The following is an 85,164-nucleotide window of genomic DNA, read 5'->3' on the forward strand; positions in this document are numbered from 1 at the left end:
AGGTCAATGCGGTGTTGTATTTCCGCGTGCTCGATCCGCAAAAGGCGATCATCCAGGTCGAGGACTTCCTCGTCGCCACCAGCCAGCTGGCCCAGACCACCTTGCGAGCGGTGCTGGGCAAACACGAGCTGGACGAACTGCTGGCCGAGCGCGAGCAGCTGAATTCGGACATCCGCCAGGTACTGGACGCCCAGACCGACGCCTGGGGCATCAAGGTGGCCAACGTCGAGATCAAGCATGTCGACCTCAACGAATCGATGATCCGCGCCATCGCCCGCCAGGCAGAAGCCGAACGCGAGCGGCGGGCCAAGGTGATTCACGCCGAGGGTGAATTGCAGGCGTCGGAAAAGCTGATGCAGGCCGCGCAGATGCTCAGCAAGGAGCCGGGGGCCATGCAGTTGCGTTACATGCAGACACTGGGGGCGATTGCCGGGGACAGGAGCTCGACCATTGTCTTTCCGCTGCCGATCGACTTGCTCAAGGGCTTGGTGGACAAGCAGAAATGACCGGGGCTGCCTGGCAGCCCCGGCTCTCGGTCAGATTGGCGCCCGACGCAGGGTGGCGAGGAAGGTCGCCGCGCCGATGAACAACCCGGCAAAGGTACGGTTCAGGCGCTTCTGCTGCTTGGGCGTGCGCAGCAGGCGCAGCACCCGCGAAGCCAGCCCGGTGTAACCCGCCATCACCAGCATGTCGACGCTGATCATGGTCACGGTGATCGCGATGTACTGCGGCAGCAGCGGCGCATGCGGGTTGAGGAACTGCGGCAGCACAGCGAGCATGAACACCAGCGCCTTGGGGTTGCTGACGTTGACCAGGAAACCCCGGAACATCAGGCTCAACGGCTTGCCGATCGGGCGCACGCCGGACTCGTCGGCCATGTCCATCGGCAGGGCGCGCCATTGCTTGTAGGCCAGGTAGACCAGATAGGCGACACCGAACCACTTGATGAGCTGAAAGGCGGTGGCGGAAGCGGCCAGGACGGCACCCACGCCGGCGGCGATGATGGCGATCTGCACGATCAGGCCTAGTTGCAGGCCCAGGGCATTCCAGTACCCACGCCAGAAACCGTACTGCAGCCCGCTGGACATCGAGGCAATCGCCCCGGCACCCGGCGACAGGCTGATCACCCAGCACGCGGCAAAGAAGCCCAACCACACTTCCATCGACATCACACACCTCGCTCAACAATTGTTGCAAAACGTTAAGCTAAGGGGTTGGCGAAAAAATAACCAGCAAATTCTGCGGACATTCTATCGCCAGTGCTGGCCCTTTCGCGGGACAAGCCCGCTCCCACAGGTACTTCACAGGCTCTGAAGCTGGTGGTTTTCCTGTGGGAGCGGGCTTGCCCCGCGAAAGGGCCGGAACAGGCGGCCACAATGGATCAGGACAAAGCCTCAAGCTCAGCCTGCATGCTCTCCAGGGTTTCCAGAGCCTCCATCCAGGCTTCCTCAAGCTCACCTTCGCGCTGCTTGAGCTTGGTCTGCCGCGCCAGCAGATCGCGCAACTCATCCTTGCGCGCCGCTTCGTACACACCACCATCACCCAGCGCAGTTTCGACCTCGGCCAGCTGCGCATGCACCTGGTTGAGCTCGCTCTCCAGCTTGTCGGCCGCCTTCTTGTGCGGTGCCAACTGCTGGCGCAAGGCCGCCGCAGCCTGACGCTGGGCCTTCTTGTCGGTCTTGTCCGGGTTGACCGGGGCATTGCTGGCCGGCGCACTGCGCTGGCGATACTCGACCAGCCAACGGCTGTAGTCGTCGAGGTCGCCATCGAAAGGCTCGACCTTGCCATCGGCCACCAGCAGGAAGTCGTCGGTGGTGCTCTTGAGCAGGTGACGGTCGTGGGAAACCACCACTACGGCACCGGCAAACTCCTGCAGGGCCATGGTCAGCGCCAGGCGCATTTCCAGGTCGAGGTGGTTGGTAGGTTCGTCAAGCAGCAGCAGGTTCGGCCGTTCCCAGGCGATCAGCGCCAGGGCCAGGCGGGCCTTCTCACCACCGGAGAAGTTCACCACCGGCTCGTCGACACGGTCGCCATGGAAATCGAAGCCACCCAGGAAGTCGCGCAGGGTCTGCTCGCGCTCGGTCGGCGCGATGCGCTGCAGGTGCAAGAGCGGGCTGGCCTTGTCGTCCAGCGAGTCGAGCTGGTGCTGGGCGAAGTAGCCGACGGCGAGGTTCTCGCCACGCACCAGGCGGCCCGACAGCGGCTCGAGCTCACCGGCGAGGTTCTTGATCAGGGTCGACTTGCCGGCGCCGTTGGGGCCGAGCAGGCCGATGCGTGCTCCCGGCACCAGCTGCAACTTGACCTTGTCGAGGATGGCCTTGTCGCCATAGCCCAGGCGGCCTTCGGACAGGCTCAGCAGCGGGCTCGAAATCTTCTGCGATTCGCGGAAGACGAAGTCGAACGGTGAATCGACATGGGCCGCCGACAGCTCTTCCATGCGTTCCAGGGCCTTGATCCGGCTCTGTGCCTGGCGGGCCTTGGTGGCCTGGGCCTTGAAGCGGGCGATGTACTTTTCCATGTGCGCGCGCTGCGCCTGCTGCTTCTCGTAGGCCTGTTGCTGCTGCGCCAGGCGCTCGGCACGGGTGCGCTCGAAGGCGGTGTAACCACCCTTGTACAAGTTGAGCTTGCGCTGTTCGACGTGCAGCACATGGTCGACCACGGCATCGAGGAAATCACGGTCGTGGGAAATCAGCAACAGCGTGCCTGGGTAACCCTTGAGCCAGTCTTCCAGCCACAGGATCGCGTCGAGGTCGAGGTGGTTGGTCGGCTCGTCGAGCAGCAGCAGGTCGGACGGGCACATCAGCGCCTGGGCCAGGTTCAGGCGCATCCGCCAGCCACCGGAGAAGTCACCGACGCGGCGGTCCATCTGCTCGTTGGTGAACCCCAGGCCAGCCAGCAATTTACGGGCGCGGGCATCGGCGGTGTAGCCGTCGGCGACTTCCAGCTCACTGTGCAGGCGCGCCAGGGCAGTGCCGTCGTGGGCCTGCTCGGCCACGGCCAGTTCGGCCTGAACCTTGCGCAGGCGGGCGTCACCGTCGAGCACATAGTCCACGGCCAGGCGGTCGAGGGTATCGACCTCCTGACGCATGTGGGCGATGCGCCAGTCGCCGGGCAGCTGACAATCGCCGGCATCGGGCGACAGCTCACCGCGCAGCAAGGCGAACAGGCTGGATTTTCCGGCGCCGTTGGCGCCGATCAGGCCGGCCTTGTGACCGGCGTGCAGGGTCATCTCGGCGCCTTCTAGCAAGCGCTGCGGACCACGCTGTAAAGTGAGGTTGGATAGTCTGATCATAGTGGTCGCGGAGTCTACCAGCTTCCTCGGCCCGCAGCGTGAGTGGAATCATGTACACCGACCTGTGGAATCACGCCCTGGCGCTCTATGCCCGCCCAGGTGCCGAAACGGCTTGCCTGGATGTGCAGGCAATGGGGGGCGACGTCTGCCTGTTGCTGTGTGCGACCTGGCTGCAGGCGCGTGCCGTCAGCTTCAGCGAAGAGCGCGCCCAGGCATTGCGTGCGATTGCCGGGCCGTGGCAACACGATGTGGTTGCGCCGTTGCGTTGCCTGCGCCAGCAATGGCGCACGCCCGCGCAGCACGATCCACACCTGGCGGCGTTGCGTGAGCAGGTGAAGGGTCTGGAGTTACAAGCGGAGAAGGAGTTGCTGCAACGGCTGCAAACCTGTGCGCAACAATGGCCCTCAGGCTCGCATGAGCCCACGGACAATTGGCTGGACCGGCTGGCACCGGTCCAGGCCCGTGGCCACGACGCGCTGGTTAGCTTGCGCGTCGCGGCCGCAGCACTTCAGGAAGCCGAAGACGGCGCCTGAGCTGGGGTGCTGGCTGGTGCCGAGGGGGTGGCGGGAGCGGCCGAGTTGGTCGCTGGCGCACTGGCGGCTGGTGTAGCCGGTTTGGTTTCGGCAGGTTTGGCCGCGACCGGTTTTGCAGGGGCCTTCGCTGCAGGTTTGGCGGCTGGCTTGGCGGCAGCGGGTTTAGCGGCAACCGCTTTAGCCGCTGGCTTGGCGGCAGGTTTGGCGGCTGTGGTTCTGGCCGGGGCTTTGGCTGCTGCAGGCTTGGCGGCCGCTGGTTTGGCAGGCGCCTTGGCTGCAGCAGGTTTCGCAGCTGGCTTGGCGGCAGGTTTGGCAGCGGCGGTTCTGGCCGGGGCTTTGGCTGCTGCAGGCTTGGCGGCCGCTGGTTTGGCAGGCGCCTTGGCTGCAGCAGGTTTCGCGGCTGGCTTGGCGGCAGGTTTTGCTGCGGCGGCTCTGGCCGGGACTTTGGCTGCTGCAGGCTTGGCGGCCGCTGGTTTGGCAGGCGCCTTGGCTGCAGCAGTTTTCGCGGCCGGCTTGGCTGCAGGTTTGGCTGCGGCAGCTTTAGCGGCTGGCTTGGCGGCGGTAGCGCGGGCTGGGGCCTTGGCAGCGGCCGGTTTGGCCGGGGCCTTGGCGGCAGCAGGCTTGGCGGCGCTGCGGGCCGGTGCCTTGGCAGCAGCCGGTTTCACGGTCTTGGCAGCCACTGCACGCTGGTCGAGTGCCTTGCCAGCGGCCTCACGAACCTTGCCAACACCTTGGGCCAGTTTCAGGCTTTCTTGAGCATCACGCTTTAGTTGCTGAATGTAAGTACGCGTCTGAGTCTGGCGTTCCTTGAGCGAATCGAGCAATGCTTCAAGTTCACCAATAACCTTTTGCGCCTTGTTCTGTGCCTTGGCTTTGCCTGCCTTGGCCGCATCCTGCAACTTCAGGCGACCGTTGTGCAGTTTTTCCTGGGCTTTGCCGCGCTGCTTTTCCAACTTGGCCAGCAATTTCTCCGCATCAGCCAGCGCTTGCGAGCAGGCCTCTTCCAAGTGTTCGAGCAGGCTGCCCGAAAGTTGCTGGAGCAGGTGTAACGGCGTATTTACTGGTTTCTTTTTAGCCGACATGGTTTACCTCCTGGCTGACGAGATTGCGGCTCATACTATGCTTCTGCTGCTACCGCCGCTAGGGCATGTTGACAGTATTGATGGCGCCGCGTTGCATGCCTGGGCAAAGTTGTTATCTTGCAGCTCCGTGCAAGTGTAGTTGCTTAACAAAACGTTGCAGGTTTTTGCGGGGTGCATGACTTGAGTCGTTTATCGTTGCGTATATCGAGCGCCGCGCGGGCGGCGCTCGATCTCGACAACAACCAATCAATCACGCCAAGCACCCGAGCCATTACACACATCTGGATCAGAACCTACCCATGTCTCGTATTCTTGTTCTCAGCCTGTGCCTAATGGCGCCATTCGCCCTGGCCGATACCGCTCCTGCCAATGATCACGACCTGGCCTATAGCCTCGGTGCCAGCCTGGGTGAGCGCCTGCGCCAGGAAATGCCCGGCCTGCAACTGGATGCGCTGGTCGAAGGCCTGCGCCAGTCCTATCAGGGCCAGCCACTAAAGCTCGACAAGGCACGCATGGAGACCATTCTCCAACAGCACGAAGAGCAGGCCAGCAGCGCCGCCGAACAAGCCGAAGTGACCAAACTGCAAGCCGTGGAAACCCGCTTCATGGCCAACGAGCGGGCCCGCGCCGGCATGCACGAACTGCCGGAAGGCGTGCTCTACAGTGAGCTGAAAGCGGGTAATGGCGCGCAACCCAAAGCCGGCGGCAAGGTTCAGGTACGCTATGTCGGCAGGCTACCGGATGGCTCGGTATTCGACCAGAACCAGCAACCGCAGTGGTTCAGCCTCGACTCGGTGATCGAAGGGTGGCAGGTGGCGCTGCCACACATGAAGGCGGGTTCGACCTGGCGCCTGGTTATCCCCTCGGCACAGGCCTACGGTGCCGAGGGCGCGGGTGACCTGATCGCGCCCTACACGCCGCTGGTGTTCGAAATCGAGTTGCTGGCGGTCGGCGACTGACGTCGACCGTCAGGCTTCGACCGCGCCCTCTTCCTTGTGCGCGTTATGCAGTACCTCGATCAGGCAGTCTTCGAGCTCGAAGCGTTCGTGCAGCAGGCTGCCCAACTTGCCCAGCTTCTCGGCGAAGCGCTCGATGTCCTTGCATTCGCCCTTCTCGCAGTGGTCGTTGAAGGCCAGTGCGATCTGGGTAATGTCGTTGATCCGCGGGTTGATCTCTTCGGCCAGTTTCAGCGCCTTCTCATCCCCGAACGCCTTGGCCTCGGTGACCAGTTGCTCACTGACTTCGAAGTGCCAGGCTGACACATAATCCACCAGCACCGCACAGAAGTCGCGGTTCTTGTGCTTGTCGGCAAAGGCTGGCTTGGCGTCGCGCAAGATGCGGAAAGCCTGGACCAGCTCCTCTCGCTCCTCGAGCCAACGGTCGATCAGCTTGTGAACCCCACCCCAGCGTTCCTGGGCGTTCTGACAACTATCGAGCATGGCGATCTCTTCCCTTCTGGGTAGATGCCGCTGCACCTCGCACCACGACCGTGCAGCACAAAGGTGACATCAGCAGGACGGCATCGAGCAGTTGTGTTTTCGGTATGCGTGCTGGGAGATTATTCCCGCGCGTGCTTAGCATCAAGGTACGCAGCAGACAAAGTTCATACAAGTGTTTAATACCCCGATGCACCACCATTGGTCGCGCTATCGGCCAGCGGTATGCGCCAGGTCACGGATTGCCAAGCGAGCGGAAACGATACGCCAGCAGCCAGCTCAAGGGCAGCGCTGCCAGCAGCAGAAACGCCAGCAGGCTCCATTCTGGCAAGGTCAGGTCGAGAAAGCTCCAGGTCAGCGAGCTGCAGTCTGGGCCACCGAGCAACAGCTGGCGCGCAGCTTCGCGCCACGACAGCTCGAACATGCGCCCGATCGGCAACGGGCACATGTGGCTGGCATCAACTGCCCCCTGCAACCACACATGACGTGCCGCCAGCAAAGCACCGCTAGCTGCGAACAGCAGCGCCGTTCGCGCGTATCGCCGTGCCCCGGCAATGCCAGGCGCATGCAACGCCGCACACAGGCTCACCAATGCATAAATGCCCAGCAGTAGCCGCTGGCTGAAACACAGTGGGCAAGGCACAAGCCCAAGAACACTTTCGAGATGGAAAGACGCCCCCAGCACCGCCAGCGCGGCAAGGCATGCCGGAATGAAGAACGTGCGCAGACTGGCCATAGACATGGGCAGAAATGTCCCGGGAAAGTTGAAGTGGCCTGGAACGGTAGAGGAAAGGCCGGGGTTGTTTCAAGGCGCTACTGGAATGACAAGTCGCTGTATTGCAAGGGAAGTTTCTATTCGAGCTGTAGGAAAGTTCTTAAGAAAAGATTGTAGAACTAACTTTATAACGCTGAATAAGTTACCGGCCCCATGAGCCCGCGCACTGGCGCGGGCTCATGGGGCGTTCAGGCGCGCGCGCCCTCAAGCAACGGCAGTGCCAGAAGACGCTCATCGAGCAGGCCCAGGCCTTCCTCGAACAGCTGATTGCTGCGTTCGGTTTCGCCCAGGCTGGCAAGCAGGCGCGCCAGTTCGGCACAGGCTTCCGGATTACGCTCCATGCGCAGGCTGCTTTCGAGATAGTCACGCGCCTTGCCCCACAGGCGGTTCTGCAGGCTCAGGCGACCCAGGGTGAGCAACAGGCTCGGGTCTTGTGGATGGGCCTTCAGCCAGCCTTCAGCGGTTTGTAGCTGACGCGCCGGGTCATCACCGCGGACCAGGCCATACAGGCGAGCCAGGTGGCTTTCGTACTCACGCTTGAGCGCAGTGCGCAGCACCTGCTCGGCTTCGCCCTGGGCACCAACCTGGCGCAACTGTTCGGCATAGGCCAGCACCAGTTGCGGCTCCTGACGCTGGGCTGCGGTCAACTGCTGCCAGGCGCGCTCAAGGGCCTGACGGGCACTGTGCGAATCCTCGCCACGGGTGGTCGCCAGGCCAAGGTTCTGGCCCCAGGCGCGCTTTTCCAGCGCGGCCAGCTCATCGGCCGGCAACACCTTGCCCTTGCGCAGGTCCGGCAGCAGGCGAATCAGCGCCGACCAGTCGCCACGCTCCAGGTGCAGGCGCTGCAACAGGCGCAACACCTGGGTGTTATGGGGGTGGCGCTCCTGCATGGCCAGCAGGGTTTCCAGCGCAGCATCGCGCTCGCCGCGGTCCATCTGCAATTGCGCATGGGTCAGGGCAATGGCCAGCTCGGCCTGGGGCTGACGCTCCAAGGCACGCTCCAACAGGTTGTCGCTGTCCTCCTTGCGCCCCTGTTCATTGGCGGCGCGGGCGGCGCCGAGGTAATACAGCAGTGGCTGGCGCTCAGCCTCGGCAGCACGATGCAGGTGGCGCTGAGCGCTGGCCCAGCGGCCCTCGGCCAGGTCCAGCTGGCCCTGTTCGATGGCGATCCGCACGCGGCGGCTGCGGTTGCGTCGCGACCACGGGTTGACCACGCCACTGGAGGTCAGCACCAGACCGACCAGGTAACGCAGCAGCAACAGCACCACCACCACGCCCGCCAGCGCCGCAAGTGCCGCCCACAATCCGGATTGGTAACGGAAACCACCGTAGGCGATCAGTACATAACCACTGTGCTTGGCCACCGCAATGCCCAGCGCTGCGGCAATCACGATCGCCAGTACGGCCAACAGGTAGACACGCTTCATGGTTTGCCCCCTTCAGCCTCGGCTGGCAGATGGCGGCGCTGGATATATGCCTGCACCGCCGCCAGGCTTTCGCTCAGGTCCGGGGTCACTACCGAGACAGGCTGCTCAGCCAGCGCGTTGAGGCTTTCGAGCATCGCCTTGCTTTGCGGGTTGTCAGCATTGAAGTTGGCCAGCAGCACACTGCGTGCATCATCCAGGGCCTGGTTGTAGACCTTGGCCTCGCCATTGAGCGCAGCCCACTGCGCCTGCTCGATGGTCAGGCTCAGGGCCAGGCGCAGCTGGTTGAGCTGCTGGCCAGCCAGCAACGGCCGCACATTGTCGTCGGCATTGAAGTCGATCTGGAAGTACTTGGAGATTTCTGCCCACCACTGCGACAGGCGACTGGCCCCATCACCATCGGCAGTCAGCGCGCCAAGCGCATCGGCGTTGCTGGCGAACTCGGGCGATTGTGCGCTGAGTTGCTGCACCAGCTCACGCTGGGCGGCGAGCTTGAGGAACAGGCCGGTGCGGTCCGGCTGCTGGGTGCTATTGAGTGTGGCCAGGCTGCGCGCCAGCTGCTCGCGGGCGGCAAAGGCACCCGGGTCGCTCTGCTCGCGGAGGATTTCGTCGGCACCTTCGACCAGCGCCTTGGCGCTGGTGATGTCCTGTAGCGCGGACAAGCGCAGGGTGGCCAGGCGCAACAGGTGTTCGGCCTCGGCCAGGCGCCATTCCTTGCGGCTCTCGCCGAGTACGGTTTCCAGACGCTGGCTGAGACGTTGCTGGTCGCCTTGCAGCTGCGCCACCAGGCGGCGGCGGTCTTCCAGTTCGCTGGCCGCCGGCAGGCTGGCCAGTTGCGCACTGATCTGCTGTTCACGCTGCTGCAGTGCAGCGGCGCGCTGGTTGAGGGCTTCGAGGTGCTGGCCCTGGTTCACTTCACTGCTTTGCAGCTGCCGCACCTGCCAGACACCCCAACCCCCAACTGCAACCCCGGCCGCACCCAACAACAGCGCCAGCACGGCCAGACCACTGCCAGAACGCTTTACAGGCTTGTCGGTGACGGGTTGCGCCGGCTCTTGCACCGACGGCTGATCATTGTTGGACAAGACAGTTTCGCTCACGTATCCATCCTTTGCATGGGGGCGCCTCACGCTAGTGCGAAGCGCCTTGAGAGGCAGGTGCAGCACTGCGCTGCACGGCTGCCAGCAAGGCCGTGGCACTCGCGCCACGGCAATCCACAACCTGTTGGGCCCCTGCGGCCCGGGCCTGTTCAGCGACCCGCGGGCTCGGCACGAACAACGGCAGGCTGGCTACGCGCGGCCAGTCGGCGGCGGCCATCTGCTGCAAATGTTCAAGACCCTGCCCACTGCTGACCACCAGGCCATTGAGGCGTTCCGCTTCTATGCGGCGCATCAGTGTGCCCGCCGGGTACTCCGGCAGGCAGCGACGATACAGTTCCAGATATTCGACACTAGCACCTTGCTCTGCAAGACGCTCGGCCAGCAGTTCGCGACCTCCGACGCCGCGAACGATCAGTACACGTGCCTGAGGCGCTGCAACAGCCTGGCGCAGGGCCGCAAGCGCAAGCAAGGCCTCGCTGTCGTCGCCCTGCATGGGAAATGTCACTTGAAGGCCCGCGCCCTGCAGCACCGCCGCCGTCGCCTCGCCCACGGTAAACCAGCCTGTTGCTGGCGCCGGCAGGCCGGCCCGCTGCAGCTGCCCGAGCAGTAATCGGGCCGCCGGCTTGCTGACCACGATGATGGCTCGGCATTGCGCCAGCCCGGCCAGCTGGCGCAGCTGCCCGTCAGCCAGGGCGACGGGCTCGATGGCCAACAACGGCAGGCAACTGCTGGCCACACCGGCAGTCGCCAGGCTCTGCGCCAGTGCCGCGCAGTCCTCTTCAGGCCGGGTCAGCAACAGGCGCCAAGGGCTCACGGATGCCCGGCCTCGCCGTAGACTTCCTTGAGAATGGCTTCGGCACCCTGGCCCAGCAGGTCTTCGGCAACCTGCACGCCCAAGGTTTCTGCATTCGCACGCGGCGCGCGGGCATCAGCCACCAGCAAGGTGCCGCCACTTGGCTGGCCCACCAGGCCACGCAGCCACAGCTGATCGCCTTCGAGCACCGCATAGCAGGCAATCGGCACCTGGCAGCCACCGTTGAGGCGCTTGTTCAAGGCTCGCTCGGCAACCACGCGGTCGGCGGTATCGGCATGGTGCAGCGGTGCCAGCAACGCATGGATTTCACTGTCAGCGCTGCGACACTCGATACCTACCGCCCCCTGGCCACCGGCTGGCAGGCTGTCGTCGACACTGATGGCTGCGGTGATGCGTTCCTCGAAGCCCAGTCGGATCAGGCCTGCTGCGGCGAGGATGATGGCGTCGTACTCACCGGCATCGAGCTTGGCCAGGCGCGTGTTGACGTTGCCACGCAGAAAGTGGATTTTCAGGTCCGGCCGACGTGCCAGCAGCTGGGCCTGCCGGCGCAGGCTGGAAGTGCCGACGATGCTGCCGGCCGGCAGCGCGTCGAGGCTGGCGAAGCTGTTCGAGACAAAGGCATCGCGCGGGTCTTCACGCTCGCAGATGCAGTACAGCCCCAGGCCCTCAGGAAAGTCCATGGGCACGTCCTTCATCGAATGCACGGCAATGTCGGCTTCATTGTCCAGCAGCGCTGTTTCCAGCTCCTTAACGAACAGGCCCTTGCCGCCGATCTTCGCCAGCGGCGCATCGAGCAGCTTGTCGCCGCGGCTGACCATGGGCACCAGGGTCACCAGCAGACCGGGGTGGGCCTGCTCGAGGCGGGCTTTGACGTATTCGGCCTGCCACAGGGCCAAGGCACTTTTACGGGTGGCAATGCGGATTTCGCGAGTGGACATGGAACGCCCCGATCCAGAGAAATGCCGCTGATGATAACAGCATCACCGGCATCGCTAGCAGATGTGGATCAGCGTGAGAGGCCTTCGCGGCCAACGCCGCTCCTACAGGCGGCGCCGTACCTGTGGGAGCGGCTGGAGCCGCAAACAAGGGCGCAGCCCTTGCCATGCAGGCTCGGCCTTAGAGTGTTTGCATCATCTTGCGCACACCCGCCACATGCCGGCGGCTGACGGTCAGGGCATCACCGTCGAGGCCCTTGAGGAACAGCTGGAAATGCCCCAGCGGCGTGCGTTGCAGGCGTTCGATACGCTCGCGGGCAACCAGCGCATTGCGGTGAATGCGCACGAAGCGTTCGCCGAATTCGTCCTCCAGCGCCTTGAGCGGCTCGTCGAGCAGCACCTCACCGGCCTCGTGCCGCAAGGTCACGTACTTATGGTCGGCAATGAAATAGATCACCTGGGGCAAAGGAATCAGCTCGATCCCTTTGCGCGTGCGCGCACTGATATGGCTGCGCGGGCCGCCGCCTTCACTGCCAGGCCGGGTCAGCGCCGCCAACTGGGCACGGTTGGGCTTCTCGGCCTTGCGCAAGGCGTCGCGCAGGGCCTGAGGTTGAATGGGCTTGGTCACGTGGCTGAGGGTGCTGTCCTTGAAAGCTTCCGCACCGTATTCATCATCACCGGTACAGAACACCACCGACGGCGGCGCCTCGCGCTCGCACAGGCGAGCAGCGACCTGCAGGCCATCCAGGCCTGGCATGCCGATGTCCAGCAGGACCACATCGGGCTTGAGGCTTTCGATCAGTGCCAGGGCCTCCTCGCCGTTGGTGGCGCTGGGCTCCAGCACGGAGTACCCCTCAAGTTCAGCGATCAGCCGTGTGAGGCGTTCACGGGCTTGGGGTTCGTCATCAACGATCAGGACATTCATAATTGCTCTGGATTCCTGAGTGAGTCTCGCACAGGTATAGCGTAGACAAGAGCAGGTCGAGCGACACTGCGGTCACGCTCTAGACCGATACGAAGGCCAAAGATTCACTGAGCCGGCAGAATCGCTGCCAGTCCTCTGTCCAACTGTAGACGGTCCGTGGAACACTGCCGTTCAATCGTTGAATATCGTCCTGGCCTGCCTTTATGGATGTTTTCCAGCGGTTTCTGACGACCGACGCCCTGCGGCAGTCGGCCCAACCCTGCTATCATCGGCGCCACTTTTTCGTTCACGCCTGCAATGAGTGAATCCATGAGCACCGACAAGACCAATCAGTCCTGGGGCGGCCGCTTCAGTGAGCCCGTCGACGCCTTCGTCGCCCGTTTCACCGCCTCGGTCGACTTCGACAAGCGCCTGTACCGCCACGACATCATGGGTTCGATCGCCCACGCCACCATGCTGGCGCAGGTCGGCGTGCTCAGCGATGCCGAGCGCGACACCATCATCGATGGCCTGAAAACCATCCAGGGCGAGATCGAGGCTGGCAGCTTCGACTGGCGCGTCGATCTCGAAGACGTGCACATGAACATCGAAGCACGCCTGACCGACCGCATCGGCATCACCGGCAAGAAGCTGCACACCGGCCGTAGCCGCAACGACCAGGTAGCCACCGACATCCGCCTGTGGCTGCGTGACGAGATCGACCTGATCCTGGCCGAGATCACTCGCCTGCAGCAGGGCCTGCTGGAGCAGGCCGAGCGTGAAGCCGAAACCATCATGCCCGGCTTCACCCACCTGCAGACCGCCCAGCCGGTCACCTTCGGCCATCACCTGCTGGCCTGGTTCGAAATGCTCAGCCGCGACTACGAGCGCCTGGTCGACTGCCGCAAGCGCGCCAACCGCATGCCGCTGGGCAGCGCCGCGCTGGCTGGCACCACCTACCCGATCGACCGTGAACTGACCTGCAAGCTGCTGGGCTTCGAGGCCGTGGCCGGCAACTCGCTGGACGGCGTTTCGGACCGTGACTTCGCCATCGAATTCTGCGCTGCCGCAAGCGTGGCGATGATGCACCTGTCGCGTTTCTCCGAAGAACTGGTGCTGTGGACCAGCGCCCAGTTCCAGTTCATCGACCTGCCTGATCGCTTCTGCACCGGCAGCTCGATCATGCCGCAGAAGAAGAACCCGGACGTGCCGGAGCTGGTGCGTGGCAAGAGCGGCCGTGTCTTCGGCGCCCTGACCGGCCTGCTGACCCTGATGAAAGGCCAGCCGCTGGCCTACAACAAGGACAACCAGGAAGACAAGGAGCCGCTGTTCGACGCCGCCGACACCCTGCGCGACTCGCTGCGCGCCTTTGCCGACATGATCCCGGCGATCAAGCCCAAGCACGCCATCATGCGCGAAGCGGCGCTGCGCGGTTTCTCTACCGCAACCGACCTCGCCGACTACCTGGTCCGCCGCGGCCTGCCGTTCCGTGACTGCCACGAAATCGTCGGCCACGCCGTGAAATATGGCGTCGACACCGGCAAGGACCTGGCCGAGATGAGTCTGGACGAACTGCGCCAGTTCAGCGACCAGATCGAGCAGGATGTGTTTGCCGTGCTTACCCTGGAAGGTTCGGTGAATGCCCGTAACCACATCGGTGGTACGGCACCGGCCCAGGTGCGTGCTGCCGTCGCTCGCGGCAAGGCCCTGCTGGCTTCGCGCTAAGGTCCATTGCGAGGGCTTCGCCCTCGATCGCGGGCAAGTCGGGGCGCCGAACCGCCGCGCCCACAGTAACCGTGCATTGCCTGAGCCTTGCACCTTACCTGTGGGAGCGGCGGTTCGGCGCCCCGACTTGCCCGCGAAGGCTCCAACACGGTCTCAGCGCTTGCCGCTGCGCACCATCTCCATGAAGGCCGGCATCGCCGCCTCTTTGTCCGCCACGATTTTCGCCATGTGCGGGTTCTCGCGCATTTTCTCGAGCAACGCCTTCGCCTCAGGGAAGTCTGCCAGGAAGTCGATGTTCAGCACCTTTTTGCCCACCGCATAGGCCAGATCGACCGAGAAGCAGAACATCAGGTCGGCCAACGTCAGCTCCTCGCCCGCCACATAAGGGGCAAAGCGCCCATTGCGTTTGAGCGTTGCAAAGCCCGCCAGCAGTTCGCTACGCGCCCGCTCCTTGATCAGCGGCTCCACCGCCGCACCGAAGAACGATTCGGCATAGCAGGTACGCGCCGGCAATTCGATGTACAGCTCGATTTCCTTGAGCAGTTCACGCACCTTGGCCTGCTCGAACGGGTCGGCAGGCAGCAGCGCCTTGCCCCCGCGGGTCTGCTCGATGTAGTCGAGGATCACACTGGTCTCGCTGAGGAACCCGTGTTCGGTTTCCAGCACCGGCACCTTGCCGCGCGGGCTGACTGCCAGCGCCTGCGGCGCCTGACCGCCGTAGAAGGCGACTTCTTCGAAAGGCAGGCCTTTCTCCAGCAGGGCCAGCTTGACCATGTTGTAGTAGTTGCTGACCGAGAATCCGTGAAGCTTGAGCATGGGGTTACAGCCTCCAGGCCGTGTGGGGATGGCTCGGCTGTTATAGACCGTACGCCGATGCCTGACCAGCGTCATGCACCCGGTCAATGACCGGGCATTGCTGACGCGGGCATGGCAAACTGTGCGTCCCACCATAGGAGTACCGCCATGAGCGAGCACGACGAAATCGACAATGACGACGAAGCATTCGCCGAGGCGACGCTGACCGAGGCCATCGAAAACCAGATTGAAAGCGGCGAGCCGCCAGCGGCCAAGGCCACCTTCAACAAGCTGACCCTGGTCGGCTACGAGCGCGAAGACATCCTCAACCTCATGGCCCACGTGCTGGCCATCGAGATCGACAACATGCTCAAGGATGACCGCCCATTCAACGGCGAGTGGTACGAGGCCGCCCTGCGCGCCCTGCCCGAACTGCCGCCTGAGGCAGATCAAGGCGACGACGAATAACCCGGCTACACTCCAGGGTCAGGCACCGCTGGCGGTGCCGCCATCCTCGTCTGGAAGTCAGGAGTCGCCATGTCCTTTACCCCCGAACTGATCGCCGAACTGGAAGTACTCGCCCTGTTCAACCTGGACAGCAGCCAGGAAGGGATCAAGATTCACGCCAACGCCTCCCCTGCCCTGGTCGCCGCCGCGCAACGGCTGTACGAGAAGCAACTGACCGATCAACCCGATGGCGGTTACCTGACCAGCCTGGGGCATGATGCGGTAGAAAGCGTGCAACTGCTGCTGAACATCCTCAAATCCCCACAGCCCGCATAAACCCACACCGGCCTCTTCGCGGGCAAGTCGGGGCGCCGAACCGCCGCTCCCACAGGTTTTACACCGCCCCAAGTATGGCGCGGTACTTGTGGGAGCGGGCTGGCCCGCGAAAGAGCCAGAACAAGCGATAGAAAAATGGCGCCAATAATCCATATTCCGCTTATCCGACTGCCCCACTCAGGCTAAACTCGCCCACAGCTCCCCCGGCCCGCCCTGAGTGCGCAATGAACCACCCCCACGAAATCCGCCCTGACCTGGACGAAGGCATCGACCGCAAGGTCCTGGCGACATTGCGTGCGCGCTTCCTGCACATCAACCAATGCCGGCTCGAACGCGCAATGGAAGGCCTGTCGAGCCGCCAGCAGCTGGTCCTGACCCTGCTGCCGCTGCTGTTCCACGTCAACCATCCGCTGCTGCCCGGTTACGTTTCTGGTGCCACGCCGGCCGGGGTGGCGGGCTTCGAGCCGGATGTCGAACAGATCGCCGACGCCCAGCGCCTGGCTCGCTCGTTTGCCTACAAGGCGCGCCATGGCAACCCGCCACGCCCGATCCACGGCCTGTTCCTGATGGGCAGCCTTGGCTCACTGGCCCAAGCCGAACAGAGCGACATGGACCTTTGGGTGTGCCATGCCCCCGGTTTGAGTGAAGCCGAACGCGATGAACTGCGTCGCAAATGCCTGCTGCTGGAAGCCTGGGCGGCCAGCCAGGGCGCCGAGGCGCATTTCTTCCTGATCGACCCGCAAAGCTTCGCTCAGGGCGAACGTGACAGCCAGCTCAGCTCCGATGACTGCGGCACCACCCAGCATTTCCTGCTGCTCGACGAGTTTTACCGCACCGCCATCTGGCTCGCCGGGCGCACGCCGCTGTGGTGGTTGGTGCCGGTCTATGAAGAGCACAACTATCAGGCCTATACCCAGACCCTGCTGTCCAAGCGCTTCATCCGCAACCAGGACGCCCTCGACCTTGGCAACCTTGCACATATTCCGCCCGGCGAGTATGTCGGGGCTGGGCTGTGGCAGCTGTACAAAGGCATCGACTCGCCCTACAAGTCGCTGCTCAAGCTGCTGCTGACCGAGGTTTACGCCAGTGAGCACCCGACCGTGCGCTGCCTGAGCCTGGACTACAAGCAGGCAGTGTTCGCCAACCACCTCAACCTCGATGAACTCGACCCGTATGTGATGGTGTACCGGCGTATCGAGCGCTACCTGCAGCAACGCGGCGAAACCGCGCGGCTCGAACTGGTCAGGCGCAGCCTGTACCTGAAGGTCAACAAGAAGCTGAGCGGCCTGGACCGTAGCCGCAGCAACGGCTGGCAACGGCAACTGCTGCAGCGCCTGGCCGATGAGTGGGGCTGGGACGAACGCCAACTGGCCATGCTCGACAGCCGCAGCCAATGGAAGGTCCGCCAGGTCGCCGTCGAACGCCGTGAACTGGTAGCGGAGCTCAACCATAGCTATCGCTTCCTCGGCCAGTTCGCGCAAAGCCAGGCCGCCAGCAGCCGCGCCGACCAGCGTGACCTGAATGTCCTGGGCCGGCGCCTGTACGCGGCTTTCGAACGCCGCGCCGGCAAGATCGAAGTGATCAACCCGGGCATTGCCCCGGACATTGCCGAAGACACCTTGACGTTGGTCCAGTCGCCAAACCGCAAGGAGCCTGGCAGCCATCACTGGGGGCTGTACAACGGTAATCTGGGGGTGCACGAATGGGAGCATTTCAGCCCGATCAAGCGCTGCCGCGAGCTGCTCGAACTGCTGACCTGGGCCCACCGCAACGGCGTCATCGACAGCAGCACACGGCTTGCCCTGCACCCGGGCGACAGCGACCTCAGCGAGTTCGAGCTGTTCAACCTGCTGGGCAGCCTGCAGCAGAGCATCCCGCTGCCGCTGGGCAGTGTCAGCGAAGAGCGCCTGCTGCAACCAAGCGTGGCTGACGAGATCCTGCTGCTGGTCAACGTCGGCGTGGACCCGCTGCGCCATCACCGCGACTTGAACATCCTGATGACCACCGAGCGCACCGACTCGTTGAGCTACGCTGGCGTACGCGAGAATCTGGTACTGACCGTTGACCAGATCACCCTCAACAGCTGGAACGAAGTGCTGGTGCAGCGCTACGACGGTGAGCACGCGCTGCTGCGCTGCCTGCGTGACTTCCTCAACAGCCTCGGCCAACGCAGCCACCGGCCACAGGTTCGGGTACGCTGCTTCTGCCACAACCGCGCCCAAGCCATCAGCCAGCGGGTCGAGGAGATCTTCGACACGGTGCAACTGCTGCTCGACCAGGGCCTGAACCACCGCTACCTGCTGCAGGTAGCGCAATACACCCATGTGCTGGAACTGTTGCCCGGCCAGGTCAGCCTTACGACCATGGCCGGGCATGACGCCGTGCTCGATTACCTGGGCGAAGAGCGCAGCCGCTACAGCCCGCTGCACCTGGATGGCAATGCCTTGCAGGACTACGACCTGCCTCTGCTGCTGGAACAAGGCCGGCGCAATTGCATCCAGGTGTTCTACCGCCTGCTCGACGGCTGGGCCGACCTGTACGTGCTGGATGAGTACAATGCCCTGTGGCAGCAGCGCCTGCCGCTGCATGATGAAAACCATCTGCTGCTGCCGTTGCAGCGCTTCCTGCGATCGGTGGTCATGCGCCACGACGCGCGCTTGCCGCTGGACAGCCTGCAACAGGCATCGCTGGAAATCCGCTACGCGCAATTGCTGCCTTCAGGGCCAGGCAAGGCACGCAGCATCGAGCCCAGGCCGACACCGAGCGTTTCCACCGATCAGCCCTACTACGAGGTGCAGGCCATTCTGCAGGCCGGTGCCGGTGGCGAGGTACAGGTCACACTGTATTGCGACCAGCGGGAGTTTTCCGAGCTGGAGCATGGCGACCAGCTGTATGAGGTTGTCGCCCGGCAGATCCTCGGCCAGCGCCGCAGTGCCGGGCACTACCGCTGCTATATCACCGACCTGGACCTTTCAGAACTGCTAGAGGATGAACAGGGTTCGACCAGCCTGTATCTGCGTTACAAGCGCGAGCTGGAGCATGCGCTCGATCAGGGGCTGCAAAAGATCCAGGCTGAGCTCGCCTCCTGAACCCGCTGGCATTTCCCTCTGCACGGCTCTCCTGGCCAGCGACATGCTTCGCCCTCATTCAATGATTGAGGTGCATCATGAACAATCAGAACTGGATGGGTAACTTGCCTGAACTGGGTCGCCTGCGTATTGATCAGCTGATTCTGCCCGGTAGCCATGATTCGGGAATGGACAAACAGGCGGACAATATCGTCCCACCGCAGGAAGTGACCCAGGACGTTCCGTGCATCGAGCAGATCCGCGCCGGCATTCGCGTACTCGACCTTCGTGTACGGGCCAACCGCGAGTATTCACCCGATTCACCTTACCGGTACAAGCTCTATCACCTGAGTACATCGGGACGCACTGTGCTCGGCGACGTAGTGTCCGAGCTTGGTGTTTTTTATGAAGACCCTGCCAACAAACGAGAAATCATCATCCTCGACTTCCATGAATTCGATAACTTCAGCGCCCAGGAGCATGAGTGGCTGCTGGCGATGCTGGACAAGCACATGGGGCAGCGCATCATTCCCTATGACTTGCATGCTCTGACCCTGGATCAACTGTGGAATGACCACCCAGGCAAAACCGTGGTCATTGCCTATAACGATCCCGCCGGCGGGGACCACTGGAATGGTGTGGAGCAGGTCTGGATGGGAGAGAACATGCCGTCCACAGAAGAACTGAAAGCGTTCATCGACCAGAATAGCCAGCGTTACAAGCCTGACGGCACGCTACGCTCGATACAGTGCGCGAAGTACAACAAGGTGGTGTTCACACCTGATGATTTCAGCGACAAGATCGATGAGTGGTTCGACTCGAAAGACCTGGACAGCTACATCCAGGGCTTCCACATCATCAATACCGATTGGTCGCTGCGCAGCCGCATAGTCGATAACTGTATTCACGCCTGCCAACTCAGGGCGCAGAACGCACCCTGAAAGACCAGCCTCAGAGGTCGAAATCACCAGCCGCTTCAGGCTGGTATTCGACTTCCAGCAACTTCAGCTTCAGGGTCTTGCCCCCCGGTGCCGGCCAGTCGATCTGCTCACCCACCGACAAGCCCAGCAGTGCACAGCCGATCGGTGCGAGGATCGAGACCTTGCCCTCGCCCCCCGCATCTTTCGGGTACACCAGGGTCAGATGGTAGTCCTTGCCACTGGCTTCCTCACGGCAATGCACGCGCGAGTTCATGGTCACCACACCGGCCGGCACTTCCTCGTGACCGACTACCTGACCGGCACGGTCCAGCTCCTCCTGCAAGGCAAGCACACCCGGCGTGCTTTCATCGAGGCTGTCGATCAGGCGCTCGAGACGCTGTACGTCCAATCGGGTGAGGATGAGGGAAGGCTTGGTGCTCATGATCCAGTCAGACTCCTTTGAACAGGCGGTTTCCTGCAGGCAGATAAAGCAAAACCCCGCCCAAGGGCGGGGTTTGTGAATGCTTTTGCGTCACCGACGCTTAACCCGACACTACCACAGCCGGGCAAATACTCAAGCCCGCGCGCGCAGGGCCTCGGCTTCGCGGCAGATCTGCCGGCGCCGTTCGTCGTCGGCTGAGCGCCATTCGCGGATGTGCTCGACATGCCGGTGGCAGCCGGTGCACACCCGCTGCTCATCCAGCCGGCAGACGCTGATGCAGGGTGACGGCACCGCCGGGCTGACGTTGCTGTACAGCGGCTTGGGCGGCCGCGTCTGGCTGGTCATGTCAGATTTCGTCGAAGTCCAGCTTCTCGCCGGCCCGTTCCCAGACGATGCGCTCGAGCATTTCGCCAAGCAGCTCTTCGCTCTTCTCGCACACCCACTTGCCGCTTTCTTCGTCGTAGTCGAAGTGGAAGCCGCCGGATCGGTCGGCCAGCCACAGCTGGCGCAGCGGCTCCTGGCGGCTGAAGATCAGCTGGGCGCCGCCTTCGAACTTGACGGTCAGCACGCCGCCGGAGTTTTCCATGTCCAGGTCCAGGCCGCTCTCGTCGAACAGGTCTTCCAGGGCCTGTTGGGTCGCGTCGACCAGATCATGGAAACGCGCTTCGCTCAAACTCATTGCAGGAACCTCGAAATTGGCTGCTTTACGGGCAAGCCGGGCAAGATACGGGCGCCGGGCCATGAATGCAAAGGTTTAGCCGCTCCCGGCACTGGCCCCATAGCTGCGGCGAGAGCACATAAGCATAGCCCGCCCGACGGACCGGCTCTTGCATAGGCAATCCGCCGGTCGCTCGGTATACTCGGGCGCAATACTGCATATTTCAAAGGATTTCACCCATGAAGCGCCTGATTTCCTCGCTCGCGGCGCTGGTCGCGGTTGCCTGCCTTGTTTCGGCCTGCGGTCAGAAGGGCCCCCTGTACCTGCCAGAAGACGGCAAGGACGGCAAAGGCCCGAAAAAGTCGCACCAGCACCAGCACGCGCCTGCGGTCCAGCCGCAAGAAGAGCAGCCAATCCAGCCCGAGCAGACGCCAGCGCAGTAAGGAAATCAGATGAACGCTTTCAACTACCGCGACGGTGAACTGTTCGCGGAAGGCGTGGCCCTCTCGGCCATCGCCGAACGTTTCGGTACCCCGACCTACGTGTACTCGCGCGCTCATATCGAAGCCCAGTACCGCAGCTACACCGATGCCCTGCAAGGCACCGAGCACCTGGTCTGCTTCGCCGTCAAGGCCAACTCCAACCTCGGCGTGCTGAACGTTCTGGCGCGCCTGGGCGCGGGCTTCGACATCGTTTCCGGCGGTGAGCTGGAGCGTGTGCTGGCCGCGGGCGGGCGGGCCGATCGCGTGGTGTTCTCCGGCGTCGGCAAAACCCGCGAAGACATGCGCCGCGCCCTGGAAGTCGGCGTGCACTGCTTCAACGTCGAATCCACCGACGAGCTCGAACGCCTGCAAGTGGTGGCCGCCGAGATGGGCAAGATTGCCCCGATCTCGCTGCGCGTGAACCCGGACGTCGATGCCGGCACTCACCCGTACATCTCCACCGGCCTCAAAGAGAACAAGTTCGGCATCGCCATCGCCGACGCCGAAGCCATCTACGTGCGCGCCGCGCAGCTGCCGAACCTGGACGTGGTCGGTGTCGACTGCCACATCGGCTCGCAGCTGACCACCGTCGACCCGTTCCTCGATGCTCTCGACCGCCTGCTGGCCCTGGTCGATCGCCTGGCCGAGTGCGGCATCCACCTGCGCCACCTGGACCTGGGCGGCGGTGTTGGCGTGCGCTATCGCGACGAAGAGCCGCCGCTGGTGGCCGACTACATCAAAGCCATCCGCGAGCGCGTCGGCACCCGCGACCTGGCCCTGGTGTTCGAGCCTGGCCGCTACATCGTGGCCAACGCCGGTGCCCTGCTGACCCGCGTGGAATACCTCAAGCACACCGAACACAAGGACTTCGCCATCATCGACGCGGCGATGAACGACCTGATCCGCCCGGCCCTGTACCAGGCCTGGATGGGTGTCAGCGCAGTCGCCCCACGTGCTGGCGAAGGCCGTGCCTACGACCTGGTCGGGCCAATCTGCGAAACTGGCGACTTCCTCGCCAAGGACCGCGTGCTGAACCTGGCCGAGGGTGACCTGCTGGCCGTGCAGTCGGCGGGCGCCTATGGTTTTGTCATGAGCTCGAACTACAACACCCGTGGCCGTTGCGCGGAAATCCTGGTCGACGGCGACCAGGCTTTCGAAGTCCGCCGCCGCGAGACCATCGCCGAACTGTACGCTGGCGAAAGCCTGCTGCCGGAGTGACCCCATGCTGCTGCGCTTTACCAAGATGCATGGGCTGGGCAACGACTTCATGGTCCTCGACCTGGTCAGCCAGCACGCACACATCCAGCCCAAGCACGCCAAGCAATGGGGTGACCGCCACACCGGTATCGGCTTCGACCAGCTGCTGATCGTCGAGGCGCCGAGCAATCCGGAAGTGGACTTCCGCTACCGGATATTCAACGCCGACGGTTCCGAGGTCGAGCAGTGCGGCAACGGTGCGCGCTGCTTCGCCCGCTTCGTGCTGGACAAGCGCCTGACCGCGAAGAAGCGCATCCGCGTGGAGACCAAGGGCGGCATCATCGAACTGGACGTGCAGAACGACGGCCAGGTGTGTGTCGACATGGGCCCGCCGCGCTTCGTCCCGGCAGAAATCCCGTTCATTGCCGACGAACAGGCGTTGAACTACCCGCTGGAAGTCGACGGCCAGGTGCATTCGATTGCCGCCGTGTCCATGGGCAACCCGCATGCCGTGCTGCGCGTCGATGACGTGCACACCGCGCCGGTCCATGAGCTGGGCCCGAAAATCGAAAACCACCCGCGCTTCCCGCAGCGGGTGAATGCCGGTTTCCTCCAGGTCATCGACCGCCATCGCGCCAACCTGCGGGTATGGGAACGTGGCGCAGGCGAGACCCAGGCCTGTGGCACCGGTGCCTGCGCCGCAGCCGTGGCCGCCATCAGCCAGGGCTGGATGGACTCTCCGGTGACCCTCGACCTGCCGGGTGGCCGCCTTAACATCGAATGGGCCGGCCCCGGCAAGCCTGTTTTGATGACTGGCCCAGCCGTACGCGTCTTCGAAGGACAGGTTCGTCTCTAAGCGAGTAACCGCCATGACCGATCAGCCAGTATCCCAGCAGCCCGATGAGCTCGACGCCGAAGCAGTGGTCGCCTACTTGCGCGCCCACCCCACCTTCTTCGCCGAGCACGACGAGCTGCTGATCGAGCAACGCATACCCCACCAGCGCGGCGACAGCGTGTCGCTGGTGGAACGCCAGCTCAAGCTGCTGCGCGACCGCAACATCGAGATGCGCCATCGCCTGTCGCAACTGATGGACGTGGCCCGTGACAACGACCGGCTGTTCGACAAGACCCGTCGGCTGATCCTCGACCTGCTCGATGCCGGCAGCCTGGAAGAAGTGGTGATGGCCGTCGAAGACAGCCTGCGCCAGGAGTTCCAGGTGCCTTTCGTCAGCCTGATCCTGTTCGGCGACAACGCCGCGCCCGTCGGCCGCTGGGTGAGCAATGCCGAAGCCCAGCAAGCCATCGGCGGTCTGCTTGGCGGCGGCAAGACCATCAGCGGCAACCTGCGCGAGCACGAACTGGCCTTCCTGTTCGGCAAGGAACAGCAGCAGGAAGTCGGCTCCAGTGCGGTTGCAGCCTTGGAATACCAGGGGCTGCATGGCGTGCTGGCGATCGGCAGCCGCGACCCGCAGCACTACAAGAGCAGCGTCGGTACCTTGTTCCTCGGCTATATCGCCGAAGTGCTCGGCCGCGTAGTGCCGCGCGTGACCCAGACCCTGCGTCCGGTGCGCTGATGGAACGCCAGCTGGAGGCTTATTGCGCACACCTGCGCAACGAGCGCCAGGTGTCGGAACACACCCTGCTGGCCTACCGCCGCGACCTCGACAAGGTCATCGAATACTGCAACAGCCAAGGCATCGCTGGCTGGGCTGAGCTGCAGATCCAGCAGCTGCGCCAGCTAATCGCCCGCCTGCACCATCATGGCCAGTCGTCGCGCAGCCTGGCGCGGCTGCTGTCGGCAGTGCGCGGCCTGTACCGCTACCTCAACCGCGAAGGCCTGTGCCAGCACGACCCGGCCAGCGGCCTGAGCGCGCCCAAGGGCGAACGCCGGCTGCCCAAGGTGCTGGACACCGACCGCGCCCTGCAATTGCTCGATGGCGGTGTCGACGACGATTTCATCGCCCGCCGCGATCAAGCCATCCTCGAACTCTTCTACTCCTCTGGCCTGCGCCTGTCCGAGCTGAACAACCTCGACCTCGAGCAGCTCGACCTGGCTGCTGGCCTGGTGCAGGTGATCGGCAAGGGCAGCAAGACCCGCGTGCTACCGGTCGGCCGCAAGGCCCGTGAAGCCTTGCAAGCCTGGTTCAAACTGCGCGGCATCGGCGGCCCGCGTGACAGCGCGGTGTTCATCACCCGCCAAGGCAACCGCATGAGCCCGCGGGCCATCCAACTGCGGGTCAAGACCGCTGGCGAGCGCGAGCTGGGCCAGCACCTGCATCCGCACATGCTTCGCCATTCCTTCGCCAGCCATGTATTGGAATCGTCCCAGGACCTGCGCGCGGTGCAGGAAATGCTCGGCCATGCCGACATCAGCACCACGCAGATCTACACCCACCTGGACTTCCAGCACCTGGCCGCGGTGTACGACAGCGCCCACCCTCGGGCCAAACGCAGCAAAGGCACAGACTCATGAGCATCAAGCTGATCACCTTCGACCTCGACGACACCCTGTGGGACACCGCGCCCGTGATTGCCAGTGCCGAGGTCGTGCTGCGCGACTGGCTCGAAGCCAACGCACCCATCCTCGGCGGCGTGCCGGTGGAGCACCTGTTCGCCATACGCGAACGCCTGGTGCAGGCCGAACCGGGCCTCAAGCACCGCATCAGCGCCCTGCGCCGGCGTGTACTGTTCCACGCCCTGGAGGAAGTCGGCTACAGCGAAAAACAGGCGCAGGAGCTTGCCAACGAAGGTTTTGAAGTGTTCCTGCATGCCCGCCACCAGATCGAGGTGTTCCCCGAAGTGCAGCCGGTGCTGGAGATCCTGCGCCATCACTACACCTTGGGCGTGGTGACCAACGGCAACGCCGATGTACGCCGCCTGGGGCTGGCGGATTACTTCCGTTTTGCCCTGTGCGCGGAAGACCTGGGCATCGGCAAGCCCGACCCGGCACCGTTCATGGAGGCCCTCAAGCGGGGTGAGGTTGAAGCCAGTGCAGCGGTGCATGTCGGCGACCACCCGGGCGACGACATCGCCGGAGCCCAGCGGGCCGGGTTGCGAGCGGTATGGTTCAACCCGCAGGGCAAGGCCTGGGCTGGTGATCAGGCGCCGGATGCCGAAATACAGCGCCTCTCTCAGCTACCCGACGTCCTCGCACGCTGGCGCTGAGAGGGGCCGCTTCGCGGGCACAGGCAACCCAAATCCCCCAGGCACAAAAAAGCCCGCAGCGACAGCGGGCTAGACTGTTCAACTGCCGGCTGCCCGGTGATGCGATCGCTGGCGACGCAGCCACCACCATGACGTACCTCCCTTGCTCAGCTCTGAAATCCCTATCAGACCAAGCATCAACCACGGGTCATAATCAGGTACAAGACTGGCCCAGATCAACAGTACAGAGAGCGACGGCGTAGCGAAGAGCAGCCTCAAGGGAATTTGCGCAAGCCCCAGATACACACCAGCCGTTCTGCCACCAAGCAAAAGCACGGCACTGAGAATGATCGAAACTTGCAGCACCAAATTCATGACCACCAGCACACTGGTGACGAAACCTTGCTCATCCAGAAAGCTCAGCAGGTTATGCAGATCAGTAACGAAAGGCAGATGCCCACGTCGTATGCTGGCCACGACGTAGAGGAGCAAAGAAAGGGCATCCAGCCCACCCCATAATCGCAATGCCCAACGCTCCGTTTTTCGTCCTCCGGGCTTCATTTCTTTTCCCGGTGTTCGTAGGTTTCAAAAGGAAGAACTGGCTGCCAATGCCAAGACTTACCACTGACCTGCCACTTATCCTCTCCTTCAAAGTAGCGTTGTGTGATAGCCCGTAATTCGCCGTAGCGATGAACGACAGATCGTGATGCCAGATGATCATCATGACTATCGAGGGGAACCCACTGCTGGGTCACGACACGGGAGGTGTTGTCATAATCCTTTCCTTCCGAGCCGAAGATACGACCCTCGTCACCTAGCGAGCCAAGGCGGTTCTGCAGCATGGCGAATGTATTTTTCAACCCGTCATAATCGATGTCGATAGTGCGCCACTTACCCGGACCTTTTTTCCTTTCAGCCTGCCGATCCAGATAATCAGAGCCAGGAAAGCACTGTGTCGCTCCTATTTGGCCATCTAACCTCATGGGCCTGAAAGGCTCGCTGGTCAAAAACAACCAACGGCCGCTTCTAATTTCTTTTAGTGCTATCTCAAGACCTTGCTCAGAGAGCTGCTGCACGAGAGTGATGCCACAATCCCTCAGAAATTCAACCTCTCCGCGTAGATACCCTCCGCACTGCAGAGCACGCTTTACCTTTGACTCAGCAAAGAAAGGGTCCTCCACTTTCGGGAGGTCTTCCTTGCGCAGTTCACAACGACGAACCAATTTGTCCATAAATCCTCCAGGCTGAAGCACGATGCTTGCCCGGCGGCGCAAAAAACATCTAGCAGACGCGTCTTTTTCTAATGTAGGAAATTTCCATTACCTACTCAGCGCCCACAAAAAAGCCCGCAGCGACGGCGGGCTCTTTTGCATCCAGCCACTCAGATAGGGCGGCTGCCGTACTTGTTGTCCGGCTTCTTGGGCGGGTCGGCGACCACGTTGGCCTCGACTTCCTGCACCTTGCCACCGCGGGCGAGGAACTCTTCCATGGCCTTGGCCAAGGCGTCACGTTCCTTCTGCTTGGCTTCCATGCTCGGCATCTCGTCTACCGAGACAGCCGCCTTGGATTTGCCCTTGGCAGCGGGAGCCGGGCTGCTGTCGTCATCGCCAGCGTCTTCGGCAACATCATCGGCGGCCGCTTCAAGGCCGTCATCGGTTTCGTCTTCGTCGCCTACTTCGAGGTCATCATTTTCCAGATCGTCGTCGCTCATGTTCTACCTCATGACTTGCGAAAAGCAGGTTAGTTATAGACCGGTGCAGCCGTAGACCGGCCGTCACCGGTGAAAATTCAACTGGCCGTGGATTGGCCACTGCCCTTGGGTCGGCACTCCTGTTGGGAGGCGGACCTGGCAGGCCCTGCTCCTGGCAGGACCTGACAAGATTCTAGAGCCCTGCTGGCCACTCGCTATTGGCAAGCCTAGCAAAGGCTGGCGAAGCGTGTGGACTGCTCATCAAACACCCTTCGGCGCGCATTCTAGCGCGCTCGTGGAAAAAGCAAAGCTCCATAAATGCCCTGAGACTTGTAAGTTTTTGGCCTACGTCGCGAACGTGAGAGATAAACCGTTTGCTCTGCGGGAAAAGGTAAAAAACAGGCAAAAAAATGCCCGGCGAACCGGGCAAGTTTTTCCAGCGTCGCGGTTACAGGTTGTAGCCGCGTTCGTTGTGCTGAGCCAGGTCGAGGCCGACCGACTCTTCTTCTTCGTTGACCCGCAGTCCCATCACCACATCCAGCACCTTGAGGATCACGTAGGTGACGATGGCGGTGTAGACCACGGTGAAAATCACACCCTTGGCCTGGACCCAGACCTGGGCGCCGATGTCGGTGACCGCGCCGAAGCCGCCCAGGGCCGGTGCCGCGAACACGCCGGTGAGAATGGCGCCGATGATGCCGCCAATACCGTGCACGCCGAAAGCGTCGAGGGAGTCGTCATAGCCCAGCTTGCGCTTGAGAGTGGTGGCGCAGAAGTAGCAGACCACCCCCGAGACCAGGCCGATCACCAGCGCGCCCATCGGGCCCACGGTACCGGCAGCCGGCGTAATGGCAACCAGGCCTGCTACCACACCCGAAGCGATGCCCAGGGCGCTCGGTTTGCCGTGGCCGATCCACTCGGCGAACATCCAGCCCAGCGCAGCGGCGGCGGTGGCGATCTGGGTCACCAGCATGGCCATGCCAGCAGTGCCGTTGGCGGCGGCGGCGGAGCCGGCATTGAAGCCGAACCAGCCGATCCACAGCATGGCCGCGCCCATCAGGGTATAGCCCAGGTTGTGCGGGGCCATCGGGGTGGTCGGGTAGCCTTTGCGCTTGCCCATGACCAGGCAGCAGACCAGGCCAGCGATACCGGCATTGATGTGCACTACGGTGCCGCCAGCGAAGTCGAGCACGCCCCAGTCCCACAGCAGCGCGCCGTCACCGCTCCAGACCATGTGGGCGATCGGTGCGTAGACCAGGGTGAACCAGATGCCCATGAACACCAGCATCGCCGAGAACTTCATGCGTTCGGCAAAGGCACCGACGATCAGCGCCGGGGTGATGATGGCAAAGGTCATCTGGAAGGTGATGAACACCGCTTCAGGGAACAGTGCGGTGGCCGAGGTCAGATTCGCAGGCGTGACGCCGCTGAGGAACGCCTTGGAGAACCCGCCGACGAAGGAATTGAAGTTGAGCACGCCCTTTTCCATACCGGTGGTATCGAAGGCCATGCTGTAGCCGTAAATGACCCAGAGAATGCTGATCAGGCCAGTGATGGCGAAGCACTGCATCATCACCGACAGCACGTTCTTGGAACGCACCATGCCGCCGTAGAACAGGGCCAGGCCCGGAATGGTCATGAACAGCACCAGCGCTGTCGAGGTGAGCATCCAGGCGGTGTCGCCGGAGTTCAGCGCTGGGGCAGCTGCTTCCTCTGCCAAGGCAAGCCCGGGCATTACGAGGGACAATAGGGCTCCTAGCCCTGCGATCTTACGCAGAGTCATGTTGTTTTCTCCTGGGGCGTTGGGTTTGGTGAGGCTTTTTTCGGCGCTTAGATCGCGTCGGTATCGGTTTCGCCGGTACGGATGCGGATCGCCTGCTCCAGATTCACCACGAAGATCTTGCCGTCACCGATCTTGCCGGTGTTGGCCGCCTTGGTGATGGCTTCGATCACTCGATCAAGGTCCTTGTCGTCGATGGCGACGTCGATCTTCACTTTGGGCAGGAAGTCGACCACGTACTCCGCGCCGCGATACAGCTCGGTGTGGCCCTTCTGCCGGCCGAAACCTTTGACTTCGGTGACGGTAATGCCCTGCACGCCGATTTCCGACAGCGACTCGCGCACGTCGTCCAGCTTGAACGGCTTGATGATGGCTGTGACTAGCTTCATGAAACTCTCTCCCGATTTGGTGGACTTGCCCCAGGAAAACAAACCCGTCTCAAGTCTAAGCGCAGCGGTTGGCTTTGTAACGCGTCGTCGGCATCCGGCTCCGCGTGCGCACTGCCTGGTCACAAGGAACTGCATCAGTGCATGGCTCGTACAGGTCTTTGCAGAAACCTTGCCAGTTCCGCTAAACCACCGGAAAACAGCGAGTTATGTGAATCAGTCGGGATTGGCCAGTCGCCAGCATGGAAAACATGCACAACTTCGGTGCATTCGAGCCCGGCGAGTTGCTCGAAAAATGTGCAACCATTGGGGTCGATGGCACGGCTTTGCCCCGTGTTACACTGCGGGCCATTTCTCAGCATCAGTGGACAGCCCGACATGCTCGCGCCCAAAGCCCTTCTCGACGCCCTGAGCGACCAGGCCTCGCGCCTGTTCAGCAGCGATACCGCGCAGCCTCGCGCCGAACTGGAAAGCCAGTTCAAGGTGCTGATGCAAGGCGCCTTCAGCAAGCTGGACCTGGTCAGCCGTGAAGAATTCGACAGCCAGATGGTCGTGCTGGCGCGCACCCGCGCCCGGCTTGAGGCCCTGGAGAAGCAAGTCGCCGAGCTGGAAGCGCGGATGGCGCCAGCAGCACAGGAATAACAATCGATAAGGCGTCAAATTTCACCCCCGGCGCCAATCCATGAAAGCCGTGGCTGCCCTGACTTCAATCAGGCCGAAGCCCTGTGCTGACCACCGGCCTTGGGCGGTAGCTCGCAGGCCTGCAGGGTGCCACGAAATAGCGCGGCCCCACACACGGTGAACAACGTTTTCACCCGGCTGTGGGAGTTGCGGATCTCGGCCTGTATTGCTTCGATGAGCGGATCACTTGGCTGCAACGCAACCGCGCGATTGGCCCATTCGATTGCCGCGAAGCGGCTCTGTTTGCGCGTACCATACCCCTGCATCCAGGCCAGCCCGAGTTCCGCACAGGCACGCGCTGCAATCCAGGCATCAGGGTGCTCGGCCAGCCCCTGCAGATAGTCGACCGCTTCGACACGCTCCCGCGCATCACCGTGCTGGCGTAGCAGGATGCCCAGCTGCAATTGCGCCTTGGCATGGATGTGTGGATGGTTCAGGACATCGAGCAACAACCGCTTGACCGCCAGCACCGCCTTTCGGTCTTCCAGCCCTTGCGGGAGGCTCATCCGCTGGCGGGCCAGGTCGAACTTGGCCAGCGAGTGGCCAGACTCCGCCGCGCGCAGCAGCCAGTGCTCGGCCGCCTTGTTGCTCAGATACTGCTCGGGGGTGTTGTCCAGCCAGCCGCGATGCAGATCGTACAGCGCGATGGCAGCATCCGGCAGATTCAGCTCCGCACAGCCCTCATACAGGTAATGCGCGGCCTCATGCAGGTTGGCCGCCCAGAGCAGGCGCGGCACATCGAGCACATCGAAGCCCTGCCCCTCGCGCCCGCACTGGCGCCTGACCGCCAAACGCAACCACGTGCTTGCCTGCGCGGCAGACTGCCCAAAGCCCCACAGCCCGAACTGATGCCCCGCAGCCCGCAGTGCACAGGCCGCCGCCTGGCGACGGTCGTCGCACAGCCGCTCGATGACGGTGCGCAATACCTGCGAATCGTCTTCAGCCTCGTGGAACAGCACCAGGCACACAAGGCTATGGAAAGGCTCGCCAATGGCCGGAACAAAGCCATGGTCAGGGTAGAGCGCGACACTGTCGACAAAGTCGCGCATCGCTCCGTCGTAATCATGCATCGAATAGCGCCGCAGGGCGCCACGCCGGGCCAGCAGCGTAGCGCGCTCCTTAGGCCTGAGTTCGCGCTGGGCCCATTGGGCAAAGGTTCTTTGCCAGCTCGCGACCTGTGGCAGTTGCTTGGCATGCGGCAGCCAGAACGTGTCTTCCAGGGCCAGCCAGCGAATCGCATTGCGCTGTGCTTCGGGCCAACCGTGGCATAGCGGGCCGCGGGCCAGGGTGTCGATCGCCTGATGGCTGCCGCCCCAGCGTGGGGTCAGGTAAGTGGCAAAGGCCTCGATCGCCTCAAAGCAGCCGGGAAACCACGCCAGCGCATGGCGCAGCCAATAATCCCGGGCACTTTCGCCCTGCTCATGCAAACGCGCGCTCAACCCTGCAGGCAATGTTTGCGGCAGCGTCTGCAAGGGGGTCAGGCCGCATCTGACCAATAGCGGCGCAGCGGCCTCCTGCACTTCCACATCGGCATGTGCGCTGGGCCGATAGCGCGCCACCTGGCCAGCGAACAATTCGACCAACCAGCCGGGTTCGCGCAAGTACGCGCTGATGTGCAGCATGCCGATCACTGCGGCAACCGGTTGCTCGCAGCACTCCATGGCCCGCAGGAAATGCGCCGCGCCCTTTTCGCAGGCCTGTTCGGCAGCCAGCCAGCGTTCTTCGGAAACGTCATGGGAGCCAACCTGCCCACGGATCAGGCAGGCGTGGCTGAAGCAGTGAAACCCCATCACCACCTGCGGGTGATAGGCCTTGGGGCAGGCGTCGATCCAGTTTTTGAGGGTTTGCGTCAGGGCCTTGGCGCCCTGCATGTCGCAATCGAGCATGTAGCCCTGCACAGCCTCAAGGTAGGCGGGACACTCACCGGGAGGCGCCTGCCGCCACTGCGCCTGGAGCGCATCGAACAAGCGGTTGAGTTCAGCGAATTCATTGGCCTGCACCCGTTCTCGGATCTGCTGGCGGGTGCGAATGAGCGTTTGCACGGGCAGTACCTTAAGTCCATTTCAGGGTTGTGCTGCCATCCAATGGCAACAACAGTCGCTCTTGAACACTAAGCCATAGCCGGGCTCTTCGCAAAGATATTGGATCCAGAAGTTGTCAGATCATGTGAAAAGGCAGGGAAAAAACTGGTATGCAAAACAAAGTCGCATTTTTCTTGCGCCTGCCTTGCCGAAACTCACTAGGCTTCGACAAGCCGCAGGAAGCGGCTCTATATCCAGTGACAACGGAGCGTCCATGTCCCTCGCCCTCGTCCATAGCCGCGCCCAGGTCGGCGTGCAGGCCCCGGCGGTCAGCGTCGAAACCCACCTGGCCAACGGCCTGCCCCATCTCACCCTGGTCGGACTGCCGGAAACCACGGTCAAGGAGAGCAAGGACCGTGTACGCAGCGCCATCGTCAATTCCGGGCTGAATTATCCACAGCGGCGCATCACCCAGAACCTCGCCCCTGCCGACCTGCCCAAGGACGGCGGGCGTTATGACCTGGCCATCGCCCTGGGCATCCTGGCCGCCGATGGCCAGGTGCCGTTGCCAGCCCTGGCGGAAATGGAGTGCCTGGGCGAGCTGGCACTGTCAGGCAAGTTGCGCCCGGTGCAGGGGGTATTGCCGGCGGCGCTGGCGGCGCGCGAGGCTGGCCGGGCGCTGGTAGTGCCACGGGAGAATGCCGAAGAGGCCAGCCTGGCTGGCGGGCTTGTGGTGTATGCAGTGGGGCACCTGCTGGAGTTGGTGGCACACCTTAACGGGCAAGTACCGCTGCCGCCTTTTTCCGCCAATGGCCTGGTCCTGCAACAGCAGCCTTACCCGGACCTGAGCGAGGTGCAGGGCCAGGTTGCGGCCAAGCGGGCGCTGCTGCTGGCCGCGGCAGGGGCGCATAACCTGTTGTTCACCGGGCCTCCCGGCACAGGCAAGACGTTACTTGCCAGCCGCCTTCCCGGCCTGCTGCCGCCACTGGACGAGCACGAAGCGCTGGAAGTGGCGGCGATCCAGTCGGTCAGTGGTCATGCGCCGCTGAGCAGCTGGCCCCAGCGGCCTTTCCGCCACCCCCACCATTCGGCCTCGGGGCCGGCACTGGTGGGTGGCGGCAGCCGGCCGCAGCCTGGCGAAATTACCCTTGCGCACCACGGCGTGCTGTTTCTCGATGAGCTGCCAGAGTTTGAAAGGCGGGTGCTGGAAGTGCTGCGCGAGCCGCTGGAATCGGGCGAGATCGTGATTGCGCGGGCGCGCGACAAGGTACGGTTCCCGGCGCGTTTTCAGCTGGTGGCGGCGATGAACCCCTGCCCTTGCGGCTATCTGGGCGACCCCACCGGCCGCTGCCGTTGCAGTACCGAACAGATCGCGCGGTATCGCAACAAGCTGTCAGGCCCGCTGCTTGACCGAATTGACTTGCACCTGACCGTGGCCCGCGAGACCACCACGCTCGACAACCAGCCGAGCGGCGAGACCAGCGCGGATGTGGCAGCCAAGGTGGCCGAGGCGCGTGAAGTGCAGCAGCGGCGGCAAGGCTGTGCCAATGCGTTTCTGAACCTGGAGGGGTTGCGGAGCCATTGTCAGCTGGCAGCGGCCGACCAGGCGTGGCTTGAGACTGCCTGTGAGCGGCTGAGCCTTTCTTTGCGGGCAGCGCATCGGCTGCTGAAGGTTGCACGCACATTGGCAGATCTGCAAGGCAGCCAGGCGATCAGCCGAGGGCATCTGGCCGAGGCCTTACAGTACCGGCCGGGGAGCAGTTAGATCTTTGGGGCTGCTTTGCAGCCCATCGCCGGCAAGCGCGGCTCCCACAAGGTTTTGTGCAAGCCTTCAGGTCGGTCCAACCTGTGTGAGCCGCGCTTGCCGGCGATGGGCCGCAAAGCGGCCCCAAGATTCATCAGGCAACCTTGTTTCTACCAATTAACCCAGAGACCGAATACAGCCCAGGCCCGGTCAATGCCAACCCGCCATAAAGCGCCACCAGCAACCAGGCAAACTGCCCCTGCTCCAGCGACCAGTCCGGATGCACCACTACCAGCGCCACCAGCAATACCGCCAGCACCGGCAGGCAGGCCAGCCGCGCTGCCACGCCCAGTAGCAGCAACAGCGGGCAGACGACCTCGGCAAACACCGCCAGGCCCAAGGTCAGCGGCGCCCCCAGTCCAAAAGGATCTTCGATGCGCTGCAACTCCCCGCTCCAGTCCAGCAGCTTGGGCAAGCCATGGATAAAAAACAGCAGCAGCGCAGCCATCACACGCATGAACAGCAGGCCGCAGGCAGTCAGCGTCGGCGATTGGGGGTCGAAAACGATCTTCAAGCGTTGCATGGCAAAGGTCTCGCGGTTCTATCAATCCGACGAGCATTGCCCGATTGCGCGGCAAATGCTTGCTCAGGTGTGCTCACTAACCTGCCAATGCCTCTTCGACCACCTTGAGCAACGCCTCCTCAGAAAACGGCTTGCCCAGGCACGCCTGCGCGCCATTGCCCAGCGCCGCCTGGACTGCACCATCGTCCCAGTGCGCCGACATGCAGATCACCGGCAAGCGCCAACCCCGCCGTGCCAGCTCGCGTTGCACGTCCAACCCGTTCAACCCCGGCATCCTCAGGTCAAGCAACACGCACCCTGCCTCACGCACCAGGTCCGAGCCCAGGAATACATCCCCCGCCGCGAACACCAAGGTCTCGAAGCCTGCCGAACGCAACAGGTTGGCCAGGCTTTTGCGCACCGAAGCATCGTCATCGACGATGCACACCGCTCTGCTCATGCGCCGGACCGGGCCTCGATGACGTTGTGCATGGCCACCAGCTCCAGCAGCGAGCGGGATTGCATCTTGTTCATGATGTTTTTCTTGTGCACCTTGGTGGTCACCTCACTGGTGCCGATTTCCCTGGCGATCTGCTTGTGCGACAGGCCGCCAGCCACCAGCGAGAACACCTGGCGTTCGCGCTGGGTGAGGCGCTGGTACTTTTCCTCGACCTGACGCGCATGGCGCCATTTGCGCCCTTCGCTCACGGCACGGACGCGCACCGACTCCAGCAGCGCCAGCAGCTGGTCTTCGTCGAAAGGCTTGGTCAGAAACTCCACGGCCCCGGCGCGCATCGCCTGGACCGTCATGGGGATAGTACCGAAACCGGTCATGAACACGATTGGCCAGGGCAGCGCCAACCGAACCAGCGCAGCCTGCACCTCAAGGCCGCTGGTTTCGGGCAGATGCATGTCCAGCAGCAGGCAAGCACAGGGGGTTTCCAGGCGTGCGTCGAACAGCTCCTCGGCACTGGCGAACAACTGGTGTGGAATGTCCTGCGAGCGCAACAGACGGCCCAGTGCCTTGCGCACCGAAGGGTCATCATCCACCACCAGCACGGGCACGCTGGCAGGCTCATCGTCCGCTTCAGCGCCATCGACCCCGGCACACAGCGGCGACTGGCCCAGTGCCCGGCAAGGCACTTCGAGGCTGACTTCGACAGCCAGGCGATAGCCCCGGCGCGCCACGGTCTGGATCAAGCCGCGATCGCCGAAGGCCTTGCGCAGCAGCGAAACCTGCACCTGCAGGTTGTTGTCCTCGACCACCGTGCCGGCCCACACCTGGCTGAACAGCTCATCCTTGCCAACCACCCGGCCGTTGGCCCGGATCAGCGTGGCCAGCACCTCGAACGCACGCCCGCCCAACGGGATCGGCTTGCCGTCGAGAAAGGCTTCTCGCCGCTCCAGCGACACCTGGGCATTGCCTATTCGGATCATGGTTTCCTCGTGCGGGAACGGGCGTTTGCGCAGCCCCGGGCAGCCTAGGCCAGCGAACGCGATCGGACAATTATCCCGAGGGATAGGTTGGTCTCAAAACTATACAAGCGCCCACCGGCCCCCAGGGATTGATAACGGACAACAGCGTGCCCGTTCCTGCCAAGCCCGCTGCAAGCCGCATCCGTACTGGGCCCGCTGCGTATACTCGGGCGTCTGGATGTTGTTAGCAGGGGGAGCTAGATGCTCGATGAACGCCTCGCCCAAAGGCCCATCGATTTTGACCAGTCGATCGACGAAGACTGGCTGAATCGTTGCGACATCATGCAGCTGGGCCAGGAAGGCGAACTCAGCTACTTCCGCCTGCATGACCCTGCCTCCTGCCAGGCCTGGATCGCCGTGCGCGCACCGGTCGAGGCACCTGCGGCCTGCCAGCGCCTGGAACGTGACTACCGCCTGCAGCTGGACCCACAGTGGGCAGTGATCCCTACGGCCTTCGTCCGCTCCGCCGAGGGGCCGTTGCTGGTGTACCCGGCCGGCCGCTCCATAGCCGACTTGATCAGCCACGGCCCGATCGACGTGGGGCCATTTCTCGACATCGCGGTAAACGCCGCCAACGCCCTGGCCCTGGCCCACGAACACAATGTGCTGCACGGTGCGCTGCAACCGCAACATGTGTGCCTGCAGCCGAACCACCGGGTGCGGCTGGGCTGTTTTCGGGCCGACACGCCAGAGCTGGTCAGTGCTCAGGGCAGCGCGCTCGGCAACTGGGCCTATCTGGCGCCGGAGCAGATCTGCCCCCACGGCAGCAGCAGCGACCGGCGCAGCGATATCTATGCCTTGGGCGCGATCCTCTACCAACTGCTGCTGGGCGAACTCCCGCTGGCCGGGCGCGATACCCAGCACTGGCGCCAGCTGCATGCCGGCGTTCAACCACGCACGGCCTGTGAGGTCGACAGCCAGGTACCACAGCCGCTGAGCCGGATCCTGGCCAAGGCGCTGGCCAAGGAACCCGACGCCCGCTACCAGAGTGCCCGCGCCCTGGCCGTGGACCTCGCCCACTGCCAACGGCAATGGGCCACCAGCAAGACCATCGCACCCTTCGAGCCCGGCTGCGCCGACCCGGTTTCGCCCAGCCGCGAGCGCCTGTATGGCCGCAGTGCAGAACTGAAGCTCATCGGCCTGATGCTCAAAGCCATGCGTCGCGACAGCAAGCCCCAGGTGCTGTTCATCAACGGCGCTGCAGGCATGGGCAAGTCCAGCCTGGTCGAGACCGCGCTCAAAACCCATGCCGAAGGCTTCTGGGCTGTCGGCAAGTGCAACAGCCTGGAACAGGCAGTGCCCTATGCACCGTGGGTCGAAATCCTCGGTTCGCTGACCACCCAGCTGCTGGCCAAGAACAGCCAGGACCTGGACACCCTGCGCCGCAAGATCCTGCAGCGCATCAAAGGCCACGGTCGGCTGCTCGGCAAACTGGCAGCGGACCTGCACCTGATCCTCGGCCCCCTGCCCGACCTGCCGGAAAAGCCCACACGCCTGGCGCTGCAGAAAGAACAGCGGGCCATCGTCGAATTCCTGCAAGTGTTCAGCCACCCCGGCCACCCGCTGGTGCTGTGTTTCGACGACCTGCAGTGGGCCGACGACGCGTCCCGGCAGCTATTGGCACAGTTGCTTGCCCAGGCACCCGGCAACCTGTTGCTGATCTTCGCCCGGCGCAATGATGCGCAATCCGCCGGCACGCGACTTGCCGTGCCTGAGCATTTACGCAAGGTCACACTTAACCTGCGCCCACTGACCGTGGGCGCAGTCGCCGAACTGATCGGCGAGCGCTACCACGTCAGCCCTGACGAGGCATTGCCAGTTGCCGAACGGGTCCTCGACAAGACCGCGGGTAACCCGTTCTTCATCAACCAGATCCTCAGGGCCATGGTCGAGGACCGCCTGTTCACCTTCGATACCCAAGCCATGCGCTGGTCGTGGTGCTTGAAAGCCGTGGCCCGGCATCGGTACTCCGATAATGTCGCCGATTTGATGATCCACCGCCTGGCACGCCTGCCGGAACCCCAACGCGATGTGCTGCGAATCGCCAGCGCGGCGGGCAGCCGCTGCGATGAACGCCTGCTTCATCACCTGCTTGCGCCGCAGCCGGGCGAGCCGTTGAAGGCCATGATTGACGCGGGTTTCCTGCTACCGGGGCATAAGGGCCTGGGCTTCGCCCATGACCGGGTGATGGAGGCAGCCTACCAACTCACGCCTGTGCGTGATCGCGCCCGGCTGCATGCAAGCATTGCTCAGGCCATGCTTCAGGCTTGGCCCAACGACTTGCAAGCGCTCGTATTCGAGGTCGCCAATCAACTGCAACGCGCCAGCCCACGCGGGTTTGCAGCGAATGACAGTGATGTCTTCCTGCAGCTTTTACGCGATGCGGCGCTGCGCGCCCGTGAAAGCGGCTCCCATGATCAATGCGCGGCCTACCTGCAAACGTGCGAACAGCTGCTGCGCCACGACGCAACGCTGCAAAGCCACGCCACACATGCCTTTGCCATCGCCTGCATGGCGGCGGAATGCGACATGCAACTGGCGCGCATGGCCGACGCCGAGGGCCGCCTCATGGAGTGCCTCCAGCGCGCGCGCTCGACGCTGGAGCGGGCACAGGTATACCGGCTCCAGGCACGCCTGCATACCTTGCGCTGCGATTACCAGGCCGCCATCACCAGCGCCGTCGCTGGCCTTGAACTGCTGGGCATCAGCCTGGCCCGGGGTGACGACCCGCAGCGGGTAGAAGCCAGCCATGCCCATGTCCACGCCCTGATTGAACAGAAGGGCCGACATTGCCTGGCGTCGCTGCCACGCACCGACTCGGAGGAAGTGACAGTTGCCATTGCCCTGCTGGCCACCCTGTCGTCGTCGTTTTTCGTGCAGGACGATATCGGCTTTCTGCACCTGGCCAAGCTCATGGAGCTGTCGCTGCTGCACGGTGTCGCCCCGGGCAGCACCTACGGCCTGGCCTGGTACGGGGTAATGATCGCTGAACGCTTCGGTAGCTACCATGACGGCCACGCCTGCTGCCTGGCCGCGCTCAAGCTGATCGAACGGCACGGCTTCGAGGCCGACCTCACCAGCGCCCTGCTGGCCCTGGACCAGGTCAGCGCATGGACCTCGCCCATGGAATTCGCCCGTCGCACGGCGCTGGAGGCGGTCGACTCGAAGCGTTTGAGCGGTGACCTGGCCATGACCTGCTATGCCTGCAACCACCTGGTTTCCGACTCGCTGTTCATGGGCCGCTATCTGCCGGAAGTTGCCGAGGAAGTGGCGCAGGGCCTGGCTACCGTACGCGGTTATGGCTACAGCGATATCGAACAGATCCTGCACGCCCAACAGGGGTTTGTCGCCAGCCTGAGCGGTGCACCCTGCACGGCCCCGTCCACACGGGTGAACTCACCCACCACGTTGTTCTTCCAGCACCTGTTCAGCGGCATGTCAGCCTTCTACCTGGGCAATATCCCGCAAGCCATGCTCAGCCTTGGCGCCGCCGGCGACAGCGCCTGGTCGGCACCTGCGCACATCAACCTGGCGGATTATCACCTGTTCCGTGGCCTTGCTCTCGGCAGCCCGGAAGCCCCCGGCAGCCTTGCCGACAAGCTGGCCGAACTACAGGCCCTGCGCGAGCGCTTCGGCCACTGGGCCGGCTTCAACCCGGTGACTTTCCGCAACAAGCTGCTGCTGATCGAAGGTGTGATCGCCAAGCTCGAAGGCGACGGCCTGGCGGCCATTCGTTGCTTCGACCAGGCGCAGATCGCCGCCACCGCCGCCGGCTTCATCCACGAGCAGGCCCTGGCCCACGAACAACTGGCCGAGGTGTGCATCCCCAGCGGCCTGATTTCCGGTGCCAACCTGCACCTGCGCATTGCCCGCGACTGCTTTCATATATGGGGGGCGACCGGCAAGGTGCACCAGCTGGAGGCCCTGCACCCGTTCTTGCGCACGCAACCCGTCCAGGAGACCTCCCGCTCCACCCAGCAGGCCAGGCTGGACCTGGAGGCCGGCATCGAGGCCGCCCGGGCGTTGTCCGAGGAAGTGCTGCTCGAAGGCTTGATCGAGACGCTGATGGGTCACCTCACCCAGCATTCCGGCGCTGACCACGGCGCGCTGCTGATCGTCAGTGGCGCCGAGTTTCAGATGGCGGCCCTCGCCTACATCGACGATGCCGGGCTGCACGTGAGCATGGACAACTGCCAGAGGTTCCTGACCCAGGCGCCGCTGTCGATCATCAACGCCACCATGCGCACCAAGAAACCACTGGTGCTCAATGATGCCCTGAGCGATTGCCCCGAGGCCTTCCGCCAGGAACTGCACGCCAGGAATGCACGTTCGGTGCTGTGCCTGCCGCTGGTGATTCAGGGCGTGCTGATCGGCCTGGTGTATCTGGAAAACCGCCTGGTCCCGAACCTGTTCGGCAGCCAGCGCCTGGCCATGCTGGAGATCCTCGCCTCGCAGGCGGCGGTATCGCTGCAGACGGCCAAGTTCTATACACGCCTGGCAGAAGACAACCAGGCCCGTGCCCAGATGGAAGCGGAGCTGCGCCGATCACGTGCCGAACTTGCACGCAGCGCGCACCTGCAGGTGATGAACGAGTTGTCGGCGTCCATCGCCCACGAGATCAGCCAGCCACTGCTGGGCATCGCCTCCAACGCCGCGGCCAGCCTGCGCTGGCTCAAGCGCGCGGAGCCCAACCTGGAAGAGGCGATTGCTGGCCTTGAAGATATCCGCAATGACAGCGAACGTGCCGCCAACATCGTCCGCGCACTCCGCTCGCTGGCCAAGCAGTCGCCGATGCAGCTCAAGCCGGTCAAGGTCGACGAGCTGATTCGCGAGGTGCTGCGCCTGACCTCGGCCGATGCTGCCAAGTACCTGATCGACGTGCAGACGCGGTTGCAGGCAGGGGTAAGCGTGATGGCCGATCCGGTGCAGTTGCAGCAACTGGTATTCAACCTGATCACCAATGCGCTGGAGGCGCTGTCGGGGTATCGCAGTGATGGGGTGTTGCGGATTGCGTCTGTAGTTGCCGGGAATGTGGTCGAGATCTGCGTGGACGACAACGGGCCCGGTATTGCGGCGGATGAGCGGGAACGGGTGTTTGACGCGTTCCATACCACCAAGGACGCTGGGCTGGGGATGGGGCTGGCGATCTGCAGTTCGGTGGCGCAAGCCCATGGCGGGCAGTTGCAGGCTCAGGTATCGGAGTTCGGCGGTTGCCGGATTCGCTTCACGTTGCCTTTGAGCAATGCTTAGCCTGTACTGGCCTCTTCGCGGGTAAACCCGCTCCCACAGGGATAACACTGGCATGAAGCCAGTGATGTAGCTGTGGGAGCGGCGGTTCGGCGCCCCGACTTGCCCGCGAAGAGGCCAGTACGGGCTTACATCAACGGGTCAGCGCCGCATAGCTGTTCATCAGGTTGCGATAGTTGGGAATCCGCAGCGAGAGCAGGTTGCCCAACCCTTCGATGTCGTTGCGCCAGTCACGGTGCAGCTCGCAGGCCACCGAGAACCAGTTCATCATCTGCGCACCCGCCTGGGTCATGCGCACCCAGGCCGCCTGCTGCACGGTCTCGTTGAAGGTGCCCGAAGCATCGGTCACCACGAACACTTCAAAGCCTTCAGCCAGCGCCGACAGGGTCGGGAACGCCACGCACACATCGGTCACCACGCCAGCGATGATCAGCTGCTTGCGGCCGGTGGCCTTGATCGCCTTGACGAAGTCTTCGTTGTCCCAGGCGTTGATCTGGCCTGGGCGGGCAATGTACGGCGCGTCAGGGAACATCTCTTTCAGCTCTGGCACCAGTGGACCGTTGGGGCCTTGCTCGAAGCTGGTGGTGAGAATGGTCGGCAGGCCGAAGAACTTTGCCAGGTCGCCCAGGGCCAGAACGTTGTTCTTGAACTCGTTGGGCGAGAAGTCCTGCACCAGCGAGATCAGGCCGGTCTGGTGGTCGACCAGCAGCACCACGGCGTCGTCTTTGTTGAGGCGCTTGTAATCGGGTTGGCTCATGGGGGTGACTCCTTGGGTTGGGAAAACGGGCCGGGGCTCAATCAAGGGCTTATCCCGAGGGGTTATACCGGCGGATAGCGCCGGCTTAAGGATGCGCTTGCGCCTGGCGCCAGGCCTTGGGCGGCTGGCCGACCAGGCGGCTGAAGGCACGGGTGAAATGGGCCTGGTCGCAGAAGCCGCATTCCAGGCTGACGTGGGTGATCGGGGCCTCGGTGGCGAGTAGGCGCTTGGCCTTTTCCATGCGCGCCAGCAGGCGCCAGGCCTGGGGCGAGAGGCCAGTGTTGACCTTGAAGGCGCGGGAGAAATGGCTGCGGGTGAGGTTGCACACGCTGGCGATCTCGATGATCGACAGCGAGCTGCGCAGCATCAGTTCCTTGGCCTGGCGCAACCGTGCCGGCGTCAGCGCGCCAGGGGTTGGCAGTGGCTCTTGGGGCGTCCCGGGGTGCATGGCGACTCTCCTGTTCAATGCAGCAAGTCTCGCCGCCGGCACATGACAAAGTCCTGAGCCAGACCTGAATTGTTCTTAAACGTGCACTGCTGGCCCTGCCCCTTTTGCCGATACCTTAAGATGCGTTTCGTATTCAGCTTCAGGCCGCTGCTGGCGGTCGGTATCAAAGGCGATAGAGGTATGCAGGAAAATCACGCACGACGCACCGTAGCCATGGTGCTGTTCAACGATGTGCTATTGCTGGATGTGACCGGGCCAATGGACGCCTTTGCCATTGCCAACCGCTTCTTGCCTGAAGATAAACACTACCGGCTGCTCACGGTGGCCGAAGACCAAAGCCCGATTCGCGGCTCGTGCGGCCTGCGGGTGGTTGCCGACCTGAGCCTGGTGGAACTGCCGGACAGTGTCGACCTGCTGCTGGTGCCAGGCGGGCCAGGGGCCTATGACGTCGCCCTGCCGCAAGTGGAACGCTGGCTACCTGAGGCCGTGCGCGGCGCCAGACGCTTCGGCGCAATCTGCACCGGGGTGTTTCTGCTGGGGCGCGCCGGGTTGCTGAGCGGCTATCGCTGCACCACCCACTGGAACTACGTAGAGCGCCTGGCACAGGCGTTTCCCGAAGCCAAGGTCGAGACCGAGCAGATCTATGTGATGGACCGCGACCTGATCACATCCGGCGGCATCACGGCGGGCATCGACCTGGCGCTGGCCGTCATCGCCGAGGACCACGGCAAGGCCCTGGCCCTGGAAGTCGCCAAGGTGCTGCTGGTGGCGCGCCACCGCCAGGGCGGGCAGACACCTTATGGGCCACTGCTGGCGGCGGTGCCGCGGGATGGCTCGCCGATTGCCCGGGTGCAGGCGTATATCGTCGACCATATAGACCAGGCGTTCACCGTGCAGAAGATGGCCGACCTGGTGGCCATGAGCGGGCGCAACTTTGCTCGGACCTTTCAGCGCGAGGTCGGCATCACGCCGTTGCAGTACCTGCAGAATGCGCGGATCGACCAGGCGCGCAAACTGCTCGAATGCGGCGACCTGCCGTTGAAGGTGGTCGCGGCCCGCTGCGGGTTTGGCAGTGACCGGCATATGAGGAAAGTGTTCTGCGAGCGGATCGGCATGACACCGGCGCAGTATCGGGCGCAGTTTGGCGGGGACATTGAAAGTTAATGGGTAAGCGTACTCTCACGATCTCTTCGGAAAAACTAGTAAATTTGCCAGTTGCCGAAGATTGAACTCCAAACAACACTAAGGCACGCCTTGGAGGATTCACATTCGACAAACAGGGAGTACAGCCATGACAAGCAGAAGCGATAAATACTGCCTCAAACACCTCAACTCAGGAAAATACTTAATCGCCCGGCACGGATTATGTATGATGGTAGGTGAAACTGAAAACCTGAGAAATTACGGCTACTGGACAAGAGAAGAAGTATCATCTGGGAACGGAAATAACCAAACATATCACTTATTCTACTTTAACATAGAGGAAGACGCAGACTATCAACTGGCAACCGAAGAGCCTAAGGAATATGATAGGATAGTTGGTTTTATCGGGCCAAATATCGAATTATCAACTATCAAAATCCCTGCCGACTCTACCATAGACCAAGCAACTTCGGACCCCATTGACATAGATTATCTCGACGCTGCCGAAAACCAAGTGGTTTGCTACGACAACTTAAGTAACTCTCGGTATTACCATGGTAAACTGTGGGAATTCAAAGACGGCGTCCTGACTCCCGCCCTAGAAACAGGCGCACCAAGAAACCTCTCAATGCGGGACATTTTCCGTTTTCCTGACATTACAGATTTCCAATTCAGGGATGGCTTAGCCATCTTTTCCCCTAACAAATCCTCCATCCCGAACAATCCTTACGGGCTAGCCAAGAATTCTAGTGAGCCGGATAGGTGGGCATTTGTAGAATACTGACTCAAGCATCACCACGAATTGCACTTCCATTTTATTGTTCCTTGGCGCATTCAGGGGCGATCGCGCCCCTGATCGTCAACAACCAAGGAAAACATCGCAAAAAGCCTCGCATTGTCTCAGCCAGCAAGACGGTCTTTTCCTGTCAGCCATGTTGTTGCAAGCGTTTATTTTCCTCAGAATTCTTCTCCATTGTTCAAATGCTGCCTCTCGCAGCTCATGGAGTAAGAGCCCATGCCACACGAAGGCAGCCTTCTGCAAACCGCGGTGATCTTCCTGCTCGCCGCTGTCCTCGCCGTCCCCCTGGCCAAGCGCCTGCAACTGGGGGCCGTGCTCGGCTACCTGCTTGCCGGCGTAATCATTGGCCCGCAGGCGCTGGGCCTGATCCGCGACACCGAAAGCGTGGCGCACATTTCCGAGCTGGGCGTCGTCCTGCTGCTGTTCATCATTGGCCTGGAGCTGTCGCCCAAGCGCTTGTGGCTGATGCGCAAGTCCGTGTTCGGCGTCGGCACCGCCCAGGTTTTGCTGACCGGCGCGGTGATCGGTGCCATCGCCCTGTTCGGCTTCGGCCAGTCATTGCCGGCGGCCATCGTGCTCGGCCTCGGCCTGGCGCTGTCGTCCACCGCCCTCGGCCTGCAGAGCCTGGCCGAAAGCAAGCAGCTCAACGCGCCCCATGGCCGCCTGGCGTTCGCCATTCTGTTGTTTCAGGACATCGCCGCAATTCCGCTGATCGCCCTGGTCCCACTGCTGGCCGCCAGCGGCCCGGACACCAGCCACGGCGACAGCCTGCAACACGGCCTGAAGGTGTTCGCCAGCATCGCCGTGGTCATCATCGGTGGCCGCTACCTGCTGCGCCCGGTGTTCCGCACCGTGGCCCGCACCGGCCTGCCGGAAGTGTCTACTGCCACCGCGCTGCTGGTGGTGATCGGTACCGCCTGGCTGATGGAGGAAGCCGGCATTTCCATGGCCCTGGGTGCTTTCCTTGCCGGCCTGCTGCTGGCCGACTCGGAGTACCGCCACGAGCTTGAGTCGCAGATCGAACCGTTCAAGGGCCTGCTGCTGGGGCTGTTCTTCATCAGCGTCGGCATGGGCGCCAACCTGAGCCTGCTGTTGCAAATGCCACTGGTGCTGCTGGGCCTGACCCTGCTGCTGGTGGCGGTGAAGCTGGTGTTGCTGATCGGCGTCGGCCGCCTGGCCGGAGGCCTGAACAGCGCCAGTGCGCTGCGCCTGGGCATGGTGCTCGCGGCCGGCGGTGAGTTCGCCTTCGTGGTGTTCAAGCTGGGCAAGGACCAGGGGCTGTTCGACACTCAGACCTATGACCTGCTGCTGATGACCATCACCCTGTCGATGGCCATTACCCCGCTGCTGATGCTCGGCTGCGCCCGCGCACTCAAGCGCCCGCAACCGGTGCGAGAAGTGCCCGAGCAGTACAAGACCATCGACGCCGGCACGCCGCGGGTGGTGATCGTCGGCATGGGCCGCATGGGCCAGATCGTCGCGCGCATCCTGCGGGCGCAGAAGATTCCGTTCATTGCCCTGGAAACCTCGGTGGACACCATCGAAATGACGCGCATGTTCGAACAGGTGCCGGTGTTCTACGGCGACCCGCTGCGCCCCGAGGTGCTGCATGCGGCCAAAGTGGGTGAGGCGGAGTACTTCATCATCACCATCGATGACCCTGAAGCCGCGATCCATACCGCTGAACGGGTGAAACGCCAGTACCCGCACCTGAAAGTGCTGGCCCGGGCGCGTAACCGCCAGCATGTGCACAAGCTGGCGGATGTGGGCGCCGAACCGATCCGCGAGACGTTCTACTCCAGCCTGGAGATGACCCGCCGGGCATTGGTGGGGTTGGGGTTGAGCGAGGCGCAGGCGGCGGACCGGATTGCGCGGTTTACCCAGCATGACGAAGAGGTGCTGGTAGCCCAAGGGCAGGTGCGTGATGACCGGGCCAAGGTAATGCAGACGGCCAAGGAGGCCCGGGCGGAGTTGGAGCGGTTGTTTGAATCAGATGCGGATTAAATTACAGAGCCAGACGTAGCTTATACAAAATTAATTTTTTGCAACTGATAAATTTGCCAGTTGTAGCTCATCAAGGCCATGACTTATACATTACCTGCAAGTCCAAGGTTCGCAGGAGATAGAAATGAGTACATATCCCAAAAAAATCTTCGACATAAGGATTGGCAACGGTGACGTGGTCCCCGTCAGAAACCCGAGGCAGCTATTCGAAAAGTATCAAAAAGGCGACATCATCCCGACAAGCGAAAGCGGCACATTAGTACCGCTGAAAGTAACAGGGAAAAGCCTGACTTATAAATGGTCAGGACCAGCTGATACAACCACTTTCAGATTGCACATTGAAAAGCACGAGGTTCATAAAGAAGAAGGGCTGACGTGGTCAACCGCCTACAATTATAGTATTGAAACCAGCTCTGGCACTATTATCCCGCACGAAAGCATTCCTGAGATTGATTATATTTTTGGTCAACTTACCGTTGGCGACCGCATTTTTGTTAAGGGTGAAGGCTCTGAAATATTAAGCCTTGAAATCCTAAAAAAAGATGAGTTAAGACCACCAGGCAGCGGGAATACCATGCGCACGCTGACTGTAGCAGACCTTAGCTAAAGCTGTGTCTATAGCCGCTGCCGCCTAAGTGCTGCGTGTGACCACGGTGGCGAGGGTGGAGTTGGAGCGGCTGCTTGATTCGAGTTGCGGCTTAAACTGCATTCTTAAGGCGTACGTCAATAATAATGTACCTCTCCTTTCTACAAATGATGAAAATGCCAGCTACAGACCGTGAAGGCAGGCGTGGAAATTTTCGAATCTCAAATTTTGCAGGAGACAGAAATGAGCGAATTCCCTAGCAGAGCGTACGAAGTATCTGTTGCCACTTATCATGCGACCCCCGTAAAAGACCCAAAACATCTATTTGAGAAATATAAGGAAGGCGACCTCATTCCTACGAGCGAAAGTGGCTCGAATGTACCATTGAAAGTCCTGCGGAAAACCCTGCTCCACACCCCGCCAAATGGCTTGGATTATCTAACCTTCAGACTGGAGGTCGAAGAGGACGAGGCTGCCCCCCCAGCGGGGCTGTATAGAACCCTCATCTATAAGTATAAAATCGTAGACAGCGCAGGCAATTCGCTTCCGCACGAAGGCATCCCTGAAATAGATTATGTTTATGATACGTACAATGTGGGTGATTCCATTGCTGTTGACAGCAGCGGCCCTTACAAATTAAATGCTAAAGTTCTAAAGAAAGAGGAGTCAGCGCCACAAGGCAATATCGTTATGCGTACGCTGACGGTAGAACCGTACTGAAGTGCGGGAGTTGGAGCGGTTGTTTGATTCGATCGAGCGCCGCCCGCGCGGCGCTCGATCTCATAGGCGCCAGAAATCTATCGCCAGGCACCTGGAGGCCATTCTGCAACCTCCCGACGGTCACCTCTCTACCATTACGCGGATGCCAAAAACCATCAAAAAATCGTCCGTCTCTCAGCAAGGCCCTACTTCCTAGCGAACCATTTCCTACGTTAATGCTGACCCTGACGAATTATCCTACGTCCCGTGTCGAAGCCCGTCTGATTGTCCGGGGAAAGCCTGCTCTCTAGGCTGACCGGGTCGCTGTCGGTTCAGCGATCGGGTGTGGAAACCCGGATGTGATGAAGGGCTGCCGTTATGGCAGTTGTGCGCGTGAGGCCTTTTGGCCTACCGGCTTGCCTTCTCACCGGTTTTCCACCCCGCGCACAACTGCCGCCTTCTGCGTGGAAACGGGTGGTTGCAGTTCAACCCGAGAGAAGGAATTGCCGTGAAAAGAATCGTCCCCAATCCCCCCCTCCCCAGCACCACACAACGCGCTTTCAGCCGCTGCGATGCCGGCCATCCACCTTTATTCACAGTAAACCCGGGCGTCTCTGCCCACGACGCCCTGGTTCATGTCGGCCAGTACCTGCGCGGCGCCTACGACTGTGGCTACAAAGCCCTGGAACACCTGGATGAAACCGGCAAGAGCCTGTTCTGGAGCAACCTGAATGCAGTCGAAATGGCAGAAGGGTTGGTTGAGGCATTGCTGGATGGGATTGAGTCGCAGCCCATGAATTGATGTTGTCCTTGCTGGCCTCTTCGCGGGTGAACCCGCTCCCAAAAGGATCACCACAGGCGCTGAAACTGTGCAGTACATGTGGGAGCGGGTTTACCCGCGAAAGGGCCAGCGCAGCAAACAAGAAAGGCCAGCTCCCTACAGAGGGAGCCGGCCTTTTTGCATCCAACTAACGAGCGATTACTTACCCGCAGTCAGCGCGTTATAGCTGGTCATCAGGTTACGGTAGTCCGGAATATGGTTGGAACACAGCGCCGCCAGCCCTTCAATGTCGTTGCGCCAGTCGCGGTGCAGTTCACAGGCCACGCCAAACCAGGTCATCAGTTGCGCGCCAGCCCGGCTCATGCGGTCATGGGCAGCATCACGGGTCATTTCGTTGAAGGTGCCGGAAGCGTCGGTCACCACGAACACTTCAAACTCTTCTTCCAGGGCCGCCAGCGCCGGGAAGGCTACACAAACCTCGGTCACCACGCCGGCGATGATCAGTTGCTTCTTGCCAGTCGCTTTCACCGCCTTGACGAAGTCTTCGTTGTCCCAGGCGTTGATCTGGCCTGGGCGGGCGATGTACGGGGCATCCGGGAACAGCGCTTTCAACTCCGGCACCAGCGGGCCGTTGGGGCCTTGCTCGAAGCTGGTGGTGAGGATGGTCGGCAGGTTGAAGAACTTGGCCAGGTCGGCCAGGGCCAGCACGTTGTTCTTGAACTTGTCCGGCTCGATGTCGCGGACCAGGGACAACAAGCCAGCCTGGTGGTCGACCAGCAGGACAGCGGCGTCATCTTTGTTCAGGCGGTTGTAGGTGAATTTGCTCATGGTCTGTGCTCCTAAGGTTTATGAATTTTTCAGCAATCTGGGGTGTTTCGTGTTGATGGGCACAGATTAAAATCATCACCTTTACGGCGGTAGATAGCAGAATTTGGCTTTAGCGTTCCGTTTTGTGAACGATGGATTTGTAGGGGCTGTGCCGGCCTCTTCGCGGCTAAAGCCGCTCCTGCAGGATCACCGAAGGCCCAAGGCCTGCGCGGTCCCTGTAAGAGCGGCTTTAGCCGCGAAAGGGCCGGCACAGGCAACCGAATACCCGGAGACCGATCATTGGAAGACCTCAACTCCCTCTACTACTTCACCCAAGTCGTGGAACACGGTGGCTTCGCACCTGCCGGCCGGGCGCTGGACATGCCCAAGTCGAAGCTCAGCCGGCGCATCGCCGACCTTGAGGACCGCCTCGGCGTGCGCCTGCTGCACCGCACCAGCCGCCACTGCTCGCTGACCGAGATTGGCCAGGCCTACTACAACCGTTGCCTGGCCATGCGCGTGGAAGCCGAGGGTGCGGCAGAGATCATCGAGCGCAACCGCAGCGAACCGCGCGGGCTGGTGCGCATCAGCTGCCCGACCACCCTGCTCAATTCCTGGGTCGGGCCGATGCTGACCCGCTACATGCTCAAGTACCCGCAGGTGGAGCTGTTCATCGAGAGCACCAACCGCCGCGTCGACCTGCTGCACGAGGGCTTCGATATCGCCCTGCGGGTACGCTTCCCGCCATTGGAAAACACCGACATGGTGATGAAGGTGCTGAGCAACAGCACCCAGTGCCTGGTCGGCCAGCCGCAGTACCTGGAACAACTGCCGATGGGCTTTGACCCGCAGCTGCTCGGCACGCTGCCGAGCCTGCACTGGGGCAGCGCCCAGCGGGAGTACCAGTGGGAGCTGTTCCAGGGCGAGGACAACAGCCGCAGCATCGTCATCCCGCATACGCCACGCATGGTCACCGATGACCTGTTCGCCCTGCGCCACTTCGTGGTGGCCGGCGTGGGCATTGCGCACTTGCCGCGGGTGGCGGTGCGTGAAGACCTGGCGGCGGGGCGGTTGGTAGAGCTGATTCCAGACTGGCACCCGCGTTGTGGCATCGTGCATGCGATCTTCCCGTCGCGGCGCGGGTTGCTGCCGTCGGTGCGTGCGCTGATCGATCACCTGGCCGAAGAGTTCGCCATCAGCGACATGGCCTGACGCTCCTTGAGCAGCAGGTCGACCAGCAGCGCCAGCAACACCGCCCCGGCCGCCACCGCGAACAGCACACCGTAGTGGCCATCCGTGGCGGCGAACAACGCCGAGTATGCGTAGCCGGCAATGGCCTGAAAACTGGCGAACGAAACTGTCGCACGGCTCCAGGTCGCATTCTGCCGGTCATGGCCGTCCACCAGCTGATGCACCCTGGCAAGCGCCAGTGGCACGATGCCCGGGGGGAAGGATCCGATCAGCAGCGCGGCGGCACCCAGCAGGCGCAGGTCGTGACTGCTCAGCAAGATCCCGAGCGCACCCAGTTGTGCCAACAGCACCAGACGAATGCCGGCACGGGCACCGAGGTGATCGGCCAACAACCCATACAGTACCGGTCCGGCAATCGCGCCCAGGCCATAGAGTCCCCATATTACAGCGCCAGCGTGGGTGCCCGCGCCCAGGCCGCGGCTGATGTAATCGACCAGAAACATCATGGGTGCCACCAGCGCCGTGGCCATCAACGCGTATTGCCCAAACAGCACGAGAATTGCGGGTGAAACCGCCGCCTGCCGCCGTGCGGAGGGCACCGACGAATGTTCAAGTTCAACGGGCCAGCCTGCCCAGCTGGTAACGGTCAGCAGCAGCGACAACGCGGCCAGCCCCAGCCAGGTCTGCTGCAGGCCTTTATCCAGCAACCATGGCACCAGACTCGCAGAAGCCGCGACGCCCAGGCCCAGCCCCAGGAAGATGGCCCCGCTGGCCAGGCCGCGTCGCGAGGCAGTGACATGGGGCAGTATTGCGCTGGCCACCAGCACCATGATCACACCACCTGCCACGCCCGACAGCAGGCGCCAGGCAAAGAACCAGCTCACCGACAACGGCCAGGCACACGCCAGGAATGTCAGGCTCACCAGCACCATCATGCCGCGCAGCGCCATGGCGCTCGACCACCGGGCAGCCAGCGGCCTGCCAATCAGGGCGCCGATCAGGTAGCCGGCCAGGTTCGCCGCCCCCAGATAGACCACTGCTGAACTGGCGAACCAGTGAGCACCGATCAGTGCCGGAATCAGCGGTGTATAAGCAAACCGTGCCAGGCCGATCCCGACCAGGCTGGCACATAGCCCAGCCCAAATCGGCAACCAGGGTGCACGTATCGAATTGTTCATGATTTTCCCCTGCCCCGTGAACGGCGCTTGATGATGGTGATGGGGAAAGCATAAATTCGCCGAACGATGAAATAACGCAGCGAGTTTACATACCAGCCCTGCATTTTCGCATCACCGAGGACGACTTCGATGAACTGGGACGACACCCGCGTGTTTCTTGCATTGTGCCGCGAGCAAACCCTGCGCGGCGCCGCACGCCGCCTGGGCGTGGACCAGGCCACGGTGGGTCGCCGGCTCGCATCGCTGGAGGGCGCGCTGCATGCCACGCTGTTCCTGCGGACCTCCAGCGGTTACTCCCTGACCAGCGCCGGCGAAGTGGCCATGCGGGCTGCCTTGGCGATGGAATCTGCCGCCGCCGGCCTGCAGCGGCAGATTCTTGGACTGGATGACCGCCTGAGCGGGGTGGTGAGAGTGACCAGTACCGACGCCTTCGCGTCGGACTTCATCATCCCAGCCGTGGCTCGGTTGCGCCAGGAACACCCTGGGATCGAGGTGCAATTGCACGCGTCCACGCAGATGCTCAACCTCAGCCAGCGCGAGGCAGATATCGCCGTACGTACGCACAAGCCGGACAACCCTGAACTGGTGGTGCGGAGCCTGGCGCGCTGGCAAACCGCACTGTTCGCCTCGCATACGTACCTCCAGCACTTTGGCGAGCCGGTGCCCGGTGGTGCGTTTGCCGGGCACGAACTGGTGATCTACCAGCCTTATCTGGACAGCGGCAAGGAGGTGACACTGGCCGGCGAACCGATCGCCAAAGGGCGCATCGCCATGACTTGCACCTCGGGTCTGATGGTGCGCCAAGCACTGGCCAGTGGCATCGGGCTGGGTGAACTACCGGTGCCGATGGGCGCACGTGCGGGCTTGCAGCAAGTGTGGGCGCAAGGCAGGCCTTACGACATCTGGCTGGTGACCCATCAGGATGTCCGCCATACGGCGCGGGTGCGGGTGGTGATCGATGCGATCGCCAAGGCGTTCAGCCTCTAGCTGCCCGTTCCAGCACACCCTTACAAGACCGCTGGCCTATCCTTGCTCCACAGTCCCGGATCATCCCCCTTGGAGGCCCCATGATCCGCGCCAACCCCGGACCAGGCCGCGCCCTGCTCGCCACCCTCGCCCTCTGCCCGGCACTCAGCCTGGCAGAAGATCCCGGCTGGTCGCTGCTCAGCCGCAACTATTTCCTGCACAGCGACTTCCGCTCGCCCTCCGCCAGCGGCCAGAACTACCGCCAGGAATGGGCCCAGGGCTTCATCGGCGAGGTCCGCTCGGGCTTCACCGAAGGCACGGTCGGTGTCGGCCTCGACGCCCATGGCTTTCTCGGCCTCAAGCTCGACGGCGGCCGCGGCCATGCCGGCACCGGCTTGCTGCCCCGCGACAGCGATGGCCGCGCCGAGTCCGACTACTCCAGCGCCGGCGCCGCGCTCAAGCTGCGCCTGGGCAACACCCAGCTGCGTTACGGTGAAATGACCGTCGAAACCCCGGTTTTCGACACCGCCGACAAGCGCCTGCATCCGGAGTACGCCACCGGCTGGTTCGTGGACAATACCGACCTGCCTGACTGGCGCCTGCAGGCCGGGCGCTTCACGGCCTTCAATAACCAGGACAACAGCTCCACCCACGACGATTTCAGCGGCTACGGCGCCACCACCCGCAACCGCGCCATCAGCCTAGCCGGCGCCACCTTTGCGCCGCACGGCCCCTTCGGCGGCGCATTGTACGCCGGGCAGCTGGAGGACACCTGGCGCCAGGCCTACCTCAACCTGAACCTGGCAGAAGGCAATTGGCGCCTGGACGGCAATCTCTACAAGACCCGCGACACCGGCAATGCCAGCGCCGGGGCGATCGACACTCTCGCCTACAGCCTGCTGGGCAAATACAGCTTCGGCGCTCAGGCCCTGACCCTGGCGTACCAGAAGGTCGAGGGCGACACGCCGTTCGACTTCGTCGGCGGCGACTCCATCTACCTGGCAAACTCGATCAAGTACGCCGACTTCAACGGCCCCGGCGAGCGCTCCTGGCAACTGCGCTACGACCTCAACTTCGCCACCCTCGGCGTGCCTGGCCTGAGCCTGATGGGCCGCTACGTCAGCGGCCGCGGTATCGATGGCAGTCACGCCCCGTCCAGCGGAGCCTATGTGAACCAGTACGGCCAGGGCGGCAAGCACTGGGAGCGCGACGTCGACCTGAAATACGTGGTCCAGTCCGGTGCCGCCAAGGACCTCAGCCTGTCGTTCTCCCACGTCAGCCACCGCGCCAACCAGGCCCAGGCCGGCGATGACATCGACCGTATATACCTGATCATCGAATACCCCCTCAAAGGCAGCTTCTGACATGAGCAATTCCCCTTCAGGCGCCTGGAGCCCGTTGCGCAACACCACCTTCCGCATGCTGTGGATCGCCACCATCGCCTCCAACATCGGCACCTGGATGCACGAGGTGGGCGCCGGCTGGCTGATGACCACGCTGTCGGCCAACCCGCTGCATGTGGCGCTGATCCAGGTGGCCGGCTCGCTGCCGATGTTCTTCCTCGCCCTGCCGGCCGGCGCAGCGGCGGATATCGTCGACAAGCGCCGCTACCTGCTGCTGGTGCAATTGTGGATGTCATCGGTAGCCGTTGTGCTCGCCACACTGACCCTGCTCGGCCTGATGAACGTCACCCTGCTGCTGGTGCTGACCCTGGCGCTGGGCATCGGCACGGCGTTGATGATGCCGGCCTGGAGCGCGCTGACGCCGGAGCTGGTGGGCAAGCAGGACCTGGCCAACGCGGTGGCCATTTCCAGCGTCGGCATCAACGTGTCGCGCGCCATCGGCCCGGCGCTGGCCGGTGTGGTGGTGAGCATGGTCGGCCCGTGGCTGACCTTTGCCCTCAATGCCGCGTCCTTCGCCGGCGTGATCCTGGTGCTGTTCCTGTGGAAGCGTGAGGTGAAGGAGCCGCTGCTGCCGGCCGAGCGCTTCGTCGCTGCCATGCGCACCGGCCTGCGCTTCGCACGCAGTGCCAAACCCTTGCAGGCCGTGCTGTTGCGGGCGTTGGCGTTCTTCTTCTGCGCCAGCGCCGGGACCTCGTTGCTGCCACTGATCGTGCGCGGTGAGATGCACGGCAGCGCGGCCGACTTCGGCCTGCTGCTGGCGGCCATCGGCATCGGCGCGGTGGCCGGCGCCACGCTGCTGCCGCGCCAGCGCGAGCGCATCAGCCGCGACCGCCTGGTGCTGCTCGCCAGCCTGGTGTATGCCCTGTTCCTGCTGGCCCTGGCGCTGGTGCGCAACTTCTACGCGCTGTTGCCAGCGATGCTGCTCAGTGGCGCGGCATGGATTGCGGTGCTGTCCAACCTGCAGGTAGCGGCGCAGACCTCGGTACCGGCCTGGGTACGGGCGCGGGCGTTGTCGGTGTACATCCTGTTCTTCTTCGGCGCCATGGCCAGCGGCGGCTTGCTGTGGGGCACGCTGGCCAGCCATGCATCGATTACCCTGAGCCTGTTGCTGGCCGCAGGTGGCCTGGCGCTGGGCACCTTGCTGACCTGCAAGGTCACCTTGCCGGAGACCGAAGCCGAGGAACTGACGCCGTCGCTGCACTGGCCGGTGCCGGTGCTCAGCGATGACATGGACAAGGAAAGCGGGCCGGTAATGGTCACCGTGGAGTACCACATCGAGCCGGCCAAGGCCGAGGCATTTCAGCAGGCGGCGCGGGAGCTGGAGGCGATGCGCAAGCGCAATGGCGCACTGTCGTGGGGGTTGATGCGGGACAGTGCAGATCCTGCGCTATGGCTGGAGTTCTTCTTCGAGGAGTCTTGGCTGGAGCATTTGCGGCATCACCATCGGGTGACCCGGGGGGAGCTCAAGATCGAGGCGCGAGTCAGAATGCTGCAGACCGACGGGGTCGAGGTGAAGATCCGCCACCTGTTGGCTGGCGTTGAACACAAGGCACACCATTGATGCAGGCCTTACCGGCCTCTTCGCGGGCAAGCCCGCTCCCACAGGGACCGCGCAGGTCCTGAGGGCTGTGCAGTACCTGTGGGAGCGGGCTTGCCGGCGAAGAGGCCAGCACTGAAGGAACGAAAAAGGGGGCCAATAACTGGCCCCCTTTCACATAAGCTCAGCTTAGAACGCGAAGCACGAGCAACCCAGCGCGCCCCAGAAGCCCTGGTAGTCATTCACCGGTACGCTCGAATGCCGCGCCTTTTCATGGCTGTGCGCATGCACCCCGCATGGCCCGCTGCACTGGTGCACGGCGGCTGCCAGCGACGGCGTGCCTACACGCCAGTGCCCCGGCACCTTGGTCACTGGCGACCACTCCGGCAGCACCGGCACCTGTGCTGGGCCAAGCTTGTCGAATTCAGCCGCGCCGTACACCACCTTGCCGTCAACGATCGTCAGCACCGACTCGATGCCTTTGATCGCCTCTTCATCGACGCTGAAGAAGTCCAGCGACAGTGCCGCCAGGTCGGCCAGCTGGCCCACCTTGATCTGGCCCTTCTTGCCCTGCTCGCTGGAGAACCAGGCGCTGCCCTGGGTGAACAGCTGCAGCGCGGTGTCGCGGCTCAGGCCTTCCGGGTACAGCTCCATACCGCCGACGGTCTTGCCGCTGACCAGCCAGTACAGCGAAGTCCACGGGTTGTAGCTGGACACGCGGGTAGCGTCGGTACCGGCGCCGACCGGCACGCCCATCTCCAGCATGCGCTTGATCGGCGGGGTCTGCTCGGCCGCCTTGGCGCCGTAGCGGTCGACGAAGTACTCACCCTGGAAGGCCATGCGGTCCTGGATGGCGATGCCGCCGCCCAGCGCACGCACGCGCTCGATGTTCTGCGGGGTGATGGTTTCGGCATGGTCGAAGAACCACGGCAGGCCGTTGAACGGGATGTCGCGGTTGACCTTCTCGAACACGTCGAGCATGCGCGTGATCGATTCGTTGTAGGTGGCATGCAGGCGGAACGGCCAGCGCTGCTCGACCAGGTGGCGCACCACGGGCTCCAGCTCTTCTTCCATGGTCTGCGGCAGGTCTGGGCGCGGCTCGAGGAAGTCCTCGAAGTCGGCGGCGGAGAACACCAGCATCTCGCCAGCGCCGTTGTGGCGCAGGAAGTCGGTGCCGCTGTGCAGCTTGACGCTGGACGTCCACTTGCGGAAGTCGTCGAGCTCTTCCTTGGGCTTCTGGGTGAACAGGTTATAGGCGATGCGCACGGTCAGCTGGTTGTTGTCGGCCAGTTCCTGGATCACCTGGTAGTCGTCCGGGAAGTTCTGGTAGCCGCCGCCGGCATCGATGGCGCTGGTCAGGCCCAGGCGGTTCAGCTCACGCATGAACTGGCGGGTGGAGTTGACCTGGTATTCCAGTGGCAGCTTCGGACCCTTGGCCAGGGTGGCGTAGAGGATCATCGCGTTGGGACGGGCGATCAGCATGCCGGTCGGGTTGCCGAACTTGTCACGCTGGATCTCGCCACCCGGCGGGTTCGGTGTGTCCTTGGTGTAGCCGACGGCCTTGAGCGCGGCGCGGTTGAGCAGCGCGCGGTCATACAGGTGCAGCAGGAACACCGGGGTGTCGGGCGCGGCCTGGTTGATTTCTTCCAGGGTCGGCATGCGTTTTTCGGCGAACTGGAATTCGTTCCAGCCACCGACCACACGCACCCACTGCGGGGTCGGTGTACGCGCTGCCTGGTCCTTGAGCATGCGCAGGGCATCGGCCACCGACGGCACGCCTTCCCAGCGCAGCTCCAGGTTGTAGTTCAGGCCGCCGCGGATCAGGTGCAGGTGCGAGTCGTTCAGGCCGGGGATCACCGTGCGCTGCTTGAGGTCGATGATCTGCGTGGCGCTGCCCTTGTGGGCCATGGCCTCGGCGTCATTGCCCACGGCGATGAAACGGCCATCCTTGATGGCGACGGCGGTGGCGGTGGGCTTTTCGCGGTCAACGGTGTGCAGTTTGCCGTTGAACAGAATCAGGTCGGCGGTCATGGAACCTCCTTGGGTGGATGCGTGGGCGGAACCGGCTTGGCCGGTAAAGGGCAATGCGGACCAGAGGGCGCCGGCGGCACCTAGCACGGTGCTGGTGGCGAGGAACTGGCGACGGGTCTTGTCGTTGCGGTCCTGGGACATGGTCTTCTCCGTCTGGGGGCGGCGGCAGGCGCAACTGTGGAGCATGCCGGTTGACGCAGGGTCAGGGCTTGGATGGATGTGCGGTGAGCTAGAAGGTTAGCCCTGTTCAGGTTTTATGCAGCCATGGTCGGCCTCTTCGCGGGTGAACCCGCTCCCACAGTTACTGCTTTCCCTGTGGGAGCGGGTTCACCCGCGAATGCCTTCCACAATTACTTCTGCAGGAACGCCAGCAAGTCCTCGTTCAGTTGCTGGGCATGGGTCACCGCGAACCCGTGCGGCGCGCCGGCATACACCTTCAGCTCAGCCCCACGAATCAGCTCCGCCGCCTGCTTGCCGGTGGTCTCGAAGGGCACGATCTGATCGTCGTCACCATGGATCACCAAGGTCGGCACATCGATCTTGGCCATGTCCGGACGGAAGTCGGTCTCCGAGAACGCGGTCACGCAATCCAGGGTGCCCTTGATCGACGCCATCAGGGCGATGTTCAGGGTCTGAGTCTGCACACCCTGGGACACCTGCTGCCCATGGTTGATGCCATAAAACGGCGCTGCGAAATCGGCGATGAACTGTGCACGATCGGCACGCAGGCCAGCGCGGATGCCCTCGAACACCGACAGGTCGACACCTTCAGGGTTGTCGACGCGCTTGCCGAACACCGGCGTCACCGCCCCCAGCAGCACCAGCCCGGCCACCCGCTCACTGCCGTGGCGGGCGATGTAGCGGCTGACATCACCGCCACCCATCGAGAAGCCCACCAAGGTCACGTCATGCAGGTCGAGGTGCTCGATGAGCTGGGCGATGTCGTCGGCGAAGGTGTCGTAATCGTAGCCGGTCCACGGCTGGCTCGAACGGCCGAAACCACGGCGGTCAAACGCGATGGCGCGGTAGCCGCGGCTGGCCAGGAACTCCATCTGCGAGTCCCACATGTCGGCGTCCAGTGGCCAGCCGTGGCTGAACAGCACCGGTTTGCCGCTGCCCCAGTCCTTGTAATAGATCGAAGTGCCGTCGCGGGTCACGAGAGTGGTCATGTCGATATCTCCTTGAAAGTCTGAAGGTGAAGGCGTGGCTCAGCCGCGCAGCCAGTTGGCGCAACGGCGGGTTACCCAAGGCATGATGTAGAACACCACGGGCAGGATGACGAACAGGTTGACGATGAGGTTGCCGCTGACCGGCCCGGCCAGTTGCGGGAAGCGCGCGAACAACGGCGCCAGCAACTGCGGGATGATCATGGTCATCGGGCAGATCACCAGGTAGGTGAGCAGCGCCTGCTTCCAGCGCGGTGGTTGCGCCGCGTTGGTGCTTGGCGGGGTGAACCAGAACTCCGGGTCATCGTGCACCTGGGTGTGATCACCACCTTCGAGCAATGGCAGTACTTCATTGACCAACGCCTGGCGTTCGGCCGAGTTGACCCAGGCCTGCAGCAAGCTGGCGTCAGCGAAGCGCACCACGGTGGTGAAGTGCAGCCCGCCTTCGTCAGGGCGAATAACGTTGACGTCCAGGTGCCCCGGCTGGCGGCGCGCGGCGCTGACCGTGCGCTTGAGCCACGCTTCGTAGGCCGCCAGCGACTCGGCGCGGGCCTTGTGCTGGATGACCAGGGTCACCACGTTGCGGTTGTCTTGGAGTGCGGTGTTCATCGGCGTTCCTTGGGATGAGCTTGCCCGCATCCACTGTGCAACGGCGGACGGGCGGTGGATTGGATAGGTGTGCTGCCCTCGCCGGGCACCGACTGTCGGTGCCCGGCGCTCGGCTTACTTGTTGGCGTTGAAAGCGTTGTAGCTGGTCATCAGGTTGCGGTAGTCCGGGATGTGGTTGGAGCACAGGGCAGCCAGCCCTTCGATGTCGTTGCGCCAGTCGCGGTGCAGCTCACAGGCCACGCCAAACCAGGTCATCAGTTGCGCGCCAGCCCGGCTCATGCGGTCATGGGCAGCATCACGGGTCATTTCGTTGAAGGTGCCGGAAGCATCAGTCACCACGAACACTTCGAATTCTTCTTCCAGGGCCGCCAGCGCCGGGAAGGCTACGCAAACCTCGGTCACCACACCGGCGATGATCAGCTGCTTCTTGCCAGTGGCCTTCACTGCCTTGACGAAGTCTTCGTTGTCCCAGGCGTTGATCTGGCCTGGGCGGGCGATGTACGGGGCATCCGGGAACAGCGCTTTCAGCTCCGGCACCAGCGGGCCGTTGGGGCCTTGCTCGAAGCTGGTGGTGAGGATGGTCGGCAGGTTGAAGAACTTGGCCAGGTCAGCCAGGGCCAGCACGTTGTTCTTGAAGGCGTCAGGCTCGATGTCGCGGACCAGGGACAGCAGACCTGCCTGGTGGTCCACCAGCAGAACAGCGGCGTCGTCTTTGTTCAGGCGGTTGTATTTGAAGTGGGTCATGGCGGTAGCTCCTAAGGGTTTTGATTTTCAGTAAGTTGGGTGTTTCGCGTTGATGGGAGAAGATTAAAACCAACACCTTTGGAGCGGTAGTTAGTGGTTTCTGGCTTTAGCGTTCCATTAAAGGAACGATCTATTGGCAGTGGATTTGCTGGCCTCATTGCTTGCCTGAGCAAGCTGCTCTATTACTACGCACAGCCCTCCCCTCACTCCCGAGACTTCCATGCTGGCGTTCATCCAGTCGTCCCCGTTGTTGCTCGGTACCGCCCTGATCCTGCTCGACCTCGTGCTCTGGCAGTTGATCCCGATTCAGCGCCGGGCCTGGCGCATTGGCGCGCGACTGGTGATCTTCCTGCTGTTCAGCTCGGTGCTGGTGGCCGCCGGCATGAGCCCGCTGCAGCCGCCACCGTGGCCCGACGATGTATCACGCAACCTGATCGCCACAGTGCTGGCGATCGGCTGGTGGCTGTTCGGCGCGCGCACGGTGACCGTGGTGTTCGGCCTGCTGCTGGTGGCCCGTGGCAGCCATGGCGGGCGCCTGTTGCAGGATGTACTGGGGGCGCTGATCTTCCTCGCTGCCGTGGTCGCCGCTGCGGGGTATGTATTGCAACTGCCGGTAAAGGGCCTGCTGGCCACTTCCGGGGTGATGGCCATCGTCATCGGCCTGGCACTGCAGAGCACCCTGGCCGACGTGTTCAGCGGCATCGTGCTGAACACCACGCGGCCCTATCAGATTGGCGATTCGATCTCCATCGATGGCACCGAGGGCAAGGTGCTGGACATCGACTGGCGCGCCACGCGCCTGCTCACCGGCAGTGGCAGCCTGGCGGTGATCCCCAACTCAGTGGCGGCCAAGGCACGGCTGCTCAATCACAGCCGCCCGGCCGATGTGAACGGCGTGTCGATTTGCGTGGTGGTGCCAGCCAAGGTTCGCCCCAAACGGGTTTTCGATGCCCTGGAGAAAGCCCTGCAGGGCACCAGCGCGATCCTCGCCTCACCCAAGCCCAAGGTCACGGTGAAGACCTCGACGCTGGAGTCGGTGGAGTACGAAGCCAGCGGATTCATCGCTGACATGGGCGGCAAGACCGATGCTCGCAACCAGTTGTTCGACCTGGCGCACCGCCACCTGGAAGCCAGCGGGGTGATGTGGAACGTCGACCTGGCCATGCCGCCACGCAGCCGCCAGCGCGAAGTGCTGGACGAGGTGCGGGTGTTCCGCTCGCTGAGTGACGAAGAGCGGGATGCCTTGAGCCAGCGCATGACCGCTGTGGAATACCTGGCCGACCAGGTGATCCTCGGCGTGGGCGAACAGTCCGATCATTTGCTGGTGATTGGCAGCGGTGTGGTTTCGGCGTCGGTGCGTGATGGCGACAAGCTGCTGGAGGCCGGGCGCATGGGGCCAGGTGAGGTGCTGGGGATCGAGGGGATCATCGACGAAGACGACTCGATGGCCGAGTTCCGTACCTTGACCAGCTGTGTGCTGTACCGCATAGAAAAGGCGCAGGTGAAGAGCTGCCTGGAGCAGCGTGGAGAGGTGCAGACGGCGTTGAGCAAGTTGCAGCGGTTCCGCCGGCAGAGCCGGGAGTCGCTGTTGCTGCAGAAGCCGGGTTCGATCAAGAAAGGTGGCTTCCTCAGTTGGCTGCACAAGTAAGCCTGTGCCGGCCCCTTCGCGGGTGAACCCGCTCCCACAGGTACTGCGCAACTCTCAGGCCTTGCGCAATCACTGTGGGAGCGGGATTGCCCGCGAAGAGGCCAGTGCTTACAACACAACCCTCAAGCATTGCCCCGCGTGGTACAGCGAGAAGCCGGACTCATAGAACGCCGTGCGCAGCGAAGGCGCACTCACGCCCTTCATCGGCGAGAACGGAATTGGCAGGCTGTCCGCCTCCCCCTTCAGCAGGAATTCGGCAAACGCCCGGCCAATCACGGTCCCGGTGGTATTGCCTCGGCCGTTATAGCCCGTCACCGCCACCAGCCCCGGCGCCGGCTCGAACAGCCGCATCAGGTGGTCAGGGGTAAAGTCGATGCAGCCAGTCCAGTGCATTTCCCACTCGACCTTGCCCAGCTCCGGGTAGTAATGGCTCTGGATCCGGTCGGCCCAGCTGCGCACGAACCAGGCCGGCTTGTTGTCGACCCGGCCAAGGCTGCCCAGCAGCAGGCGGCCCTGATCGTCGCGGCGGATGCTGCTGAGCACCGTGCGCGTGTCCCACGAGCCTTGGCCGTGCGGCAGCACCTTGTCGGCGGCCGCGCCATGCAGCGGCTTGGACGCCACCTGGTAGTAATAGCCACGGAAGAACTGCTTCTGCAGGTTGCTCCAGTCGCCTTCGGTGTAGGCGCCGGTGGAGATCACCACCTTGTCGGCGCGCACCGAGCCGCGCGCGGTCTTCACCCGCCAGCCATCGCCATCGCGCTCCAGGCCTTCGACCGAGGATTGCTGGAACAGCTTGCCGCCCAGGCGCACCACGGCGGCGGCCAGGCCCTGGGTGTAGCCCATCGGGTTGATGGTGCCGGCGCGGCGGTCGAGCAGCGCGGCGGAAATCTTGTCGGTACCGCAGTATTCCTGGCACTGGGCGCCGGTCAGCAGCTCGACGTCGGCACCGCGGCGGCGCCATTGCTCGTGGCGGGCCTCGAGGTCGGCGATACCGGTGGCGTTGTGCGCCATGTGCAACGTGCCTTTGTGCTGGGCCTGGCAGTCGATGCCCAGGCGTTCAATCATGGCGAACACTTGCGCCGGGGCTTCGCCAAGCACCTTGTTCAGGCGGCTGCCCTGCTTCTGGCCGAGGGTCGCCTCGACATCATCGGGGCGAATCCAGGTGCCGGCGTTGACCAACCCGACGTTGCGCCCGGAGCCGCCGTGGCCGATCTTCCAGGCCTCCAGCAAGATCACCGACTTGCCCTGTTCGAGCAGGTGGATGGCCGCCGACAGGCCGGTGATGCCGCCGCCGATCACGCAGACATCAGCCTTGTGTTCACCGGCCAGGGCCTGGGCGGCCACGCTCGGTTTGCTGACGAATTCCCACAAGCACTCTTGACGCAGTTCGGACATGGCCCGGCTCCAGCAATTTATTCTTGTTTGGGGCCGCCTTGCGGCCCATTCGCGGGTCAAGCCCGCTCCCACAGGTACTCCACAGTGTTCAAAATCTGTGATGTACCTGTGGGAGCGGGCTTGACCCGCGAACCGGGGGCACAGCCCCCGGCCATACAGCATCAGTCGAACACGATACCCTGCGCCAGCGGCAGCTCGCGCGAGTAGTTCACGGTGTTGGTCTGGCGACGCATGTAGCCTTTCCAGGCATCGGAACCGGACTCACGACCACCGCCAGTCTCCTTCTCGCCACCAAACGCCCCGCCGATCTCGGCGCCACTGGTGCCGATGTTGACGTTGGCGATGCCGCAGTCGCTGCCCGAAGCACTCTGGAAGCGCTCGGCCTCACGAATGTCGGTGGTGAAGATGCACGACGACAGGCCTTGTGGCACTTCGTTGTTCAGGCGCAGGGCCTCTTCGAAGTCGTCGTAGGCCAGCACGTAGAGGATCGGTGCGAAGGTTTCGTGGCGCACCACGTCGCTTTGCCCAGGCATCTCGGCGATGGCCGGCGTGACGTAGTAGGCGTTCGGGTACTGGTCGGCCAGCTGACGCTCACCACCGAATACTTGACCACCCTCGTCGCGGGCCTTGGCCAGTGCACCTTGCATGGCGTCGAACGACTGCTTGTCGATCAGCGGGCCAACCAGGTTGTCCTTGCGTGGGTCACCGATGCGCACTTTGCCGTAGGCGGCTTTGACGCGGGCAACCACTTCGTCCTTGATCGAGCGGTGCACGATCAGGCGACGCAGGGTCGTACAACGCTGGCCGGCAGTGCCGACAGCGGAGAACAGAATGCCGCGCACGGCCAGGTCGAGGTCAGCGCTCGGGGCCAGGATCATGGCGTTGTTGCCACCCAGCTCGAGGATGCTGCGACCGAAGCGGGCCGCAACACGTGGGCCGACTTCACGGCCCATGCGGGTGCTGCCGGTGGCGCTGACCAGCGGTACACGTGGGTCGTCGACCATGGCTTCGCCGGCTTCACGGCCGCCGATCACCAGTTGCGCCAGGCCTGCTGGGGCGTCACCGAAGGCCTTCAGGGCTTTTTCGAACAGCGCCTGGCAAGCCAGGGCGGTCAGCGGGGTCTTCTCGGACGGCTTCCACACCACCGAGTTACCGGCCACCAGGGCCAGCGCAGTGTTCCAGGCCCAGACGGCCACCGGGAAGTTGAAGGCGCTGATCACGCCGACCACGCCCAGCGGGTGCCAGGTTTCACGCATGTGGTGGCCCGGGCGCTCGGAAGCGATGGTCAGGCCGTACAGCTGGCGCGACAGGCCAACGGCGAAATCGCAGATGTCGATCATTTCCTGCACTTCGCCCAGGCCTTCCTGGGTGATCTTGCCAGCTTCGATCGAGACCAGCTCGCCGAGGTCGGCCTTGTGCGCACGCAGTACTTCACCAAACAGGCGCACCAGTTCGCCACGGCGCGGGGCCGGCACACTGCGCCAGGCTTCGAAGGCACTCTGGGCCTGATCGATGCGGGCGATGGTCTCGGCCTTGCCGAGCAATTTCACCGAGGCGATCTGGCTGCCGTCGATCGGCGTGTGAACAGGGTAGTCGCCCTGGGTGTAAGCCTCGGCGGCAACGCCAAGGCGCTCGAGCAATCCAGCAACCATTTGTGCTTCTCCTACATCGGGTGATGGGGTGGAAAAATGATGTGGATCAGTATTAATCCGATCACACCGGTGCAACAAACGACCTTTATTCCGCATATCATTCCGTCAGGTAATGATTTGAGCCGCAGAGACCGCTATGTCCAAACGCCTGGTGCCCTCCATGACCGCCCTGCAGTGCTTCGAAGCTGCAGCCCGCCACCTGAGCTTCACCCGTGCCGCCGAAGAGCTGCACCTGACCCAGAGTGCGGTCAGCAAGCAGGTGGCGCAGCTGGAAGAGATGCTGCGCCACCACCTGTTCCTGCGTATCCGCAGGCGCCTGCAACTCACGCCCGCTGGCAGTCTGTACCTGGCCGAGGTCAACAAGATCCTCACCCAGGTCGACATGTCGAGCCGCTACGTACTCACCTACGGCGAGCAGACCGAGATATTGAAGGTAGCCACTCAACCAAGTTTTGGCGTGCGCTGGCTGATCCCGCACCTCAAGGGCTTTGGCAAACGCCACGCGAACATCCACCTCGACATCCGCAACGAGATGGAACCGTTCGCCTTGCTGCAGGGTTCGGCGGATGTGGTGTTCTTCTATGGCCAAGGCACTTGGCCGGGGGCCACCTGTGTCGAGCTGTTCGGCGAAGAGGTGGTGCCGGTGTGCGCGCCGGAGCTGCTGGCCGGGCGTGAGCTGGGGGGTGCGGGTGAGTTGGCGGACATGGTGCTGCTGCAGAGCACGTCGCGGCCGGAGGCTTGGCATGAGTGGTTCCTGGAGCTTGGGTTGCACAGTGTCAGCGCCTACCACGGGCCGCGGTTCGATACGTTCTACATGGCGTTGAGTGCGGCGCAGGCCGGCTGTGGGGTGGCGTTGGTGCCGCAATACCTGGTGGCGAAAGAGTTGGCCGAGGGCAGCCTGGTGATTGCCTGGAACCATGCGATGCCCAGTGCCGGTAAGCATTACCTGGCCTATGCCGAGCATGCGGCGGAGGTGCCTAAAGTCAGGGCATTGGTGGAATGGATTCGCGAGCAGTTGCAGGCTTGAGGGCCTCTTCGCGGGTAAACCCGCTCCCACAGGATCGAACCTTGCGCGGTCCCTGTGGTAGCGGCTTTAGCCGCGACAGGGCCCTTGAGGTCGATCAGAAATGGAATGACTGGCTTACTTTTTTTCGCTTGTGAGCCAAGTGCATTCCAAGCTTTCATGTAAGTGTCCGAACCTAACCAGGAAGCTAGCGATGCCCGCCCACGATTTCGTCAGCCCCGACAGCATCCGCGCGCAGTTCTCTGCCGCCATGTCGCTCATGTACAAACAGGAAGTGCCGCTGTACGGCACGCTGCTGGAGCTGGTGAGCGAAATCAACCAGCGGGTCATGGCCGAGCAACCCAAGGTGGCCGAGGCCCTGCGCTGGACCGGCGAGATCGAGCGCCTGGACCAGGAACGCCACGGCGCCATCCGCGTCGGCACTGCCGAAGAGCTGGCGACCATCGCTCGCCTGTTCGCGGTGATGGGCATGGCGCCGGTCGGCTACTACGATCTCAGCTCGGCCGGTGTGCCGGTGCATTCCACCGCGTTCCGCGCCGTGCATGAGCAGTCGCTTCATGTCAGCCCGTTCCGCGTGTTCACCTCGTTGCTGCGCCTGGAGCTGATCGACAACCTGCAACTGCGTGAGCTGGCCCAGGAGATTCTGGCCAAGCGCAAGATCTTTACCTCGCGCGCACTCGAACTGATTGCCCAATCCGAGCATGATGGCGGCCTGAACGCCGCCGATGCCGACGAGTTCGTCCGCGAAGCCCTGCACACCTTCCGCTGGCACCAGGACGCCACGGTCACTGCCGAGCAGTACCAGCAACTGCACGACCAACACCGCCTGATCGCCGATGTGGTGGCCTTCAAAGGCCCGCATATCAACCACCTGACCCCACGCACCCTGGACATCGACGCGATCCAGGTCGGCATGCCGGCCAAGGGCATCCCGCCGAAAGCCGTGGTCGAAGGCCCGCCCACCCGCCGCCACCCGATCCTGCTGCGCCAGACCAGCTTCAAGGCATTGCAGGAGAAGGTTGCGTTCAGCGACCACCAGGGCAGCCACACCGCACGCTTCGGCGAGATCGAACAGCGCGGCGCGGCCCTGACACCGAAGGGCCGCCAGCTGTACGACAGGCTGCTGGACGCCACCCGCGCCGCCTTGGGTGGCGCGCCGGCCGAGGCCAATGCCGAGCGCTACATGGCCCTGCTGCAGGAAAGCTTCAGCGAGTTTCCGGATGACCTGGCGCAGATGCGCGAGCAAGGGTTGGCGTACTTCCGCTACTTCGCTACCGAGAAGGGCCTGGCAGCGCGTGGGCAAGCGGATCGCCCGACCACGCTGGAAGGCCTGATCGCGGCCGGCCATGTGCACTTCGAGGCGCTGGTGTACGAGGACTTCCTGCCGGTGAGTGCGGCGGGGATCTTCCAGTCAAACCTGGGGGATGAAGGCCAGGCCGAATATGGCAGCAATGCCAACCGCGAAGCGTTTGAAGCGGCGCTGGGGCTGCAGGTGCAGGATGAGCTGGCGCTGTATGCGCAGAGCGAGCGGCGCTCGTTGCAGGCCTGTGCCCAGGCGCTGGACCTGGGTTCGATGTAACACACGCCGGGGGCGCTTTGCGCCCCGTTCGCGGGTAAACCCGCTCCTACAGGTACAGCGCTGGCCTCGGGCCTGTCGTAACCCTGTGGAAGCGGGTTTACCCGCGAATGGGCCGCAAAGCGGCCCCATGCGGTCTCAGCGGAAGCGGTCCACTTCCTGGCGCAGCTGCGCCGCCAGCCCTTCCAGCTCCCGCGCGGTAAAGGCCAGTTCATTGGCCACATCACGCTGCTCGCTGTTGGCCTGGGCAATGCTCTGCAGGTTGCGGCTGAGCACTGTCGCGGTGCTGCTCTGCTCCTGGGTCGCCGTGCTGATCACGGCAAACTGCTCACCCGCCGCACGGCTCTGCTCATCGATACGCGCCAACGCTTCGGCGACTTTGTCGTTGCGCGCCAGCCCTTCCTGCATCAGCTGGTTGCCCTGCTCCAGGGTATTGATGGCGTGCCCGGTCTGCTGCTGGATGTTGTTGATCATCCCGGAAATTTCATCGGTCGCCTGGCGCGTGCGCGCTGCCAGCCCACGTACTTCATCAGCGACCACGGCAAAGCCACGGCCCTGCTCACCGGCACGGGCCGCCTCGATGGCGGCGTTCAGCGCCAGCAGGTTGGTCTGTTCGGCAATCGCGGTGATCACACTGATGATGCCGCCGATCTCCTGCGAGCGTGCGCCCAGGCTGTCCATCACCGTGGCGGTACCACCCAGCGCTTCGGCAATCTGGCGCAACGAGCTGGACGCTTCGTCCATGGCGCTGCGGCCGATGCGGGTCTGCTGCGCGTTGTCGCGGGCCATGCGCTCAGTCCCTGCCATGTTGTCGGCGATGTTCATCGAGGTTGCGCTGAACTCTTCCACCGCACCGGCCATGCTGGTGATCTCGCCGGACTGCTGGTCCATGCCTTCACAGGCACCGGCAGACAGCCCGGACAGCGAGCGCGCGCGGCTGCTGACCTGCTCGGAGGCACTGCGGATGTGCTCGACCATGGTCGACAACGCCTCGCCCATCTGGTTGAAGCTGCGCGCCAGTTGGCCGATCTCGTCATGGCTGGTCACGCTCAGGCGCGCATTCAGGTCGCCGGCACCCAGTGCTTCGGCCTGGCGCACCAGGTCGTCCAGCGGGCGCAGCTTGCGGCGCAGCAGCCACAGGGTGGCAGCCACTGCCAGCAGCATCGCCAGCAGGCTGCCGATGGCCAGGCGCAGGCCGACGCTCCAGGTCACCTCGCGGATTTCAGCCTTGGGCATGCTGGCAACCACGGTCCAAGGGCCTTCGGTGAAAGGTGCACTGGCGCTGAACAGGTCCTGGTCGGCATTGGCCGGCGGCACCAGCCATTGGCCCTGCTCATCGCGAATGGCCAGGGAACCGGTGGCGCCGATGCGGAAGCGCTTGAGGTTGGCGAACTGGGCGTTCTGCGCGTCGGTGTAGTCAAAGCCGACAAACAGCACCGCGATCACCCGGCCGTTGCTGTCGCGCACCGGCACGTAGCGGGTCATGTAGTTGCGCTCGAACAGCACGGCACGGCCGACGTACATCTGCCCGGCCAGCAGCTTGGTGTAGGCCGGGTGCTGGCGGTCGAGCTGGGTGCCGATGGCGCGCGTGCCGTCCTGCTTCTTCAGGTTGGTGCTGATGCGCACGAAGTCATCGCCACTGCGTACGAACAGGGTCGCGATGCCGGCAGTCATCTGCTGGAATTCGTCGACCACCTGGAAATCGTTGTTCAGCAGCCGATCACCCAGATACAGGGCGGGCGTGCTTTGGCCTGCGACCTGCACGGTCTCGCCGGCATGCAACGACAGGCCCGAGGCGAAACGGCGCTCGAACAGGCCGCTCAGCCGCTGGGTATTGTCCTTGAGCGAACCGTGGAACGTATCGAGCTGGTCGGCCAGCAGCCGTGCTTCGCTGGCCAGATGGGCCTGGCGGGTGGCGAGGTTGGCGTCGTCCAGCGCACGCAGGGCGAACAAGGTACTGCCGGAAATCACCAGCGCCAGCACGATGGCGAGGGCGACACCGAGTTGCGAGGCAATTCGGGCACGCGGTTGAGACATGTAGAAGCTCCTGGCAAGAGGCCGGTATCGTCCTGATCACGCTGACCACCCGCTTGATATCGACGGGAAAGCGCGCCCTCTTCCGGGACGCTGGTGCCAGTAGATCGGCGTCGCGCTCGAATACTTGAGTGTCGGACCGGGATATTCGCAAACGTTTTCTTTTTCCTGTGCTGGCCCTTTCGCGGGGCAAGCCCGCTCCCACAAGTGCTCAGCCAGACTTGAGACATGCGCATATCCTGTGGGAGCGGGCTTGCCCCGCGAAGAGGCCAGTCGAGGCAGTCAAAGGGCCGGCAGGATCTGCACAGCGGGCAAGTCCACCGCCGCCGCTTCCTCTTGCAAAAACACACTCAAGCGCCGCAACCGCTCCCCGCCCGGCCGGGTCCGTGGCCACACCAGGTAATAATCCATGCCACTGGGCACCGCCGTCGGCCAAGGCAAACTCAGGCGCCCCTGGGCCACATCCTCGGCGACCATCAGCAGGTCGCCCATCGAGATGCCATAGCCCCGCGCTGCCGCGATCATGCCCAGCTCCAAGGTATCGAACACCTGCCCACCCTTGAGCGACACCTTGTCGCTGAGCCCCATGCGTTCCAGCCATTCGCGCCAGTCACGCTTGTCGGGGGTGGGGTGCAGCAGCTCGATACCGGCCAGCCGCCGCTCGTCCCACGGCCCGTCCTTCAGCAGGTCCGGCGCCCCCACCGGGATCAACAGCTCGGAAAACAGCCGGCGCACCTCCCAGTCCGCCGGGAACACCCCGTCACTGAGCAGCACCGCGCAATCGAAGGGTTCCTGGTTGAAGTCCACATGGTCGACGTCCATCCAGGCACTGGTCAGCTGCACCTCATTGCCCGGCTGCAAGTGGCGAAATTGGCTGAGCCGCGCCAGGAGCCAGCGCATGGTCAGGGTCGACGGCGCTTTCATGCGCAGAATGTCATCTTCCCCGCGCAAGGTATCGCAGGCCCGCTCCAGCGCAGCAAAGCCTTCACGCACGCCGGGCAGCAGCACCCGCGCCGCTTCGGTCAGCTGCAGGCTGCGGCCACTGCGCACGAACAGGCGGCAGGCGAAGTGTTCTTCCAAGGTGCGGATATGCCGGCTGACCGCGCTCTGGGTGATCGACAGCTCTTCACCGGCGCGGGTGAACGAGCTCAGCCGCGCAGCCGCTTCGAATGCGCGCAGTGCATACAGGGGAGGCAGCTGGCGAGACATAGGCACCTGTTATCCGGGGGGTGGGCAAGGAATGCACAGAATCATATATGCATGAGTTCAACTCATGCCAACCATCGTTTTTATCCTTTTGTGCAAAGTTGACCGAAGCCTCAGAATCGTCCCTCGCTCACAGGATCAGGCACAAGGACTAACCCATGCATGTCGCGCCCACTAAAGAACTCAAGGCACTGCTGCGCCTGGCCGGGCCGCTGATCGCCTCGCAGTTGGCGCACATGCTGATGGTGCTGACCGACACCCTGATGATGGCCCGCATCAGCCCGCAGGCCCTGGCTGGGGGTGGCCTGGGCGCGGCAAGCTATTCGTTCGTGTCGATCTTTTGCCTGGGCGTGATCGCCGCTGTCGGCACCCTGGTGGCGATTCGCAAGGGTGCCAATGACATCGTGGGCGCTACTCGCCTGGCGCAGAACGGCCTGTGGCTGGCCTGGGGCCTGGCGCTGCTGGCGGCACTGGTGCTGTGGAACCTGAAACCGGTGCTGTTGATGTTTGGTCAGCAGCCGGAGAACGTCGAATCGGCAGCCGAATTCCTCACCCTGCTACCACTGGCCCTGCCTGGCTACCTGACCTTCATGGCCCTGCGCGGCTTCACCAGTGCGCTGGGGCGTTCGACCCCGGTGATGGTCATCAGCCTGGTCGGCACGGTGCTCAACTACCTGTTCAACGTCGCCCTGATCGAAGGCATGTTCGGCCTGCCCAAGCTGGGCCTGATGGGCATTGGCCTGGTCACTGCAGTGGTGTCGATGGGCATGGCCATCGCCTTGGCGCTGTACATCCGCTGGCACTCGGCCTATGCCGACTATCCATTGCGCAAAGGGCTGTCGCGCCCTTCGCTACCAGCCCTGCGCGAGCTGTGGCGGCTGGGCCTGCCGATTGGCGGCACCTACATGGTGGAAGTCGGGCTGTTCGCTTTCGCCGCGCTGTGCATGGGCGTGCTGGGCAGCACGCAACTGGCGGCGCACCAGATTGCCCTGCAGATCGTCTCCACCGCGTTCATGGTGCCGACCGGGCTGTCGTATGCGGTGACCATGCGTGTGGGCCTGTACTACGGCGCCGGCAACCTGCTGGCGGCACGCAGTGCCGGGCGCGTGGGGATCGGCTTTGGGGCGACGATCATGTTTGCCTTTGCGGCGTTGTTCCTGCTGCTGCCGGAGGCGCTGGTGGGGCTGTTCATCGACCGGAATGACCCCGGTTTTACCGCGATCTATCAGTTGGCAGTGCAACTGCTGATGGTGGCGGCATGGTTCGAACTGTTCGATGGCATGCAGACCATCGCCATGGGATCGATCCGTGGGTTGAAGGACGCCAAGACCACCTTCCTGATCGGGCTCTGCTGCTACTGGCTGGTGGGCGCGCCGAGTGCCTGGCTGTTCACCTTTACCCTGGGTGGCGGGGCCGTGGGCGTCTGGTGGGGGTTGGCACTGGGGCTGGCCTGTGCGGCAGTGGCGCTGACCCTTGGCTTCGAGTGGCGGATGAAGCGGTTGCTGGGCAAGGCCGGGGTTGGCGCTACTGTATCGGCCTGACTTGGAGGCCCTTTCGCGGGTAAACCCGCTCCTACAGGGATCGTATGAACCTGTAGGAGCGGGTTTACCCGCGAAGGGGCCTAGAGGGCGGCAACCACGGGGCGATTGGACGCCTGCAGCAGATAGTCGATCAACTCCCCCACCGGCAGCGGCTTGCTGACCAGGAACCCTTGCACCTGGTCACAGCCAAAGCCGCGCAGCAAAGCCATCTGTTCCGGGCTCTCGACGCCCTCGGCCACCACTTCCAGGTTGAGGTTGTGCGCCAGGTTGATCATGGCGTGCACCAGCTTGCGGTTTTCTTCGCGCATCTCCATCTCGGCAACGAAGCTGCGGTCGACCTTGAGCAAGGTGATCGGCAGGCTGTTCAGGTGCACAAAGGACGAGAAGCCGGTCCCAAAGTCATCCAGCGAAAAACGCACACCCAGGCGACCCAGGGCATCCATGGTCTGACGCACCAGCTCGTTGCGGCGCATCACCGCCGTTTCGGTCAGTTCGAATTCCAGCCAACGGGCATCCACACCATGCTCGATGATCAGCCGGCTCAGGGTGGCCAGCAACTGGCTGTCCTGGAACTGGCGGAAGCTCAGGTTCACCGCCATGTGCAGCGGCGCAAGCCCCTGCTCGCGCAATGCCTGCATGTCGCGCAGGGCACGGGAAATAACCCAGTAACCCAGTGGCACGATCAGCCCGCTCTGTTCGGCCAGCGGCACGAACTCGCTGGGCGGTAGCAGGCCGCGTTCGGCATGGCGCCAGCGCACCAGGGCCTCGAGGCCGACGATGCGCCCATCGGCAAGGTTCAAGCGCGGCTGGTAGTGCAGCTCCAGTTCATCGCGACGCAGCGCCCGGCGCAGCTCGCTTTCCAGATCGGCCAGGCTGCGCGCATTGCGGTTGATGCGCTCATTGAACACATGGAAAGTGCAGCCCTGGCTGCCCTTGGCCTGGCGCATGGCGATATGCGCATGCCACATCAGCGGGTCGGCCCCCCCCTGGGCGCGGGCATGGGCCAGGCCCAGGCTGCAGCCGAGCAACAGGCTTTCGCCGTCGATCCAGTAGGGTTCAGCCAGGGCCTCGACGATGCGTTCAGCGATCCATTCGGCGCGGTTGGCGTCGCGGCGCGTGTCGATCAGCAGGGCGAACTCGTCGCTGCCCAGGCGCGCCAGCTGGTCACCGGCTTCCAGCTGCTGCTTGAGGCGCGATACCACCTGCAGGATCAGGCGGTCGCCGCACTGGTGGCCAAGGGCATCGTTGACGTGGCGGAAGTTGTCCAGGTCCAGATGACCAAGAGCCACGCCGCGGCCTTCGTTCTCGGCCAGGCGCGTGGTCAGCAGGGCCTGAAAGCCCTGGCGGTTGGCGATGCCGGTCAGTGGGTCTTGCTCGGCCAGGCGCTGCAAGGTGGCCACCAGCACACCGCGCTCGCGCACATGGCGCAACGAGCGGCGCAGGGTATCGGCATTGAGCTGGTCACGCACCAGCCAGTCACTGACGCCGGTTGGCGGCGTATCGGGTTCGTGGTCGAGCAACAGGATGGTCGGCAGTTCGCAGCGCCCGGGCGCTGGCTGCAATGCCGGCGTGGCCAGTACCACGGCCTGGCGGTCATGGCTGAACAGGGTATCGACCGCCGCCCAGTTCGGCGCGGTCAGCAAAGCTGCGGTACCGTCCAGCGGCAGCAGGCATTCGCGTAGTAAGGCGGCCCATTCCGGCTCATCAGCCAACAGCAGCAAACGCAAAGGTTCGACAGGCGTGGACAAGCGGGCTCCTTAAAGCTTGAAAGGTCTAGCGTTGGATGTCGGACATGCTACTGCATAAATGAAAATGATTTTCACTTTTAGACATATCCTTTGCCCGCAGTGCCTCCCGTCGCATTTTGACGTGCATCCTGCGGGAAAGTCGTCAAACCGGCAATTACGATTTTTTCGGTGAATAGCATTAGTTTCACTAATCCTTACCCCCGAACAAAAGTCTGACTCAAACGTCAGACGGTCGCGCCACAAGTGGCCCATGCCTGTTAGAATGCGCGGCTATTTTCTGGCGACCCCCGGTTTCTAGCATGTCCCGACTCAATCCCCGGCAACAGGAAGCCCGTGACTACGTCGGCGGCCCTCTATTGGTGCTCGCCGGTGCTGGCTCGGGCAAGACCAGCGTGATCACACGCAAGATTGCCCACCTCATCCAGAACTGCGGCATCCGTGCCCAGTACATCGTGGCGATGACCTTCACCAACAAGGCCGCCCGCGAGATGAAGGAGCGGGTCGCCACCCTGCTGCGCCCGGGGGAAGGCCGCGGCCTGACGGTGTGCACGTTCCACAACCTGGGCCTGAACATCATCCGCAAGGAGCACGAGCGCCTGGGCTACAAGCCGGGCTTCTCGATCTTCGACGAATCCGACATCAAGGCGCTGCTGTCGGACATCATGCAGAAGGAATACTCCGGCGACGACGGCATCGACGAGATCAAGAACATGATCGGTGCCTGGAAAAACGACCTGATCCTGCCCGCCGAAGCCCTGGAAAAGGCGCGCAACCCGCGCGAGCAGACCGCCGCCATCGTCTACACCCACTACCAGCGCACGCTCAAGGCGTTCAACGCGGTGGACTTCGACGACCTGATCCTGCTGCCGGTCAAGCTGTTCCAGGAGCACCCCGACGTGCTCGAACGCTGGCAGAACCGCGTGCGCTACCTGCTGGTGGACGAATACCAGGACACCAACGCCAGCCAGTACCTGCTGGTGAAGATGCTGATCGGCATGCGCAACCAGTTCACCGTGGTGGGCGATGACGACCAGTCTATCTACGCCTGGCGTGGCGCGCGCCCAGAGAACCTGATGCTGCTCAAGGAGGACTACCCCTCCCTGAAGATCGTCATGCTCGAACAGAACTACCGCTCCACCAGCCGCATCCTGCGCTGCGCCAACGTGCTGATTGCCAACAACCCGCACGCCTTCGAAAAGCAGCTGTGGAGCGAGATGGGCGTGGGCGACGAGATCCGCGTGATCCGCTGCAAGAACGAGGAAGCCGAGGCCGAACGCGTGGCCATGGAAATCCTCACCTTGCACCTGCGCACCAACCGCCCGTACAGCGACTTCGCCATCCTCTACCGCGGCAACTACCAGGCCAAGCTGATCGAACTGAAGTTGCAGCACCACCAGGTGCCCTATCGCCTGTCGGGCGGCAACAGCTTCTTCGGCCGCCAGGAGGTCAAGGACCTCATGGCCTACCTGCGCCTCCTGGTGAACCCGGATGACGACAACGCCTACCTGCGGGTGATCAACGTGCCGCGCCGCGAGATCGGCTCGACCACCCTGGAAAAGCTCGGCAACTACGCCACCGAGCGCGGTATCTCGATGTACGCCGCCAGCGAGGAGCTGGGCCTGGGCGAGCACCTGGATGCCCGCTACACCGAGCGCCTGCAGCGCTTCAAGCACTGGCTCGACGGGGTACGCCACAAGGTTGCCCTGGAAGACCCGATCGCCGCGCTGCACGAGATGATCCGCGACATCGACTACGAGAACTGGATCCGCCAGCAGACCGCCAGCGACAAGGCGGCAGAGTTCCGTATCAGCAACGTCTGGTTCCTGGTCGAAGCGCTGAAGAACACCCTCGAGAAGGATGAAGAGGGTGACATGACCATCGAGGATGCCATCGGCAAGCTGGTGCTGCGCGACATGCTCGAGCGCCAGCAGGAAGAGGAAGAAAACGCCGAAGGTGTGCAGATGATGACCCTGCACGCCTCCAAGGGCCTGGAATTCCCGTACGTGTTCATCATGGGCATGGAGGAGGAGATCCTCCCCCACCGCTCCAGCATCGAGGCCGACACCATCGAAGAGGAACGCCGCCTGGCCTACGTGGGCATCACCCGCGCTCGCCAGACCCTGGCTTTCACCTTCGCCGCCAAGCGCAAGCAGTACGGTGAGATCATCGACTGCACGCCAAGCCGGTTCCTCGACGAACTGCCACCCGACGACCTGGCCTGGGAAGGCCTGGACGACGCGCCGGTCGAGGTGAAGGCCGCGCGCGGCAACAACGCCCTGGCCGACATCCGGGCAATGCTCAAACGCTGATCAACCCTTATCCTTTAAATCTGCCGCTTTGAGCGGCCACCTTTGTTACATCGAGGAATACCACAGTGGAAGCACTGCATCAGAAGATTCGCGAAGAAGGCATCGTGCTTTCCGACCAGGTACTCAAAGTCGACGCGTTTCTCAACCACCAGATCGACCCGGCGCTGATGCAGCTGATCGGTGACGAGTTCGCCCGCCTGTTCGCCGATGCCGGCGTGACCAAGATCGTCACCATCGAAGCCTCGGGCATTGCCCCGGCGGTGATGACCGGCCTGAAGCTGGGCGTACCGGTAATCTTCGCGCGCAAGCACCAGTCGCTGACCCTGACCGAAAACCTGCTGACTGCCTCGGTGTACTCCTTCACCAAGCAGACCGAGAACACCGTGGCCATCTCGCCGCGCCACCTCAACAGCAGCGATCGCGTGCTGGTGATCGACGACTTCCTGGCCAACGGCAAGGCGTCGCAGGCACTGATCTCGATCATCAAGCAGGCCGGTGCCACCGTTGCCGGCCTGGGCATCGTCATCGAGAAGTCGTTCCAGGGCGGCCGTGCCGAGCTGGACAGCCAGGGCTACCGCGTTGAATCGCTGGCCCGGGTGAAGTCGCTGGAAGGTGGTGTGGTTTCGTTCATCGAGTGACCGCGTCGCCTGCTTCGCGGGCAAGCCCGCTCCCACAGGTACCGCACAGGTTTTGAAAGCTGTGCGGTTCCTGTGGTAGCGGGCTTGCCCGCGAATGGCCCCAGCATCTATCTGTCAGGTTTCTGATAATCCCGCCAGCAGCAAGCGCTGGTACAGCTCTTCCCTGAGCCCCTGCGGCCGATCCAGCTGCATCCGCGCCAGGTGCGCTTCATACCCCTGCGGCCCGGGCGCCTCCAATGCCGCCTTGCCCAGCTCCAGCACCTCACTCAGCTTGAACTTGCTCTTCAACCAGTTCAGCGCCCGCAACAAGTCCCGCTCTTCAGCCGTGAAGTCCGTTCCCAGCGGATACTCCGGGAACAAGCGCGCATGCCGAACCCTGATCGCCTCCAACCGCTGTGGCGTATTATCGGTAAATCGCGCATCCAGCTGAAAATCCCTGGCCAGCTTGCCCGCCTCTTTTGCCTGCTCGATCAGCCCCTGCTGGAACCGCGAATCGCTCACTGCCAGCAACCGCGCAATCACTTCGCTGTCGGTCTGCCCCCGCAGGTCGGCAATACCGTACTCGGTCACCACGATATCGCGCAGGTGCCGCGGGATGGTGCAGTGGCCATAGCGCCAGAACAGGTTTGATGAAACCTCCCCGCCCGCCTCGCGCCAGCTGCGCAGCAGCAGGATCGAGCGCCCGCCTTCAAGCGCATGGCCCTGGGCCACGAAGTTGTACTGCCCGCCTACCCCGCTGAGCACCCGGCCGTCTTCCAGCTGATCGGCCACCCCGGCACCGAGCAGGGTCATGCCGAACACCGTGTTAACGAAGCGCGCATCGCGGCGCTGGCGGCGCTTGAGGTCTTCCTGGCCGTACAGTTCGTTGATGAAGCTGATACGGGTCATGGCGAAACGGGCGCGCTGCTCCAGTGGCATCTCGCGCAAACGTTGGTAGAACGCCTGCGGGCCGAGAAAGAAGCCGCCATGCACCAGCACACCCTGCTCATCCGCCAGGCGCCGCACCACACCCGCCTCGGCCAGCGCCAGCAGGCCGTTGACGAACATCTCGCTGCAGCCGTACAGGCCTTGGGCGAAGGCCTCCAGGCCCCCTTCTCGTTCGATCAGCGCCTGCCAGGGGCCGACGTCCAGTTCGTCGAGCAAGGCGCGGTAACCTGGGTTGTCGCCCTGGCGCGCCAGCAATGCCGCCGCCAGCGCATCGCCCATGGCACCGATGCCGATCTGCAGGGTGCCGCCGTCACGCACCAGTGAACTTGCGTGCAAACCGATGCAGTGGTCCTGGGTGCTGACCGGCATGTTCGGGGTAGAGAACAGCCGGCGCTGCTCCGCTTCGTCGATCAACAGGTCGAACGCATCGATCGGCAACTCCGCATCGCCCGGCATGTAGGGCAGTTCGGTATGAACCTGGCCGAGCATGAGGATGGTTTCACCTGCCGCACGCCGCTTGGCGATCATCGGCTGCAGGTCGAGGGTGATGTCGGGGTTGCAGGCCAGGCTGAGGTGGACGGGCTTCTCCGGCGTGGCCGCGACCAGCTGGGCAACCAGGTTCAGGCCCTTGGCGTTGATGTCGCGCGCGGCGTGGCTGTAGTTGCTGCTGATGTAGTCCTGCTGCGCGGTTTCGCTGTGCAGCAGGCTGCCGGGCTGCATGAAGAACTGCTCGACGCGGATGTTCGGCGGCAGTCGGTCGTTGCGCAGGTCGGCGAGGTAGGTGAGTTCTTCGTAGTCGGCGAACACGCGCTCGACGAAGGGCTCGAGGAAACGCCGTTGCAGGCCGTCGCCCAAGGGGGGGCGGCCAAGCGACAAGGCGGTGTAGATCGTCAACCGCCGCTCAGGCAGCTCGCGCACGCGCTCGTACAGCGCGTTGACGAAGGCGTTGGGCTTGCCCAGGCCCAGCGGCAGGCCCATGTGGATATGCGCTGGCAGCCGGGAGAGAACCTGCTCGACGGCCTGGTCGATGGAGCAGAGGTGCATCGGGGCCTCCTGAATCATCCATGGGGTCAGGGGTTGGACATGGGCTCAAGCGGGTTGGTTGCCTGTTCGGCCCTCTTCGCGGCTAAAGCCCACAGGGGCCGCATGTTCCCGAACACTGTGCGGTCCCTGTGGGAGCGGCTTAGCCGCGAAGAGGCCGGCACTGGCTACCCAAAAACAAAGCCCGCCTAAGTAGGCGGGCCTCGTGCAATTCATCTTCGGCTCAAAGCCCGGACATCTTCTTGATGGCCCCTTTCAGGTCATCATCCGAGCAGTCCGCGCAGGTACCCTTCGGCGGCATGGCATTCAGGCCGGTAATGGCCTTGGCCAGCAGCCCGTCCACCCCACCCTGTTCGTCAGCGCGCTTTTTCCATGCGGCTCCGTCGCCAATCTTCGGCGCGCCCAGCAAGCCGGTGCCGTGGCAGGCGTTGCAGTGCTTGGCAATCACGTCATCGGGCGTCTTGGCCCCGCCGCCCCCGGCTGCGGCAGCCACTTCCATGCCCTTGCATTCCTGGCCCTGCACACACACCTGGCCCACAGGCTCCAGGCGCTTGGCAAGCTCGTCGTTGGTCGCTGCGGTTGCGCTGATTGCCCAAAGGGCGAATACGGCTGCTGGTACGGCCAGCATCTTCTTGATTTGGTTCACGCGAACACCCTCATGGTGGCTAATCACGCCCGCGGCCACGGTAATGCGAGCGTTGAAAAGTATAGCGGGAACCCGGAAACCGTGGAACGACCCTACTCAGGAAAGGGGTATTGCCGAAGCAATGCACTGCGCTGGATCAAAAGTTCGAAGGCGTCGCCGCGCTGATCAGCCGTGCCGGCGCGTCGAACGGGTTGCGGAAACGGTGCGGGCGGGTGCTTTCGAAGTAGTAGCTGTCACCCGCTTCGAGGATGAAGATCTCGTTGCCCACCACCAGCTCGAGCTTGCCTTCGAGCAGGATGCCGGTTTCTTCACCATCGTGGGTGAGCATCTCGGCGCCGGTGTCGGCACCCGGCGGGTAGACCTCGGTGAGAAAGGCGATGGCGCGGTTGGGGTGCGACTTGCCCACCAGCTTCATGGTCACCGCACCGTCGGAGATGTCGATCAGCTCGTGGGCCTTGTAGACAATCTGCGCGGGGCTTTCGGCCTCCAGTTCGACCGAGAAGAACTCGACCATCGACATGGGAATGCCGCTGAGCACCTTGCGCAGCGAGCTGATCGAGGGGCTCACGCTGTTCTTCTCGATCATCGAGATGGTGCTGTTGGTCACCCCCGCGCGCTTGGCGAGTTCCCGCTGGGACAGGCCCTTGAGCTTGCGGATGGCTTGCAGTCGTTCGCCGACGTCCAAAGCTGGAGCCTCCTGAAACGGTGAGATGGCGGGGTGAATGTGAACGATATCATGGCAATGCCGTTCAGTATTTACAACACACCGCCCCTCAAGCTGTCCGCTTCGGCGCCTTATTCGCCGTAATAGTCCAGCGGCACGCGTCTCAGGTTGCAGAAGATCTGGTACGGAATGGTCCCGGCCTGCATCGCCACATCACTGGCCAGCACCTGTTTGCCCCACAGCTCGACCGGGCTGCCGACGGTGGCTTCGGGCACGTCGGTGAGGTCGATGCAGAGCATGTCCATCGACACGCGGCCAATCAGCTGGCTGCGCTTGCCGGCGACCATCACCGGGGTACCGGTGGGCGCGTGGCGCGGATAGCCGTCAGCGTAGCCCATGGCAACCACGCCAACGCGGGTCGGCCGCGGGCTGACGAACTTGGCACCGTAGCCCACAGGCTCACCAGTGGGCAGCTCGCGTACGCTGATGACCCGCGATTGCAGGGTCATTACCGGCTGCAGGCGGGCGGCCTGGGGCTGCTCGGCTTCGAAGGGGCTGGCGCCGTACAGCATGATGCCTGGGCGTACCCAGTCGCTCGGGGCCTGCGGCCAGGCCAGCACGCCGGGCGAGTTGCGCAGGCTGCATTCGGCAGCCAGGCCTTCACGGGCGGCGTTGAACACGGCGATCTGCTGAGCGGTGGCGTCGGCCTCCGGCTCGTCGGCGCGGGCGAAGTGGCTCATCAGCACAATGCGCGAAACCTTGCCGCTGGCCAGCAGGCGCTGGTAAGCCTCGTGGTAGTCCTTGGGGTGCAGGCCGACGCGGTGCATGCCGCTGTCGAGCTTGAGCCAGATGGTCAGCGGCTTGTGCACCTGGGTCTGCTCAATGGCTTCGAGCTGCCACAGCGAATGCACCACGCACCACAGGTCGTGCTCGGCGATCAGCGCCAGCTCGCTGGCTTCGAAAAAGCCTTCGAGCAGCAGCACCGGAGCCTTGATGCCGGCAGCGCGCAGCTCCAGCGCTTCTTCGATGCAGGCCACGGCGAAGCCGTCGGCTTCGGGCTCCAGGGCCAGGGCGCAACGCACGGCGCCGTGGCCGTAGGCGTCGGCCTTGACCACGGCAAGGGCCTTGGCCCCAGACAGTTCACGGGCCAGGCGGTAGTTGTGGCGGAGAGCTTGCAAGTCGATCAGGGCGCGGGCGGGACGCATGGCGGCTGCCTTATGGTGATTCACAGGTTGAAAACGGTGTCGGGCTCTTCGCGGCTAAAGCCGCTCCCACAGGGAACCGCACAATATTCAGGATCATGCGGTCCATGTGGGAGCGGCTTTAGCCGCGAAGAGGCCGGTACAGGCGACCTTACTGCTGATGGGCAGGCGTGGTCTGGCCTTGCTTGGCAACTTCCGGGCTGTTGCCATACCGCGAAATGTCCAGGCCTTCGGCACTGATCTGCGGCTTCTTGCGCGCAATCAGGTCGGCCAGCAGGCGCCCGGAGCCGCATGCCATGGTCCAGCCCAGCGTGCCGTGGCCGGTGTTGAGGAACAGGTTGCGGAATGCAGTTGCGCCCACGATCGGCGTACCGTCTGGAGTCGCCGGGCGCAGGCCGGTCCAGAAACTGGCCTGGCTCAGGTCGCCGCCGCGAGGATAAAGGTCGTTGACGATCATCTCCAGCGTTTCGCGTCGACGTGGGTTCAACGACAAGTCAAAACCGGCGATTTCAGCCATGCCGCCAACGCGGATGCGGTTGTCGAAACGGGTGATTGCGACCTTGTAGGTCTCGTCCAGAATGGTCGAGGTCGGCGCCATGTCGGCGTTGGTGATCGGCACGGTCAGCGAGTAACCCTTGAGCGGATACACCGGAGCCTTGATGCCCAGTGGCTTGAGCATCTGCGGCGAGTAGCTGCCCAGGGCCAGCACGTAACGGTCGGCCGTTTCCAGCTTGCCATCGATCCACACGCCATTGATGCGGTCGCCGGCGAAATCCAGGCGCTGGATGTCCTGGCCGAAGCGGAACTCCACACCCAGATTGACGGCCATTTCGGCGAGCTTGGTGGTGAACAGCTGGCAGTCGCCGGTCTGGTCGTTGGGCAGGCGCAGGGCGCCGGCGAGGATGTCTTTGACACCAGCCAGGGCCGGCTCGACACGGGCAATGCCATCACGGTCGAGCAACTCGTAAGGCACGCCGGACTGTTCCAGCACGGCGATGTCCTTGGCCGCGGCGTCTACCTGAGCCTGGGTGCGGAACAGTTGGGTGGTACCCAGGCTACGGTTTTCGTAGGCAATGCCGGTTTCGGCACGCAGTTCGTCCAGGCAGTCGCGGCTGTACTCGGACAGGCGCACCATGCGCTCCTTGTTCACCGCGTAGCGGCTGGCGGTGCAGTTGCGCAGCATCTGTGCCATCCACAGGTACTGGTCGACATCACCGGTCAGCTTGATGGCCAGGGGCGCGTGGCGCTCCAACAGCCACTTGATGGCTTTCAGCGGCACGCCTGGGGCGGCCCAGGGCGAGGCATAGCCGGGCGAGATCTGGCCTGCGTTGGCAAAGCTGGTTTCCAGGGCCACTGCCGGCTGGCGGTCGACCACGGTCACCTCGAAGCCTTGCCGGGCCAGATAGTAGGCACTGGCGGTACCGATCACACCGCTACCAAGTACCAATACTCGCATCGTTCATCCCTCGCACGCGGCGCACCGCTGTTTTGTTGATATGGCATGGATGCGCGCAGTATATGAATCTCGGACCAGTGCAATTCACTATATAAAAGCCTATTATTGGCGAGAATTCTCGGCAAAATCGCCTTTCACGGAGGGGCATCCCCTATGAGAACCCAGCACCAGAGCAAGCGTGAACTGGACAAGATCGACCGTAACATCCTGCGTATCCTGCAGAACGACGGGCGTATTTCCTTCACCGAACTGGGCGAGAAAGTTGGGCTTTCCACCACCCCTTGCACAGAGCGCGTACGCCGCCTGGAGCGCGAGGGCATCATCATGGGCTACAACGCCCGGCTGAATCCGCAGCACCTCAAGGGCAGCCTGCTGGTGTTCGTGGAAATCAGCCTGGACTACAAGTCCGGCGACACCTTCGAGGAGTTCCGCCGCGCGGTACTCAAGCTGCCCCATGTGCTCGAGTGCCACTTGGTATCCGGCGATTTCGACTACCTGGTGAAAGCGCGTATCTCGGAAATGGCTTCGTACCGCAAGCTGCTCGGCGACATCCTGCTGAAGCTGCCGCATGTGCGCGAGTCAAAGAGCTACATCGTGATGGAAGAGGTGAAAGAGAGCCTCTGCCTGCCGATCCCTGACTGAGGCTAGACCAGCACCTGACGCGTGCTGGCGATGAACTGGTGGACCAGTTGCTCGGCCTGGGGCTCGATCATCGGGTCCGGGCCGCGGCCGCGCGGGCAGGCCAGGCGCGGCGTGGTACCGAACAGCCGGCAGATCATCGGCCGTTCTTCATAGACGGTGCAGCCGTTGGGGCCCAGGTGCACGCAGTTCAGGTGCTCCAGGGCGGCATCCTGTTCGGCCTGGGTCTTGCGCGGCAGACGCGCCATCTCTTCCGACGAGGTGGTAACCGGGCCGCAGCAGTCATGGCAGCCGGGCTCGCATTCGAATGAAGGAATGAGTTCGCGCAGGAAGTGGATCTTGTGACGGTTGCAAGACATGGCCGGATAAACAAATGAAATTTAAATCAGGCTGAATTATAGGGCCAATTGTCAGGCCACGGCTTATTCTGCCACTTTCAATACAGCAACAGGACTTCGCCCATGATCCACAGCGCGCAGCACGCCGCCTCCTACTACGCCGCCAGCAGCGCGCCCCACCCGGACCATTCCTTCCTGCAAGGCGAACACAGCGCCGACGTGTGTATCGTCGGCGGTGGCTACTCGGGCCTGAACACAGCCATCGAACTGGCCGAGCGCGGCTTTTCGGTAATCCTGCTGGAAGCGCGCAAGCTCGGCTGGGGCGCCAGTGGGCGCAACGGTGGCCAGCTGATTCGCGGGGTCGGCCACGGCCTGGAGCAGTTTCTCCCGGTGATCGGCGAGGAAGGCGTACGCAGCATGAGGCTGATGGGCCTGGAAGCCGTGGAGATCGTCCGCGAACGAGTCGAGCGCCACGCCATCGCCTGCGACCTGACCTGGGGTTACTGCGACCTGGCCAACAAACCCGACGAACTGAAGGGTTTCGCCGAGGATGCCGAAGCACTGCGCAGCCTGGGCTACCGCCACGAACTGCGCCTGGTAGGCAAGGACGACATGCACAGCGTGGTGGGCTCCGATTGCTATGTCGGCGGCCTGATCGACATGGGTTCGGGCCACTTGCACCCGCTCAACCTGGCCTTGGGTGAAGCGGCTGTGGCCAGTCGCCTGGGCGTGAAGCTGTTCGAACAATCCGAGGTCACGCGTATCGACTACGGCCCCGAAGTGCAGGTGCACACCGCCCAGGGCCGAGTGCGTGCCAAGACCTTGGTGCTGTGCTGCAACGCCTATCACAACGACCTCAACCGCGAGCTGGGCGGCAAGGTGCTACCCGCCGGCAGCTACATCATTGCCACCGAGCCGCTCAGCGAAGAACGCGCTCATCAGTTGCTGCCGCAGAACATGGCCGTGTGCGACCAGCGCGTGGCGCTGGACTACTATCGCCTGTCGGCCGACCGTCGCCTGCTGTTCGGCGGTGCCTGCCACTATTCAGGGCGCGACCCGAAGGACATCGCTGCCTACATGCGTCCGAAGATGCTCAAGGTGTTCCCGCAGCTGGCGGATGTGCGCATCGATTATCAGTGGGGCGGCATGATCGGCATCGGCGCCAACCGCCTGCCACAGGTCGGCCGCCTGGCCAGCCAACCCAACGTTTACTACGCCCAGGCCTACTCGGGTCACGGCCTGAACGCCACTCACCTGGCCGCGCGCCTGCTGGGCGAAGCGATCAGCGGCCAGCAAAGCGGGCGTTTCGACCTGTTCGCCAAGGTGCCACATGTCACCTTCCCCGGCGGCAAGCACCTGCGCTCACCAATACTGGCCCTGGGGATGCTCTGGCATCGGCTCAAAGAGCTGGTCTAACACCTGCGGTTGCACGATCCCTGTGGGAGCCGCGCTTGCCGGCGATGGGCCGCGAAGCGGCCCCGGCAATTTATGCAACAACCTTTAAATCGTGGGGCCGCTTCGCGGCCCATCGCCGG

General features: G+C 63.2%; 77 protein-coding genes and 1 pseudogene (1 of these 78 only partly in view). 35 read left to right on the forward strand and 43 right to left on the reverse strand.

Annotated elements, in window-relative coordinates:
• Nucleotides 1–506 carry the 3' portion of a slipin family protein gene (locus ACIPZ5_RS04645; RefSeq protein WP_261941981.1) on the forward strand. Its footprint begins 247 nt before the window's first position, so 506 of the gene's 753 nt are visible here — the last part of the coding sequence; its start codon lies off the left edge, out of view; it ends in the stop codon at nt 504–506.
• Nucleotides 507–536: 30 nt separating this feature from the next.
• On the opposite strand, the gene ACIPZ5_RS04650 is transcribed toward ACIPZ5_RS04645, so the two are convergent.
• Nucleotides 537–1,169: a LysE family transporter gene (locus tag ACIPZ5_RS04650; RefSeq protein ID WP_343594405.1), complete on the reverse strand. Its 633-nt coding sequence runs from the start codon at nt 1,167–1,169 to the stop codon at nt 537–539.
• A 212-nt stretch (nt 1,170–1,381) separates the two neighbouring features.
• A complete protein-coding gene (locus ACIPZ5_RS04655; RefSeq protein ID WP_313710322.1) occupies nt 1,382–3,292 on the reverse strand; it encodes an ATP-binding cassette domain-containing protein in 1,911 nt (636 codons plus the stop codon).
• Nucleotides 3,293–3,342: 50 nt separating this feature from the next.
• On the opposite strand from ACIPZ5_RS04655, the gene ACIPZ5_RS04660 reads away from it, so the two are divergent.
• Nucleotides 3,343–3,825, forward strand: a complete 483-nt coding sequence (locus ACIPZ5_RS04660) for a TIGR02444 family protein (RefSeq protein ID WP_261941984.1) — start codon at nt 3,343–3,345, stop codon at nt 3,823–3,825.
• Here the strand turns inward: ACIPZ5_RS04660 and ACIPZ5_RS04665 are convergent.
• The gene (locus ACIPZ5_RS04665) at nt 3,801–4,907 is read right to left on the reverse strand and encodes an AlgP family protein (protein WP_400806981.1); all 1,107 of its coding nucleotides are present in this window, start codon (nt 4,905–4,907) and stop codon (nt 3,801–3,803) included. The two genes, ACIPZ5_RS04660 and ACIPZ5_RS04665, sit on opposite strands and share 25 nt — an antisense overlap.
• Before the next feature lie 299 nt (nt 4,908–5,206).
• Between ACIPZ5_RS04665 and ACIPZ5_RS04670 the strand changes: the two genes are divergently transcribed.
• Nucleotides 5,207–5,866: an FKBP-type peptidyl-prolyl cis-trans isomerase gene (locus ACIPZ5_RS04670; RefSeq protein WP_343594408.1), complete on the forward strand. Its 660-nt coding sequence runs from the start codon at nt 5,207–5,209 to the stop codon at nt 5,864–5,866.
• A 9-nt stretch (nt 5,867–5,875) separates the two neighbouring features.
• On the opposite strand, the gene rsd is transcribed toward ACIPZ5_RS04670, so the two are convergent.
• The 7 genes from rsd to ACIPZ5_RS04705 form a co-directional block, all read right to left on the reverse strand.
• The gene (rsd, locus tag ACIPZ5_RS04675; RefSeq protein WP_261941987.1) at nt 5,876–6,346 is read right to left on the reverse strand and encodes a sigma D regulator; all 471 of its coding nucleotides are present in this window, start codon (nt 6,344–6,346) and stop codon (nt 5,876–5,878) included.
• Between the two features lie 232 nt (nt 6,347–6,578).
• Nucleotides 6,579–7,085 carry a disulfide bond formation protein B gene (locus ACIPZ5_RS04680; protein WP_400806984.1) on the reverse strand — a complete coding sequence of 169 codons (507 nt, stop codon included), beginning with the start codon at nt 7,083–7,085 and terminating at the stop codon, nt 6,579–6,581.
• A gap of 221 nt (nt 7,086–7,306) precedes the next feature.
• The gene (locus ACIPZ5_RS04685) at nt 7,307–8,545 is read right to left on the reverse strand and encodes a heme biosynthesis HemY N-terminal domain-containing protein (protein WP_400806986.1); all 1,239 of its coding nucleotides are present in this window, start codon (nt 8,543–8,545) and stop codon (nt 7,307–7,309) included.
• Entirely contained in the window at nt 8,542–9,642 is a 1,101-nt protein-coding gene (locus tag ACIPZ5_RS04690; protein ID WP_343594411.1) for a uroporphyrinogen-III C-methyltransferase, read from the reverse strand. The genes ACIPZ5_RS04685 and ACIPZ5_RS04690 overlap by 4 nt, the downstream gene beginning before the upstream one ends.
• A 31-nt stretch (nt 9,643–9,673) precedes the next feature.
• Nucleotides 9,674–10,456 (reverse strand): uroporphyrinogen-III synthase, encoded by a 783-nt coding sequence (locus ACIPZ5_RS04695; RefSeq protein ID WP_343594412.1) that lies wholly within the window; start codon nt 10,454–10,456, stop codon nt 9,674–9,676.
• On the reverse strand, nt 10,453–11,394 hold the full coding sequence (hemC, locus tag ACIPZ5_RS04700) for a hydroxymethylbilane synthase (protein ID WP_343594413.1): 942 nt from the start codon (nt 11,392–11,394) through the stop codon (nt 10,453–10,455). Before hemC ends, ACIPZ5_RS04695 begins: the two co-directional genes overlap by 4 nt.
• A gap of 178 nt (nt 11,395–11,572) precedes the next feature.
• Entirely contained in the window at nt 11,573–12,316 is a 744-nt protein-coding gene (locus tag ACIPZ5_RS04705) for a LytTR family DNA-binding domain-containing protein (protein WP_261941993.1), read from the reverse strand.
• 309 nt (nt 12,317–12,625) lie between these two features.
• Between ACIPZ5_RS04705 and argH the strand changes: the two genes are divergently transcribed.
• Nucleotides 12,626–14,020, forward strand: a complete 1,395-nt coding sequence (argH, locus tag ACIPZ5_RS04710; RefSeq protein ID WP_176509181.1) for an argininosuccinate lyase — start codon at nt 12,626–12,628, stop codon at nt 14,018–14,020.
• Between the two features lie 153 nt (nt 14,021–14,173).
• On the opposite strand, the gene ACIPZ5_RS04715 is transcribed toward argH, so the two are convergent.
• Nucleotides 14,174–14,836 (reverse strand): glutathione S-transferase, encoded by a 663-nt coding sequence (locus ACIPZ5_RS04715; RefSeq protein ID WP_343594414.1) that lies wholly within the window; start codon nt 14,834–14,836, stop codon nt 14,174–14,176.
• A 147-nt stretch (nt 14,837–14,983) separates the two neighbouring features.
• Here ACIPZ5_RS04715 and ACIPZ5_RS04720 point away from each other — a divergent pair, with 147 nt between their 5' ends.
• The 4 genes from ACIPZ5_RS04720 (at nt 14,984) to ACIPZ5_RS04735 (ending at nt 19,607) form a co-directional block, all read left to right on the forward strand.
• A complete protein-coding gene (locus tag ACIPZ5_RS04720; protein WP_261941995.1) occupies nt 14,984–15,283 on the forward strand; it encodes a hypothetical protein in 300 nt (99 codons plus the stop codon).
• A 69-nt stretch (nt 15,284–15,352) separates the two neighbouring features.
• Entirely contained in the window at nt 15,353–15,598 is a 246-nt protein-coding gene (locus tag ACIPZ5_RS04725; protein WP_343594415.1) for a TIGR02647 family protein, read from the forward strand.
• A 224-nt stretch (nt 15,599–15,822) separates the two neighbouring features.
• The gene (locus tag ACIPZ5_RS04730) at nt 15,823–18,687 is read left to right on the forward strand and encodes a class I adenylate cyclase (protein WP_400806991.1); all 2,865 of its coding nucleotides are present in this window, start codon (nt 15,823–15,825) and stop codon (nt 18,685–18,687) included.
• Nucleotides 18,688–18,764: 77 nt separating this feature from the next.
• Nucleotides 18,765–19,607 (forward strand): hypothetical protein, encoded by an 843-nt coding sequence (locus tag ACIPZ5_RS04735; protein WP_343594417.1) that lies wholly within the window; start codon nt 18,765–18,767, stop codon nt 19,605–19,607.
• A gap of 10 nt (nt 19,608–19,617) precedes the next feature.
• Here the strand turns inward: ACIPZ5_RS04735 and rnk are convergent, their stop codons facing one another.
• The 3 genes from rnk to cyaY all read right to left on the reverse strand — a co-directional run bounded on the left by rnk (nt 19,618) and on the right by cyaY (nt 20,707).
• Nucleotides 19,618–20,028, reverse strand: a complete 411-nt coding sequence (rnk, locus tag ACIPZ5_RS04740; protein WP_313710335.1) for a nucleoside diphosphate kinase regulator — start codon at nt 20,026–20,028, stop codon at nt 19,618–19,620.
• Between the two features lie 132 nt (nt 20,029–20,160).
• Complete coding sequence (locus ACIPZ5_RS04745) at nt 20,161–20,373, reverse strand: DUF1289 domain-containing protein (RefSeq protein WP_261941999.1); 213 nt, start codon at nt 20,371–20,373, stop codon at nt 20,161–20,163.
• A gap of 1 nt (nt 20,374) precedes the next feature.
• Nucleotides 20,375–20,707 carry an iron donor protein CyaY gene (cyaY, locus tag ACIPZ5_RS04750; protein ID WP_261942000.1) on the reverse strand — a complete coding sequence of 111 codons (333 nt, stop codon included), beginning with the start codon at nt 20,705–20,707 and terminating at the stop codon, nt 20,375–20,377.
• A 218-nt stretch (nt 20,708–20,925) separates the two neighbouring features.
• On the opposite strand from cyaY, the gene ACIPZ5_RS04755 reads away from it, so the two are divergent.
• The 6 genes from ACIPZ5_RS04755 to ACIPZ5_RS04780 are packed head-to-tail and all read left to right on the forward strand — an operon-like array spanning nt 20,926 to nt 25,530.
• Nucleotides 20,926–21,129: a lipoprotein gene (locus ACIPZ5_RS04755; RefSeq protein WP_033695922.1), complete on the forward strand. Its 204-nt coding sequence runs from the start codon at nt 20,926–20,928 to the stop codon at nt 21,127–21,129.
• A gap of 9 nt (nt 21,130–21,138) precedes the next feature.
• Complete coding sequence (gene lysA, locus ACIPZ5_RS04760; RefSeq protein ID WP_400806995.1) at nt 21,139–22,386, forward strand: diaminopimelate decarboxylase; 1,248 nt, start codon at nt 21,139–21,141, stop codon at nt 22,384–22,386.
• Nucleotides 22,387–22,390: 4 nt separating this feature from the next.
• Nucleotides 22,391–23,221 (forward strand): diaminopimelate epimerase, encoded by an 831-nt coding sequence (dapF, locus tag ACIPZ5_RS04765; protein WP_343594419.1) that lies wholly within the window; start codon nt 22,391–22,393, stop codon nt 23,219–23,221.
• A 13-nt stretch (nt 23,222–23,234) separates the two neighbouring features.
• Entirely contained in the window at nt 23,235–23,939 is a 705-nt protein-coding gene (locus ACIPZ5_RS04770; RefSeq protein WP_261942004.1) for a DUF484 family protein, read from the forward strand.
• Nucleotides 23,939–24,838 carry a tyrosine recombinase XerC gene (xerC, locus tag ACIPZ5_RS04775; protein WP_313710338.1) on the forward strand — a complete coding sequence of 300 codons (900 nt, stop codon included), beginning with the start codon at nt 23,939–23,941 and terminating at the stop codon, nt 24,836–24,838. The genes ACIPZ5_RS04770 and xerC overlap by 1 nt, the downstream gene beginning before the upstream one ends.
• Nucleotides 24,835–25,530, forward strand: coding sequence for an HAD family hydrolase (locus ACIPZ5_RS04780; protein WP_400806998.1), 696 nt, complete (start codon nt 24,835–24,837; stop codon nt 25,528–25,530). Before xerC ends, ACIPZ5_RS04780 begins: the two co-directional genes overlap by 4 nt.
• A 78-nt stretch (nt 25,531–25,608) precedes the next feature.
• Here ACIPZ5_RS04780 and ACIPZ5_RS04785 read toward each other — a convergent pair whose 3' ends face one another.
• The 5 genes from ACIPZ5_RS04785 to glnK all read right to left on the reverse strand — a co-directional run bounded on the left by ACIPZ5_RS04785 (nt 25,609) and on the right by glnK (nt 29,368).
• A complete protein-coding gene (locus ACIPZ5_RS04785; protein ID WP_261942007.1) occupies nt 25,609–26,070 on the reverse strand; it encodes a hypothetical protein in 462 nt (153 codons plus the stop codon).
• Nucleotides 26,067–26,741, reverse strand: coding sequence for a hypothetical protein (locus ACIPZ5_RS04790; RefSeq protein WP_400807001.1), 675 nt, complete (start codon nt 26,739–26,741; stop codon nt 26,067–26,069). The genes ACIPZ5_RS04785 and ACIPZ5_RS04790 overlap by 4 nt, the downstream gene beginning before the upstream one ends.
• 149 nt (nt 26,742–26,890) lie before the next feature.
• Nucleotides 26,891–27,220 (reverse strand): transcriptional regulator SutA, encoded by a 330-nt coding sequence (sutA, locus tag ACIPZ5_RS04795; RefSeq protein WP_261942009.1) that lies wholly within the window; start codon nt 27,218–27,220, stop codon nt 26,891–26,893.
• A 427-nt stretch (nt 27,221–27,647) separates the two neighbouring features.
• A complete protein-coding gene (locus ACIPZ5_RS04800; RefSeq protein WP_343594422.1) occupies nt 27,648–28,982 on the reverse strand; it encodes an ammonium transporter in 1,335 nt (444 codons plus the stop codon).
• Between the two features lie 47 nt (nt 28,983–29,029).
• Nucleotides 29,030–29,368: a P-II family nitrogen regulator gene (gene glnK, locus ACIPZ5_RS04805; protein WP_002555808.1), complete on the reverse strand. Its 339-nt coding sequence runs from the start codon at nt 29,366–29,368 to the stop codon at nt 29,030–29,032.
• 375 nt (nt 29,369–29,743) lie between these two features.
• Between glnK and ACIPZ5_RS04810 the strand changes: the two genes are divergently transcribed.
• Nucleotides 29,744–30,007, forward strand: a complete 264-nt coding sequence (locus ACIPZ5_RS04810) for an accessory factor UbiK family protein (RefSeq protein ID WP_008091866.1) — start codon at nt 29,744–29,746, stop codon at nt 30,005–30,007.
• A 68-nt stretch (nt 30,008–30,075) separates the two neighbouring features.
• Here ACIPZ5_RS04810 and ACIPZ5_RS04815 read toward each other — a convergent pair whose 3' ends face one another.
• On the reverse strand, nt 30,076–32,088 hold the full coding sequence (locus ACIPZ5_RS04815; protein ID WP_400807005.1) for a DUF4034 domain-containing protein: 2,013 nt from the start codon (nt 32,086–32,088) through the stop codon (nt 30,076–30,078).
• 253 nt (nt 32,089–32,341) lie between these two features.
• Between ACIPZ5_RS04815 and ACIPZ5_RS04820 the strand changes: the two genes are divergently transcribed.
• Complete coding sequence (locus ACIPZ5_RS04820) at nt 32,342–33,832, forward strand: YifB family Mg chelatase-like AAA ATPase (RefSeq protein WP_400807008.1); 1,491 nt, start codon at nt 32,342–32,344, stop codon at nt 33,830–33,832.
• A gap of 133 nt (nt 33,833–33,965) precedes the next feature.
• On the opposite strand, the gene ACIPZ5_RS04825 is transcribed toward ACIPZ5_RS04820, so the two are convergent.
• From ACIPZ5_RS04825 to ACIPZ5_RS04835, 3 genes are all read right to left on the reverse strand, one after another.
• Complete coding sequence (locus ACIPZ5_RS04825) at nt 33,966–34,394, reverse strand: DoxX family protein (protein ID WP_400807011.1); 429 nt, start codon at nt 34,392–34,394, stop codon at nt 33,966–33,968.
• Nucleotides 34,395–34,470: 76 nt separating this feature from the next.
• Complete coding sequence (locus tag ACIPZ5_RS04830; RefSeq protein ID WP_343594426.1) at nt 34,471–34,833, reverse strand: response regulator; 363 nt, start codon at nt 34,831–34,833, stop codon at nt 34,471–34,473.
• Nucleotides 34,830–35,810 (reverse strand): response regulator, encoded by a 981-nt coding sequence (locus tag ACIPZ5_RS04835; RefSeq protein WP_400807014.1) that lies wholly within the window; start codon nt 35,808–35,810, stop codon nt 34,830–34,832. Before ACIPZ5_RS04835 ends, ACIPZ5_RS04830 begins: the two co-directional genes overlap by 4 nt.
• A 240-nt stretch (nt 35,811–36,050) precedes the next feature.
• On the opposite strand from ACIPZ5_RS04835, the gene ACIPZ5_RS04840 reads away from it, so the two are divergent.
• Complete coding sequence (locus tag ACIPZ5_RS04840) at nt 36,051–41,099, forward strand: AAA family ATPase (RefSeq protein ID WP_400807017.1); 5,049 nt, start codon at nt 36,051–36,053, stop codon at nt 41,097–41,099.
• 130 nt (nt 41,100–41,229) lie between these two features.
• On the opposite strand, the gene ycaC (ACIPZ5_RS04845) is transcribed toward ACIPZ5_RS04840, so the two are convergent.
• Together ycaC (ACIPZ5_RS04845) and ACIPZ5_RS04850 are read right to left on the reverse strand one after the other, a co-directional pair.
• A complete protein-coding gene (gene ycaC / locus ACIPZ5_RS04845) occupies nt 41,230–41,853 on the reverse strand; it encodes an isochorismate family cysteine hydrolase YcaC (RefSeq protein ID WP_400807020.1) in 624 nt (207 codons plus the stop codon).
• Nucleotides 41,854–41,938: 85 nt separating this feature from the next.
• Nucleotides 41,939–42,301, reverse strand: a complete 363-nt coding sequence (locus tag ACIPZ5_RS04850) for an AraC family transcriptional regulator (RefSeq protein ID WP_343594430.1) — start codon at nt 42,299–42,301, stop codon at nt 41,939–41,941.
• Between the two features lie 180 nt (nt 42,302–42,481).
• Between ACIPZ5_RS04850 and ACIPZ5_RS04855 the strand changes: the two genes are divergently transcribed.
• The 6 genes from ACIPZ5_RS04855 (at nt 42,482) to ACIPZ5_RS04880 (ending at nt 48,334) form a co-directional block, all read left to right on the forward strand.
• A complete protein-coding gene (locus ACIPZ5_RS04855) occupies nt 42,482–43,465 on the forward strand; it encodes a GlxA family transcriptional regulator (RefSeq protein WP_343594431.1) in 984 nt (327 codons plus the stop codon).
• Between the two features lie 127 nt (nt 43,466–43,592).
• Nucleotides 43,593–44,228, forward strand: a complete 636-nt coding sequence (locus ACIPZ5_RS04860) for a hypothetical protein (RefSeq protein ID WP_400807023.1) — start codon at nt 43,593–43,595, stop codon at nt 44,226–44,228.
• 231 nt (nt 44,229–44,459) lie between these two features.
• Nucleotides 44,460–46,247 carry a monovalent cation:proton antiporter-2 (CPA2) family protein gene (locus ACIPZ5_RS04865; RefSeq protein ID WP_343594433.1) on the forward strand — a complete coding sequence of 596 codons (1,788 nt, stop codon included), beginning with the start codon at nt 44,460–44,462 and terminating at the stop codon, nt 46,245–46,247.
• Nucleotides 46,248–46,371: 124 nt separating this feature from the next.
• On the forward strand, nt 46,372–46,854 hold the full coding sequence (locus ACIPZ5_RS04870) for a hypothetical protein (RefSeq protein ID WP_400807025.1): 483 nt from the start codon (nt 46,372–46,374) through the stop codon (nt 46,852–46,854).
• Nucleotides 46,855–47,076: 222 nt separating this feature from the next.
• Nucleotides 47,077–47,553 carry a hypothetical protein gene (locus ACIPZ5_RS04875; RefSeq protein WP_400807028.1) on the forward strand — a complete coding sequence of 159 codons (477 nt, stop codon included), beginning with the start codon at nt 47,077–47,079 and terminating at the stop codon, nt 47,551–47,553.
• 487 nt (nt 47,554–48,040) lie between these two features.
• The gene (locus tag ACIPZ5_RS04880) at nt 48,041–48,334 is read left to right on the forward strand and encodes a hypothetical protein (protein WP_400807030.1); all 294 of its coding nucleotides are present in this window, start codon (nt 48,041–48,043) and stop codon (nt 48,332–48,334) included.
• A 177-nt stretch (nt 48,335–48,511) separates the two neighbouring features.
• Here ACIPZ5_RS04880 and ycaC (ACIPZ5_RS04885) read toward each other — a convergent pair whose 3' ends face one another.
• The gene (gene ycaC, locus ACIPZ5_RS04885; protein ID WP_060485146.1) at nt 48,512–49,141 is read right to left on the reverse strand and encodes an isochorismate family cysteine hydrolase YcaC; all 630 of its coding nucleotides are present in this window, start codon (nt 49,139–49,141) and stop codon (nt 48,512–48,514) included.
• 279 nt (nt 49,142–49,420) lie between these two features.
• On the opposite strand from ycaC (ACIPZ5_RS04885), the gene ACIPZ5_RS04890 reads away from it, so the two are divergent.
• Nucleotides 49,421–50,332 carry a LysR substrate-binding domain-containing protein gene (locus ACIPZ5_RS04890; protein WP_400807032.1) on the forward strand — a complete coding sequence of 304 codons (912 nt, stop codon included), beginning with the start codon at nt 49,421–49,423 and terminating at the stop codon, nt 50,330–50,332.
• Here ACIPZ5_RS04890 and ACIPZ5_RS04895 read toward each other — a convergent pair.
• Complete coding sequence (locus ACIPZ5_RS04895) at nt 50,293–51,489, reverse strand: YbfB/YjiJ family MFS transporter (protein WP_400807035.1); 1,197 nt, start codon at nt 51,487–51,489, stop codon at nt 50,293–50,295. The genes ACIPZ5_RS04890 and ACIPZ5_RS04895 overlap by 40 nt on opposite strands.
• 129 nt (nt 51,490–51,618) lie before the next feature.
• Here ACIPZ5_RS04895 and ACIPZ5_RS04900 point away from each other — a divergent pair, with 129 nt between their 5' ends.
• The 3 genes from ACIPZ5_RS04900 (at nt 51,619) to ACIPZ5_RS04910 (ending at nt 55,419) form a co-directional block, all read left to right on the forward strand.
• Nucleotides 51,619–52,476: a LysR family transcriptional regulator gene (locus ACIPZ5_RS04900; RefSeq protein ID WP_261942022.1), complete on the forward strand. Its 858-nt coding sequence runs from the start codon at nt 51,619–51,621 to the stop codon at nt 52,474–52,476.
• 80 nt (nt 52,477–52,556) lie between these two features.
• Complete coding sequence (locus ACIPZ5_RS04905) at nt 52,557–53,819, forward strand: OprD family porin (protein WP_400807037.1); 1,263 nt, start codon at nt 52,557–52,559, stop codon at nt 53,817–53,819.
• A gap of 1 nt (nt 53,820) precedes the next feature.
• A complete protein-coding gene (locus ACIPZ5_RS04910; RefSeq protein ID WP_400807040.1) occupies nt 53,821–55,419 on the forward strand; it encodes an MFS transporter in 1,599 nt (532 codons plus the stop codon).
• 165 nt (nt 55,420–55,584) lie between these two features.
• Here the strand turns inward: ACIPZ5_RS04910 and ACIPZ5_RS04915 are convergent, their stop codons facing one another.
• The 4 genes from ACIPZ5_RS04915 to ycaC (ACIPZ5_RS04930) form a co-directional block, all read right to left on the reverse strand.
• Nucleotides 55,585–57,426, reverse strand: a complete 1,842-nt coding sequence (locus tag ACIPZ5_RS04915) for an amidohydrolase (protein WP_343594816.1) — start codon at nt 57,424–57,426, stop codon at nt 55,585–55,587.
• 350 nt (nt 57,427–57,776) lie between these two features.
• Nucleotides 57,777–58,595: an alpha/beta fold hydrolase gene (locus ACIPZ5_RS04920; RefSeq protein ID WP_400807043.1), complete on the reverse strand. Its 819-nt coding sequence runs from the start codon at nt 58,593–58,595 to the stop codon at nt 57,777–57,779.
• A 39-nt stretch (nt 58,596–58,634) separates the two neighbouring features.
• The gene (locus ACIPZ5_RS04925) at nt 58,635–59,201 is read right to left on the reverse strand and encodes an antibiotic biosynthesis monooxygenase (protein WP_343594441.1); all 567 of its coding nucleotides are present in this window, start codon (nt 59,199–59,201) and stop codon (nt 58,635–58,637) included.
• A 114-nt stretch (nt 59,202–59,315) separates the two neighbouring features.
• The gene (ycaC, locus tag ACIPZ5_RS04930; protein ID WP_261942027.1) at nt 59,316–59,945 is read right to left on the reverse strand and encodes an isochorismate family cysteine hydrolase YcaC; all 630 of its coding nucleotides are present in this window, start codon (nt 59,943–59,945) and stop codon (nt 59,316–59,318) included.
• A 220-nt stretch (nt 59,946–60,165) separates the two neighbouring features.
• On the opposite strand from ycaC (ACIPZ5_RS04930), the gene ACIPZ5_RS04935 reads away from it, so the two are divergent.
• Nucleotides 60,166–61,593: a mechanosensitive ion channel domain-containing protein gene (locus tag ACIPZ5_RS04935; protein WP_400807047.1), complete on the forward strand. Its 1,428-nt coding sequence runs from the start codon at nt 60,166–60,168 to the stop codon at nt 61,591–61,593.
• A gap of 108 nt (nt 61,594–61,701) precedes the next feature.
• Here ACIPZ5_RS04935 and ACIPZ5_RS04940 read toward each other — a convergent pair whose 3' ends face one another.
• Nucleotides 61,702–62,988, reverse strand: coding sequence for an FAD-binding oxidoreductase (locus tag ACIPZ5_RS04940; RefSeq protein WP_261942029.1), 1,287 nt, complete (start codon nt 62,986–62,988; stop codon nt 61,702–61,704).
• 161 nt (nt 62,989–63,149) lie between these two features.
• A complete protein-coding gene (locus tag ACIPZ5_RS04945) occupies nt 63,150–64,640 on the reverse strand; it encodes an aldehyde dehydrogenase family protein (protein WP_315973263.1) in 1,491 nt (496 codons plus the stop codon).
• A 136-nt stretch (nt 64,641–64,776) separates the two neighbouring features.
• On the opposite strand from ACIPZ5_RS04945, the gene ACIPZ5_RS04950 reads away from it, so the two are divergent.
• Together ACIPZ5_RS04950 and ACIPZ5_RS04955 are read left to right on the forward strand one after the other, a co-directional pair.
• Complete coding sequence (locus tag ACIPZ5_RS04950; RefSeq protein WP_343594443.1) at nt 64,777–65,667, forward strand: LysR family transcriptional regulator; 891 nt, start codon at nt 64,777–64,779, stop codon at nt 65,665–65,667.
• A 190-nt stretch (nt 65,668–65,857) separates the two neighbouring features.
• The gene (locus ACIPZ5_RS04955) at nt 65,858–67,243 is read left to right on the forward strand and encodes a VOC family protein (RefSeq protein WP_261942031.1); all 1,386 of its coding nucleotides are present in this window, start codon (nt 65,858–65,860) and stop codon (nt 67,241–67,243) included.
• Nucleotides 67,244–67,378: 135 nt separating this feature from the next.
• Here ACIPZ5_RS04955 and ACIPZ5_RS04960 read toward each other — a convergent pair whose 3' ends face one another.
• From ACIPZ5_RS04960 to ACIPZ5_RS04970, 3 genes and pseudogenes are all read right to left on the reverse strand, one after another.
• Nucleotides 67,379–68,239, reverse strand: coding sequence for a methyl-accepting chemotaxis protein (locus tag ACIPZ5_RS04960; RefSeq protein ID WP_400807318.1), 861 nt, complete (start codon nt 68,237–68,239; stop codon nt 67,379–67,381).
• A pseudogene (locus tag ACIPZ5_RS04965) lies at nt 68,234–69,277 on the reverse strand (Cache 3/Cache 2 fusion domain-containing protein); the annotation flags it as partial. The pseudogene ACIPZ5_RS04965 and the gene ACIPZ5_RS04960, both read right to left, overlap by 6 nt.
• 279 nt (nt 69,278–69,556) lie before the next feature.
• Nucleotides 69,557–70,483, reverse strand: a complete 927-nt coding sequence (locus ACIPZ5_RS04970) for a LysR substrate-binding domain-containing protein (protein ID WP_261942033.1) — start codon at nt 70,481–70,483, stop codon at nt 69,557–69,559.
• 155 nt (nt 70,484–70,638) lie between these two features.
• On the opposite strand from ACIPZ5_RS04970, the gene ACIPZ5_RS04975 reads away from it, so the two are divergent.
• Nucleotides 70,639–72,021 (forward strand): NorM family multidrug efflux MATE transporter, encoded by a 1,383-nt coding sequence (locus ACIPZ5_RS04975; RefSeq protein ID WP_261942034.1) that lies wholly within the window; start codon nt 70,639–70,641, stop codon nt 72,019–72,021.
• Nucleotides 72,022–72,101: 80 nt separating this feature from the next.
• Here ACIPZ5_RS04975 and ACIPZ5_RS04980 read toward each other — a convergent pair whose 3' ends face one another.
• Nucleotides 72,102–73,769 carry a bifunctional diguanylate cyclase/phosphodiesterase gene (locus ACIPZ5_RS04980; RefSeq protein ID WP_343594447.1) on the reverse strand — a complete coding sequence of 556 codons (1,668 nt, stop codon included), beginning with the start codon at nt 73,767–73,769 and terminating at the stop codon, nt 72,102–72,104.
• Between the two features lie 299 nt (nt 73,770–74,068).
• Between ACIPZ5_RS04980 and rep the strand changes: the two genes are divergently transcribed.
• Together rep and ACIPZ5_RS04990 are read left to right on the forward strand one after the other, a co-directional pair.
• Nucleotides 74,069–76,078, forward strand: coding sequence for a DNA helicase Rep (rep, locus tag ACIPZ5_RS04985; protein WP_054886748.1), 2,010 nt, complete (start codon nt 74,069–74,071; stop codon nt 76,076–76,078).
• Between the two features lie 65 nt (nt 76,079–76,143).
• Complete coding sequence (locus tag ACIPZ5_RS04990) at nt 76,144–76,716, forward strand: xanthine phosphoribosyltransferase (RefSeq protein ID WP_003253535.1); 573 nt, start codon at nt 76,144–76,146, stop codon at nt 76,714–76,716.
• A 114-nt stretch (nt 76,717–76,830) separates the two neighbouring features.
• On the opposite strand, the gene ACIPZ5_RS04995 is transcribed toward ACIPZ5_RS04990, so the two are convergent.
• From ACIPZ5_RS04995 to dadA, 5 genes are all read right to left on the reverse strand, one after another.
• The gene (locus tag ACIPZ5_RS04995) at nt 76,831–78,687 is read right to left on the reverse strand and encodes an acetyl-CoA hydrolase/transferase C-terminal domain-containing protein (RefSeq protein ID WP_400807053.1); all 1,857 of its coding nucleotides are present in this window, start codon (nt 78,685–78,687) and stop codon (nt 76,831–76,833) included.
• A gap of 220 nt (nt 78,688–78,907) precedes the next feature.
• The gene (locus tag ACIPZ5_RS05000) at nt 78,908–79,330 is read right to left on the reverse strand and encodes a cytochrome c5 family protein (protein ID WP_261942037.1); all 423 of its coding nucleotides are present in this window, start codon (nt 79,328–79,330) and stop codon (nt 78,908–78,910) included.
• Nucleotides 79,331–79,466: 136 nt separating this feature from the next.
• The gene (locus tag ACIPZ5_RS05005) at nt 79,467–80,015 is read right to left on the reverse strand and encodes a cupin domain-containing protein (RefSeq protein ID WP_027917004.1); all 549 of its coding nucleotides are present in this window, start codon (nt 80,013–80,015) and stop codon (nt 79,467–79,469) included.
• 110 nt (nt 80,016–80,125) lie between these two features.
• Nucleotides 80,126–81,199 (reverse strand): alanine racemase, encoded by a 1,074-nt coding sequence (gene alr, locus ACIPZ5_RS05010; protein ID WP_261942039.1) that lies wholly within the window; start codon nt 81,197–81,199, stop codon nt 80,126–80,128.
• A gap of 148 nt (nt 81,200–81,347) precedes the next feature.
• Entirely contained in the window at nt 81,348–82,652 is a 1,305-nt protein-coding gene (gene dadA, locus ACIPZ5_RS05015; RefSeq protein WP_085676465.1) for a D-amino acid dehydrogenase, read from the reverse strand.
• Nucleotides 82,653–82,805: 153 nt separating this feature from the next.
• Between dadA and dadR the strand changes: the two genes are divergently transcribed.
• On the forward strand, nt 82,806–83,294 hold the full coding sequence (gene dadR / locus ACIPZ5_RS05020; protein WP_003258963.1) for a transcriptional regulator DadR: 489 nt from the start codon (nt 82,806–82,808) through the stop codon (nt 83,292–83,294).
• Nucleotides 83,295–83,296: 2 nt separating this feature from the next.
• On the opposite strand, the gene ACIPZ5_RS05025 is transcribed toward dadR, so the two are convergent.
• Nucleotides 83,297–83,650 (reverse strand): YkgJ family cysteine cluster protein, encoded by a 354-nt coding sequence (locus ACIPZ5_RS05025; protein WP_343594449.1) that lies wholly within the window; start codon nt 83,648–83,650, stop codon nt 83,297–83,299.
• 102 nt (nt 83,651–83,752) lie between these two features.
• Between ACIPZ5_RS05025 and ACIPZ5_RS05030 the strand changes: the two genes are divergently transcribed.
• Nucleotides 83,753–85,045, forward strand: a complete 1,293-nt coding sequence (locus tag ACIPZ5_RS05030) for an NAD(P)/FAD-dependent oxidoreductase (RefSeq protein ID WP_400807057.1) — start codon at nt 83,753–83,755, stop codon at nt 85,043–85,045.
• Nucleotides 85,046–85,164: the final 119 nt, after the last annotated feature.

The organism is Pseudomonas sp. NPDC089428, from assembly GCF_044749325.1.
GTDB lineage: Bacteria > Pseudomonadota > Gammaproteobacteria > Pseudomonadales > Pseudomonadaceae > Aquipseudomonas.

Excerpts from the sequence above, each read along its gene's own strand:
- ACIPZ5_RS04650 (WP_343594405.1), bottom strand. The coding sequence starts at position 1,169 with ATGTCGATGGAAGTGTGGTTGGGCTTCTTTGCCGCGTGCTGGGTGATC.
- ACIPZ5_RS04655 (WP_313710322.1), bottom strand. The coding sequence starts at position 3,292 with ATGATCAGACTATCCAACCTCACTTTACAGCGTGGTCCGCAGCGCTTG.
- ACIPZ5_RS04660 (WP_261941984.1), top strand. The coding sequence starts at position 3,343 with ATGTACACCGACCTGTGGAATCACGCCCTGGCGCTCTATGCCCGCCCA.
- ACIPZ5_RS04665 (WP_400806981.1), bottom strand. The coding sequence starts at position 4,907 with ATGTCGGCTAAAAAGAAACCAGTAAATACGCCGTTACACCTGCTCCAG.
- ACIPZ5_RS04670 (WP_343594408.1), top strand. The coding sequence starts at position 5,207 with ATGTCTCGTATTCTTGTTCTCAGCCTGTGCCTAATGGCGCCATTCGCC.
- rsd (WP_261941987.1), bottom strand. The coding sequence starts at position 6,346 with ATGCTCGATAGTTGTCAGAACGCCCAGGAACGCTGGGGTGGGGTTCAC.
- ACIPZ5_RS04680 (WP_400806984.1), bottom strand. The coding sequence starts at position 7,085 with ATGTCTATGGCCAGTCTGCGCACGTTCTTCATTCCGGCATGCCTTGCC.
- ACIPZ5_RS04685 (WP_400806986.1), bottom strand. The coding sequence starts at position 8,545 with ATGAAGCGTGTCTACCTGTTGGCCGTACTGGCGATCGTGATTGCCGCA.
- hemC (WP_343594413.1), bottom strand. The coding sequence starts at position 11,394 with ATGTCCACTCGCGAAATCCGCATTGCCACCCGTAAAAGTGCCTTGGCC.
- ACIPZ5_RS04705 (WP_261941993.1), bottom strand. The coding sequence starts at position 12,316 with ATGAATGTCCTGATCGTTGATGACGAACCCCAAGCCCGTGAACGCCTC.
- argH (WP_176509181.1), top strand. The coding sequence starts at position 12,626 with ATGAGCACCGACAAGACCAATCAGTCCTGGGGCGGCCGCTTCAGTGAG.
- ACIPZ5_RS04715 (WP_343594414.1), bottom strand. The coding sequence starts at position 14,836 with ATGCTCAAGCTTCACGGATTCTCGGTCAGCAACTACTACAACATGGTC.
- ACIPZ5_RS04720 (WP_261941995.1), top strand. The coding sequence starts at position 14,984 with ATGAGCGAGCACGACGAAATCGACAATGACGACGAAGCATTCGCCGAG.
- ACIPZ5_RS04725 (WP_343594415.1), top strand. The coding sequence starts at position 15,353 with ATGTCCTTTACCCCCGAACTGATCGCCGAACTGGAAGTACTCGCCCTG.
- ACIPZ5_RS04730 (WP_400806991.1), top strand. The coding sequence starts at position 15,823 with ATGAACCACCCCCACGAAATCCGCCCTGACCTGGACGAAGGCATCGAC.
- ACIPZ5_RS04735 (WP_343594417.1), top strand. The coding sequence starts at position 18,765 with ATGAACAATCAGAACTGGATGGGTAACTTGCCTGAACTGGGTCGCCTG.
- rnk (WP_313710335.1), bottom strand. The coding sequence starts at position 20,028 with ATGAGCACCAAGCCTTCCCTCATCCTCACCCGATTGGACGTACAGCGT.
- ACIPZ5_RS04745 (WP_261941999.1), bottom strand. The coding sequence starts at position 20,373 with ATGACCAGCCAGACGCGGCCGCCCAAGCCGCTGTACAGCAACGTCAGC.
- cyaY (WP_261942000.1), bottom strand. The coding sequence starts at position 20,707 with ATGAGTTTGAGCGAAGCGCGTTTCCATGATCTGGTCGACGCGACCCAA.
- ACIPZ5_RS04755 (WP_033695922.1), top strand. The coding sequence starts at position 20,926 with ATGAAGCGCCTGATTTCCTCGCTCGCGGCGCTGGTCGCGGTTGCCTGC.
- lysA (WP_400806995.1), top strand. The coding sequence starts at position 21,139 with ATGAACGCTTTCAACTACCGCGACGGTGAACTGTTCGCGGAAGGCGTG.
- dapF (WP_343594419.1), top strand. The coding sequence starts at position 22,391 with ATGCTGCTGCGCTTTACCAAGATGCATGGGCTGGGCAACGACTTCATG.
- ACIPZ5_RS04770 (WP_261942004.1), top strand. The coding sequence starts at position 23,235 with ATGACCGATCAGCCAGTATCCCAGCAGCCCGATGAGCTCGACGCCGAA.
- xerC (WP_313710338.1), top strand. The coding sequence starts at position 23,939 with ATGGAACGCCAGCTGGAGGCTTATTGCGCACACCTGCGCAACGAGCGC.
- ACIPZ5_RS04780 (WP_400806998.1), top strand. The coding sequence starts at position 24,835 with ATGAGCATCAAGCTGATCACCTTCGACCTCGACGACACCCTGTGGGAC.
- ACIPZ5_RS04785 (WP_261942007.1), bottom strand. The coding sequence starts at position 26,070 with ATGAAGCCCGGAGGACGAAAAACGGAGCGTTGGGCATTGCGATTATGG.
- ACIPZ5_RS04790 (WP_400807001.1), bottom strand. The coding sequence starts at position 26,741 with ATGGACAAATTGGTTCGTCGTTGTGAACTGCGCAAGGAAGACCTCCCG.
- sutA (WP_261942009.1), bottom strand. The coding sequence starts at position 27,220 with ATGAGCGACGACGATCTGGAAAATGATGACCTCGAAGTAGGCGACGAA.
- ACIPZ5_RS04800 (WP_343594422.1), bottom strand. The coding sequence starts at position 28,982 with ATGACTCTGCGTAAGATCGCAGGGCTAGGAGCCCTATTGTCCCTCGTA.
- glnK (WP_002555808.1), bottom strand. The coding sequence starts at position 29,368 with ATGAAGCTAGTCACAGCCATCATCAAGCCGTTCAAGCTGGACGACGTG.
- ACIPZ5_RS04810 (WP_008091866.1), top strand. The coding sequence starts at position 29,744 with ATGCTCGCGCCCAAAGCCCTTCTCGACGCCCTGAGCGACCAGGCCTCG.
- ACIPZ5_RS04820 (WP_400807008.1), top strand. The coding sequence starts at position 32,342 with ATGTCCCTCGCCCTCGTCCATAGCCGCGCCCAGGTCGGCGTGCAGGCC.
- ACIPZ5_RS04825 (WP_400807011.1), bottom strand. The coding sequence starts at position 34,394 with ATGCAACGCTTGAAGATCGTTTTCGACCCCCAATCGCCGACGCTGACT.
- ACIPZ5_RS04830 (WP_343594426.1), bottom strand. The coding sequence starts at position 34,833 with ATGAGCAGAGCGGTGTGCATCGTCGATGACGATGCTTCGGTGCGCAAA.
- ACIPZ5_RS04835 (WP_400807014.1), bottom strand. The coding sequence starts at position 35,810 with ATGATCCGAATAGGCAATGCCCAGGTGTCGCTGGAGCGGCGAGAAGCC.
- ACIPZ5_RS04840 (WP_400807017.1), top strand. The coding sequence starts at position 36,051 with ATGCTCGATGAACGCCTCGCCCAAAGGCCCATCGATTTTGACCAGTCG.
- ycaC (WP_400807020.1), bottom strand. The coding sequence starts at position 41,853 with ATGAGCCAACCCGATTACAAGCGCCTCAACAAAGACGACGCCGTGGTG.
- ACIPZ5_RS04850 (WP_343594430.1), bottom strand. The coding sequence starts at position 42,301 with ATGCACCCCGGGACGCCCCAAGAGCCACTGCCAACCCCTGGCGCGCTG.
- ACIPZ5_RS04855 (WP_343594431.1), top strand. The coding sequence starts at position 42,482 with ATGCAGGAAAATCACGCACGACGCACCGTAGCCATGGTGCTGTTCAAC.
- ACIPZ5_RS04860 (WP_400807023.1), top strand. The coding sequence starts at position 43,593 with ATGACAAGCAGAAGCGATAAATACTGCCTCAAACACCTCAACTCAGGA.
- ACIPZ5_RS04865 (WP_343594433.1), top strand. The coding sequence starts at position 44,460 with ATGCCACACGAAGGCAGCCTTCTGCAAACCGCGGTGATCTTCCTGCTC.
- ACIPZ5_RS04870 (WP_400807025.1), top strand. The coding sequence starts at position 46,372 with ATGAGTACATATCCCAAAAAAATCTTCGACATAAGGATTGGCAACGGT.
- ACIPZ5_RS04875 (WP_400807028.1), top strand. The coding sequence starts at position 47,077 with ATGAGCGAATTCCCTAGCAGAGCGTACGAAGTATCTGTTGCCACTTAT.
- ycaC (WP_060485146.1), bottom strand. The coding sequence starts at position 49,141 with ATGAGCAAATTCACCTACAACCGCCTGAACAAAGATGACGCCGCTGTC.
- ACIPZ5_RS04895 (WP_400807035.1), bottom strand. The coding sequence starts at position 51,489 with ATGAACAATTCGATACGTGCACCCTGGTTGCCGATTTGGGCTGGGCTA.
- ACIPZ5_RS04900 (WP_261942022.1), top strand. The coding sequence starts at position 51,619 with ATGAACTGGGACGACACCCGCGTGTTTCTTGCATTGTGCCGCGAGCAA.
- ACIPZ5_RS04905 (WP_400807037.1), top strand. The coding sequence starts at position 52,557 with ATGATCCGCGCCAACCCCGGACCAGGCCGCGCCCTGCTCGCCACCCTC.
- ACIPZ5_RS04910 (WP_400807040.1), top strand. The coding sequence starts at position 53,821 with ATGAGCAATTCCCCTTCAGGCGCCTGGAGCCCGTTGCGCAACACCACC.
- ACIPZ5_RS04915 (WP_343594816.1), bottom strand. The coding sequence starts at position 57,426 with ATGACCGCCGACCTGATTCTGTTCAACGGCAAACTGCACACCGTTGAC.
- ACIPZ5_RS04920 (WP_400807043.1), bottom strand. The coding sequence starts at position 58,595 with ATGACCACTCTCGTGACCCGCGACGGCACTTCGATCTATTACAAGGAC.
- ACIPZ5_RS04925 (WP_343594441.1), bottom strand. The coding sequence starts at position 59,201 with ATGAACACCGCACTCCAAGACAACCGCAACGTGGTGACCCTGGTCATC.
- ycaC (WP_261942027.1), bottom strand. The coding sequence starts at position 59,945 with ATGACCCACTTCAAATACAACCGCCTGAACAAAGACGACGCCGCTGTT.
- ACIPZ5_RS04935 (WP_400807047.1), top strand. The coding sequence starts at position 60,166 with ATGCTGGCGTTCATCCAGTCGTCCCCGTTGTTGCTCGGTACCGCCCTG.
- ACIPZ5_RS04940 (WP_261942029.1), bottom strand. The coding sequence starts at position 62,988 with ATGTCCGAACTGCGTCAAGAGTGCTTGTGGGAATTCGTCAGCAAACCG.
- ACIPZ5_RS04945 (WP_315973263.1), bottom strand. The coding sequence starts at position 64,640 with ATGGTTGCTGGATTGCTCGAGCGCCTTGGCGTTGCCGCCGAGGCTTAC.
- ACIPZ5_RS04950 (WP_343594443.1), top strand. The coding sequence starts at position 64,777 with ATGTCCAAACGCCTGGTGCCCTCCATGACCGCCCTGCAGTGCTTCGAA.
- ACIPZ5_RS04955 (WP_261942031.1), top strand. The coding sequence starts at position 65,858 with ATGCCCGCCCACGATTTCGTCAGCCCCGACAGCATCCGCGCGCAGTTC.
- ACIPZ5_RS04960 (WP_400807318.1), bottom strand. The coding sequence starts at position 68,239 with ATGGGCGAGGCGTTGTCGACCATGGTCGAGCACATCCGCAGTGCCTCC.
- ACIPZ5_RS04970 (WP_261942033.1), bottom strand. The coding sequence starts at position 70,483 with ATGTCTCGCCAGCTGCCTCCCCTGTATGCACTGCGCGCATTCGAAGCG.
- ACIPZ5_RS04975 (WP_261942034.1), top strand. The coding sequence starts at position 70,639 with ATGCATGTCGCGCCCACTAAAGAACTCAAGGCACTGCTGCGCCTGGCC.
- rep (WP_054886748.1), top strand. The coding sequence starts at position 74,069 with ATGTCCCGACTCAATCCCCGGCAACAGGAAGCCCGTGACTACGTCGGC.
- ACIPZ5_RS04995 (WP_400807053.1), bottom strand. The coding sequence starts at position 78,687 with ATGCACCTCTGCTCCATCGACCAGGCCGTCGAGCAGGTTCTCTCCCGG.
- alr (WP_261942039.1), bottom strand. The coding sequence starts at position 81,199 with ATGCGTCCCGCCCGCGCCCTGATCGACTTGCAAGCTCTCCGCCACAAC.
- dadA (WP_085676465.1), bottom strand. The coding sequence starts at position 82,652 with ATGCGAGTATTGGTACTTGGTAGCGGTGTGATCGGTACCGCCAGTGCC.
- dadR (WP_003258963.1), top strand. The coding sequence starts at position 82,806 with ATGAGAACCCAGCACCAGAGCAAGCGTGAACTGGACAAGATCGACCGT.
- ACIPZ5_RS05025 (WP_343594449.1), bottom strand. The coding sequence starts at position 83,650 with ATGTCTTGCAACCGTCACAAGATCCACTTCCTGCGCGAACTCATTCCT.
- ACIPZ5_RS05030 (WP_400807057.1), top strand. The coding sequence starts at position 83,753 with ATGATCCACAGCGCGCAGCACGCCGCCTCCTACTACGCCGCCAGCAGC.